This window comes from Halalkalicoccus sp. CG83 (genome assembly GCF_037081715.1).
In the GTDB taxonomy this organism is placed as follows: Archaea; Halobacteriota; Halobacteria; order Halobacteriales; family Halalkalicoccaceae; genus Halalkalicoccus; species Halalkalicoccus ordinarius.
The window spans coordinates 57,672-172,532 of sequence record NZ_JAZDDH010000003.1 but is presented as its reverse complement, the minus strand read 5'-3'; the positions used below and the strand labels follow the sequence as shown (position 1 = coordinate 172,532).

The following is a 114,861-nucleotide window of genomic DNA, read 5'->3' as shown; positions in this document are numbered from 1 at the left end:
GGAGGCGCGTAAGGGTCGCACGACGTTTGATCGGCAGTTCGTCGGCGATCTCTGCGGTCGAAAGCACTGGATCATCGGTTCGCTGAAACACGGCGAGTAGCTCCTCGTCAGTGACACGTGGTTTCCGGCCGGGTGTTGAGTGTCCGCTCATACGATCTATGATGGGAGACGGAGGTAAATGTCTACTGCCTTTTACGGCAGGAACCCCGATGAAGCACCGTATAGTGGCCTAATCGGCATGTTTATAGTTACTGCCTTCTAAGGAACGAATGAGAAAGACGGCTCTTTGGGGCTGTGATCGCTCGTCAGCGCTCGACGACGATGGCCTCGGTTGCTGGCCATGCTACCCCGGCGGACACGAAGCCGCGAATCCGGCCGTCGAGGACGACGAGATCGATGAGATGCCCGCGCGGAGTGAGCCAGCCGACTTCAGTGGTGGCGAGTCTACGGGTGTAATCGACCTATGAGCAACGACCCGCCCTCGTACACAGTCCATTGACGACGGCGGGCGCGACGGACTCAGGTGCGGGGCTCGTCGACTACGTGAACCCCATCCTCGGCGGTTACCTACTCGATGAGCGTTCGTTTCTCGATCCGGAGGGGCGAGCGCGACAACAGAACAGCTGCGGACGCTGAACGGAAGCGACAGAGAGGCCCCAGAGGGTGTGGGGTGGGTGCTGGCGAGATCGATTCGATCCTTAGTAAACACTGCCCCACCCCCAATTTCTCACGTGATGGATCTGAGAGTTCGTACTGGGATCCCGTTTCCTTCACTTCCATTGCCACGTCTATTTGGCCATCGACGTTCGTAATCTCTAAGCTCCGCGTCGGTGTCGCTTGCCATCAATTATATACTCATAGTATCATTAATCATATCATCGAAATTTGGCGATAGTATTACGTGCTATTTAACATTATAATAGAGATGATCGGTCTCAATCAACACGAGACCGAGTGAGACAACATGAATAACACACGACGCCGGACGTTCATGAAACGGATCGGACTTGCCGGACTGACAACCGTTGCGGTCGGAACTACGACGGCGGCTGGACGTGGTCCGAATACGTCGGACCAGGCAAACGCGCGGACACGCGGCCGCATCGACCTAATCGGGCATAGGCTGCCCGAGGGCGAGAAGCCCCGCTACACGTTCGGTACCACCAGTCCTGACGGCATGTGGGGCGGCGTGAGCAGCTTCCCCAGCAGCACCGGCACGAGCGGGAGCGACAGCAACGTCGTCGCGACGATCTACGACCTGTCGGATCTCGAGAACCCCGAAGTCGCCCACGAGCTCGAGTGGCCCGTGGAGAACCAGCGGTCGAACCATATGCGGTTCGACGGTATTCGGGACGGGCTGTACTACATCAGCCACGAACCGGACACAGAGGACGCCGAGACCCTGGGCATCTCGGTCGTCGACTTCGGTTGGGAGGAGGGAACCCCGGAGGATCCCGAGGTACTTGCCACGGTCGAGACGCCGAACTCGGGCGTCCACGCGCTGGGCGAACACCCCGAGAAACCGATCGTTTATATCATCGACGAAGAGGGCGACGAGCCGGGCGTCATCCCCATTGACGTCAGCGATCCCCATAACCCCGTGCGCCACGACTTGGCTGGCCCCAACGGCTACGTCCACGCTGTCGAGGTCGACGCCGAACGCCAAGTCCTCCACTGTGCGTACATCGCCGGGGAGTTCGAGGGATATGCCATCCTCGACATCTCGGACGATCCGCTGAACCCCACCGAGCTCGGCCGGTTCGACTACAACGACGCGCCCAACTACGGACTCCTCGAGGCGGGCTTCGAGGACTGCCATCACGCGATCCACGACCCCGATCGGGACTTAGCGGTCGTCGGCGACGAGCTGTTTGGCTCCCTGCCGGGTGCCAAGCACATCTTCGACATCGGATGGGACGAGGGCTCTCTCGAGGACCCACAGCCGATCAGCTCGTTCTTCTCGCCTGACGCCAGGGAGCAATTCCCGGGTGTCTGGACGACGCACTTCCACGACGTCCTCCAGGACGGAAGCGAGACGCTAATGATCGACGGCGGCTACTCGCAGGGAACCTGGGTTGCGAACATTACTGACCCAGAGAACCCTGTGCCGACCGAACGCTTCGCAACCGACCTCGAGCTGGAGCGGGGCGACACGCGACACTCACCAGGGACTGCCCCCTACAACTGGTCGACGGTGTGGAACGAGGAGCGGGAGTTCGCTTTCTCGAGCGACACCATCACCGGCGCGTACACGTTCTCAGTCGATGCGCGGCCCGCCCGCGGCAAGAACGCGGGCGGCCCAGGTTCACACTACGACTTAGAGGAGATCCTCGAACGGTACAGCTGACCCGTCCGTGCACTGTACCCAATCGGAATGGCACCAAGGTCGAACGAGGCTAACGGAATGTTCATCCTCTAACCAGAACAGTCTGCACCCAACGGACAGAGTAAAGGCAAGTATCGTGTTTTTTGTGTTAGCCTATAGCTGATTTTGGCAGTGTTAGCTAGTCATCTGGTACAGTGTCGATCAACGCCGAGGCTACTTCACTAGGCGAATTTCACCAGCGATGAATATCCAGACCGTAGGAAAAGTTAATATATTATAATGAGGTATGGCAAGCTGTGTTGATAGAACAGGAACCGCCACACTCGCGAGTCGCACCGTCTGACCGGGATGACAGCCCCCGCGCCGATACTGATGAGAGGAGTCTAGATGTCGTTCCAGCGACAGTTGAGATCAACCTCGCGATTGATCCAGTTGCGTATCGCTATGAGAGTTGGTCTGAGATGGCCAATGGGTGGATAGAGTCGTTGCGATCAACAGCTACGACTATGCCGGATTCCGATCACGATCAAATTCGGAACGTGACTCCTTTAGTGCCGCTCCCAGAAGTCGAAGCTCTGGTTGAACAGTTAGTGGTGAGTGGCGAGGTTACCTTGCCTCACGAACCCACCGACACCGCAGAAGACACGTCTTCGCTGTGAGCTGCGGAGACGTATCACGGCGTGCGCTGGCCTCTGTCACAGAAGTACGATATTGCTGCCAGAGACGGCTATAACAGTATAAATATCTCTCTCACCAGGAGCTGATGATCACCGAACTTGCGAACCGGTACCGAAGTTACTGACCCTAGACCGAAACTCTCTATAAAGAGTAATAAACACCAAGCTTCTCCATGCAATCTGCTTAATTAAAGTGCAGAGGTGTCTATAGACACGCCGTTATCTGGGCTAAGGGAATTGGCTTCCCCCCTCCCCCCCGGCCGATTGCCCCAAGGACGTGTAGTGCCCAGATGGACGGCGTAGGAGCACCTCTGAAATAGCTCCTTTTCGGGCTGAAGGGATCAACTAGCAAAATCCCCCAGCATGGTTGACGAGGTCAGAGAGCAGACGCCCACGATCGCTTAGCGCATAGCGGGTATCGGATCGTATAACACGATTCAAATATGAACCGCAAAGTATGACAATCAAATGAGTTTTACTGCTCATTGCTAGGGATCCGATTTGCTCCCCCACCTTTCCACCCTCTCTGGCACTGGGCTGGAGGATGCTCATCCACTAAACGCATGCCACCGTTACCATGGAGGACGTGCTCGAGAAGCTCGAGCGAGGTGGTTCCTCATCACTCTCCGATTTCGAGCGCGAGATCGTGCTCTCCCGGCTCGCGAGTAAGGGCGTGATCGACCTCGAGGCGCTGTACGAGCCTTGGATCGAGAATGAATCGCCACTGCCGTGATCGCGGGAACCGCTCTCCGAGTTTCGCGATCTCGTGCCCGATCGGGAGGCGATCGCGAAGCTCTGGGACCCCTAAACACGTCCCGACCGAGCGGAGTAGTCACGCATCGCCGCTTCCATCGGTCTCTCCTGAGAGTCTCAATTCTCCGCGCTCGTTGAGATTTGAGATAGGCGTGCCGTGGGCAAGCTAGTCGTATGTATCGCCGTCGTCGTCGGACCGAACGCCCTGGAAGCCGTCGTATCGTTCGCCGACGTCGGTTCCTTCCCGGAAGACAGACACCAACGTTTCGTGGGGGGCCGACTTCATCCGTGCGGGCGCGCTCACTATCAGCCTGGGAGAGTTCGATTACCTCGATGTCCTCGCTGCCGGGTTCGGACACTCTGATGGTCGGGCGAGGACCTCGGTCTGATACCCGTGGTTGGGATTGACGTAGAGACGACGCTCACTCCTCGTCATCCTTCGCGTGATATTCCGCTTCTCTCAGTCGTGATTGGGGGTAGGAGTAGCGTCTCCGGTCATCGGGGACGGCGTCGGCGATCAGCTCGCCGAACGGCGTATCCGGGTTTCTACCAGCCTTCAGGTCCGCGTCCTTTTGCCAGAGGCCGAGTTCGTGCTCGTTCTCGACGAACACGATACTGATGACCGGATCGTCCGCTGGGTACGTCGGATTATAGTCGGCGACCGTTGACCCTGTTTGGGAGACTTCAACGTCGTCAGCGTGGTCGTCGGTCACATCAACGACGAGCATCCGGGGGTCATCGTTCTCGTCCTCGGTATCGTTCTCGCGATCGGTGACGAGATCGCCGGGGTCGAAGTATGGAGATTTGGACTGCATGCCGTTCACTGTTTGGCCTCCTGGGTCTTGTTCCCGTCGTCGGTTGCCCCGCGGTCCCGTCGGTACTCAGCACTAACAATCCTATGATACTAGAGGAGGACTCTGACAGTGTTGTCCTTCTGCAGCAGAGAGTATCTGATCAGCTGACTATCGATGACGATTCAAGCTGTTGGGTCCGATTCGAGTCGCTGCTTTGGTTCGAGATGATCCGATTTGACGACACTGAGTTCGTCGTTTTCGGGTTCGTCGACTAACTGCCAGCCGAACTCAAACCGGAGACTCTGGCCTTCTCCGGTCCCGATCCATGACGTATCCATACCGCTATCCAATTTGAAGTGGATCGTCTCGGGCGGATTTAGCGTCATACTCTCATTGCCAACGAGTAATGTGACTCGATCTCCGTACTCTAATTCGTTCGCGAAGTCGTGCAGGAACGCAGCAAGCTCCGAGCGACTCTTCTCTTGTTCCATGATAATATCCCGCATGATGGTTTTCCAACTCTATACCTCGACAGCAAGTAGGGTAGAGTACGATAAAATATGGATTGTAAACTATTAAAGATTCCGTGAGCTATGTTGTGCTATCTCCCAAGAACGCAGACGACTTCTGGGCACTCTAAGTCGTCTCTCTGATACCCGGAGTGGATGAACCAGCGAACGCCCAACCCAGTACGTCTTCTTTAGCCGCTCTGGGGACACCGATGATCTCAAACAGGTAGTCGAGTCCCGAAACGATGTCCATCTCTACGATCTGCCGGCCGTACTCTCTGCCCTATAAGGGAACGGCCGACTCGTTCGTTGTCTTCATCTAAGTTCCCATGAACTGCTTCAGTCTAGCGCGTGGTTTGATTGCCTCGATTACGAACCGATTTTCTGACTGGCCGGATTCACTGTCTGTTTCACTACGTCTGGATGTACAAGACCTTACTCCGTCGATGAGACAGTTATTTGGTGAAGTTGAAGGTGTGTTCACGGCTGGTATCACAACTCGGGCAGGTGTGATGATAGACGATCTGTCGACCGTTTGTCTGACTTGTCCAGTTGCTATCCTCATCGACGTACCCACACGTCGGACATTTCTTCTCAGTGGTTTCGTAGCGTCGTTTGATCCGCTCGAAAGGTGTTACCATATACCACTCTTAGTACTATGTCCAAATAAGAGTTGAGCTGATTTCTGAGAACGACGGCAGCGGAGCGATTACAATTGATTACACGACGAAGAGCTGTAAGGAAGTAGTAGAACGCCGTTCCCATATCGTTCATAGGAGTAGAGAACGATTCAAGTAGGGCGTCCGGGCCATGGTGAGATCGGTGTAGGAGTCATCAGCCGAGTCGGCGGTTGGAACAGGTGGATTTCATCACCCGAACGGACCCATAGAGTGGGTGTCTGCTATGGAAGACCCGACCGCTTTCAGTGCGACATATTGTATCTCATTGAGGGTTTAGACGCCAACAGGGGTAGCAATCATCGGAAGAGAAGGAAGTCTCGACAGGATACCCGTGAGATATTTACATCTGGGGTTTCCGCAGCATCGGGATGATCGGTGGCATCGTGCCTACCTGTATCATGCCAAGGATCTCAAATCCATGCCGTGCATAGAGTGAGATGTTCTCCGGGTTGCTTGATTCAAGATACGCGAGGGCCCCCTCTTGATCACATCTGGCGAGTGCATGTCTCATCAATGCTGATCCAGAGCCCTTCCGCTGGTGGGTGGGATCTGCGCCAATGAACGGTAAGTACCAGTATGGTTCGGTAGGATGATAGCTCTCGATCTGTTCGACTACTGAGAACAGGTGCTCTTGGCGCTCTTCTGGGACGGTGTTCTGGATCAGCTCGATCAACTCGTCTTCGTCCGGCTGCACTCCTGGCGGAAGCCAGAGCGCCGCTGCTGCGAAATCCTCCGTATAATCGGCGGTACCATGGTCAAACGCCTTGCCCGCATAGATCCTGACGAACTCAGGAAAGTGGTGCAGATAGTCGTGTGGGGTGGAGTAGATCCATCGGATAACTGGATCCGAACTAAATGCTAAAACAATGGTATCAATACCGCGTTGCTCATCAACTCTCGTTGCCGTTTTCACCCTAGTAGGTTCTGAAGCCCTAGAGACTTGTTGAAGCGACATTATATTCACATGACTTCATTAAAGCCACGTTACTCTATACGCCATCGAGTAGCATAACTATAGAACCTAATATGTACCTCTCTTATAATCCTACTATAGTACCTCAGAATGGGATAATACTGAATACACACGTTGTCTTCGGTACGTTACTTCTTTCATCGGCCGAGGTTTCTATGTTTGATAATACATTTACCGGATATGGACGCTCATCGCTATCGTGTTCATTTCCGGCCATCTCACCAATGACTGGGCAGCGAAAGTCGGTGCCAACCAGGCTACCCACGACCTGCCCGATGAGAATTACGTCTATGCATTCCCGTACTGGGATGCGCTGAGCGGTGAGGACATAGAGGAGTACCTCTCCTTTGATGCTGGCTGGCACGCGAACATTGGAGAAACCGCTGCAGTGATGGCCATTGACGAGGGCCTTGTCGACCTCGAAAGCACGTCCTTTGACGATCCCGATATGCCAATGGATATCGAGAACTCTGCAGCGCTACTCGATCATCTCCTCATTGGAAAAGGTGCGTACTACCGGGTCAGTGAGACGGGGGTCTGGGGTGATCCGAGTGACGCAACCGCGGAGCTCGGCGAAGACTACTTCGATACGATCACGCACGCCGTTGCCGAACTCATCAACACGTTCCAAGATGTCCGGGAGGACCTCTACCAGCGCCAGCGTCCGGATCGCGCACAGGAGCAGTGGTAGCTACACCGCATCACGCGTCCGAATTTATTTCCTGTGTGTAGATATCGAATAGCGTGGGTGACCAGCCGTCCATGTTTGCGAGGCGTCGAGACACAATGGAAGACAGTCACGTTGACAAGTAACCCACTTAGAGCAATGACGGGATTCAAGCATTCGAATCGATAGGTGGACCTGAAGACGTTGAGTCACACCAAACGAGCAGAACGACGACGAACTGCTGGCAGTTCCCCCTCAATACTAATTCCAGTCTTCTCTTGAGATCGGTGTGCTGAATAGGGCGAGTATCCCTCTACTTCGTTCCGATACCGATGTGCACCGGCTGGGTAAGGACGGCTGAACCACTCCCCCCAGCGCGTTCATTGAGCATCCTGTCCAACACCTTCCGGGCAGCGATCCGTTGCTCCTCGGTGGTGTCGACTACCAGCGCCCCAGCAATGGGGTTGCTGTTCATCACCCAGTCCCAGAGTTGGTCCCCAGAGTCGAACTCCAGCTCCTCAGTGACCGTCTCTACGTGTATCTCCTCAAGTCCAGCCTCCTGGAGCCGCTGGCGGAGCTTTCGGGGATCAGACACCTGAAATGGGAGCGGCGTGGGATCCAATGGAAGTCCTTCGAAATCGGGGCTGACCGCATACATGGCTCGCATGAAGAAGCCGAGGAACTCCACTTCTTTCGGGTTACCAAACACGACAATGAAGATGCGGCCTCCAGGCTTCGTGACGCGTACCATCTCCCCCAGCGCCCGGGGAAGGTCTGGAAACAGCATAACTCCATATTGCGAGCCGGAGACATCGAAGGTGTCGTCCTCGAGATCGAGCGCATGACCGTCCATAACCCGTGCTTCGATGGTGGAGACTCCCTCCTCTTTTGCGCGTGCTTCAAGGCGCTCGACCATAGCGGGAGAGATATCAGTCGCAACCACGTCTGCGCCGAGCCGCGCCGCAGGAAGGCTAAGGGCGCCGGTGCCTGCCGCGACGTCCAAAAACCGCATTCCCTGGTGAAGACCCGCGGTGTCCAGGGCCGCTTTCGAAACGGGTCTGTGTGTCGGGGTAACGAACTCGTCATAACCCGCCGCGATCGTATCCCAGGCGTCCTGTGTTTGTTGTTGCTGAGTGGTCATCCTAGTAGCTACGCGCCCGTAGGAGATAGTAATGATCCTTGATAACCATGATCATACTTGAAGAGAGAGCATCTGAGGAGATCACGGAGAGGTACCTACTCCCGCTGATTACGGACCGCGCTCTAAACAATCCACGATATCGAAGAGGACCTGATTGAATCACTCGGGTTCCTCGATGGTGAGACAGTAGCCGCTTTCTTCGAACAGTTCGAATCTGCTGTCTGGGACGAGTTCCACTATCCGCTCGACGGATTCGACGCTCCGCTATTTTTCGTCCGCCCCGGCGCACACTAACATCGGGACATCAATGTCGGGCAAACCTCTGGCGGCTCACGCAAGATATCGGCGTAGATCGCGCTCTTGATCGGGGGCGGAGTGTGCGATGGCTCGTCGAACATCATCGTTTTGAGTTCCCGTGTCGGCGAGTCTTTGAGTAGTAATTCGTTCTCCCGTTCGATAAGACCCAGATGGTCAGTCTGGATATCGACGAAGGTACTGCTGAGTTTCTTCCGTTCGTCCGAATTCGTAGTCCTCCTGCTGGAACGGCGGTGGTTCACTGTCTACATTTCCTAGTGCATGTACCCGTTCCCTGCCGAACTGATCGACGTGTTCCCACGTGACAGCCGCATTCTCGACCACCCTGACAGGGCAACATCGTCCAGATCACGGTGGTCGAGAAATTCGTGTATACCACGGGCATATTGACGGACAGTGTGACCGTGCTCTGTTTTCTCCGACCGACCGTGGCTTCTGTAATCAAAAGCCACTGCCCGATACTCATCAGAGAGACCCGTCAGCTGCGGCTCGAGGAATCTGAGCCCCACTCACGCCCCGTGGAGAAACAGAGCGGTTGTCCCTTTCCGTAGTTCTCATAATAAAGGGAGGCTCCATTGCAGTCAGGAGTCTCGTACAGAGGCTACTCTTCGAGCGCAGCGTTGAACAACGCAGTGTCAGCGTATGACGTCCACTGAACGATCTTCCCGTCCTCGAACTCGAAGCTGTGTGCGTTCGGGTATTCCACTGACTTTCCTGTCTTGTTATACGTACCACTCCAAGTGTGGAGTACAACGACGGTATCACCGTCTGCGACGTATCGCTCTGGGATGACCGAAACATCCACCCACTCAGTTCCTAACCTGGAAAAGACGTTCTCAACGATCTCGTCGAATCCATGGTGCGTTCCTCCGCCAGCAATCCCCTTTGGTTCGTGTAACTCTACATCGGGATCCATGATGTCTCGTATGGCCTCGATATCGCCCTCGGCGAACGACTCGTAGAGTCCCTTGACGGTTTCCCTATTTTCTGTAGGTGTCGTGACCGACATAATTATAACGTACTACCATTACATTCTCAGAGATGATATAGATGGCGAGATACGTACCAACTCGGACAAGAGACTACCAGTATATCACGTTCTGCTGAATACTCTCTTCGCCTCATCGTCGCAATCACCAACTACGAACGAGGAGATAATCTAGGAAGTACGGTGATCACGGTGTGAGAACTCTTCTATGGCCCCCGCTATGTTATCCTGAAATATCTCTACAAAAAGATTCGAATGACTGCATCCTATCATTTCTTGACTACCAGCTTGGAACTCAAGGACGACTGATCGTCCGAATCGTCCGCCTCATACAGACGCGAGAACATCTCCGGTGTGAGGGCTACCGCTTCGCGCCGATACGTTTCAAAGGTCCACTCTGCCCACGTGAAGACCGTTTCGTCGCTCGTTTCGATTAGTGCAAGCGGGGCCCCTTTTTCGTCGTCGACTCCGAAGTAGACGGTGTCGTCGTTGATCCCGATCACGTGCGGAACGTCGGCATCGGTGACGAACATCTCGAGTTGATCGCACGGAAGGACGCTACCAACCCACGAGGCGTGTGGAGTCCCGGCTACCGTCCGGACAACGTCCTGAGTGACCACGGCTTCCAACCGGTGTGTGCCAGTCGTGGTTCCGTGACGATGAGCGCTGAGACACGGATCGGGTAGTGCATGCGTGAGAATCCGCGAGCGAGCGGCGTCGCGCTCTATCTCGGCCGCTCGATCCATCGGTGCGAGCGGATCGTCTCGGCTCGATGGCGTGACGGTGGCGTCCATGACCCACTCGAGATCGAACTCCAGCAGTTCGGTCGGGATCCTCCCCCAGATGCCTCGCAGCTGCCATTCGATTTCCATTCGATGCAGCAGGTCGTCGAATCCGATTGCGACGAACGTTCCGATAGGCGTCAGCTCGTATCGGTGGTCGGTTCGAACGATCCATTCCCGTCTCTCGAACGCACGCAGAATGCGACTGAGTGTCGCCGACGAGGCACCCGTGATCGTGCCCAACTCGGCTCGACTGTAGGGTCCTTCGTGTAACGCGGCGAGGATGACGCTTCGGTGGGCCGAGTCTGCGAGAAAGTTGACCTCTTCTAAGGGCTCGGCCATGGTATTGGTTCACATGCAGTCGATATATACCTTCGTACCGTCCGATCGGTCCTCCGGTTTCGATTCGCCATCTACCGGCTCCGAGTCGACGGACGATGGTGTCAAGCGGAGCCCAGCAGTTCGGGACGACTGAGCGAGTCCAACCGTCACTCGGGCGATCTCGCTTCGAATTTGCGGCGTGGAACCGTTTCATCAAATGAGATTATCTCTACATGGCGCGTAGTACCTCACATGGGAATCAAAAATCAGCCACAGGTACCCAGTACGGAAGCACCCACGATTGGAACGGTATCTCTCGACGTGGCCAAGGACGTTATCGACGCCGCTGAACGGCGAGCGGATGCGATCAACACTCCGATGGTAATCACGGTCGCAAACTCGGAGGGCAACCTCATTGCGCAACACCGGATGGATGACGCGTGGCTCGCGTCGGTAGACATCTCGCGGAACAAAGCCTACACGGCTGCTGCGCTGGACATGCCGACGCATGATCTTGCCGAGCCGTCCCAGCCCGGTGAATCGCTGTACGGTCTCCAGAACACCAACGAGGGTCGAATGGTCGTTTTCGGCGGCGGATATCCGCTGACGCAGAACGGCGAGGTCGTCGGTGCGATCGGCGTCAGCGGTGGGGCTGTCGATCAGGACATGGACGTCGCGAAGGCTGGCGTCAGCAGGTTCAACGATCTCACCGCCTGATCTCGATGACTGTGGATGGGGAGGGACTTTCCGCTACCGCACGACGGATGATCCGTTTTGACAGGGCCGCTGCCGGCGGGAGGTCACGGACCTCGAGAGCATGCTCATCGGGACGGAGTGGAGATCGTAGGGGTGTGACCAGTGGGGTCCGTTTCACGTAATGAAACCATCTCCCTAGGTGACTTCATCATCAAATGTGTACTATACGTGGTATGGGACGATCACGTATTCGCACCATCCCGTACACCTCGAAGCGACGCCAACTGAAAGTTCGAGTGGGAGACACCCCCGTGCCGAGATTTGCGACATGGGATGAACACCGGATTGAAATGCGACGTGCAGCTGATGAGACCCGAGCAGCTGCATTCGCACGCCGAGCATCGTAACAGTACCATTACCGCCTGAAACCCCGCTATCAACAATTCTTCTCTACGGAGAGAGCGACCAAACCGACCACGAGGAAGACACCAATCGAACCCGCCCCACCAATATGACCGTACAGAACCATTCTATGTCGATAACGATTGGCGACGCATCCGAGATACCGAACAACAGTAGAGCATTCTATACGATAGATGGAGAGAATATCGCGATCCTCAACATCAACGAGAAACTGTACGCGATCCGGAATTCGTGTCCGCATATGGGCGGGCCTCTGGGGGAGGGGAAAATACTCCGCAAGCCATCCAAAGCCGAACCGTTCGTCTCCTCCTTCAGGGAATTCACGCCGAACACAGGAGTCATCCAAAAACCAGCATCGGTAGCAGATGAGAACGCGCCACCCACGATCAGCTGTCCACTGCATGGGTGGGAGTTCGATCTCGCGGAGGGGACGCCAGTGTTTCCCGCGAAACAGGCCCTGAAAACGTACGCCGTCTGGGTCGAGGACGGCCTGATCAAGCTTGATCTGACAGCCGATGCAGGAGCTGCGTCTATCGGTGCAAGCGGCCGGACTCACAGTCGCGAAGATCGGTCACAGAAGGGACCCTGTTAAAATACTCAAACTGTGACAGGCTTCACGAATCGTGCTGAATAGAGAGCGCGTATTCAGCGACGCATAGAAACGAATAAATCATGCGCCATAACGTGGATTATATCCCTCAACGGAGAACTCAGCGGGGGTAGGGGAGGGGGAATCAAACCCTGTTCTTTAGATACGTATTCCCCTCAACCAGCGCCCGGATCTGCAACAGGTACGTGCAACTTCTATCGAACGGCGAACTCAGCATGCCACATCCGAAATAAACGATAGTATGGTGCTAAATACAGCGCGTGTATCTTGTAGGTCTGTATTGACCGTACGAGAAACGATGACTGAAATGGGTGCGCCAGCCTCAGTCCGCCGGCTGAATGTTCTGATTCACGTGGAAGAAGTTATCGGGATCGTACCGAGCCTTGACTTCCTGTAACCGCTCGTAGTTATCGCCATACGTCGCGCGAATTCGGTCCTCGCCCTCTTCCATCATGAAGTTGATGTACGAGCCATCGGCCGAATATGGATGCAGCGCTTCCCAGTATTCCCGGGCCCAGGTAGTGATCTCCTCGCTCTTGGCCGGATCCGGATCGACGCCTACGATGACCATCGACCAGTTGGCGTCGCGATACCGCCAAGCGGTTTCATCCGCGTCGACGCGGTGAACGGCCCCGTTAATGGGATAGAGGTGCATGGTTGACTGTGGCGTCGGTACCTCCCCAAAGTGCTGATGTTCTGCGATGGCATCGTCAGTCAGGTCGCGCACGAAGTCACCCTTCCAGTACCAGTGATCACCTGATGGGTATAACGGATCGAACATTCCCTGGACTGCCGGATAGGGCATCTCCTCGATGTGCTCGAACAGCGGCTCGGCGACGTCGCGGGCTGGTTCGAGTACATCATCAATCTAGTCTTTCGGCCCCAGATAGCACCACATCAGTCCACAGACGTTCTCACCGTGGATCGCTTCCGGGAAAGGATCGCCGGGCACCTGTGCGGTCAGATAGAAAGCATAGACGTCCTCAGGCGCTTGAGGCAGCCATTCGCGATACCACCGCATGATAGATTCCATCTCCTCGATCGGCCAAAACATCGGTCCGGCGATCACTGTCTCGACTGGATGGACCTGGAACTCGAACGACGTGACCACGCCGAAGTTGCCGCCACCGCCGCGCAGCGCCCAGAACAGGTCCGAATTCTCGTCCTCGCTCGCGTGGACCAGTCGCCCGTCAGCCAGCACGACATCCGCGCTCAGCAGATTGTCGATGGTCAGACCGTACTTACGGGTCAGATATCCGTGCCCGCCGCCGAGAGTTAGACCTCCGACACCGGTCGTGGAGATGACCCCACTGACTGTCGCCAGTCCGAAGGCGTGGGTGGCGTGATCGACATCACCCCAGACGCAACCGGGTTCGACGCGCACGGTTTTCGCATCCGGATCGACGTAAATGCCCTTCATGTTGAGCAGATCGATAACCAGTCCGTCGTCCACCAGCGATAGTCCGGGTCCATTGTGGCCACCGCTGCGGATGGCGGTCTCAAGATCGTGGTCACGGCCGAAGTTCACAGCTGTGATCACGTCCGCGACATTGGCGCACCTGGCGATCAATGCCGGGTGCTTGTCGATCATCGCATTGTATATCGCGCGCGCTTCGTGGAATTCCGGGTCTTCAGGTCGAATCAGTTCGCCGCGTAGCGTTTCTCCGAAGTCTCCGATGGCTGTTTCATCAGCGTCGACTGTTGTTGACATGACGTCCTCTGTTTCTCGCGCTCATCCCAACCCCTCCTTTTCCCCACCCAGAGCATAGAGAGAGCGTTAGCTCTCCTACGACGCAGGTCATGATAGCTGTTTGCAATACTCATAGTCTGCTGAATACATCAAGACGGGGGTTCCTCTGTGTGCCACCGCTGCATATGCTCGGCGTGGGTATCGAGGTACGCACCGGCTTTGAACTGTGCGTCGTAGTAGTCCGTGTCAATATGGTGTACCTGGACGCAGCCGGGCAGCACCATCGTCGGTACCGTCCCCGGGAACTTCCCGTGTTTGTCGTAGACGTACTGGGCGATCTCACCGAGGCACTCGACTGTCTCGTCGTCGTATGGCTCGATCGAGCGCTTCACCGCCTCGCTGTCCTCCCACGGACCAGGCGTCGCCGGGTCGTAGGTGCCGCCCGGGCCAAACTTCCGCTCGACGAGTGCGTCGACTGCTGCGTGCATGTCCGGGTAGTACGGCGGACAGAGGCCCTCGTACTGGTCGTCGAGGCCCACTGGGTTTGGTGCGGTCCAGTTCTCATCGTCGACGAACCGGAACCCGAGCCCATCGAGGTCGTCGCGCGTTGGAGCGCCAAACAGGCTCAACTCGTTGATCCCGGCGAAGTACAACCCGCCCAACCCCATCGCCTGCATCGTAAGCACCATGTTGTGTGCCATGAAGGCCAACTCGGCACAGTTCTGTTCCAAGGTGGCACGTTCGAGGAAGGACAGTGGGAACGCCTTATCGGCGTCCAATAACCCCGATTCGATGTGTGGCTTGAGGTCGCCGGCCGGTTCACCGATCTCGTCATCCATGATCACGTAGCCGTTCTCGACGAACAGACAGAGAAGCGCCAGCATCTCTTCGCTGGCGTCGCCGACGGGCATGAACAGCGTCGACCCTGGCGTGTTGGTCCACCAGTGGTTCGGTTCGAGGATGTGGCCGGATTCGGCGGGGATGTCCACCCGCTCGTCGGCGAGTTTCTCAGTGTGTGCTCTGGCCACTGCCAGAATGCGTTCGGCGTCGTCTTTGAGGTCCATTGCCTCGCGGAGCCGGCTCGGTTCGACGCTCCGGGTGTTCGTCAGGTACGTGCCGTCGTCGTCGGTATAGAACAGGACCGGCGTGCCGATCCCGGCCGCCGTCGGTGCCGTTCGACCGGTCAACCGGACCGAGAAGTCGGTGTGCTCGTCCGGCCGGTGCGGGCCGAACGGAATTCCGTAGTGCCACCCACTCACCCCGGTCCCGGCAGCGACGAGGACCGATTGCTCGAGGTCGGATAATGGTAGCGGGTCAGCGTCCGATTCGAACGCCAGCGGTCCTGACGGAATCGACAAGCCACGACCGAATCGACGAGATCGTCGCCCAAAAATGGCCTGAAACAGTGGATACTCGAACAGTTCGGGAAGGGATTGTGTGGTGTCAGGCATGGTGATTCCTCGATGTGTTACCAGACATCGATTGTGGTGAGAGCACCTGCAGGTTTGGCGATGTTTTGGCTGCCATGAGTTGGTTGATCCTGCTCTACTATGAGAACTAATCACATAACGTCACCCCGTGAAACGACTGTAGAGGTTGAACAGGATGCGTTCTTTGACCATGGAAACGTGTGCTAGACGTCGGTCCGTTAGTGAACGATATGCACCTCCTGTTCAGCACCGATCGAACGAACTACGTTGGGTGATGTTTGCGTTCATGGTGATTGTGGGCTCGATGAACATCATCAGGATGGCGCTCATTGCGGTCGTGCTCTCGCTTGAACGAACTGTTGCGTGAGGTGAACAGCTGACCCATGCAGTCGGGATTTTCGCTGGCACAGCGGGGAGTACTCTCGTCGTGATCTCAGTGATAGAGAGTCGCTCTTCGCGTTCGATGGATTCCCTGGATTCAGCACGCTCGTTGAAACCTCTCATCGCTTGAGGGGTTCAATACGGTCACAACACTGCGTACCAATGAGTACGGCGAGATTGCTACTAGGATTCAGTCTCATCGATGCAACGTCCGTCCTTTCTGGCCCACCTTGTGCAACGAGACGCTTGCAGGAGGGGAAAACGTTGCACAAGGGAGTATCCAACTGATCACACCGTGGTGTGATACGCTCACAAAACTAGAACTGACGAAATCGTTTCTACCCACGCTACTACTGAATGGGAGGAAAGCTGTGCGTGTTGGGACTAGGATGGCCCGGCTTGTGTCGGGTGAGTAGTGCGGCCTATTCCTGTTCGTGTTATTTTGTTGTTAGGAAATTACGCTTCCTGTGGGGCGTGCTCGTTTATTCCAAGGCGTACCGAGGAACCCTTTGCAGTGGTACGCTTAACCACTGTGATCCCTCCTGCTCTCGTCGAAGCATCGAGACGTCATCGGAGAGCACAGCAGCGTACAAACGGCGAAGGTCTCGTGCTTCGGCTACGGATAATGCCTCCCCCTTCGGAAATCCCTCGGTAAGAGGGGCGTACGCTGTAACGTCTATGCCGAACGCCCTGAGATATGATTGAACAGGGGTCGTCAGGCCATTGTAGATTGCCTCAGTAGTGAGCTGTTCAAGCCGGTCGAATGGGGGGATCACGATTCGATCGGAGTGGACCCCTGGCCTAGGACCAACAATGAGCGGTTTTGTTGCCAACTGCTCAAGTACACCCTCGATATCGTACGCAAGGCGGATCACTTGACGTGGCAACGCCGTATCAGGTGCACGCCATTCAACAGTACCAATATCGTTCCGGATACGCACAGGTCCATGAATGACATCATCCGGGCTGAAGTGCTCAGTGACGGTCTCACGATCAATTCCCGCTACACGGGCACGTTCGATGAATAACTCGAACGTCTGATGCAGTCGGTTGTTGCACTCTGCCTCTGTCCATACGTACGGCTGAAGACGACGAAACGGTGCAAAGCGGGCAGACATGCTTCGTCGGTAGGCCGCTGCACGTGCCGATGCAGCAGTTTGCTGACCGTCGTAGTATGGGGTTGAAGCGACGAGTGCTAATGCTGGATCAAGCGCCGTAAGAAGATTTGCTTGTGCGATAGCATCCGTCTGATCGAAGTGGATATGGGTGCCGGCTACATTCTTTGCGAAACGTAACTCCTCTCCGTACACTCGCTCCAAAATCATTCCACGGGCTGACGTTGCAGGTGGGCGTGCCTCAATGAGCGTTGTTCCGAGTGGAACGACGAAGAGATCATTGGCCGCTGCGATTGCTAGTAGCTCTGTAAGAGAGTCTATGATTTCTGACTCAAGTTCCGTTTGACTGGCTACAGGTGGGAGTACAAGCTCGAGAAGTGAGTCGACACATTCGGGAACGGCATATTTGTGAGCGTCAATAAGCTCAGCTGCCGATGTGAGAACTCCGTTTTTATCTACGACCCAGTATTCTAGCTCAAGTCCTATTTTCATATATCCGTCACCTGCCGCTACCCAATGGTTCAGTATTGCTACCCGAAACGACAGATGTATATACGCGACCTACATATATAAATAGTCCTATTATTCGTTAAGGTTGCCTTTCTCTTTGGCGGCCTCGCTCTTCGAGATCTCTCTGACGTAGTGGAGGAACGTGTCCACCGATGCAATGACGACTCATGGCTAACTCGTGAGAATTTCACTCCCGACAAGTGAGACTCGAACCCAGAGATCGATGACGACGGCCTTATCGAGAATACGATCGAGGACTTCCGCGAGGCTGGATGTGCTTGGTCTTGCTTGACTCAGTGGTACTCAGAGTTACAGAAGACATCTATATTTGTTATCAGTTGCCACGTGCTGGCAAGTTCCGGCCTGGGCAAGCGAACGGTGGTTGGTCGCGTACACCCTATGAAGAGTGAGGAACCAGATCATGACACCATTTGACCGGAAGAACACATCGATCGATGATATCATCGGCCAGATCTTCAATCGTCCGTTTAGTAGTCCGTTTAGTACGGATTATGAGTTTGCCATCGGCTGGGAACTGGACGCGATCGAACCTCCAATCGAAGACGGCCCGGTATCCCAGACGGGAGACGAGTCTCTCATTGACAAGCGCCAAGAGGACAACCGTATGCAGGTCGTTGCTGATCTTCCCAGCGCCGATGATAGCGAACTGACGGCACAGCTCACCGAGGGCCACCGGTTCCTCGAGATCACAACCGGCGAGGAGATGATCGAACGAATCCCCCTCCCGTGGTCGGCCGAGATCGAGACGACGCGGTTCAACAACGGCGTTCTTGACGTGAGGCTCATTCGGATCGACAGAGGCAGCAATGAGTAGCGCTCGGCCGACGCGCGATCAGAGTGATCTCGCCGATGTTTTGGGGTACTGGACAGGGCATTGTGATCAATGCAGACATCGCGATTTCGATCGGTAATACGGAGCTTCTCGGCATCGAGATTCGCACAGCGATCGCTTCGTTCGAGACTACTGCGCAGTATGGACTAGCCTTTCCAAATGGGACTGATATGCGACGTGTCGAGCAGGCTTCCGGACGGGAGCCACTCGAAGACGAGATCGGCCTCGGTATCAAGGCCAGTCACGGTGGAAGTCGAACATCACATAGCAATCCCCCAGTCGTTGAATCTCAGGGTTCTGGTACGCTGTCGAAAACCGATCGCTCAAATGCCGACAATGAGAATGCTGAGGGGCAGAACTCTAAAATGGCGTTGAGACCACTCCCCTGTTTGAGTTCCTCTGAGTCTTTGAAATCGCCCCCCTGAGCTGGCCAACTAAATGGTCCCGCTTGTGTTTGAGGACTCACGAGAGCCGCTCCTGACGGTATTTTACCGATTCATCTATAATACATAGCTATTAAGTATAGCTAGACTACGTAACTATAATCTATACCTATATCGTCCGTCTATATTTCATACTCATATGGGCTGAGACGCGATTGACGCTGTTGTCTCGGCTGAGACGTACGACTTGAGGGGGACCCTTCACATTCAGGTCTTCGACAGCTATGAGGCCATACTCCTGTGTAGAATACGCCGAGAATTTTAGGAGATCTCGACAGCTTTCCTTCAGGTCGGCGTGGCACTCCGCTACATGACGTCATCGACGTCCGTAGTTGTCCGACCTCTGGTTTACAAGAGCAGCTATAGTTCGCGATCCACTCGTTTACAACGGTAGGCTTTTACTAGCTCTGAAAGATTGATTTAGCTTCCAAAGACGATTCTTTTTTGGCTTCAAACACATCGCCACACCTGTAACATTCTGCATATTCTTCCCATCCTTTGATGTGAAATAGGGACCCACACCTAGAACCTGTTACTTACTTTCCATTATTTCTCTATTTGGAACCTGTTTTTTCTACCCATAATAAATATAGAATATTTAGATTCCGACCAGATGCCCGCTGAGTTCGACTCAAGCAACTCGAAACTTGTCTACTTATATCTCGAGATGGTGGAGGAAGCGAGCATCACCGATCTGCGGTCGACGCTTGATATGAAGCAGCTTACTCTGTTCCGGTTCTGAACACGCTCGAGGGAGAAGGCCTGATTGAGCGCAACAACGAGACGTTCACTGTTGCTGCGTAAGCTTCTCTAGATCGTGTTTTCTGAACGAGCTTCGTCTCCCTTTTCTGAGAGATAGCCAATAGCAAGTATGGTTATGTAGACTGCCTCTTCTAGCCGAGTCAATATTCAGCGGAAGAGCGTCGATCTCTTCGTTATGGGCGTGTGGTCCTTTCGGTAACATGAAGGTTTTATAGATCCTTTAGCTTCCATGATAATAGTTAACTTACCTCACAGACTAACTATTACCATGGAAGACAGCCAAGAACGGTGTCAATATACGTGGATGGGACTTTATTCACAGGACCATTCCGAGGTGCAGGCAAGCTGTTGTTATCGGAAAGTGTGGGGAGATCATCCTCGATGTATCTGGCACAGTGAGACCAACGATGGATCTGACAAACCTATTGAAGAAATCCTAAATAATTGTGATGGTTTATATAATCAGCCAGGGAGGGAGGATAGATGTTCTGAGTTACTTGATGGAGCACAGCTTTCAGGGTTACTTGCTAACGTACAACTCTCGCGATTGCTTGATTACGAACCCCTCTCAGAAGTCTCCGATGACAACCATCTTTTGGAATTGCTTGAAAATGCACAACTATTGGATAATGAATTTGATTATGTACTCTCATTCAAGCATTGTTCACTAAGGGATGCTGACTTTTCGAAGGCAAATCTATTTTTTATTAACTTCTCAGAGGCAGACCTAGAACGCGCTAACCTATCAGGAGCTAACCTGCAACGCTCTAACCTCTCGGGAGCTAACCTACGTGATGCCAATCTTTCAAGTACAGATCTCCGATACGCTGATCTCTCAAAAGCTAACCTGCGACACACTAATCTCTCAGGAGCTAACCTGAAACACGCCAACTTCTTGGAGGCTAATCTGCGTGATACTATGGCTAGTTTGGAAAGTATAGACCTTTCAGGAGCTGACCTACAACATGCCGACCTCCGAGAAAGTAACCTAAAGCATGCTAATCTCTCAGAAGCTGATCTGGAGCACGCTAATCTTTCAAAAACAACCCTAGTTGATGCCAACTTCTCGGAAGCCGATCTGCCTAATACCGACCTTTCAGAAGCGAACTTACGTGATGCTGACCTTTCAGAAGCGAACTTACGTGATGCCAACCTTTCAGAAGCGAACTTACGTGATGCCAACCTCTCAGGAGCTGACCTACGTGATGCTGACTTCTCAAAGGCAGACCTGCGTGATGCCGACCTTTCAGAAGCTGATTTGCGTGGTGTAACCTTCGAAAAATTAGGAGATGTCAAAATGAACATACCAACACTATTCGATCAGATAATAAGGCGACACGAACCTAATGATAATTCGTCCTTTATTTGTAATCAAATGGCTCGAACTTGCCATTATCTCGCTACAGAATGTAGTAATCGTGGATTAACTAGCGAAGCACGAAAACTAACAATATGGGAACGGCGGGCTCGTCGGAAAGAAGCTAAAGCTGATGGTAATTGGATGAAATGGGCTGCATCAGGGATTGCCTGGCAAGCTACTGGCTATGGAATTAGTATTCAGCGAGTTCTCCGCAATATGGGGATCGTCTTTGGGATACCTACCGCTATCTATCTACTATTCACTCTATTCGGTGCAGAAGGAAGTATAGGAGGTGAGTTCCAGACATGGGTTCAGGTACTCTATTACAGTATTGTCACGTTCACAACCACTCCTCCAGGCACCCCTAATAATGATATCATTATGGGAATCACGATGGCTGAAGCGTTCCTGGGCACGCTGTTAGTCGTGCTCTTTGGCTACGTACTAGGTAACCGCGAAGCGATCTGATCGTCCTGGGGCGTGATTAGTCCGCGAAGCCATCCAATCTATAATCGTATTCGACAGCTACACTATTACTAATTAGGCCAGGATTTGTCTATACTTGTTACTATTACAGTCTTGCTTGCGTAGTTCGCTCTCACGATCTATTCTCCAGTCGAGGACGGCTAAGAAATACTTTTATTATGATTTGTCGAATCGTTCGAAGGAGATGTGACCCCAGACCCACAATCAGAACTGGAAACGACGCTTCTGGCTCTCGAGCAGCAGTGGAACGCCGTCACGGACAGACCTGAAGAACCCCGCTCTCTAATGAGTGTGATCGAATATGGGTTAGGGGAACATCGGCGAGCTGAAGTCTACATTAACCGATTACTCTGCTACCTCCTTGATCCCGACGAGCCACATGGGATGGGACCTGACTTTCTCGAAGCTGTTCTCCATGGCCTCCCTCCTGCTTGTGCGTTCGAGGAGGACACATATGATCTCACAGATGTCCGTGTGAATCAACAGGTCTCGGTCACGAAAAGGGATACTGACGGAGCTAACACGAACTCGACACCGGGATACGTCGATCTCGTCATTGACGTTCCAAACGAGTGGTTTCTGATGATCGAATTGAAGTTCTCCGCACCAGAGACAGGAACGGAGTTCTACTGTGCCGGATCACAGATCGGAGATCGGTCAGTAGCAGAGTATGAATCCGGTCAATATTATCTGTATCTCCATCAGAGTACCAGACCACAAGCCCAAGGCGCTTGTTTTACAAACTGGACGTGGCAGGCGTTCGTTGAGGATGTCCTGACCGAGTTTATTATAGCAAACTCCTCTCGGTATCCCCAGCGTACAGTTGCCCAGCTGCACGACCTCAAAGACGACCTTCAGAACATCTCCAATATGAGCAACCGCGACGACGTTGATCAGCAGAAAATCACGCTGTATCTCGATAACTACGACGCAATTGAGGATGTGAGAACAACGTTCGATACAGCGTGGGAATCGTATAGCCAACGATGGGGTGAAGAGGTGGCGACCACCCTCGAAGGGACACGTAGCAACGCGGAGTTCAGGCCAGATGATACTCTGGTCACGATTCCTCGGGCGGAAGACACGGAACGCTGGATTCTCCGTGCCACCGGTGGCGACTGGCAACACGTATTCAAATATGGATGGTGGAAGCGCGAGGTCGACTTGGTAGACCTGGAAATGAGAGCTGACGATACCAATGATCTTCGTATCGGATTCTATCATCGGATGGGGGAGAATAGCAATAGGGGGACTGCTGTTGGCGATCGGGAATTGACATTCAATTTCCGCTGTATGGGGTCCAATCCGATTGCGTTCCGAGACCTCTACAACGAGGTTTTTGACGAGAGGACAGATGAGATCGAACAGTGTCTCGCTCATACCAACGGCGAGTTGACTGGTCACAAGCGGACTCTGATCGAAGGAACATACGATATTCGAGTCAACAGGCACGAGGGATTTTTTGACGCATACACTGCAGCACTCACCGAGGCTTTCGTTGACTTCGTTGTTGAAAATCCAGACTTGATACAGGAGCTCACTCAGACGTTTGATGCATCAATCGAACGGTATCAGTGACTCTATCAGGAAATCGACAGTTAGATCCAGTCAAGTGCTGCGTTGTGTTGGCGTAGATAGTTGGGATCAACACTCTGGTCAGGAACAGTAATCTGCTCGCCAGTTTGATTGAGGAGTGTCTGCTGTAATAGCGTGCTCTGTGTCTCGAAGGAAGGGTTCACTCGGAGTCGATAGTCCTGATCGATGGTAAAGAGTCCACGATCGAACGCAGCGTGATGTGTTTTGCTCAGTGGAAGCACGTTCGAGAGATCCGCTCTATGGTTGGGATACTCGCTCCAGGAGAGTACGTGTGCTATGTCTAATAGCCCCGGGTGATCAACACCAGATACTGGGCACGTCCTGTCGTACCGGGAGAGCACCGTTGCGCGAAATTCCGGATCCAGTGTTCGTGTATAAGTTCGTGTCTCATAGACGTCTGCTGTTAGTTCAGGATCGGTATCAACCGATGTCTCTTCTGTTGGCGTCCAGGCAGTAACTGCTTGATCAACGAACCGGCTCCCTTCCGATGTCAGCTGGTAATGCTTCCCGTTTTTCTCTACCAAGCCCATACTCCGGAGCCAGTTTGTTCGTTGGTGGGCCATGTCAGTCTCGGTGGGTTCCCATCCTAATTCAGGATGGGTCTCTAATTGTTGGAGACTGATCTCTTCGATCGTTAGTGGTCCAGTCGAAAGTGCATAGAGAAGACTTCGGAGACCAACGTTCCGGTCGCACATGATTCGAAGCAGCGTCTCACTGTTGTAGTCTTGTGTGTACTCCGTACCTACTGTATCGAGTTCCCAGTGGTCGTTGGGTTGGTGGATAAATCCGACCTTCCGGAGATACGTAACACGACGCATGATCGAACTGCGACTCGAGACGTTCGTGAAGGTCTCCCGATGCCACTCAATGAGCTCGTCGGTGGTTGGTCGATGGGTGTCGATGAAATTCAACAACGAGTTCAGCGTCGTCACGTAGTGTGTCCCACCACCGAACATTGGGACGATACTTTTCAGTCGATTTGTTATCATTGGTGAGTCAATAGTTGGATCTCAACGCCCCAGTACCCTACCTAGTGCAGGCGATTTGGCTAGAATGCTCGATATCGTCATCGGTATCATTCTTCTCTGCCATCTCTAAGATCACGTCGCAGTGCGAACCCCTCATAGGCGCGGTCACTGGAAACAATAGTGTCGCCTGCAGACTCCACGAGATGCAGCGCATCAAAGGGTGTGAATCCATGGTCCTCAACGTACGTTGCTGCCGCGACGACGGTGTCCACGTCACCACGTACGTCAAGGAGAGCTGCAGCGTTCGCGATGACTCGCTCAGTATCCCGATCTTCGCGATACGCGACCAAGAGTAGTTCGATGAGCGTGAACTGTGAGGTCCACAGATCGTCTCGATGCTTCTGATAAACCACCTCAGCGGCCTCACCAAGCCAATCGTCGTCTTTGATGAGTGCGAGGAGAAAATCCACTTCAGCGTACATTCAGCGTCCGGCCTCGTCGAGTGCTACGTCTCGCGCCTCATCTCGGAGCTCGTCGGCTGATTTTTCGACATTCGCGAACTCGTCTCGAAGCGTTGCAAGCGGATCGTCCGCGAGGGGAACGAGCTTGATTCCGTCGTGCAGTTCGACGATATGGTACCGCTCCCCGTATCGCTCTCGGAGCTCCTTTGGAAGTGTGAGGCGGCCACGGTCATCGAGTGTTGTGTCCGCCATATACTGCTCTATGATGGGTAGCACTAAGTATATTCCCCAAATCAGGGATATTACCCACGAGCGGTCTGTGTCGGTCTCTCACCCGAGGACCTCATCGCTACAGAGACCGTTGGAGTCACCCCCAAGTCTGCTGAATTCGAGTGGCTCTCTTTCGATGGCTTCGACGTTTACTGCTCTACTTGGCTTTCGAGTAGCATAGAATCCGCCTTGATCGACACGTAGACGCGTTCGGCCCACTCACGAGCCATGGGTGAGTCCGTATCGACGAACACCTGCATCAACCCCGTGTCATCGTCGTATCCTCCAAGTCCGACGCGTTCATCGAAGAGTGCGAGTCCGTATGGGAGCTTTTCGCGGGTTCGAATAGTTAACTGTCCGCGATCGACCGCCTCGGTCACGCGGGTCGGATACGTTTCACGCAGTGTCTCGGCGACGGGTGGCGTGTAAATGAGTTCGGCCTCGGTACCATCGAATACTCGTTGGTAGAACTCACCGATCATCAATGGCGCCAGATGCGTCGCATTGAACCCTCGGAACGTCTCTGACTCGCTGACGAGCGAGATGAATCGCTCGACCGGTCGATCCGGAACGGTCGGTTCCGCGATCGTCACGGTCGAATCGATCATCGGTTCGATGGCAAACTCAGCGTGATGCGGACAGATCTCGTCCAACAGCGGTCCCATTCGGTGGACGGTGCTCACATTTGCTTCGAACCGAAGCACTTCGTCGGTGACTGCCTCACCACGGCCTGTCAACTGGAACCGACTATCGACCTTCTCGACGAACCCCTGTTCGTCGAGCCACTTCGTTAAACGGTGGCTCGTCGCCCGCGAGACGTCGAGACGGTCCTCGATCTCGCGGCGGTCCAGTGGCTCTGCCCGGAGCGCTTCGAGAACCGGACCGTGACGAACGATGTCGCCGAGATGGTCTGGGTCGGCGCGGTCGCCTGCTGCGTCAAGGCGCTTGCTGAGATATCGCTGGTTCCGCGCATTCTGCATGACGGCCTCCACGATCGGCGACGCCGGTGGATTGAATGTGAGTTGGTCGTTTTCGGGAGAGTCCATGGTGTCTACTAGCACGATATTCGATGGCACGGATAGTAACTCTATCCCGTACACGACGGAATTCCTCTCACGGCCTGAAACGGCGTTCACGCCGTCGAACGTCGTTTCCGTGAATGAGGCCAATAGGTCTGCCGCCCACACTCCAGACATGGTACCACCGACTACCGCGGATGAACCGATCGACGAAGAACAATTAGACGAACTTGTCGGAATGGCCGTCAACGAGCTCGGAGCGGCCTATTACGCGCCACTGATTGTCATCGGTGATAGACTCGGCCTTTACGGGGCATTAGCCGATGGTGGACCACTCCTGCCCGCCGAGTTGGCCGAGCGAACCGATACCGTGGAACCGTACGTCGCCGAATGGCTCGCCGCGGGAGCGGCTGGCGGATACGTCACTTACGATCCCGAGACGGGGCACTACAGCCTCACAGCCGAACAAGCGGCGCTGCTGGCCGACGAAGACAGCCCCGCTTTCCTCGCTGGTGGGTTCCACAACAGCGTATCAGGCGGCCGCCGTAGCGCGCTTCTGCTCGGGCTCGTCGATAATCGTCCTAACGGCGAGACGCTCACGCATCTCGGCGCGGAGGTCGTCCGCTTCGCCTACGATCACTATGGCACCATTGGCGGTGCACTCGAGGAGTTTGCATCCTGGAAAGGACGGTCCACTCCGTTTACTGAGCTCACACCACGCTGGGCACAACTCGCACGCTCAGTCGCCATCCAGTACGATCCAACCCAATTCATCGTCGAATCACTTGAGCGCCTCCACCAACGCGGTATTCGGCCCGCAACTATCGACGACGTCTTCATGGAAACGTGTCGAATCAATCAGCCACTCGCCGTCGAAGTCTTCGTTACGCAAGATCGACGCGACGATGTTCTCACCGCTGATGGAGATATCAACGAATCAACGCTGGCTGACCCAACCGTGTACAAATCAGGGATCCACTTCCAATTCAAATTCCAGCTCTCCCATATCGGACTCCTCACAGACGGTGGAACTGATACGAAAGAAAAGGTCCTGAAGGATGAGTGGGAACTCGTACACTCCATTGCAACTTAGGGGATACGCGCCCAGAGACACTTGCTATCCGGCGTCCGTCCACTGAAAGAAGAGGGATCCAGCCGGCGCCAGCTTATTAGAGAAGCTCGAGTTACGGCTGGGCGAAGACGTACTCTCCATCGGCTGTGGGCCAGACTTTGAGCCAGCTGAAATTATCGAGATCCGGTACTGACGTTCGCGACCCGTGTTGTGAGGTACTCTTGGAGTTGATCGTCACAGCAGTAGATGTAACAGCCCTTCATTCCGCGACTCATCAGCGTTCGATACGTGTTCTTGATCAACTCCTCAGCTTTCGCAGCCGCCTTCTCCGGCTGCTCCCTGAACATCTTCTTGATCCCGAACAACGAACGGTCCGTATTCGCGCGTGCTTCGTGATCGACGACAATCTCGCCATCACGATATTTCAGATCCTCACCGATGATCACGCCAACATAATCGAATTCGAGTCCCTGGCAGGTATGTATACATCCGACTTCGTCGATCGATCCCTCGGCGATCGCCCACGGTTCGCTTGTATCGAGATTCCAGCTTCGCTCGTAATCACCGATCTTGATGTCGTACGTCTCACGATCAGAACGTCCCTCCTTGTCCCACTCCCAGCAGTAACCCGCGACCACCCGCGACAATCGAGTCTCCTCATTCCGACGCGCAATCGCCTCGTGAAGCGTCTGGGGATCATCGAACATCCGCAGGTCGTAGTCGAGATCGAACCCGTCAGCATTCGCCGTTTCCCGGATCTCGAGGACATCGTCAAGCCAGGCGAGGTACCCTTCAGAGCCGTTGCAGCGGAACTGCGATTTCAATGTCAACTCTTCGATGTCAGCACCCAAGTCACGGGCATGCCGTCGAATCTCGTCTTTCGATCCGATATCGTCAATGTGAACGCGCTGACTTTCATCGATGAAGAACACGCTGAATTTCGCGGCGTTAATGATCTCCATGATCTGGTTCTCACCACGACCGAAGAACGTCGATTCCGCGTTCAGTCGATGGGCTTCGTCAGCGACCAATGCGGGCAGTGTGTTTGCCTCCGTCTCCACGTAACTCCCAGCTCCTGTGAACAGATGGTCGATCTCTTTGACCAGCTTGTCGTCTCGAAGCTTTTCCTTGTACACCTCTCTCGGGGCGCGGTTCTTCGAGACGTATTGAGCGACGAGGTCGTTTTGAATCAGTTCGGCTAAGATATTGATCGCCACAACCGTCTTGCCAGTTCCAGGCCCACCCTCAACGATCAACACACGTTTGTGACCATCACGATGAGACCGCTTCGCCAGTTCGATGGCCTTCTCAAAGACGACCTTCTGGGAGTCAATCAACGTGAACTCGTCTTGGTCTTCGAGCATCGCCAAGAGCGAATCTTGGAGCGTCTTCGACGGTCTGAGTTCTCCTTCGCTTAACTCGTAGAGAGTCTCCCGGTTGTCGCCAACGTCTATCTGTGTTTCAAGGAACGACCGCAGTTTCTTCGCATCACCGCGAACGTAGAGCGGTGCTTGCTCCGTATACCGTTGGTAGACAGGATTATCGATCGTCTCGCAGTACTGTTGCCCGAAATTGTGGAGATACGCTGCAGGAGAGAGATGAATCGGCTTCTCTTGAACAGAGACATTGAAATCCTTCAGCAACTCAGCGTATGATAGCGCTTGGTAGCTCGGGTGGGTTGTCTCACGGATTCCACCCCCGAGGAAGGTCTTGACGATCCCATCCTTATCCGCAACCGTCTCCGTGCTTTTCCCATCCCATTGCTTCAACTCAACGATTGCCACGTTCGCATTTCCGTCCTCGTCGTACCCTGAAATCAGAAAATCGATGCGACGAGACGTGAGCGGAATCTTGAACTCGATTGCTACGCCCGCATTGTCGGGGAGATCGCTTCCACTCAGTACCTTGTGCATGTATTGGAAGGAGTTCTCCCATGACTGAACCTCACTCTCGCTTCCGATCCCAAGCCCTTTCGATTCGTACCCTTGCTTGATTTTCGGGACTAACTGATCAGTCAGGTTATCGTCCAAGAATCCCGATTTGGTACTTTCGTAGATGAGCATCCTCTTTATTCATCGTACTTTTCATTGCTTCCTTTATATTCGTTCTCCGGATACCGCTCTCCGTTCTTCTCAAGTTTCCGCTCTAAAGCTGCCTCCAGATCGATATCGTACAGATCAGCGTAACGCAGCAGAAAGAACAAGATATCTGCGAGTTCGTCCTCAACTTCTTCGCGCTTTCCAGACTCTGCAAGGAGTTCCGATTGCTCAGTCCGATCTTTGAACCGGAACAGTTCCAAGAGTTCACTAGATTCCGTTACCAGCCCGATAGCGAGGTCTTTGGGCGTATGATACTGTCCCCAGTCTCTGCTCTCACAGAACTCTCGCACAGCCACATTGAGCTCGTCAAACGGCATACGCTAACTTTCCCAGACGTTCTTAAAGAAGTACGGTAGCACAAATTACGAAGAGGAAAATCGAACGGAAGGGCAACAGCCTCCGCTCTTGTCCGCGTTATATTCGACGTATCGGAGCATCGTCGCTCTGCCAATGTGAGCATCGCTTCGTTCTGATCAATAGCAGATACGTGTCCATTTGGACCGATAACGTCCGCAATTTCAACCGGCTCAAAGCCTGGCCCACAGCCGATTGAGGGCACATTTTCGTTCAGTTGGAAATCGAGTTGCTCTCGAACGAGCCGGCGACGTGCTATCGCTGCTGGGGTCTTGAATATGGATTCTTCCTGTTGAGCTTCCTCTGCAGTATATTCAAGTGTATCACCCATATTTTGAGGTGATATGTATTCGAGGAGGAAGGCGCTAACGTATTATCAACTAGTTCAGTAGAACACTGTGGCCGAAGAATATCTAAGTGTCTCATGCGTCAGTCGCTGGATCATATTCCTGCGCGTCATCGACAGATGGTACGCCAATGGCGAGCACACGAACGGGCCCGTCTGCAGACTCGGGATTGAATGCCGCTGTGAATTGCCGGGATCGACAAACAGCGCTTGGTCAGCTTCCACAACGTTCTCTTCATCCGGCGTCTCAACGTGCAGCGTCCCGTTGAGCACATAGAACGCTTCGACTTGAAGTGGTACCAAACGACGAGTCTCCATCCCTGGTAGTTATCGGAGACGCGGTACTGAATACAGTCCCCTCGAGACGTCACCTATGACACGACACAATGACAAAGCCAACGAGAACCGATTCTCGACCATCGCCGTCGGCACAGCTGAGACCGAGGCACGCCCCCACCACGGTGGCACGAATGACGTCGTCGCGCCCATCCACCTCTCAAGCACCTTCGAGTGGGCCGGCGGGGACGATGCCAACGAACACGAATACTCGCGTGAGAGCAATCCGACACGGGCAGCCCTCGAAGAGCAGTTAGCCCGCCTCGAAGGCGGCGAGCACGGACTGGCGTTTTCCTCGGGGATGGCCGCTATCTCGACGACGATGTTATCGCTGGTCCCGCCGGGAGGCCACCTCGTTTCGTCGGACTCCATCTATGGCGGAACTGAGAAACTTCTCACGAAGCTGGTCGCCGGTCACCTCGGCGTCGATGTCGAGTTCGTCGACGCTCGCGAGCCCGAAAACATCGCCTCAGCAGTCGATTCGGACACCGACTTGATCTGGGCGGAGACACCGACGAACCCGCTGATGCGGCTGTCTGATATCCGCTCGATAGCCGACATCGCCAACGACCATGGCATTCCGTTCGGGGTCGACAACACCTTCGCGAGCCCGTATTTCCAAGCGCCACTGGAACTGGGCGCCGATATCGTCGTCCACAGTACCACCAAGTACCTCAACGGCCACTCCGATTCGATCGGTGGGGCCGTCATCACCGACGACGATGCGGTCTTCGAGAACCTAGCGTTTGCCCAGCGGATCGGGCTTGGAAACATGCTCTCGCCGTTCGACTGCTATCTCGTCGCGCGCGGTATCAAGACGCTGCCGGCACGGATGAAACACCACCAGGAGAACGCGATGGCGGTTGCTCGCCTTCTCGAGGGCCACGACCGGGTCACCCACGTTCATTATCCGGGCCTCGAGAGTCACCCACAGCACGACCTCGCGGGCGAACAGATGTCGGGGTACAGCGGAATGCTGTCCTTCGAGTTCGACGGCTCGCTCACCGAACTCGAGGCATTCCTCAACGGGCTCACGATATTTACCCCAGGGACCAGTCTGGGTGGCGTTGAGAGTCTCGTCGAGGTGCCGTCGCTAATGCGTCCTGACCAGGGCAGTCACGAATCGGCCACCACGGACATTCCCGAGACCTTGGTCCGGCTGTCGGTCGGCATCGAAGACGTCGACGATCTCTGTGAGGACCTCCGATCAGCGCTCCCATAGGGACAATTCCCGCCCTTCCGATGATCTCGATCCTGTAGGTATTGCTCGTGGAGTAGATCATACAGATCGATATCTTACAGAAGGCCAGCTTCAGCCAACCAAGCAGGGAGAGTTCCGATGTGCAAACGCTGGGCGATCGCCGAAACTGTTGCCACTCTATCTGCAAGATATGCACATAGGATGGGCGCGAGCGATGACCCGCGACGGGTCCACTTTCAGTCGCCCGAATACCTTATCAACCGTCTCGATGCGATTGCTGATCTGTTCGACAAGGACCGGACGGATCTGCTCGTTGAGGCCATTCGCGAATACATCGAAGAGACCGCCGACAGCGACACGTTTCAGGAACTCGTCGCAACGAAGTACTATGACGGTCAACCAAGGACGAGACGGCGTAGCAGCTCCTACCGTAACAACACGTAGAAAACGACCGAGACCGTGTTTCGATTGATCGAGGCGTTTGTTGATCGGCTCAGCTTCGATCAACAGTCGGTTGGAATCGATATCAGCGTACTCCTTCAGAGAGGCCGCATCGTCGACCTGCTGGCCGCGCTGATCGGAGAGGTCTCCTGTTCAAGCGAGAGTATCAGATAGTTCAGTGCGTCAAAAAGCCGCTCAACGAGGGACTGCCGCGTGAGGGGTTCAGTGCCACTGCATTCAACGTAATCAGCTTCCCGAAGAATGCGGGATGAGTTGCCTTTTTTTGTTAGTCTTGCCCGCTCGACGTCTAATCCCCTCTCGGGCTTTCCATGCAGAACTATTATCTTTATTCGGTATGAGATGACACACCATGCGTGCTGCAACGTATCACGGGCAAGAAGAGATTCGAATCGAAGAAACCGAAACAAGGACCGTTGGACCTACAGAGGTCCGAATTGCGATCGATTCGTGCGGTATCTGTGGCTCCGACCTGCATGAGTACGCGGCGGGTCCTATTTTCATTCCAGCCGAAGAACCACATCCAGTGTCAAACGAATCCGCCCCTATCACGATGGGACACGAGTTTAGTGGTACTATTACCGAAATCGGTGAGTCAGTAACTGATCTTGAGGAAGGCAACCAAGTCGCTGTTAATCCGATCCTCTACTGTGGAGAGTGTCGCCAGTGCGTAGAGGGGAACTACCATCTTTGTGATGTGGGTGGGTTCATCGGTCTTTCTGGCGGTGGAGGTGGCTTCGCCGAAAGCATCGTCGTTGACGCCGAGAAAGCCGTGCCGCTCGCGGACGGCGTATCACTTGAAGCGGGTGCATTGGTCGAACCACTGGCTGTTGGCCTTCACGCTGTCCGCCGGTCTGGACTCCAAGCTGGCGACACAGTTGCAGTGTTCGGAAGCGGCCCCATCGGATTGTCGGTCATCCAGTGTGCGAAGGCAGCCGGCGCTGGACGGCTCTTCGTCTCTGAACCTCGCGCCGCCCGACGGTCGCGTGCAGACGCATGTGGCGCTGATGACGTGATCGATCCGACGGACACGAACGCAGTGGATCACATCAACTCCGAGACCGGCGGTGGGGCCGACATCGCATTCGAGGTTGCAGGGATCGAAACCACGTTCAATGACGCGATTGGAAGTACCCGACCGAGTGGAACCGTTACGATCGTCAGCATTTGGGAGGAAGATGTGAGGACACATCCGAACGAGCTTGTACTCGGTGAGCGGACCCTGACTGGAACGCTTGCGTATCTCGGTGGTCCACGCTCAGGCGAAGAGTACGGAATGGTGATCGACATGCTCGCGGACGGCCGACTCGATCCCGAACCCCTGATCACCGATCGTATCCAGCTCGAGGGCATCGTTGAGAACGGGTTCGAACGCCTCTTAAACGCTGATAGTGACCAAGTGAAGATTATGGTTCAGCCCTAGTGACGTTACTGTCTGCGAAAGCCATTGATTACGTTCTATTCGTCGAATGCACCCATCTCATCCAGAACGTCCCAGTAGCTGTGGAGACCACGAATATGTTGTCCTCCATCGACGCAGATTGTCTCTCCAGTGACCCACTGTCCATAGTCCGAGAGGAGGAATGCGACGACCTTCGCGATGTCTTCTGGTTCGCCAATCCGGCCTAATGGTGTTCGATTCAGGAACTCCTCGCCGATCTTCCCCTCTAAGAGTCCATTGTTCTCGGTCAGTGGTGTTCGCGTAGATCCAGGTGCTACGGCGTTGATGCGGATATTATATCGCCCAGCTTCGGCTGCGACGGCTTTTGTGAACTGACTAACTCCCGCTTTCGCCGCGGAGTAGTGAGAAAGGCCGTCAGTTGCGGCTGTATAGTTAAGCGAGCTGATATTGACGATACTGCCCTCAATTTCTTCGTCAAGCATGTGACTGAGAACCGCCTTCGTACATAGAAAAGGGCCGTTCAGGCAGACGTCGATCGTTCGTCGCCATTCTTCTTCAGGCATTTCCCATGTTCGGGCGATCTGAGCTGCTCCTGCGTTGTTTACGAGAACCCCAACCTCGCTGAAGTGATCTACAGTACGTTCGACCATTGATTCGACGCTTTCTGCCTCAGTCACATCACAGTGGATTGCGACGGCTTCAGCTTCGAATTCACTATTGAGCTCTGTGGCCGTTTTCTGTGCCTTCTCTTCATCGATGTCAGCAATAGCGACGGAGGTATCTTGGCTCAGTAGCTCTTCAGTGATTCCTCGACCAATCCCCTGTGCGCCTCCAGTAACGATCGCGGTATCATTGATTAACTCCATATTGATAGTAGTGTGCTCTCATGCACCAAGATTTTTATCGTTAAACATGGAGTATTGTGGTGGGCGCTATCATGAGTAGAGCTAGCACACAGAAGCGCGAAAACGGAGATAAGATCCAATGATCGACCTAGAAGAGACGTTCATCTTCGATGCAGTCGTGCATGCGTATAACCTCGCACCATCGAACTACCGGAACGAACAACACGCACAGGGGATCACCGAAATGATCTACGGTGCGGTTGAGCAAGCTTCACCACCGGGCTATCGGGTCACACGTGAAGGCTTCATCCGCAATTGGTCGGTTGAGGAGACGGCCAATATGCTCTTTCTCGAGAGCGATACGGACATGGCGACGTTCCAGGCACTCCCGTTGTACGCCTACCATGACGGGTTAACCGCCAATGAAAACGCGGAGGAGGCCATCGAGAAGTACCCGGAGCGGTTTCTCACGTTTGCCAATATCGATCCTTTACGCGATGGCTGGGAAGAGGAACTCGAGGAGCAAGTTGATGCCCTTGATCCAACTGGACTGAAGCTCTATCCCTCACACTGGGGCGAGGATTATCATACGGGATGGCGCATGGATGACGAGTCGGTCGCGTATCCCGTGTTTGAGAAGGCAAAATCGCTCGGAATCGATATGATCGAGGTCCACAAATCAATCCCCTTCGGACCGGTCCCTCGGGATCCGTACCACCCTGGCGACGTTGACGAAGCCTGTGCGAACTTCCCTGAACTCGATTTTGGACTGGTCCATGGCGGACTCGCCTTTACCGAGGAGACTGCCTGGCAGATGGCCAGGTTCCCCAATCTCCACATTAACATGGAGACACTTGGCATCCAGCTAACCGCAAACGAACGAGCGTTCGCCGAGACCCTGGCGAAGATCATCTCGATTGGGGGCGAGGCTGTCCTCGATCGTATGTACTGGGGATCGGCGGCGATGGCCTACCACCCGCAGCCAGAGCTAGAGGCGCTTCGTGATTTCGAGTGGCCGGAGGACGTCGCTCAACGTGGGATTGCTTTCGGCGATATGCCTGAGATCACCGACGAACACAAACGAGATCTCCTCGGACGTAACTACGCTGATCTCGTTGGACTGGACATCGAGGCTGCCCGTAACCGATTAGCAGATGACGACTTCAGTCGACAGACTGGAGACGAAGGACTTGCGGATCCGTTTTCAACAACGAATGCCGCCGCAGAGGTGTACTAAAAGATGGGAACCGATCCATCACCGCTCACGGTTCGCGAGCAACTTGATCAGATCGTCGATCCCTGTAGCGAGGCGCGTGGTACCGATATCAGTATCGTCGAGATGGGGCTGCTCAAGTCGATTGAGATCGACGGGGAGACAGTCCACATTGAATTACGCATCACCTCCCCATCGTGTATGATGGTTGGGTATTTCATCGAGCAAATCGAGGATCGTGTCGGGAACCTCCCGGGAGTGGAGAGGGTGAGTTTAGAGACTGACGCAGGACTCTCGTGGCGCGAGGAGATGATGAGTGAGAAAGCAAAGGAGCGCCGCCGTCAACATCAACAAGCATTGTCTGAAAGATATCATCAAGAGCAGGGTATAACGCCAGCAGAACCGGTATCGCTTGCAGAGGATTAGTTCAAATATTCTACATTCATCTAATGCGAAAACGAGGAGAAATCCACTCCCGTGAATGTCGACAGATTTGGATTCTCGGAAGCAACTCGGTGAATCGACTGAAATGCCGCTTGGTATGACTGACTCACGCTAAACGTATCGAGGGCGGCGGCTATTTCACACATGAAAATGCCGGCGAGTGACGCCACACTACAAGCGCCATCATAAGCGTCTACCAACATGAACAGTACAAATAACGGTAGTCGTCGGTCGTGGGGTCCGTAGTATCACTACTAGCTACCTCCTGGGATTTCTCAACGGCTATGCAGTGGGGTAACGAACATATTAGTAACCAGGCTACGCCATCACTTGTCATGGGATATATCGTCAAGATGCCAAAGCTAGGCTTGGAGATGGAACAGGGGACGTTACTCGAGTGGTACGTTGAAGAGGGCGAGACCGTCGAAGAGGGACAGACGATTGCAGAGGTGGAATCGGAGAAGAGCATCGGCGAAATCGACGCCCGCGAGGACGGCGTTCTACGGTTCATTGACCTTAAAGAAGGGGCGACCGTTCCACCGGGAACCCCGCTTGCCATCGTTGCGGACGCCGAGGAGGATATCACCGATCTGAAAGCCGAGTTCGAGAACGAAGAGGCCACAGCGACAACCGAGACTGAAACGGCTGGTGATGAGACGAGTGGCGAACCAGCTACATCAGCGGACGGACAAGCCGACATAGAGGAAACCGAATCGAGAACGGAATCGTCGGACGTGAAAGCCTCACCGAGAGCAAAGCGTCGCGCCGACGAACTCGGTGTAGATATTACGACTATCGACGGGACCGGTCCTCAAAACGCGATTACTGTGGATGATGTCGAGGCTGCTGTCGACACCACAACCACAACAGCTGATGATACCGCAGCAGCGGAACTTCACCCACAAGTAGAAGACCTGTTGCATGAGCTCTCTGAGGCCGGTGTGCCACCATTGTATCGATTGCCGATCGAAGATGCGCGCGAGACCTACCGCGAGCTCGCGGTTCCGGAAGGGAAGCCAGAACCGGTTAGCCGGGTGATCGAGACGGAGATCGACGGACCGAACGGATCGATACCGATCCGTATCTACGTCCCCACCAACGGAACGGACGACACTACCGATTCGCAGCCAACGCTTGCCTTCTTCCATGGCGGTGGCTGGATAGCGGGTGATCTAGCGACGTACGACCTCACGTGTCGCGTACTGGCGAACGCTGCCGATTGTATCGTTGCTTCAGTCGCGTATCGTCGTGCTCCGGAAAACCCGTTCCCAGCGGGCCTCGAAGACTGCTATGCGGCGACCAAGTGGCTCGCCGAAAGTCCGGATCTCGATGAGATAGCGATCGATCCCAACCGACTCGCTATTGGTGGTGATTCATCGGGTGGAACGCTTGCAGCGGGGGTTGCGCTTATGGCGCGTGATCGAGGAGGGCCTCCTCTCACTCATCAACTCTTGATCTACCCAGCGACGAACCATCAGTTCGACACGGAGTCATACGCCGAGAACGCAAAGGGCTATTTCATCACGCGCAATGACATGAAGCGCTTCTGGAACGACTACCTCGAAACACCGAGCGATGGTCGTCATCCGTATGCCTCACCACTACGGACAACCACCCTCGCTGATCTTCCGCCAGCGACCGTACTTACAGCGGGATTCGACCCACTTCGTGATGAAGGTCAGGCGTATGCGGACCGACTCGAAGCGGCTGGCGTTCCCGTGACACGATTTGAATACGAGGATATGATTCATGGCTTCCTTATGATGCTCGACGACCCCAATTGGGACCGTGCTCGCGAGGCTATTGATGATCTGGCTGGTGAACTTCGGGCTGCGTTCAACCAATAAAATCGTAAGCCACCAGCCACTAGTTTCCAATCAGTCTGTGGCATTTGGTATCGTTCCCCAACAGTTATTATCAATCATTGCATCCCTCCGTGCGTATGCCATCGATTGATCTCGAGAGCGAGCAAGGGCGAGAAGAAGCGTTGCGTCGAATGCTCACGATTCGTAAGTTCGATACGAAAGTAGGGGAGCACTTCGCCGACGGTGAGATTCCGGGATTCGTCCATCTCTACGTCGGCGAGGAGGCCGTCGGTGTAGGTGCGTGTGCTGCCCTCGAGGAGGACGACTACATTACCAGTACCCACCGCGGACACGGCCACTGTATCGCAAAGGGCCTCGATCCAAATTTGATGATGGCCGAGGTCTTCGGAAAACGAGAGGGCTACTGCAATGGCAAGGGCGGTTCGATGCATATCGCCGACATGGATGCTAACATGCTCGGTGCGAACGGCATCGTCGGCGCAGGCCCGCCGCTCGGAGCGGGTGCAGCGCTTACAATCAACCAGAAAGGTGAAGATCGGGTCGCACTCTCGTTTCTCGGCGATGGTGCCGTCGCACAGGGCCAGGTCCATGAAGCGGTAAACCTCGCTTCAGCGTGGGATCTTCCACTTATTCTTCTCGTTGAGAACAACCAGTATGGTGAGGGAACACCAGTCAGCGATCAGCACAACCTCGAGAAGCTTAGCGATACAGCCGGGGCATACGATATACCCGGAATCCACGTCGACGGGATGGACATTACAGCGGTAAACGAGGCCGTTGCGGAAGCACGCGAACACGCGCGTAACGGCAAGGGACCGACGTTCATCGAGGCCGACACCTATCGATTCCATGGGCATTTCGAGGGCGACGAGGAACTATACCGCGATGAAGACGAGGTAGAGGAATGGCGAAAACGAGATCCCATTACTGACTTTTCGGAGCGCCTCATCGATCGCGATGAACTCACCGAAGAGAAATTCGAGGAGATGCAGGCGGAAATCGAATCGGAGATCGAAGACGCAATTGCGTATGCGAAGGACGCGGACGAACCCGTACCGGAAGAGGCCTACGACGATATGTTCAGCGCCAACGTTCCAGATATCGAACGATTCGTACAGCAAGCGAATGCACGAACCGATGGTGGTACTCATGGAGGTGAATTCTGATGGCGAGCGCAGAACTCGAGGGACAAGAGACCCAGACAATGACGGTCCGAGAAGCCATCAGAGAGACGCTCCGTGAGGAGATGCGTCGTGACGAGGACGTCATCCTGTTGGGCGAGGACATCGGTGTAATGCAGGGCGTCCTTGACGTGACTGGCGACCTCTACAACGAGTTCGGCCCCGACCGCGTCCGTGATACCCCGATCTCAGAGGCAGGATACATGGGTGCTGCGACGGGAGCAGCGGCGACCGGTTTACGTCCGGTACCCGAACTCATGTTCTCGGACTTCATCGGCGTCTCGATGGAGCAGATCATGAATCAGATGGCGAAAATGCGCTACATGTTTGGGGGCAAAATCGAAATGCCAGTAACTGTACGCGCAACCGAGGGTGGAGGAATGGGCGCGGCGAGCCAACACTCCGGGACCGTCCATACGTGGATCGCCCATTTCCCCGGTCTCATGGCTGTGACCCCTGGTACCCCAGAAGCTGCAAAGGGCCTCCTTAGATCGGCCATTCGCTCCGATGATCCCGTGTTCTTCTTCGAGAACAAGATGATCTACGAACAGTCGGGCGAAGTACCGACGGACGAGGACTTCACCATCCCACTTGGCGAGGCGAGTGTCGAGCGTGAGGGGGAGGATGTCACCGTTGTAGCAACCCAACGGCTGGTCGGCGAATCACTCTCAGTCGCTGACGAACTCGAGGGTGATACTGATGTTGAAGTGATCGATCTCCGGTCACTCTATCCGCTCGATACCGATACCATTGCAGAGAGCCTGGATAAGACGGGGCGATTGGTCGTCGCAGATGAAAGTCCACTGTCCTATGGCACACAGGCGGAGGTAGTTTCACGGGCGGTCGAAGATGCCTTTTACAGCCTCGATGCGCCGATTCAGCGGGTGGGAGTACCGGATACGCATATCCCGTTCAGCCCATCGCTCGAAGGGGAAGTCCTTCCGGACGGAGACGACGTTCGCAACGCCATCGAACGGATCGCTTGAGGCGGCGATTCGTGTCTCATATCGGTATAATCGTTAACCCGGCCGCCGGACGCGACATCCGGCGCTTGACCGGCGGAGCTAGCGTCGTTGATAACCACACGAAGCGCCGCATCGCCGAATGTGTGCTGGCTGGCCTTACCTTACTTCCAGATCCACCGACTGTAACGCTAATGCCCGATAACGCCGGAATCGCAGCAAACATCGTCAAGAACGCTCCCAAGGATGTTTCCGTCGAATTACTCGATATGTCGATTACGGGATCGGCGACGGATACTCGACGAGCAGCCGAACGCTTTCGCACGGAAGCGGATTCGCTCGTGGTTCTGGGAGGCGATGGAACGAGCCGTGATGCGGCGCTCGAATGCGGGGACGTCCCTCTTCTCTCGGTTTCGACCGGCACGAACAATGTCGTTCCTTCGGCGATCGACGGAACCGTTGCCGGAGCCGCGGCCGCACTCGTCGCAACTGATGCTGTCGACAATGAGTCGGTGACTTATCACCACGGAATGGTCGAAGCACAAACCGAATCCGGCGATTCCGTGACCGGATTGGCGGCAGTAGAGCTCTCTGATCGGTCGTTCGTCGGAACTCGAGCGTTGCTGGATCCCGATGAACTGCTGGGCGGAATCGTTTCCCGAGCGAGTCCATCAGAAATCGGTCTGAGCGGCATTGCAGGTGCACTTGGACCACTTGAACCGAGTACACCGGACGCGATCGGACTGTGTCTCGCCGACGCTGAGATGTCGGAACACACAGTGAGAGCGATCGTTGCGCCTGGCGTGACGACCAGTGTCGGCATCGAAGAGTACCGACAACTCTCCAACGGTGAGTCGATGACCATCGAGATAAGTGAGGGTGTGATCGGTGCCGATGGCGAGCGGGAGCTTGAGATCACTGACGAGACCGTCGAGTTTCGCCCCGTCCCCGATGGGCCACGACTCGTCTCATTCGAGGCAGTATTCGAGCGTGCAGCGCGTTCCGGCGTCCTCAGCAATGGTTGACTATCACTCCCGGTTAACGCTCGCATCTACTGATCTCGTCGAGATGATGCTCAAGTTGATTGAATCCCTGGAGCGTGATCTTCGAGACACGAATTATCCACTGACTAGATAGCGATAACTCATTAGAGAATCGTCATCGATACGACTGGAGTACAAGTTCAGGAGCTCCCTCAATATGCTCAAGCAGGCTTTCGAGGAACGCATCGGCATCCCTGTCCCCGATCGCACGTGAGTCATACGCGAGCGATACCCGGAGGTACCGACTGAAACTGACGCCGTTTGCGGTCGGGCTCGCACGACGATACGAATGATTCACAACCAGCCCAGCGACCGCTGGCGCTGTAACAATGCTTTGCACGTCTTTACAGTCTGCTCCGTTCGCGAGTATGAACGTTACATAGCTACCGGAGCGATCGTCGTGCATCGGTGCCTGTCGATCGTGAGACGTCTCGGCAATATCAGTAAACGTCCGCTCATCGACGCTCGAGAGCACAAACTCATTCCTTTCCCGTTCGACATCATCGATTACAATCTTGATGTTCTGGTGTTCGTGGAGATGATGCGTGTTATCCTCAAACGTTGCATTGAATTTCGGATGATCATTGAGAGCCGAAGAGAGCGCAAGAAGGAGCACGTCACTCACATCGACATCGAACTCGAACGCGTTCGCCGCCATGTTAGTCGTCTCGATGAGCGTGTCCGCTTCCTTACCGCGAGCTACATAGGTGGTAGTTTGGTAGCGTTCTCCGGAAATCGTTGCATCTCGTTCAGCCTTGACTTCGTCGGCTGTCTCCTCATTAGGTGAAGCTTCCTGAGAGGCTGCTTCAACGACGTCTTCGACGTCATCAGCTGTGATCGCCCCCTCTGGTCCCGAACCGTCTATTTCCGTGAGATCGATGTCAAGCTCCTCTGCGCGGCGTTCTGCCCGAGGAGAGGCCTTCATTTGCTCGGTCGCTGCTTCTCTCTCAGTCTCCGTATCTGCAACGGCTTCAACATCGTCTACGGTGATTGCTCCTTGAGGTCCCGATCCTTCTACTCCGGTAATATCAACACCGAGTTCGTCGGCGCGACGCTTTGCTCTTGGTGAGGCCTTCAGATCCACTGAGGCCGAAGCGGAATCAGAGATCTCGGCCTCATTAGTAGCCGACGCAGAGGACTCATCGGCCGGTTCCTCGGCGTTAGCTTCTGATTCGGTTGGTTCTACGGGTTGCTCATCGGTAATATCGAACTCGGATTTGAGGTCGGCAATATCCTCGTCAGCATCCGCAACGATGCCGATCGGCGTTCCTGGCGGAACGGTCGTGCCTTCTTCGAGCCCGATAAACCGTAGAACACCATTCTCGCGGGCGTCGATTTCGCCGATGCTCTTCTCCGATTCCACTTCTGCGATCGTCTCCCCCTCCTCAATGGAATCTCCTTCTCTTAGATGCCATTCGAGCAGCGTCCCCTGTTCCATTTCTAATCCTAATTTCGGCATCTTGATGACGTATCCCATACCACGCGCTGACGTACACTGACTATTAAAACATGCATGAAGAAATGGATCAAAGCGCCCCCAAGTGATAGGTCGGCGATGAGAGTCTACGCCGAGAACCCTGTCTCTAAGCAAACCTATATGAACGGTCACAGGTCCTTCTTGAAGAGTCCCCACAGATGGACAAAGAGAATACGAAAGCCAAACTCATCCAATCCCTTCTTGAGCTCCTTGGCTGGAACGTCTACTCCGCAGAAGTCGAACTCAAGTACCCCACCAGATCGACCGTGGAAACACCCGAGCGGACTACGCACTTCTCTTTAATGATGTCCCTGTTGTCTTCACGTGAAGTCCAGCAACACCGAACAGAATCGAGTTCCGACGATAGAGCTCCAGCACGGCCCGTATCGGTTGGCGGAGGCTTTTGAATTCTACCGTTACGTGTTTCAGACGTCATTCGCCAGATAGTGGATTGAGGGATTCATACTCCCGCAAATGATCTGATCCATGTCGGTACATGTCCAAGCGTGATCCAGCGGTCATTCTTATGAACAATCACTCGTCCTTCCGTCATCCCAGCGAGAACACGCCCATCAACTACCGTCCAAGCAGAGACGAACTCGTCTGGTGCACCGGGGTACGGCTTGCTCTCGAACGTATCTCCACCGTCCGTGGACTCGAATAATGAAGCGTTCACGTCTCGTTTCTCATACTGTGCACCCATCGGAAGGGTCGGTGGGAGCGTTTGAGCAGCGGCGTACAAGGTATTCTGAGAGGAAAATGCCTCCTGGAAGTACGATCCCGGCAAATCAGTATCGAGTCGGGTCCACGAGCGGCCCGTATCACGAGTTCGATAGAGCCCACCGCCACACGAGACAATGTACTCTTCGGCGGTTACAACCAAGACGTGATGAACATCGTATTGAAGATTATCCTCACGGTCGGTCTCGAGACCTTGACGCCGTTCGGTCCACGTCTTGCCAGTGTCGTCGCTGACGTGAATGCCACCGACTTCCACGCCGGCGATCAGGCGGTTAGGTGCATCAGGATGTACTCCAAGGCTTCGGACGTGTGACTGTCCTCGATGCCGTGGCGTGTGCCAGTGATCCCGAGACGGGAGGTCTTGGAATCCATCGAGTTCGGTCCACGTCTTTCCGCGGTCCGTTGAGACATAGAGGTGGGCAGGATGCGTGCCCGCATACAGACGGGTGCCATCGGGGCTGACCGCAACTGCGTACACCTCGGTCTGAGGTACGTCGAGTCGATCCCACGTGATCCCAGCATCCGTTGAGCGGTACAGGCCCGTTTTCGATGTAGCGAACGTTCCGTGTCCCTCGAACGTATGGACGCCGAGCGTTACTCCCGAATCAAGTGCCGGTTCGATATCGTCGAGATCACCGCTTTGCGAGCGGTACACGCCATCCTGTGTGCCAATGAGCAACGTCATGGGATTCAATTCACACCTCCTGACACTGGACCGCTCGATCGTGATTTGGTTCAATTATTGCGTACTCGACGGCACGGGTACCGAGCGTTCGAACGCGCTCTCGTAAGTTCTCGTCAGTAAACCCGTTCTCATCGAACACGGTCTGTGCCTGGGGGACCGCTGCCTGATAGGGAAGGACCCAGGCGTTCAGCGATCGGCAGACATCACGGAGGTGAGTGAGCGCTGGCATGGGAAACGGACCACCTGAAACGACGAGAAGCCCGACGGTCGTATTCTCGAACTCATCGAATCCACAGTAATCGAGTGCATTCTTCAATACACCTGAATAGGAGCCGTGATACATGGGCGTCCCGAGAATGACTGCATCTGCCCCACGGAGCGTTCGTCTCACTGCGTCGCCGTCACCTGCCGTATTGACGTCAGGATCGAGCGGGGGGAGATGTGTTTCCGCGAGGTCAAGCAACTCGGTTGTTCCACCAGCTGCTTCAGCGCCAGATAGGGCCTCTTGGAGTACTCGTCGGGAGTGACTCCCTTCGCGTCGACTCCCGCTCACTGCCACGATGTGTGGCCGTACCTCCGCTGATGATCGACCGGCTCGTTTGAGTGACCTCATCGGGACTCGCCCTCCTGGGTCGTCGCACGGGTCAAGATGGCGACGATGGTAACTGCGGCGGTCACGTGCATCACCGCGAGTATAGCGAAAAGTCTCGGTGGAGCGCCAGATATGTCGGGTGCGAGAAACATCGCAAACGAGAGCACTAGTACCACCCCTGCAATAATGGTGAACGCCCGATTCGGTCGCCCTGAGAATCGGCTCACCACTCCGTAGACGAGGGTCGCTCCGATTGCAGCAATAGCCGAATTAACGACGACCGGCCCCACCGCGAGTGGCCCGAACGGTCCTCCGACGAATTCAGCCGGGAATGCGACCAGCGCAAGCCCGATGGATAGGACGAGTAGGTTCACGATACTCACGACGACTAACGCTAAGAGACCGAATTTTACCAGTCTGAACATACCGCGGGAGCTGTTCGATTCTGATTCGTTCATGGCGGTTGTGGCTGCCATACTCAGTAGTACAGTTTGTGTAGTAATATACTATTAAGTTAGAAGCTATGGAGTAACTCACCTGATGCGTAGCTACTTACAACCCTTGAAGAAACAAGTTATATGACTTCAAAAGCGATAGTAACGCTATGGTTGAACCACCGCATGCTGAAGAGCTCATCGAGGCGATTCTCTCCAATGAAACTGCAAGGCCACCCGGGTCTGAACGAGCGGAGAAGGACAATCAAACGATGGCTACGCTCCTCAACTTGCTGGGAAAGAAACACACCATCGTAATTCTGCACCAGTTCGCAACGGGTGGTGGACCATTACGATTCAGCGACTTGGAGAGAGCAGTCGATATCGCACCGAACACGCTCTCGAATCGATTGGAAGAACTCACGGCGGTCGGGCTATTGACGCGGAAAGCGTACAACGAGATTCCACCTCGCGTCGAGTATAATGCCACAGAGAAGGCCAGAGATCTCGCACCGATGTTCTGGTATCTCGGCGTGTGGACCGAACGTCACGACCTCGAGCCGATAGCTACCGCTGACAAATGAGATACGCCGCCACTCAGTCAGACGTTCATTTGGGGCGATCAGTGATACCGCTGGTGTGGGAAGTTCGACGTGATGGTTCTCAACTTGTGACCCTCACGTCACACCAAGATCCCTTGTGCAACAATTCTCGTTCTGAGAGTCACTGATATCGATATAAGATAATTGATGATACAGCAGTCCGGCATCTACACAGCGTCGTCAATCAGTCGGTCAATATCAGTTGCACGTTTATCACTGGTCACAATCTTTGAGAACTCCCAGTTGAGTTCGCCGAGCAGGAGGTCATAGCCCTCATCAGTGAGTTCGTACTCATTCGTGCGTTTATCGCGTTCGCTTTTCGCGATCAGGTCGTGCTCGACGAGATCGTCGAGATTCGGGTAGAGCCGCCCGTGGTTGACCTCATTTCCGTAGTAGTCTTGGAGTTCGCGTTTGATCGCAAGGCCGTACCGCGGTTCCTCCGCAAGGACAGTCAGGATGTGCTGCTGGAAGGCGGTCAGATCGTTTGCAGTCCGCTCTGTTTCGTCTACTGTCGATTGTGCCTCTGACATCCTCCTGAGAGTGACTGTCGTGTTAAATAACTGCTTGGAAGTTGATCCTATTTCAAATAGGGAGATCACCGCCGAAACGGACTCGTAACTGATGAGTAGCTAGTTCTGAATACGACGAGCGAACGTCCCTGCAACGCACTCGAGAGGGGCCGTGAGATCGACGTGCAGAACTTGGACGCCGCGAACGGAGATCTCGAGACCGAGGACGAACTCCCACTGACCGTTCGCCATCAGGACCTCGTGTCCGCCAAAGACGCCCAGTAGAGACTCATCCCGATCTGCCTAGATCCCTCATCACTCGAACCCACCTTGTGCAACAACTCTCGTTATTCGAGGCGCCGATGTTGCACAAGGTGCCTACTCATGTAGAGCGTTCCTGCAGTTCGCGTTCACCAAGATCCCAGTACCACGCGATATCCGCGAGCAATGAATCGATCGTATCACACTCGTAGCAGAGACACTCCTCGTGTTTCGCTTCGCGAAGTGCAGTCGCAACCAGCGTCCAGTCCTCAAACGACCACTCATCAGGAGTTGCATGGAGCATAGGGCTGGGTGCTCCGTGATCAGCTATAAACTCTCGGCAAAGGAAAGTAGCAGCTAACTCACGAACGCAAAAGTGGATCTCGTGGTTCTGAAAGGCCCGAACGCTGGTCCTGTCAGTCCTCCTCCTGATCGGGAAGCTACCGACGCGATCGGGCGCTCTTATTCGATACGCTTCTCTTCACCGCTGTAAATCCACTCTAGATTCACGCTACGACAGTGTTTCGCAAGCGACACCGTCGTCATCCGCGTCAAGTCTATGAGGGTCGCCAGCTGTGTCTTCCAGGACGTACTGGGCTTGCTCCTGGGTGTCAAAATGGCTACAGTCATAATCGCCATCAGCAGGGACCGGAGGGAGATCAATGTCCTCGCTACTGTCACTATCGCTCTCGTCGGTATCAGACGATGACGAGTCGTCCTTACTATCACTCACATCAGTTTCGGACGATGATGAGTCGTCCTCGAAGTCCCACAAACCAACGTCGTTCGAACGTGCTTCTGCTTCAGTACGATCGAACTCCTCACGCAGACTGAAGGAGGAATCATACACGCGAGCGTACCCACCCTCAAGCAACGTGCGATTGAAATTCTCGTCGCCAACATAGAGATACGCAAGCAGATGACCGTAGCTTCCACGACGGTCACCCTCTGAATCGATGACTACTCGAACCTCTTTGCCTTCGAGTTCCTCGGTTGCGTGCTGACTCGCTTGCTGCCCCCAGTTGTAGAGGTGATCACGTGCTGCTGGGGTATCCGGAATACCCTCATACTCGTTGGGATTGACGTCCCCAAGAGTCGTTTCAGGCGTGTCCACGCCGATAAGACGGACGGTCTCTTCCTCGCCGTTAGCGAATCGAACCTCCATCGTATCACCGTCGACAACGCGCGTGACAGTGGCCTCTTGGACTTCACCACCGGAAACCTCTGACGGGACTGATGCCGTGGATTGGGTGTCAGAGTCCTCTCCCGTCTCTGATTCGTCAGCCCCAGTAGCATCAGAGGTTGGTTCCGATGTCGATTCTTCATCTGTCCCTTGCGTACCGCTGGCATCTTCTCCAGAAGACCCAGCTTCAGTTTCTGCGTCACTAGCAGTCGAGTCAGCTGTGCTCTCTTCGTTTGACTCAGCTTCCTCAGTCTTGCGTTCATCAGTCCCACCGGAGCTGCTCGATGCTGGTGGATCATCAGTCTCTGTTCCAGATTCACTCCCGTTGTCTTCAGATGAAGGGTCGTCCGACTCTGAAGTAGCAGTCTCGTTTTCTTCGCTACTATCAGAAGGAGCGGAATTAGCACTCGTATTGGAGGCATCGTCCTCGAGGGCCGAATCAGTGCTATTTGCATCACTTCCATCCGTAACGGTCCCAACTAGCAGAAGAATCCCGAATACATACCCTGCTGCCAATAGTCCTGATTTCCAGCCACCCGCTGTAGAGATCCCTGGAAGGCGCGACAGGGAATCTGCCCAGCCACCGTAATTGCGAGCAACGAGAATGCCCATGATGAGTGGGAGCAAAATAACGATAAATGGTAGTAAAACCATATAGAGGAAGAGTACAATGAGGTTCCTTACTGTAGATCCGGACTTCATTCCCGGCGTTTTATCAGCTATAGACACATATAGCAAGAGCTAGAACAAGGATCTTAAGATTTTTTGATGTTTATCGTACATGAATAGTAGAGATGAGTTCATCCTGAATTCGAATCGGCTGACGGTTGTTATGTCGCGAATACAGTACAAACTCATCGTCGTCGCAAGCAAAGCGGTGTTCAGACTGGTTCCCCAGGACGCTGATACCTACGAGCAAGCAGACCTTTGCTCAAAAATCCGTCACGCTTCGTGTAATCGTCGCTTTACTAAGTGGTATCTATCTTCTTGATGGCTACGGCACCATCGCAGCAAATTCGTCGATTCCCCTGATTCCACAACTCCGCCCAGTGCTTGCGTTTTTTACTACTCACTTGCTGATACTCCCGTCGAGGACGGAAGAACCGATGAGATAACAGGATCCTCTTGTACCCTCCGTCAGCAGCGGTATTGGTCGATTCGGTCAGGTGACCGTGGCCGTCGTAAGCCGGTACTTCATGGGGACCGCGTTCTGACTGGCGTCGAAGAAGGGCTCGATCGCCTCGATCATCTCCTCACGGAGCGCCGGGTGATCGGCCTTGTCAATGGTGTCGAGCGCCACGATGAACATCCCGGATTCCGTGATCGCCTTTTCCCAGTAGTGCGCCGGTGACAACACGGGAGTCAGCGCCGTCCCGGTCTCGAACGCGAGGTTCTCGACTCCGCCATTCACTCGCTCACGCACGACGTCCGGGTCGCCCCACAGAAACGGTGGCTCCGGCGGATCGGGATTCGGCGGGAGATAGCTGCTCAGCACTGCTCCCATGGCGGACACGGGGCCATCAGACGTCCACGAGGTGAACGCGATTCGTCCACCCGGCCGGGTCACACGAAGCAGTTCTCGCCCAGCGTCATCGGGCGGTTCTGCGAACACGTGGCCGAGACACGAGAGGGTGACGTCGAACGCGTCATCTTCGAATGGAAGATTCGTCGCGGAACCCTCCCACCAGTCGATCGTCTCGATGTCAGCGATCGTCGCGTTCTCGCGCGCCTCGTCGAGCATCGAAGGGACGATATCCAACCCTGTGACGTACGCGCCTCGACGCGCGGCAGTTATGGCGGCGTTTCCCGTCCCACAGCCGATATCGAGGACGGTGTCGGTCGCACTGATCCCGGTAGTCTCGATGAGATGAGCCGCTATGCCCAGAAAATTCGGCGCGATATCGGCATAGGATCCGAGGGACCACACACGTTTTGCCCGTTCACCCGGAGGGAGTGTCTTGGGAGTCATGCGTCTACGCAGAGAGAGGGTCCCCTGCGTGGTATAGATTCGCTTAGAGAATCTCTCACACCGTAAGTGACTCTCACTCCGTGAACAGTTCCGGATCGAGCGGTTTTCCCTCGCGACGATAGGTATCGATGATCGATTCTGCCCAGGAGCGGACCGTCTCGTCCGTGGTCTCTATCACCGCGTGTGGGGCCCCTTCGTCACCGGATAGACACACCAGTACTACGTCGTCGATAAGGAACACGGTGACCGGGATCGTTCCCTCGTGCCAGAAGAACTCGGCCTGCCCGGACTCGACCATCTCCTGTGCGTGATCGATCATTCGGGGATCGGTTTCGATCCTTTCGAGCACTCCCCGATCAACAACGCTTTCGAGTTCGAGGGCTCCCTCGACGGTTCCTCGCCAGCACACTTCCATGACGTCAGAGAGGTGCGAATACGAGAGTACTCGAACCCGGTTCGCAGTCCGGAGTCGGCGGGTGATATGTGTCGTCGGCGCGAGTGCATCGCTCTTGGCTGGGCGGACGATCTCCGCCCCGGCCAGATCTCCAAGGTCGAAATCGAACCCCTCCGTGGGGAACCACTGCGCTACCTCGTTGAGATCCGGAATAGGCTCGAAGCGCTTCAAGAGGCCTGTGAACTCTCGTGCGACGTAGTCGCCGACGGGCGTCGTCTCGTATTGCCTGCCATCTCGTGTCACCCACCCTCGTTCTCCGAAATCATCAAGGATACGGGCGAGAGTCGCTCTCGAAACGCCGGTTTCGTCTTCGATATCGTGTCGCTCCATCGGCTCCTCTCGGAGTGTATCGAGCACTCTAATGCGGTTTGTCGATCGAGCGAGGAACTCGATTTCTTCGAGAGGCGACTGTATGTCCTCGAATGGGAGGCTCATTTCTGAGAGTATTGTTCGTGCTAACGGTTAGCAAAGAGGACGTATAAACCCCTGAGTCTACCTCAGAGTCGTCGTCTTTGCCCGAGCCTCTGTTGAGTATATCCCTATATTCAGCAGGCGGTTTCTAACAACGTCCGGATAATCTGCACTCGCAACGCGTGGACCGGGGCTCATTACCGATCTTGGCAGCTACCCGGCCGTCAGCATAAAAGAAGCGCGTGCTGTCCGTGCGCTTTGACCGCCGCGGGCGTGCTGGTATATTGATAAAAACCGAGAGAATCATCGATGGGAAACTGCAGACCGGTATAGGACCGAGATTCTTCTCATTTGCCGCTCCAGTCGCTCCCTGGCAGCTACTTATAAACGTGCAAAGCTGTGTGGTTTATTCATCTCCGAATGCCAGGCTAGGGTTCGAGGGAGCAGTCCGTCGACTGCGGTTGGACGATGGATCGTCCGTGTACGCGCCATGTTCCCGTGGATAGTCGGCATGCAAATCCTCGTCGTAGCAGTGCACCATATCACCCCATGCGCCCTCAGCCATGTCTTGGCTGGTAGGCGGAGCGGTCTCACCCGGCTCGTCGCGACCCTCGGGCTCGCGTATCCCGAAGTGCTTGCGGGTTTCCCTCTCGACTTCGCCGGACAAGGCCATGCCGAGCTGCAGACTCTCCAACAACTGCTGCTCGACGTTGTCGGTGATCAAGTCAGAGGCGGCCTGCTCGTCGCCAGCATTGAAGAGGTCGTGAGCCTCCTGTTCAATCGCGTCGCACTCGGCGAGCAGCTCCTGTTCGAAGCCCTCAATCGTGCCCACCACGTCGGTATAGAACTCGTTTGGCCGCTCGCAGGTGAAGTACAGCAGCCGCTTGAACTCCCGGGTCGCATAGCGCGTGGCTTCCTGATGCTGCCAGTCCTGGTCCAGAAAGTTCGCCGCGGCATTCGCCGTCAGGTAGCGATGCTGGCGGAACTCCGGTGGCACCTCCTCGGCGGCGATCGGAATCGGCACGAAGGGTGTGGCGACTGCGGTCGTTACCGCGGTCCACAACGTCTGTAGTTCCTCGCGCGTGTCGGGACGCAGGTGAGCGACCTGACCGTAGCCTTGAAAGTCGGTCGACCAGCGAGGGTCCCGAACCATCGAGAGCATGTCCTCAAGGCTCACTGGAACGAGCTCCTTGAGTTCCTCTTCTCGCTCCCGTGGGTGACGGGCACCCTGATAGAACTCGGGGTAAAAGTAGTCCTCAACTGGCTCCTCGGCAGGAAACTCGCCGACACCGAACACCTCAAGCAAGTTGAGCGTGTCGCCCTCGCCGTCCCACCAACCCTGCTCCTCAGCGAAGCTCACCAACTCATCAGAAGCCATGAAGTCCGGATCGTCCTCATGATCGACTGGGAAGTCAAGGATATAGCCGAAGTACGACACCCGTATCTCGTCGGAGCTGAGGCGCTCAGCGGCCCACAGATCGCCGTTAGGATGGGCAAAATTGATGAATACCCAGCCCTCGTCCTCGTCTGCGAAGAGGTGTGAGTTGCCGCCATAGGTCGAGTAGCCGTGTTCGTCCATTAACCCACCGACGACTTCAACGGCCTCTCGGGCGGTTGAGGCGCGCTCCATCGCCGCCTTGGCGAGGTCGGAATACTGAGGACCCTCCTGCGGTGCGGCCTCCTCGGCCATCTCGACGAGTTCCTCACGTGAGGGCGCCCAGATGTCTCGCGCGGCCAGGCCGTGCTCGTTCAGTCCACCGTTGGTCAGCGGCGGCGGGAAGCCAGCGAACTCCGAGTACATCGAGGCGATGTACTTGTTAGTCTCCTCAGCTTGTGGAATCTCGATCAGTTCACCGGGGATATCGGCATCTTCAGTGACGCCTACCTGGGTGGTAGCGCCCTCCGGATGCTGCTGTCGTGGAACGATCTCGATCCAGTGACTGGACGGCTCGTGCCCGAACCCGGCCAATAGGGTCGACCCGTCGTCGGTCAGATCGTTGCCGACGTAGAGGCCCATGCTCTTGCCCGGCGGGCCTCTCCGTCCACCGATGGCGCTCGTGGCGACGTTAGACTCGTGGTCGGTTTCGGCCTCCTCGTTGGAGGTCTCCCTCCCTCTTGTAGATCCTGTAAGCAGTGTGGTGGCAACTGCAAGCGCACCGAAACCGCGTCGAGTAAGTTGTGTTAGGCTCATGGCACTATCGAACACCTTCATCAGTTCAGCCCACGGTGTGATAAGTGTTAGCACCCACTGATCTTTACGAAATACAGTAGCTGAAGCAGTCAGTAAGGTCATTATTTCCACTTCTGCTGGAGATTAATCGCTCAGAGACCGGAGACGTCACTCTCGTAGTTCGGCATGCCGGCGACGAACGACAGTTTCTCGATGTCGCGGTCCTCGACAGCGATTGGGGGATTTCGGTGCCGTCAGCGGGTTCGGCGTCGTGATCCTCGAACTCGGTGGCCTGGTCGGCAACCTGTCCGGCACTCCGGTCATGAGCTTGCCGAGCTGGGCGAAAGGTTTCGTGCTGATGTTGTTGCCGGCCTTGTTACTGCATGAACTGTTCTCCGCCTAACCGCTGGAGGGTGATGTGGTAACGCGGCCAGAACGCCACCACTGGCCGCGACCCTTCCTTTTTTCTTCTCGATGTCAGTCGAACTGTTCAAGCATCGCTGCTTGCTCTGGAACTGTTTCTTCGACCGGGGCTGCCGGTGCCGTCTTTGTCCGTTCGAAGAACGCGGTCTCGTCGGCGGCTGCCCGCCACATATTGAGGCCTTTGTTGATAGCTTGGACGCTATCGGCCTCCCAGACCACGATGCCCCATCCATCAGGCGTGCCATCCCAGCGGATGACTTCGACATCCTCGGGTGGAAACATCCCGTCTTCCATCAGTTGCGTTGCTATCTCGTTGGTTTGCTGAGGGGAAAGCCCCTCGTTGAGCTTCCAGTGCGTCAGGAATAGCATTGTTCTGTCCTGTTCTGTGATCGGTATCGACGCGATCGGTGGCTTGCAGGAGGTGGCTTGTAGTTGCCGACTGGGGGGACTGGCGTTCCATCCTGCTTCTCTCGTTCAGCAGCCTAGATCTACTCTACATGTCTCGGAGGATGGAATGCTCATTGAGATATGTTATCTTGGATCATAATGGTGTTGCGCTCTGACCCACGGGTTTTATAAACCAACTTATATCAGTTGTAATGATTATGTCACGTAATACGCACAACGCAGACGACCGTATCTACGACATGAACGACGGCTGGCAGGCCAACCCCGACACCGGACTCAACCTGGTCCGTGAAAAACCAGCGGCCAGCCAGTCGACCACGACCACATTTCCACACTCAAACAAACCGTCCAGAACCGGTACGACACGAACAATTGATCGGCTCGAGACCGAACCGATGCCGAACAAGGCGCCATCGGCTGGTTGAAACGTCACACCGCAGACTATCTGGACATCCCGAAGGTCGCGGCCACGCCACGACCGACGCACGTTTTAGGGTGAGAGCGTATCGGACCCGGATCGATCATCAAGAAACTGATCTACCTGTACGCCATCATCAACATACTGTTCTTTGGGATCGGATTTCTTGGGTTGATTGCGTTGTTTTTGCTATCGATCGGCACTGAGGCGAAAACGTCGGGTAGTTCAGCGCGTCAAAGAGCGGCTCAAGGAAGACCTGCTGTGTGAGCGGTTCGGGATCACTTCGTTTAACGGAATCATGCGGGGAAGTTGTCGCGTGCCCAGGAGATCAGCGTGCTGAGCGCGGGGCCGCCGCCAAACTCGTTGTCACCGGTGGTACTACCGGTAGGACTCTGCACGGCGGTGCTGCCGATCGTACTGCCGACGCCGATAATGCGCGGCCAGGGTTCGCCATCCCACCAACCCCAGACAGCACCGCCAGACTGGCCCGGCGTGAACTCGTTGAAGTGGCCGAGTACTAGTGCATCATTGCCGCCCATATTCTGCCCCTGGGCTGAAGAGATGACACAGTCGCCCTGGAAGGCGGGCCGCATTCCGCCGGCGAGTTCGCCTGGATAGCCAGTGTACTGCCAGTAGCTGCCGTCATTCCACTCGTCGTCGTAGGTGCGGTAACCAGGATAGCCGATGAGCTCACCGATATCCTCCTCCATGACGAGAACGACGTAATCGAACGCGGTCTGCTGGTCGCTTAGCGTACCAGGCGCCTGAATCCAGTAGATGACCTGGGTGGCAGCGATTTCTCCCCAGGGTGCATCGCCGTCGAAGGCGCCCGGCGTGAAGGTGATCCATCCGGCACCACCGTCATCGTTCCAGTTGACGCAATGGCTGGCTGTGAGGACGAGGCGTGGACCAATCGTGGTACCCGAGCAGCGCCCGCCAGCGGTACGAATGAGCCCCGTCGTGCGCCACGGGAAAGCGCGGTCGTTGAAGAGGTAGCGATCGTCGGTACCGAAGATGGTGCCGCCCCTGTCAAGTTGTTCGCCGGTTTCGGGGTCTTTGAGAGGCTCGCCCTCGTCGCTGTATGCATCGAGATGGTCCTGAACCCGGGTCCGCTCGGCTTCCTTCGGCCTGAAGGTGACGGGGCTACCTTCGGGAAGCATACCCTCGATTTCGCGCACCTTACGATGGTTGCGAACGCGGTTGGCGTCGAGTTGGATCCCCTCGATGTCGCGTCGTCGGCGGCGCGGCATGCCGCTGGGTCCGACCGTGGACTTGACATGGAAGACATCGTCGAGGCGGTCGTCGCGCACCAGCGAGATCTCGTCGCCGGGGGACAAGGTGACTTCCGCGAGCGACACTGGAGCGCGGTTCTCGCGTGCAGCGCCCTCCGGAGCATCGCGCTGGATTAGGTCACGATTCGAGAGAGGGGCAGAATTTGACATAGTTATTTACTTGTTAGCACTAATACAAGATAAATATATATTATGTATTCTTAGATATGTTTAAGAAGGATTGCTAACTCTGAGTTCGCTGTAGGAGACGTTTCTGGGGTCTGGAAAGAGAGAAAAGGGGTTCAATCGGAGCGATTTCGTAAGCGAAGCTCTCATTCGAATATCAATACAACCCTCGTGATTCACGCTGGGAAAGCCTACTACGAACCCTTACTCCCGTTGTTCGAGAATAACCCAGTCTCGATCGAAATCCCGACGGAAGGTCTCTATCTTAGCGAGACACTCGCCTGGTATAACGACCACTCATGAAACCAGATCTACAACCGACGGTCTCGACCTCTCGTGGAGTGACTGGCACTTTCTTAACCCAACCGATGGCGAACTCGCAACCATCCTAACAACGGCTGGTCTCTACCGTATTTGCCATCACTACCGTTCGAGCCTCGTATGCATCACCACTGAACGCAGGCATGGATCGCAAACGAAGGGGCTTAGATGACGATCTCCTGTGTTGATCCAGAGCCACCGCTCTTGACGAGAGCAGCATGCAGTGGAGAATGGCAAATTTTGTAGTTCGTAGATCATGTATGATAAACACTATGAGTAACAATATACTCACTCCTGACAATAGATTTATGTCTTTATAGGTGGTAACACATAACACTGGCCGTCAGGTATAGATGGTTGGACAAGCAACATGAGTCAGGATACACAAGCGGTTATTAACAAAATCAGCAAGAATCCCGAAGATCTCCGGTTACTTCGTAAAGATCCAGAGGCATTAGGAGAGAAACTCGGATTGAAAGAACGGGAAATTCAGGCCCTACAGCGTTCAGACCTACTACTTGTAGGGAGGCCGCACAATCCACTTGTAGCAGGAAGTACGACCAGTTATACGTTTACTACAGGAAGTACTATTACTGGAGATGTTGATTCGCCAGTCCGGTTAGAGGATCTCCCAAAAGAGCGCCTTCTTGAAGTCACACAGAGGATTCTACAGGATCCGGATTATGCAGAGAGAGTCCAACGATTTCTGAAGTCATAGTTAGATGCCCACCCCCTCAGTCAGTATTATTATTCCAGTAAGAAATGAATCTGGAAGAGTACAGAAAACCATATCCGAATTTATAGCTAACCGGCAAACTGACCACCCGATCGAATTCGTAATCGTTGACGATGCCTCTGCAGATGGGTGCTGTGAGGATATCGACATTGACGAAAACTCCGTGTCTCTGAACGTTATCCGATCGGAAAATCGATTAGGGGTACCGCGTGCTCGTAATCGAGGTGCAAGCGCCGCTACGAGCGAGTTGTTATTTATGACGGATTCCCATGTACAACCTTCTGACGGGTGGGATCAAGCCCTGTATGAGACGACGAAAGATTCACGAATTGTAGCAGCAACGATAACGGATCAGAAATCAGAATTCGCAGCACACGGTTGCAACCTCGTCGTTCCTTTTATGGGTACACATTGGAACCGCCGCAATCTAGCGACAGGTGACCCAGTACAAATCTCCTCTTGTGCAGGTACAGTAATTCCACGATCATTATTTGAACACATTGGAAAATATGATGAAGGGATGAAATATTACGGAGGCGCAGAGCCGGAATTTAGCGTCCGGGCATGGCTTACAGGCGCTGAAATCGTCGCCAATCCCTCATTACGGATCGCTCACCGATTTAAAAACCGGTATGAACGAGAGACATTTATTTCTGAGACTCGTCCGTTTATGATTCATAATAATATTCGATTTGGCTTTCTCTACCTCAATGAGTTAGCATGCCTGCAAATGGTCCGACATTACACGCAGTTATTTCCAAACGAAGTTGAAGAGGCCATGAAGATGGTAGCTGGAAGTGATGTGTGGGAGCGTCGAGATGCATTAGCTACCTCACTGAAGTACGATTTCGATTGGTTTATAGAGCGATTCGACCTCCGAGATCAAATCGGTAATCAAATCATCGGTTCGAAACCGAGCTGATCGGGTTCAGTGGGAGAAATCCACAGTCGGTTCGAATCGATATCAGCGCACTCGTTCAGAGAGGCCGCATAGTCGGCCTGTTGGCCGCGCTGATCAGAGAGATCCTTCAAGCGAGAGTGGTGGGTGGTGAGTCCACGACCTAGACACCACCTTTTCGGACACGCGAGCCGAAGATATGGATGAAATGAGCATGAAAGCCAAACTCCGTCGGCTCATTGGCCTCATAGAGGGTCACGAAGACAAGGTAGCAGAACAAGTCAGCAAGCGAACCAGCATGGACAAAAAGCAGGCCAAGGATCGTATTTATAAAATTCAAGAAAAAGTTAATAAGGACTCAAACGTCGACAACAGAGACCGAAACCAGCGCTGACGACAGCTGAACTGGGTTCAAAGCCGGTAGACACTTTCAGACGAACCCTATTGGGTTGAAGCATCCGCATCGACGTGCCGCCGTTCGCCGAACTGTAGAACGTGCAGACGAATCCTTGTGAGCTCTCTACTACAAGAACAGCCCGAGAAGGTAATACAGAGAGAACTGAAGGCCCAATACAGACAGCGAGGTCAATACACTGAGTGGCTGTACGAACCGTACTTCAGTGAGAGGGATCGTGTAATTAGTCCGCTCGAATGGATCGTCTGAGAAGTACTTCTTTTAAACCGCGATATGGACGGAACAGCCGTGTTGAACCCGAGGATGAGTATATTCCGACTGAATTGACCACCGATCGACTGCAACTCCGGGCCTTCGTTTGCGTACAGCTATGATCTCGACAAGCTTTGGATTGCGAAGCCGGAGAAGAGATTTGAACTCCTGACTAACTCCTTACAAAGGAGTTGCTCTGCCAGGCTGAGCTACTCCGGCACCAGGCGAACGTTCTGGGTAGTGCCGTAAATAATATTCTATCAACCTAGAGCGACGGGCTTGCCGACACAGAATCCTGTGTCCGCAAGTACGGTGATGATCGTCTCATTCAGAGGAGGTTACCTAAACGAGTCGCGTGCTAATATCCACCGTTATCTGAGAATACGATTGATTACGAGTGTCCAAAACTGATAGCCGAGCACTACCCAGATCATCCCATCTACGAAGGACTAGTGCACGATAGGAATTCACTTCACCACGTCTGTGTCTCCAGGGAAGTGATTACACGCAAAAACCGCTCCGAGGGCGAAAAGGACTTCGAGGATTACTGGACGATGAACTGAGTGGCAGCCTCTTCGACTTCCGCTCGTGAGAGCGGCTGATCGAACGCCGCCGGGAAGCCGATCTCCCCACTGAGAACGCGCAGGAACGACGCGTGCCGAGCCTCGACGCTGTGGATGCTGAGTGCCGGCGGGACGAGCTCTGCGTTCTGAATCGAGGGGGCCGCGCCGGCGTACGCGCCGACGCCGGTGTCCTCGAGCAGCGCTGCGGTGGCGAGGAACTCCGTCGGTTCTTCGACGGCTGCGCCGAACTCGAACTCCGGTTCGTCGATCGGTTCCCCACCGAGCTCCTCGATCGTCGCCCCGAGGACCTCGTAGTGGGTCTCCTCGTGTTCCAGAATCGTCTGGAGATCGCCGTAAACCCGATCCTGGATCGGATCGCCGAACGATCGGATGGGCTCCGAGCAGACGAGGTCTCGCTCGCTCATGTTCTCGAGCGCCTGGCGGTAGAAGTCGGCTTCGAGGAACTCGAGGAGACGTGCGTAGTTGAGGATGTCGACGTCGTCCTCGAACTCGCCTTCAGTGACGAATTCAGTTGGTGGCATCTCTCCACTCATTTCACCGTCGCCGTGCTCATCGGCACTCGCTGGCATTGCGCCGAATGCACCTGCCCCCACTACTGCGGAGGCGGCGAGGAAGCTGCGGCGGCTGGTCAGTTGGCCGTTTAGTCGTTCGGTCAGTCCATCGAGGTTCGATGTAGTGTCGTTGTCTGTCATAGTTCGGGTTTACCAGCGACGCATCTATATCAAGTACGGCTTCCACAAAGAAACTCACACTTGGTGCACCATGATATCCGATATTAAAAATTACCAAACTCAGGTACTCGTCTGAATGAGTAGCCCGCCTCGGCGGTTGACAGAACTGGTATGCTGAATAGAGGGCGCGACTATGGCACGAGCCGAGGAGTAATCAACCTAGAGACCTGGATGCTCAGTACAGGTTCCATACAGAACATCTTCAGTAGTGACGAGGCGCCTAAATCGGATCGTCTGGATCGTGTACGTTCGCCATCCGCGTCGCCTCAGTCGCGTACTGATTTTGCAACGTTTCCTCGCCAACTGGGTCAAGATCGTCTGGGTCAACCTCAACCGCAGCGGTTGTAAGATGCGTTTTGGAGATGCCCGTAATGGCGTGCTCCTTCATCGTGTACCGTTCACCGTCAGTTGTCGCATACACGAGTACGATGAGGTTCGACTTGTCTTCAGCAAACATCCGTTCAACCAACCAGACTTGCACTGGGGCTGTATCCTCCGTCATAGCCGATCAGACGAGAGATACGATGTTAGTTGTTCGCATCTAGCATCCGGACACGCTTCTGACCAGTGGATCGATCAGTACGCAGGTTCTCTGGGGGTAAATCAGGTTGGCGACGTGAAATAAAGCGCGTCGCCATGCAGTATCCGTCCGCTGTCTTCAACCCGCCGATCTCAAGGATCAGTAATTCGTGACGTTGAAGATAGACTCACGCGCTCGTCTGAAGTAACACGACAATCAGTGATCGATTAGCATCTATATTTAGCATGCATCTTAGAATATCTCACTTGCTAGGGATTTGAATTATATATTGATATGATATGGGAGTCTGCTCTACTCGGATCACTGAACGGAGCTTTCATGACTAGAAGGAACCTATGCAAACGGAGGACTACAGTCCAGTGAGTTCACGCCATCTCGATCAACTCTACGCTCGGATTGCCCACGTCAAGGCGGTGCTTGAAGAGGTGATCCGCCTTGCAACAGTCATAGAATTACCATTTCTCGCCGCAAGTATCGCATACTACGCGTTCGCTACGCTCATTCCTTTCTTCATTGTTACGTTTATCGTTATCTCTGCTATCGGTGGCGATGACCTCGCAATCCAGATCATTACCATCACCCAAGAATTTCTGACACCAACCAGTCAAGAACTCATTCGTGACGCCGTTACGAGCACAGAGGGGCGATTGGGTGTCATTGCCGGAGCGATCTTCCTTTTCATCTGGAGCGTGTTTCGACTCCTCAGAGGCCTTGACATCGCATTTTCCGTCGTCTATGAGACAGAGACATACCTCCCAGTTCTCGCTCAGATTACAACCGCTGTAATGTTATTCGTTGCACTGTTAGTCGCTGGAAGCGGATTAGTTGGAATCAGTATCTTATTTGCAGTACTTCCAGATGTACCCTTACTCGGTGTAACGAGTATAGTAGGCATACTAGTCGTTCTGATCTTGGTGTTCTTGCCGGTTTACTACTTACTCCCGGATATCGATCATTCGGTAGCCGAAGCGCTCCCTGGAGCGATCATTACAGCAGTCGGTTGGGTACTCTTGAATACTGGGTTCGGGCTCTATGCGGCGAATGCAGGCCGATACGAGCTATATGGTGTACTTGGTGGTGTATTGCTCTTACTTACCTGGTTCTATATTGGGAGTATGATACTCTTGATCGGTGCCGTAGTGAATGCCGTACTCTATAGCCGATCAACGGATACCTCTCTCTAAGCTGATCACGCTCAAAGAAGCGTCTCCGGGACGGTCCTCATTCGTACTCACAGTCTGTTCGACCATGGACATTCATGCCGAACGCAGTGATCTCAGCCACCATTCGATTCAATGTACTGACGCGCTTCTCCCTCCCCATGAGTGTCATTGCTGAAGTCGAGCTTGCAGGCGACTTTGTCCTAAGTGAACTCCTCAAAGAGCTGCCAGACGTACGGATACAACTCGAGCGCGTCATTCCCGCCGGAGACCGAACCATCCCGCTGATTTGGATACATGCTGCTGATCCTAAGCCTGCCGAACAGAAACTGCATGACCACCGATTGAGCAAGTCAATCGAACAGCTTGACACGTTCGAAGATCGAGCTCTCTACAGAGTCGAATGGGCCGAAGAACCAGATAGTGTCTTTAAAGAAATCCGGACCCAACGAGCTGCGCTCCTTGATGCGGTTGGCGTTGGCGAGTCCTGGCAGTTTGAACTCGATTTCCAACGCATAACGCCCTCTCAGAATTCCATGCTAACTGCAAGGAAGCAGGAATTCCACTCACCATCAATCGGATCTACAGGCCCAGTGATACCGAGTCATCCACTCGCTATGGACTGACCAACGTGCAATATGACACGCTTTTCCAGGCACTCAAGCAAGGCTATTTCAACATTCCTCGAGAGGTAGATACCGCCGAGTTAGCCGCCCAGTACGGCATCTCCGATCAGGCAGTTACTGAACGGCTTCGACGTGGCATGACCAACGTGTTTACGCATATCTTTGTTTTTGCTGACGACGATGACGACGACGCTCTCTGAACTAACTGTCACTCCAGTGGTCTGGCTGGCCTGGGAGTGTTCTCTTGGCCGTGATTTTCACGCGTATCGATGATGGAGATGTGTACTTTCCGTTGAACCATAGAAAAGGCCAATTGCCAGGGCTCTTGAAGTGTATCCTGCCTGAGGAAGGGCACCCTGGAACCAGTGCCAAGTGGTTTCAGAGGCACCGGGGACTGTCAGAGGCGCTGGCGACGCCAGCGGAACCCGTGCTGTGACCGGGCGGCACAGAGAGTTCATCCACCTCTCTTTTGTGGCCCACTGGCTCCGCAGGTAGGTGTCAATCCGTAGCATTATAATAGGACCACATGGTCTACCAAGTTCAATGACACCAGTCGATGCTCTCACTCTCTCTGTCGGCGATCAAGAGGTCCTAGTGAGTAGTACTCACAGGGACTCTCACCTCGCTCGTTTCCTCGATTCTCACGTGGAGACTACTGGCTTTATCGCTGGGCACAGTCGCATGCGGCTCACCACATCGACCTACGCTCCGGTATGGATCAGCGTTTGGGCCGTCCTCATGTTTGACTTTCATTGACGTCCTGTATCGGTGTCGTCTGCTCCTCGTGAAGCGTGTTTGAGACTAACGTGACAATCGCCCGGCGCAAACGTTCCGTCACTGCCTGATCAGAGATCTCTAACCGCTCTGCGAGATCGATCGTTGAACACTCTCGAGGAATATTATAGTAGCCCATCTCAGTCGCCAGCAGGAGCGTTTCGCGTTGCATAGGGGTTAACCCGAACCAGGGACCAGTCCCTGGTTTGGTCGGGTTGTAGATACGACGAACGGAGATCTCAATCTGTTCTTGCTTACAGTAGCGCTGAAAATCCGAGAGTGCCTCATGCGAGGGAAATCTGAGTTCAAACTCCCAGTCAACGATCGTTCCTGTCGCCCCGAGAACTTGCGCATGCTGCTCCTGAATTCCTCGAAACAGTTCGTCCTGGTCGATCGTCCACTCTAAGGCATACAGCGTCCGTCCATTCAGGTTATCGATCTCGGTGATCTTCTGAACGGTCTCTTGATTCGAGAGATTGGCTTCGATCTCCTCACAATCAGAGTTATGGACCCAGAAAAACGGAACGGGCGATTCGCCCATCGGAACCATATTTTCGAGTTCGATTGCGGTTCCCGAGACTGCCTCTAAGGTTCGGCCTAACGCAAACTCGCTGCCAGCGATCTGTAATTCTGCAATAACACTCATTTAGTCGATCTCTATAAAAATTGGTGTGTATATACAAAAGACTCGAACCTGGTCTACCAAGTCTAACGTAAAAAGCATGGTCTACCAGGATAACGACAATATGTCTACCATAGTGGTATATGTCCTCCGTACGAAGAGATGATACTAGCGTATCAGTTGGTAGAATAGACAGACGAGAAACGAAGCACTGTGGGACTCGCGTACTCCGCTTATTTTACTCAACGTACGGTAGCCTCAAACAAGGACAGTTGATACAACGATAACGACGGCTGAGGAATTCAACGCGGCGCTAGCCAAGCTTACCTACCGAGCATATAAGCAAGGAATCAATGTTGAAGGCGGATGGGAGTGTCAAACATCTACAAAGAGTCCGGACTGGGATATCGTCATTCTGGAACTAGCAAAGAGACCCCCTCCGGAGAGTGACTAAACTCGGACATCGCTGCAGAGCAGATCGCCTACGCAGAAGTAATCGCGTCTCCATTCCCTGTGAAGCAGGACTGTCTGTCAGGGCCGTCTGGTGTATCCGACCCTACTCTTGAGGGCGGAATTTCATCTCCCGGCACTACCAGGCCATTCTCCGTCTGAGAGGCTGGCACAAAGCGACGCATGATCGTAGTACCGAAAATCGTACCGTTGACAGCTGTCTTCAGGTGTGGATCGGGGCTCCGTCTCCCATTTCGTTGCCTGCCAAACATCCAATGCGAATCCGCTCAGAGATTGCACCTCAAGATGAACGACATCGACACCATTGTAGCCATCTTGAAGAGCGTGTTGCAGCGTTTCGAACAGCCGCTTCTGATATGAGTGCTGTAAATCAGACTGCGGTGTCTCGTCGTCAGTCCCAGTGGTACGAGTCTGGCTCTCAGTATGCTGAACGTCCGAATACTCTCTTGGAGTCCGCCCTGAATCAAGACGCTGATTCGAGAGTTGTTCCGTAATGTCTATAAATTAATTCCTGTGTTAATAGTTCTATCACCTGGTATACCATGATGGCGTTCTTGCAGTGAGGACTGAGCAGACAGCAGATGTAAGGCCGCAGTTGGAAATCCACGAACGGTAGTTCCACGAGATCTACTCATCCTTGCAATCGTATTGGTACTCCTGCTATTCGCGGTTGAGCTTGTTCCGTCGCGCTGACGGGTGGAAACGACGTTTCAGCGTTGAGCACATCGGCCTTCTACATGGTATCATATCTAATCACCACTTTATTCAACTAATATAGTATCTGGTGAGTCACAGCGGGGACATGGCTGTGTACGCTGGTCTGCTAATAGGACCTTGCAGTCACTACATCTATCTGCTCGTGTAGACGTTGATCCACAGAGTGGACAGATCTTCTGCTCTGCTTTGAAGAAGTTTCTGCAGTTTTGGCATTTATATGCGCCACCCTTCGGTCTCCGTTGAGGTCGAGGATTCCTGAGGTTCTTTACCACGTCAATAATACCCATACTAAAGATAGAGAGTTGAAATAAATAACCGTTCTGTACGGTTGGTCGCGTAGAAGAGGTGCAGGTGCTGAGCGACGACAGAAGGTGTATGATTACACCAGAAATACAGAAGGTGTACTCCGCAAGTACGCTATCCCTTTAGTCAAGTACATGGTTTGCAATGCAGACGCTTGTTTCAAACCTTGTGGATCAAATCCTGTCGCATACTGGCTGTTAAACGGTTTGCGCTAGCAGTGTTAACCTTCTTTTGAAGTGGCGGCGGATGGGGGAAAACAATCAATGCACAACCATTGTCAAGTATGTGACTGGTCCACAAGAGCAAATGAGGAAATGAACGAAGAGCAGGGGCATGCAGCTATTAACCATTTCCTCGCGACAGGCCATCCGATTGGATCAGATCGGCAGGACGAAGAACACCATTCCGGTGGCAACGACTACCGGGTCCGAGACACCGTGAGGTAGAATCGGCTTGCTCGCGACCCCGACATCTCGCGGCTCGCACGTCAAGAGAAATCCCAACCACAGATTGGGAAGCGTTGGGGAGGATACAGCATTCCACGCGAACTGCAAAGAAGCCGATATTCCAATCACAATTAATCGGATTTACAGATCCAGTGATACTGAGTCATTCGCTCGCTATGGACGAACTGATATTCAATATGAGAGGCTTCTCCAGGTACTCAAGCAAGGTTATTTCAACATCCCCCAGGAGATAGAGACCGCCGAGTTAGCCAGGCAGTACGGCATCTCCGACTAGGCAGTGACCGAACGGCTTCGACGTGGCATGACCAACGTGTTTACGCGTATCTTCGTGCTGCCCGATGATGATGACACCGACACTGACGCTCCCTGAAGCGACGAAGACATATAACGAGCAATGCGACAGGCGGGACGAGCTACTTTCCCCCGTCGAATAGAAGTCCTAAAAACCATCAACCGGCCATTCTGCACATCGACCAGATGATTACTCATCGCTCCCATCGCTGTAAGTAATGAGCGTCGACTCGACGAGATTACCCGTGGCCCGTCTGAGCTGTTCCGAGAGCGCCTGATGTGAAGTGTTCCGTTGCTCGGCCAGATTAGATAACGACACCTCCCGCGGGACGGTGAAATACCCCGCTTCGAAGGCTGCGACAAGCGTATTGCGCTGCGTCTCAGTGAGTCCGTGTTGCACGCCGCGGGGGTCCTCCGTCCCGTAGATCGTTTTGATGTCGAACTGAAAGCCGGCCTGCTGGGCGGCCTCGTTCGCCCGGGAGAGCGACTCACGATCGGGAAACACCACGCGGAGATCCCATCCGTCGGCGGAGCCGTCCGCGTGAGTGATCGTTCCGGAGTACTCCGTCAGAACTTGGACGATGAAGTCGATCGACCCCGTCCAAGTCATCTGATACGAACGCTCCTCCCCAGTGTCCGAGAACGTGACGACCTCCTCGACAGTGGGGTCGTCCTCGAGGGCGGCCTCGAACGCGTCGAAGTCGTCGGTACGTACCCACACGTAGGGGGTGATCTGGTCTGGATTGTCGGCGACGACTCGCTCAATCTCTATATGTGCTTCAGGAAGGGTATCGAGCGTCTCCTCGAGCGCGAATTCCTCGGTCGGGAGACTGAATTCGATAATTGTGGCCATGGAACTGTATCTCTGTCCTGATTCCAAAAGCGCTTCTCATACGCATGATCTAGCTCAGGCGCTCGTCTGAGGGTGGAGAGTAGTCTCAGTTAGCGGTCTACTGTATAGTAGTCAGCTCGTCGAACAAGGATTTAACTTGAGTTTCAATCTCATTCCGGATTTCACGGACGGTTTCGAGTCTTTCTCCGTGAGATGTGACGCCTACAACATCCGTCTACTGAGCATATCTCTTAACGACGGTGAGTACCAGGAGCTTATTTGAGACGCCATCGATTACAACCGGCCGTTAGCAAACCAGGATCGTGCAGAGCCTACTGGCTGGTCGACTGACTGGCGAACGATCGTATGCGTCGTTTCGACGTGATGCCGGATCGCTCGTTTCATACAGCCGCTTCTGTCGGACTCTTCAGCGCTATCCGTCCACCATCCGCAGTCAGCGCAGTAGTAGCCCCCGTTCCCATGATCTGCTGGGAGAGAACACATGTTACTGGACAAGAACTGCACGCTTGTCGCTTGACCCGTCTCCCGGCTGCTCAGTGCCTCCTGTTTTAGCCATCGATTCGAGTGCCTCAACACCGTCGTAAATCGTGTTGACCTCATCATCGACGTGGGGATAGACTGCCTGGAGATCCTCCCCGATGTACACAGCAAGCGTGATGAGTGGCGTAACGATCCGTCCCTTCCTCTCACCCTCGGGTGCAGCGGAGCGCCACTCGAAGGCAGGCCGTAACGTATACCCATGCACATCCGCCCACTGCTTGTATTCGGCTACCGTTTCACGGATATCTACGGGATCGTGCTCCTCGGTTTGGGTGATTCCCATCGTTCCTCCCCAGACATCAACGTCGAGTTCGTCGATCGGACCCTCCTCGGTGAGCGTCTGCAGGTGATCGAGCACTTCGGTCTGCGGTGGGTTGAGTCCAGTTGGGCCCAGTGTTCGCAGTCGTAAGACTGCACGGACTGTGTCTGCACTCATGCAGTCCCTCCAGCTGGTGTTGGTTCCTGGCAGACGTACATGGCGCCCTCTTGGTCAACGAGCTCAGTTGCTGTGAGCGTCTGGAGCAGTGAGTAGAGCGTGATCTTCTTCATCCCGAGTGCTGTGTGGAGTTCATTGATCGTCGCTTCGTTCTTGATCTGCAGGTAGAGGTAGACGAGTTTGGCACCGGATGTATTGAGCGTCTCTGGAAGCTGATGGTCGTACTGTTGAATGCTGCGCATAGTGACCCGTCGCTCGCCAGTTCCTTCAGCAGCCACGGTAGCACTCAAACGTCTTTAAGCCCGGGCTGAAGTAGGCAGCAAAAGTTTGCCCACGTAGACTCGAGAATGGTCACTGACGAACGGGTATTGGAAAAGAGAGGATGTGCTACTTCGTCAGACGAGTGCACGATTATCGGTCGATCTGTTCACAGAGCCCTCATACCGAGCACAGTCGATATTAGTGATCTGGCTCGGTATCTGGTGGTTCTACCATCAACGAGTTCTTGATCAGCGTGCTGTGGCCGCCGCGCAATCGCTTCGAGAGTGCTGGCTGCGAGATCCCAAAGTACGCAGCTAACTCAGTCATTGTGGTATCTCGCGGCGTGTTGTAGTACCCCTTCTTCAGGGCTGTCACTAACGTCTCGTGCTGGATGTCGGTAAGACCAGGCTGGCCGTCTACCCGTGGCTGGCCGGGCTCATACAGACGCTGTAAGTCGGCGTTCACATCGTTCTCTTGCAACCAGGTGTGGAAGGTGCTGAGTCCCTCGCGAGTATCGAAGCGAAGCTCCATCGTCCACTGTCCTTCGTAGCCTGTTGCATTGAGGAGCGTCGCGCCCGTTTTCGTCATCATGTAAGCGACGGACTCGACGTCGTGCATCCACTCCGCTCGATAGAGGTTTGCCCCCTCGACCTCGTCGAGCTTGGTGATCTCCTTGAGCGACGGGTCGTCTTCAGCTCGCTGTTCGAATTCAGCGTAGTTCTTCCCCGACGTCCAGAAATACGGGACTAAGTACCCTTCGTCGTGAGCGACGACACGCTCGACTTCGACGACCATCTCAGGGACCTCACGGAGGGTCTGATAGAGCGCAAACTCATCGGCTGGAACGGTGAATTCAGTGATAATGCTCATGTACGGATCTCTGCTACTAAGTAGCACCTCGTGATAAACGATTAGGTATTCTAACCTATAGCTTCTCCCTCGATGCAGGCGAACTCAGTGAATAGCGGGAGTTGCGTTCAGCAGAAGGGGAGACAGGGATGAGCTCCTATTACCTGGTTCGGTCACCAGACGCTGGGCGTACCATCCCCAGGTGGGTGCCTCTAATATCACACCCCACCTCATTACTTATGCCTTTCACTGATAGTCTCTTTGAACAACGAGTTCTTCGACAGGTTATGAGGGGTGAGGGAGACGATGAGGAAGTGAAAGCGCTGACAGTCTGTGAGATCTGGGGCGATTCCTTTGCCGTCTGGATTCACTCAGGCGGAAATATTGAACCTGTCAGCGGTGATTGTCGGTGTGACAATCCGGTGGTCCGGATCATGGATACGAATGATCTGCCCTGATCAGTATGTCGAGCACGAATATCAGTACTACCCCCCTTGGGGTTGTACGATTACAGAATACGATCCGCCATATTGCACAATGATCGCGAACGCCGGTGTGTATTTTCGACCTCTGCCGATCACGATCGAGCTCAATCCCTGTTGCAACCCAGTTGGGTGACTTCCAGTAGCAACGTGCTATTAGTCGATCGCGTCCTCGTCGGTGAGGCGCTCAGAAATCATACTTTTCAGATCGTCATCATTCACATTGATCTCAAAGATGAATTCCTCCTCATCGCCGGTCGTGACTCGTTCGAGGTTGGCACTCATCAATTCATTGTCGAAATAATACGGTGAGATTTGGGTCATCACCTGGTCATAGACGGTCTCTTCGACTTTCCTGAGGGCCTTTCGCCCTGCCGTGTCGGCTGCCCGGGCGACGTGTTCCATGGATTCACCCGCTTTATCGGCTGAACTCTCGTCATCGTCTTCTTCCAGTTCCTCCGAGGATTCGGTAAGCTTCTCCCCGGCAGTCTGAATGTCTTCGGTCGGCGATTCACCGACCTTCTCGCCTTTTCCCTCATCCACGCTGGCCTGCTCAGCGGTTTTCTCGCTGATGTCGTCTTCAATGTGTTCATGGGGCTTGGGACGCCACTCGTCCCACTCCGCAAACGCGTCGGGGTAGCTCGAATTCGGTTTGCTCAATGCTGTGTGAGTCCCTGCATCCCGGAGCGCGCGCGTGATAGACTCGCCGTGTTCGACGATATCGGCCCATGTGCCGCGGACCTTGAATCCTGAGATACTCTCGTCCATCTCTCTGTCTCTGTATGTCCCCCACGGATTAATTTGTTACCACTTACCACAATAGCTTTATATATTCAGAGAGAACGTTAGTGAATAAATCTCGGAATGCGGGAGATACGCGCTGCCGCTATCGACGGCAATGAACCGCCAGCAAACGCCGTTCTCTCGTATGAAGGGAGCAACGAGTCCCAGTTCACCGACCGCGCCATCATCGGACGTACCTCGGCGAAGACCGTATGGTCGAGCCCCAGGTCCGGTAGACGCAGATTCTCCGGTGACAGTCCCCGGTGCGATCGCCGGAACGTTCCTCAGGAACGGAAACGCACACTCCTGCTAGTCGCTATACGCGTCAAGGAGATCCCACTCCTCGCGTATCAGTTCTCTGACGCCGTGTTCGAGTATCCCTTCCCCGAGTGAGGTGGCCCGATAGTACGAGTAGAGACCGTCGCTGTCGGGTGTCTTCTGTTTTCGATTCTCGACGAGTCCCACACTAACGAGTGCATCAAGATGGTAGTGGAGCGTGTTCGACGGGAGGTCGAGTCCTTGCTCGAGTTCTTTCGCACTCTGGGCTCCCTTTTCGGTGAGGAAATGGAGAATCCGAAAGCGGGTCTCGTTACCGATCGCTCGCTGCATGTCCAGATACTGCTCAAGAGAGAGGAGACTGTGCTCTGGCAGGAGTCCTGCCAGATCGTCCGCGTCGGGGGACGAACGATCGGTTTCGGACATACTCAGTACTTAGACAAGTAGACGCATAAGTGCTTGCTGACTCAGTACTCATAGAAAACCAGCTTATTTATATATAAACGCGAAATGCTGGTGTAATGCGCGACCGCCTGATCGGCGAACTCGGCGAGCTCGCCCACTCACGCTTTCTCGTCTATCTGATGGGACCCTACAAGACGTTCGACGTCGATGCACTGCTGGACGCGGCGGAGAACGACGACCACGAGACCCTGAGTTCGATCCCCGAGTCGGTGGATTTCGGTACACTTGTCGGATCGGATATCGATCTCGACCAGCAAGAGGCAGTACTCGATCTCCTGTTGTACGCCCGCGATCGACTCCGAACTGATCCGGGCGTCAACGCGTTTCTGGCCATCGATATCGACGTCCCGCTGGAGGAGATGGACGCTGCAACACAGAGCATCGAATTCGCGCTCGCAAGCAACGCTGTCGTCTATATCGTCCCGAGGATTGGTGATAACCTCGGTGTCGGCATCGAAACGGGATCCGTTCTCGAGGCGATCTTTCGTCAACGCGATGAGCCAACGCCGACGACCGCACATCAAGAACGAGTCCTGTTCATCCACGAATCCGGTGTCCGGAGTGCGATGATTGCTGCAGTGCAAGACCGGTGGGACGCTCGCATCTACTCGTATGACGACCGCGAGGATCTCGTCCAGCAACTCCGGTTGTTCATCCGTGATCTCGCACGACGAGAACAACGTGGCGACCTCCCACAGCTCGATTAACATTTGCCCAAGGAACTTGCTTACACAGAAATACTCTAATTTAGTATAGATCGGAGTGGATATCATCGTTAAAACGGTCGAACAGCCGCCTGAACAATAGTCTGCGTCGCTAACGACACTTTACTTCGGATGGCTACGCTCCAATAGTACCTTACAGAAATCGTAGTCAGATTAGAGAAGTGTTCGATCATGCCGCTTCGGAGACCTCATATGCAACTCTCATGTCATCGGATGAATGGATATCGTCCCAAGAGGGCTCGACAGAACCAAGCCGGGGCTCGTAGTACACCACCACTATGCGCTCGCTCACCTCCTACCCCCAACTCGCCGGCGAGCTCTTCGAGACGGTCCAGCTATCAGGGACGTTCAGGGACTCGAAGACGTTCGTCGACGCCGTTCCCGACCGTGAACCGGAGGAGATCGGAGAGCGCTTCGAGCGCGAGCGCGAGAGGCCCGACTTCGATATCGAGGAATTCGTCTCCGAATCGTTTACGCTGCCAGAAGATCCCGTCACTGCCGCCGACCCTTCGCGGATCTCGATGGAATGGTACATCGACGAGCTCTGGGAGCATCTCATCCGCAACCCGAGCGAGGAACGCGAGTGGAGCACGCTGCTTTCCGTCCCACATCGGTATATAATCGCCGGTGGGCGGTTCCGAGAGTCCTACTACTGGGATACGTACTTTGCCGCCATCGGATTAGCCGTCACGGGACGGATCAACCTCATCGCCGAGCTCGCTGAGAACTTCGCGGCGCTCATCGACCAGTATGGCTGTGTCCCGAACGGAAACCGCCTCTATTATGTGAGCCGATCACACCCGCCGATGTTCTGCCACCTCCTCGATGTCCTCGAGAGTGAACGCGGGACCGAAGCGATCCAGTCGTACCTCCCGAAACTGCGACGCGAGTACGAGTTCTGGATGGATGGCTCAGCGGGGGTGACCGACGCCGACCCAGCCTCCCGTCGCGTCGTCCGGACTAATCACGGCGTACTCAACCGACACTGGGACGACCGCGCCGCCCCGCGCGAGGAGTCCTACCGGGAGGACGTCAGCCTCGCGGAGGCAACGGAAAGGGAGAACCGACAGATCTACCGGGACGTCCGGGCGGCCTGCGAGTCCGGCTGGGACTTCAGCAGCCGGTGGCTCGATGACCAGAACGACCTGGCGACGATTCGAACGACGGAACTACTTCCGGTCGACCTGAACGCGTTGTGTTACGCGATGGAGTGCAAGCTCTCGAGGTGGGAGCTGGCATTCGGAAACCGGGAACGCGCAGAGCGGTACGCTCAGGCCGCCGAGAGACGGCAACGCGCGGTCGAGGAACTCTGCTGGGACGAGGAAGCAGGCTTTTACTTCGATCATTGCTGGTCCGAGGGACGGCGGACCGAAACGTGGTCACTCGCGGCAGTCGTGCCACTGTTCTGTGGGATCGCCACGGAGCACCAGGCGGCCGCAGTCGCGGGCCATCTCGAAGACCGATTTTTGCACCCTGGCGGACTGGTGACAACGCTCACGAGGTCAGGCGAGCAGTGGGACTCTCCGAATGGGTGGGCGCCGCTTCATTGGATGGCGGCCGTGGGTCTCTATCAGTACGGCCACGAGCGACTCGCGGAGCTGATCGCCGGCCGATGGCTCGACCTCAACCGGACGGTGTTCGATCGGACTGGGCGGATGCTCGAGAAGTACGATGTGACGGGCGGCTCCGGGGTGGGCGGCGGTGGTGAGTACCCCCTGCAGTTTGGCTTTGGGTGGACTAACGGCGTCGCGCTCGCACTGCCGGCACTGTTCTACTAGAGGTTGTAAAGATCCCGCTACGGTTTTGCTTCGAGCACCATGTTGAACGGTGGTGTCTCGGTCGCGCGGCGAAACTGCGTGAATCCGCCCTCAGTGACCACCTCACGCAGTCGGGCTTCTCCGGCCTGTGCGCCCAACGCGTGGGAGCCCTCCTGATCAAGCGCGTTTGGCGTACACAGCATCGTGGACATCGAATAAAACATCCGCCCACGCGGATTCAGATTCTCATCAACCTGATCACCGCTCAGTGGCTCTACGATCATCCACGTGCCATCGGCAGCGAGCGTTTCTCTGACGTGTTTTGCAACACCGACTGGATCGCCCATGTCATGCAGGCAGTCGAATGTGGTGACGAGATCGTACTCAGCACCGGTGTACTTCTTGGCAGTCGCGACCTCGAAGCTGACTTGGTCAGCCACCCCGGCGGCAGCTGCACGCTCGCGTGCCGCTTCGATCGACCCCTCGTGGTAATCGACGCCGACGAACGTCGAATGTGGGTAGGCCTGTGCCATGGTGATCGTCGATTCGCCGTAGCCACACCCGAGGTCAGCGACTCGTGCCCCCTCCCGAAGTTTCTCGTCTACTCCCTCGAGGGCGGGGATCCAGTCGGAGACGAGGTTTTCCTTGAAGTCCAATTCGGAGATGCGAGACATGCCTTCAAAGACCCCCTCATCGTGTTCGTGCCACCCGACGCCTTCACCGGTACGGAAGGCTGTCTCGATGTCAGGCAGCGACCCCCCGGCGGCGACGGCGATCTGGAACAGGCCCGCAAGGGGGGATGCCGGACCGACCGTATCGGCCAGCAGGAGCGCCTGCTCTGGAGAGAGGCTGTAGCGCTTCGTCTCAGGGTCGTAGCTCACGTAATCGCTGGCTGCACTCGCGGCGAGCCACTCGCGCACATACCGCTCAGCGGTGTCAGTCCGGTCGGCGAGTTCGCGTGGCGTGAGCGGTCCGTGTTCGGCGAGCGCATCGTAGAGTCCGAGCCGATCACCGATGATGGCTAACGGTGCGTACGCGATCGCACCGATATCTGTAGTAGCAGTTTCGATCAACTCTTTGAGCCGGTCTTCGTTGATGGACATGGTGTTACCTCGTGGCCTATCTCCTCTATACGAGATAGTCATTGTTAAACACTACCAAAGTCAGAATTCTGACGGGAGATCCACATGCTCATTCTAACAATCAATTCATCCGGTCTGCGTTGGAGAAACTACAGCTGTTGTGCTGAATGCAGCCTCTATATCGGTATCCGAACGGTAAGTGCCTGGATACGCAGACTACCCCGTCAGCCGACTGAAGGCTCTGGATCTTTAAGCGATGTCATTAACGTGGTTTCACCGGCTGAAATCATGCGTATGGCGGTTGTAAAACTAGTTCACGCAGTTGCTGCGGTCGGCGGTATAACTTCCGGCGTCTGCGTTCTGAGGTAGTGGCCGACGAGCACGATCGCGGCACAGAGGGGAAGGACGCCGATCAGGCTGACGACCGGTCCGAGCACCAGTGCGGAGCCGATCGGTCCCGCGACCAATGTGGCTGGGAGGACCGCGATCAGTAGTGCCGCGAAAGGCTTCGACACGATTGACGCTCGCAGGAGCCCGATGCCCATGAGGAATGTGCCGAGGTTGATGCCGACCATAAGGCCGAGTCCAATAGCGATGTTCGCGGGCGTGACGATTTCGATCGCACCAACGACTGGTGCGGCGGTCGCGAAGGCGAATCCGACCGCGGCCATCCCCGACCCGATTACCGCGAGAAGGGTGCCCGCGCGCAGGAGACGTCCCCCCGTTCCGGAGAGGCGAACGTGCATCGCCGCGAAGCCGATGAAGACGAGGGACCACACGATCACCAGCGAACCTTCGATGGCGTAGTACCACAGTGGACCGACGTTATCTACCGGATCGGTCCCGTAGAGTGCGAGGAGACCTAGCAGTTCCAGTGCCGTTACGATCGTAAAGAACGCGAACAGGAGGATTCCGCCGGCAAGTGCGGCGAGACCCCCAGTGCGTACTCGCCGTGGCGTCCACCAACCGGCAGCCGCACCATCGTACTGTGTAGTATACGTTGACATTGTTACTCTGACTGTCGATAGATTAATCGAGAATCACTAGTCTACACGCTTTATAACGGCATTAATACAACACTTGATATGCCAGGTAAATCCAAGCAATATTAGGTACGCCGAGTGCCTGTTTCAGATGGAATCGTACACCGCATAGTACTAAATAGCCCGGCAGTAATCGCTTTTCCGACACTAACCGATCATCACCTTCACACGTGATACCGAGTCTCGTGGGAGATTCGCGCCCTGTATTCAGCACACGATTTCTATCAGCCATCGAGGATTTCGATACGGTGCCTCGTTTCAGGATCACTAGCCTTGCATCCCGATCGTACAGAGGGATGTAGAACCCTTCTGCGAGGAGGGGACCAGAAATGCGATCTCAGGAAAAGGAATCTTTAATACCACGAAAGAACAATATATACTGATCCTAACAGGGTCGATTTTCATTGACCTCGACGAGGGTTGAGTGATTACAGATGGTTCAGTACAGACAAACACAGACGGTAGGAATTAATGACGACCGGTGGATGCGAATCGGCACGATCGGCGCGCTGATCGGCGGCGGACTGGTGGCACTCATCGGGATCGCGCTACATAGCGTACTAAACGAGGCGCAGTTCGCGGTCGTTGACCCACTCGGCGTGATTGCGATAGCCCTCCTCGCACTCGGTCTCCCGGCCCTCTATCTGAGCGAACATCGCTGGTTTGGCACCCTGGCGAAGGCCGGTTTCGGGATAATGGCTGCCGGCTGGATCGTCGCGGCCGTCGGACTGCCCGTGGCCATCTATGGACCCGAGATTGCGTTCTTCGCGTTCCTGCTCGGACTGCTCGTCGCGATGATTGGAGCGTTCGTCTTCGGCGTCGCGACCCTGCGTAGCGACGAGGCGACGGTTCCTCGGCTCGGCGCGTGGCTCTTGGTCGCTGCGCTGCCCGTCGGCCTTCCGTTCACGATCGCCTTCACCGGCTACGTGATGGGCGAGTTTGCCGACCCGTGGGGTGGCCCGATGCTGCTTTACGGTCTCGCCTGGCTCGTCTTCGGTAACTACCTGCGAACACACCGGGGTGAGGTCTCGACCGGCAAAGCGACCCCTCAGTAATTCGTCCGTGTCACAACGTGGAAAATTCCCTTCGATTTCGTCATAGGATTATCAGTAGTCCTACGAATTGGTGGACTTAAGACGTTCAGTGCTCTCAAAGTTGCGAGAAGGAGCACAGATATCCAGTTATAGACCTCTGGTGAGAGACTGCCAACGTCTATACTGAATTTCCGCTTTGAGAATAGGCATCTCGGTGAATGAGTTCGGAGATTCAGCTACTGTATTCTCTTCGGCTTGGCACATTGAGCAGGGGCTGCCCTCGTCATCGCCGTCGAAGGCGAAGCCGACGTCACCTTCGATGAGCAAGACGAGTAGTCACTCGCACCGATGCGGCAGGCGGGGCGTTCGTCGCTACCGGGAGGCACGCCGATCCCGTGGGGAACGCAAGTGAGCCCGAGCCAGCGATGACCTACCTCATCATCCTCGACGTGTCCGACGGTGAGCCCCCGTTGACCCCCGTCGAACCGCCGGACTGCTGAGAAACCGCTCGCAACGCGCTGTGACGGAGCAGAGATCCACCCCGCTTTAGGGGCGGATCGCTGTAAGAACACGCGGACGGTGCGAGAATTACGCAAAGCAACTATCCAACTGAGTCAATGAGCCGGGCTGACGCCGGGTTTGGTGTTTACAACTGTCGGATGCCATGTGATGTTCGTGGGGAATACGCGCCCTCTATTCGGCAGTACCGACATTTAGTCAGAGAGGACTGGTAGTCGGTCGATACAAAAAAAGAACGACATCTACGTAGTATGATACACCATACCATACCTATATCTATGAGTGCGTTGATAATACTCAGGTGGTGGGGGAGAAGCAGCGACTAAGACTCACTGAGTGTGTTTTCTTCCACATCGCAGTGAAGACCGATCGAAGTGACCGAATTACAGCTCCTCCCAATATGGGACAAGGCACATGCGAAAGTTCAGAAGACAATGACAGAAGACGACCCATTAGGAACGCAACCTGAGAATCGGAGAGAGAGTCTCTATGGTGTAAACCGGCGTAGCCTCATGAAGGCGGCCGGCATACTTACCATGAGTGGTGGCGCGCTAACCGGTACTGCGGCTGCCACTGAACACGTAGATAACGGCGATATCGACGGCGAGTACGGAGACGTGACTGGTGGCACGTATATCGAAACACCGGATGGCGTACCGTTATATTATACCGAACGCGGCGAGGGCGAGACGATCGTGCTCATCCACGGCTGGACGTGTGACTCGGAGTACTGGTGGCAGAAGAACGTTGATGCGCTCGCCGAGAATCACCACGTCGTCACCTACGACCTCCGGGGCCATGGACTCTCCGGGAAAACAGACGACGGCCATACACTCTCGGGGTACGCGGATGATCTCGATTTCCTCATGGGGTCGCTCGATATCGAGGACGTGACGCTCGTCGGCTGGTCGATGGGTGTTCCGATCATATTGACCTATCTAGAGAGGTGTGGTAACAGGCGCGTCCGGGCAATCGGCCTCGTCGATCAGACACCGAAGTTCTACTCGGAGGACGGTTGGGAGTTCGCTCTCTTGGGCGAGTTCTCCGAGGAAGGTCTCGCTGAACTAGTGGGAGGTCTCGAATCGAACCGGTCCGAGACGGCCAAGCCAATCATTCAGGCCTTCTTCGCTGAGCCCCGCTCGGAGGAGCGGCTTGCTGAGATGTACGCCCGGACGACACTGACACCAACCTCGGTTGCAACGGCCATGCTGAACGACCTGGTTCCGAAGGACTTCCGGGACCACCTTCCGAGGATTGATGTTCCAACACTGCTCCTCTACGGGGAGCACAGCGCGGTCTTCCCCGGGCCGCTGGGCGAATGGATGCACGAACAGATTCCGGATTCGGACCTCGTGACGTTCGCTGAGAGTGGCCACAGCCCGTTCTGGGAGGAGCCAGAGAAGTTCAACACCGAACTCGCGGAGTTCGTCGCGCGGGTTACGGATACGGAACCCCCGGTGACAAACTGAGACACGCGACTGGTTCAGCACAACCCGTCTAGAAGAACCAAAGCGTTGTGGTGAATATACCCTCTGTATCTTGTACAGCTCTACGGACCTACCTATCCGTTATTAGAAGTAGCGTGCTGAAGACAGACGCGTATCTTGCAGACATTTTCACTCAGCCCATGGTATCAAGCTCCGCCTTTTGAACAGAGGTGGCGGTTTGGTAACGTTCTTCCCTCCTGCCGAGAAAGTGTGGTAACAGTTAACACAGTACGCGATATAGAAGAAACCACACTTAATTGTTGGCTCGACAGTCTTCAGATAAGCTGAGTCTATGCGAACGGTTGCAGCCAGTTTTCGACGGTATCAGCCCTAGCGTGACTGAAACGGTTTGAAAACTGGTTAGTTCGTCATTTTGCTTCGCAAAAGACACGTTCGATCCAGCCACCTGAAGGAACAGAGACCGGCCTATCCGGAACTCCTCGACGTAGCCATCCGGCGTGGACGCAGTCCCTCTTGTTGCGGGATCATAGCCGATGTCCGCCACCCACGCTTCGATCGCCTTCTCAACTGTTGTGACAGCTGCCGTTGAGATGTTCTCCTCAGCGTGGGAAGTTATAACAATACACAAATAGACGATTCGGATAGCACGATGGCTACCCAATTTCACCTATTAGAAGCAACCGTTGACGAGATACACAACGCAATGAGAGATGGTGACATTACGAGCAAAGAACTCGTTGAGCGCTATCTCGCACGAATTGATGCATATGATCGTCAGGGTCCCGAATTGAATAGCGTCGTCACAATTAACGAAGATACAGTCGAGCGTGCGGCAGAACTAGACGAAAGACTAGAGACGGATGGATTCGTTGGCTCGCTTCATGGCATTCCAGTTCTCGTTAAAGACCAAGTGGAGACCGCCGGAATAACGACGACGTTTGGCTCCGAGGCTTGTGTTGACTATGTTCCGAGTGCTGATGCGACCATCGTCGCGAAACTCAAAGACGCTGGAGCAATCGTCCTAGCGAAGACCAATCTTCCGGATTGGGCTGCCGCGTATTTCGGTTACTCTTCGGCCAACGGACAAACGAAGAACCCATACGATCTTGATCGGGATCCAGGTGGATCCAGTGCTGGGACCGGGGCTGGTGTCGCTGCCAACCTCGGGACGATCGGTGTCGGTGAAGACACTGGTGGCTCGATTCGTGTTCCATCAGCGAACTGCAACCTGTTCGGTATTCGTGTGACGACCGGGCTCATCAGCCGAACGGGGCTCTCACCGATCGTGCCACGGCAGGATACTGCCGGACCGATGGCACGAACAGTCACTGATATGACGTATCTTTTAGATGTTCTCGTCGGATACGATCCAGAGGATTCCTGGACTGGTGCCGTAGCACAAACGGATATCGATTCGTATACGGACTGTCTCAACGAGGAGGGACTCAATGGCGTCCGTATCGGCGTATTGCGTGAGGCGTTTGAATCGGACGATAACCCTCGAGCAGCACCGGTAAACGATGTCGTCGACACGGCACTCAACAGGATGGCTGAGGCAGGCGCCGAACTAGTCGATCCGGTAGCGATTCCTAATATTACAGAGCAGATCGAGGAGACAACAGTATATACCTACTATGCGACACTGTATCTCAATGAATTTCTCGCAGAACGCGAGGCGATTCCATATGATTCTGTGGGAGAACTCTACGAAGCGGGAGCATATCATGAGGATCTAGGTCTCCTCAAGGCGATCGCTGAGATGACAGCTGATCCGGAAGAAGAACTCGATTTTTGGCGTAGTTCACTCGGCCAAGAGTCGTTTCGGCGTGACGTCTTGGAGACGTTCGCCGCTAACGATCTTGATGCGATCGTATTTCCGGATGTACAGGTAGTGCCACCAACGATGTCGGATCTCCGTGAGCGATATACAACAGCGAACTTCCCAACAAATACCCCAATTGGGGCACAAACGCAGTGCCCCGCGATCTCAATTCCCGGAGGGATGACCGACACGGGCCTCCCGGTAGGAGTTGAGCTTCTCGGGAAACCGTATCATGAACATCAACTCATCGAAATGGCGTATGCCTACGAACAGGTGACAGATACCAGGCAACCACCTGAGATAGCACCTTCACTGGATGCAAATTAACGCTTAGCCCGACGGAATTCTCGAAGGCCGCAAGCACGACCGGCCGGAAGTCGATCTCTACGATCCTGTCATGCGTGTAGGTGACTTGATATACTCGATGAACGTGGTGGATCACGAAATCAAACGGGACGTGTTCCTCGACCGGATGGTCGACGTCCTGCAGAGGAGGAGGGGAGGTCGGACTACTCCGCCGGACGGACTGTTTGGCCATCCTGGTGTACTCGGTCGAATTCTTTAAGATACGCGATCCGTTCGCGAACGTCAGCGACATCCAGATCCAAATCGGTCGCGAGTTCGTCAGCAGTCGTCGGTTCATTGAGTATCTGAAGCACTTCGAGTCCCCGATAGTACCTGTTCGTCAGCGCTTGGACACGGTCCTCGACCAGCGTGGTCACCCCGTACCGCTCCTCTAGGTCCACCAAGGCCTCGTTCGCGAAGGTAACAAACTGATCGTCGCCGAGCCAGTCGATCTGTGCTTCGAGTGCATCTCGGACGACATCGTAGTCAAGGCCAGCCTGTACGAGCACATTCATGTCCTCGATATCGTCGTTCCGACCCGCGATCAGCTTGAACAGAAAGATATCCTCGTTGCTGACCAGCCGCACCGTCAATCGGTCCGTGTCGAGGAACGGCTTGCTGCGCTCGCGCATTCCGTTGGTCAGAATGAGCTTGTTCGCGACCTGCTGGTGGAAGATATCGAGGCGACACCCATCGTCGTTCTCGACGCAGCTGGTCGCGCCTAGCGCCCGATAATCAGCGTCCAGGGATTGTACCTCCGTATACCCAAGGTCCATCAGGACGGCCCATAGCTGGCCGTACGCGTCGCCGTCCGCGACGACGAGGTCGATGTCCTTCGTCGCGCCTTTGAGGTCGCGCAGCGACATCACGCCACCGCCAATTAGGCAGACCGTGAGCGGGTCAGACAGCCCATCCGCGATTCGCTGGAACTCGTTCGCGATGTACTCATGTCCGAATGTTGGTCTCACTGTGATAGTTGCACCTCGTAGTCAGCCGCCAGCTCCTGGAACTCGTCCCACTCAGGGAGACGGTCATCGTCGACCTCTCCGTCCGTCTTGAGGTACCGAAGCAGGACGTCGATCTCGTCTTCAAGCCCGTATTGTGCTGCTCGCTCTTGGAGGGCGCTCTCGTCGATATCCGCGTGACTGAGCAACAGTAGACAGTACGAACGGTGGCGGGTGTCGTCGTTAATCAGCAACGTGTGACAACAGAGTTCCGCCGGCGAGACTCTCTCCAGATCCTCGGAATAGAGGTAGTAGTGGTGGCGGGTTAGCAGAAACTGGAGATCGAACGCCGCGAGTCGAGCGAGTCCGGTTTCGTGGAAGTTCTCGGCGTCGATCTCCGTCTCGGTCTGGGCGAGAAATTCGTCGTGATCCTCCCAGAGAATCGTTCCGGTCGGCGCGACCGCTTCGAGGCGTTGTCGGTGGAGATGGTGGGCTAGTTCGCGTGCGAACTCGTATAGTCGGTTGAATTCCCCGTTGAAGTCGTAACGGCCGTCGTCCGTGCCGACGAGACCACGGTCACGGAACCGCTTGAGAACTCGGTTGACGGTGTTGCGGTAGTTGTCGCTTCGGTTGGCGATTTCAGTGACGGTTCGTGGCTGGTCGAGATAGTACAGCACCTCCAGAGCCTTGCGGGTCAACAGATCGGGGAAATCGATATGGGAGTACTGACGAACGAGATCTTGGTAGACTTCGACGGCCCGGCTATCAGAGGGAATGACCCGTTTTCGGCGGCCGTCGCGTTCCGTGTAGACAAGCCCCTTCTCGACTAGATCTCCGACGGCCCGAGAAAGGTAGCTCTCGCTGTAGTCGAGCTTCGTCGCGAGTTCGGAGATTGTGTCACCGCGTTCGACGGTGGCAAGAACCTCAAGCTCGATACACCGGAGCATGGTGTAACATAGTAGGAAACTAATATATAAAGAAGTTGCGTGTAATGTTACAGCGAGAGCGGGTTGACGCTGCTAACTTCACTAACAAAATATCGATTGGCGGCTCTTATTCGTTAACACGGGGTAACAACCGATGTCCTACAAACCATCAAACCCATCAGTGGAACTTCCAAGGGACGTAGTCAACACCGAACTGTTCTAATCCTCACCCTCGGCTTCGAGCACCGCCAGCTGAACCTCTCTGTTCGCAAACTCGCTGCCAAGCGTCACCCGTCCACGACTATCCGTCCGCTTTTCGATGATCTGGTCCTTCGATTCGACGTAAACCTTCATTGTCTCTTCTCGAGTTCTCCGCCAGCTGTATCGGTTGTCTCAGGATCATAGCCGATGTCAGCCACCCATGCTTCATACGCAGCCCCACCGGTCTCGATAGCCGCTGCATCGTCCGGATCAGCTACGACGTCTTCTTCGCGAGCGACCTCGGTCGGGCTCATCGACTGACTGTCACCGAGCGCATTCCGTGCCCACGTCGCTGCGTCCAGATTCGTGGTTTCGAGATGAGCGATCACGGCTTGGTCGAACGCCGACGCCAACTCAACAGTCATATGACATTGTTCAGTACATGGTGTCCATCCATTGAGTGCAATCGGGTCACCGGCTGCACGAATGTCACTAGTTACCTAGATCAGTGTTGATCGTGAAGTTATCCAGTAGAGGAGATAGCACATGACAACCAGGGATGCAGTTATCATCGAAATGGGACAAGCGGAGACACAACCATGAGCGAGCGCCACCGCGACCAAAATCGAGATGTAAATACATCGCGATCCCACGAGCGTGTACGGGCAACTCGTGGGCGATCACGTAAGGAACGGTGGAACGACGATCACGCCGAATCAAAGCGATCAACCGTCAATGTCCGCATCCAGAGCAGGATCCCGGACATCAACAACTACGATCGAAGTGCCCAGGCCTACCGCGAATCGTATGTCAACCCACCCAACGGCTATTCGATCGGGGTGAGTGCTTGTGGTGGGCTAGAGTCGATCGTAGATTCGGAAACGGCTGAAGATCTCATCGACGAGATCGAACGAGAGCGGCACCGACGTCGACGGCCCGGCGACGATCCAGTACGACCGAGACAGCGCGCCCCCACCGTGAACATCGGTGGCCGAACGAAGGTTCCTGATGATATCGTCGCCTGGCACTGGACCCTTGAGAACGAAGCCGGCGAGATCGTCAGTCGAACGCGGCGTCGCGCGAACCTCGGCCCTGATGCCTGCGGGGCAACAGTGTTCGCACCCAAACTCGGACGATATCGCGCAAATCTGCGGCTTGAGCTGAAGGAAGGTGAGGAGCGGGCAACCAAGTCGTTTCAGCTCCGCAAAGACCGTCTGATCATCTCGATCGGCGATTCGTACGCCTCGGGTCAGGGCGTTCCTGATAAGAACAGCCACCCGCTTCCAGACGGAGGACAATCTGACCCGATCTGGGTAGAGCCAAAGGCCCACCGATCGTTCAAAGCAGGGCCGGCGCTCGCAGCGAAAGAGTTCGAAAACGCCTCTGAAGGCAACCTCGTTACCTTCCTGTCGTATGCCAGCTCAGGCGCCGAAATCAAAGCCGGACTGCTCGGAGCACAACACGAGTGGCAGGATGGTGGACAGCTCGACGAGATGAAGCGAGCGATCGGTGATCGGCCAATCGATGCATTACTACTGTCTATCGGCGGTAACGACGTTGGCTTCGCCGATGGTCTCAAAGAGCTCCTCTACCGAATCGACAAAAGCCAGTCCAAAACGGTCAGGGAAACCGAAGCGAAGATCAAGGGCCTTAACCACGACAGAGGGAAGGAGCGTGCGAAGTTCGACCAGCTCGCCGAGCGTATCAAGGAGCTCAATCCCGAGCAGGTGTTCATCACGGAGTACCCGACTGCACACTTCGATCGTGACGACGGCACCGTTGGTGATGGGTGTGGTGCGTTCAATTTAGACCTGTCCGAACGAATTACGGGGATCCCGAGCGTCGTGCTCCCGCGGATCTCGGAAAGCGACGCCCAACAGATCAAGCGACTGGGCAGGAAGCTCAACGAGGCAGTCAAGGAGGCTGCGGAGAAACACGGCTGGACATACGTCGATGGTATCGCGGAGGAGTTCGAAGGTCACGGCTACTGCAGCAACGAGCGGTACTTCGTTACAGTGTCGGAATCGTACGGGAACCAGCGCGATATCCAAGGCACCATGCATCCTAATCAGAAAGGACAGCGGGTGTACGCTGATCGGATTGCAGCCACTCTTCAACGTGAGATCGGCAATAGACGGGACCGGGACCGGAGCGTTCGTGATCATCGGGGACGAGACCGTAAGCGAACCGGCAAGACGTCTCGGCAACGCGACAGCGACGCGGACGCGAGTAACCGGAATCAGCCAACACGGGGCGACCGTAGACAGGGACGGGGTAGTCGGGGTAGCTCGAACTCCGGGCGTCGGTCCGGCTCCGTTCCCGACCAACGGAGACAGCGTCGATGACCGCTCAAGTACAACCATCATCGACACACTCCGTGCTTCGGAGATGCCATGTCGAACCCGGTAGCTGGGTGACCCTCGAGCAGTTCTGGAACGCACAGGGAACGGCGTTCTTTCGCAATCCCGCGGGCGCACGGATCAGGGTTCGGTACGGCGTTGGATGGTTGGGCAATTCACGCCAAGAGCAGCCACTGGATGGAGAAGGATACAAAAAACTGACAGTCGGTAAAGCAGGGGTAACACGTGCACGAATGCAGGTCAAGGTCACAAAGCCCAGCGACATCACCTATGAGGTACATGGAGGAGGAGTCGCCGTCGATTTCCCAAAGCGCCGCTTTTGAATGAAAGCGCTGGAGTGTATCCGTGCGGTGATTGCAGGGTCATCCGTGTAGGGATCGTCTACAACGGCGTCCGCGCCTAGGACCGCTAGCTGAACGGTCTTATTCGCGAACTCGTCTCCTACTCTAACACACTACGATTATCAATGTGGTTCTTGACACGATTTTATCATTTTCGTTCGAGTACAATGACACCAATTAGGATGAGAACACCACCGATAACCGTTGCCGCCGTGACTGGTTCGGCGAATAGTACTGCACCGAGCGCAACTGTGACAGGGGGTTCAGCAGTGCTTATGATCCCAGCTCGGCTGGCGCCGATCTGCTTGAGTCCGGTAAAGAACGCGACGACTGGAATCGCAGTCGCAAAGACTCCGATACAGAGGAGGATCGTCCATGCAGACAGAGTCTGGGGAAGCATTAGATCCCCGCTTGCGGTGCCGATGACGATGAACGACGTGCCAGCAGCCGGTAGCACGTACGCAGTCAGGACCATCGGATCAATCGTCATGAGCATCGCTCGCGAGAACGTGATGTAAACGGCGTACGCAAGCGCAGCGCCGAGAACAACGAGTACGCCCACAAGCGATGCACCCGCAGGATTTGCCCCGGTAACGAGTGCGATACCGCCGAGAGCGAAGCAGAGTGCTACCAGCATCGGTCGGCTCACCCGTTCCCCAATCAGGGTAACTGCTAGAATGACGACAAAGACAGGATACGTATAGAGAACGATGGCGACCATTCCTGCGGTCATAAATTCCAATCCGACGAAGTAGAGTCCGCTCTGTGTCGCGTAGCCGAACGCTCCGAGTCCGAGTGCAATCAGCAGTGCTCGCCCTTGAAGGAGTGTTAATCGGCCTCTCCACGCGAGGAACGCCCATACGACGATCGTCGCGAACACGAACCGGAAGACGAGCACAGTTGGAATCGAGAGATTTGCACGTTGGGCGTAGATACCGAAAATGCCGAGCGTACCGAACCCTATAGCCGAAATAAATACCAACACGAGTCCCGCCCGTTCGGAATCAAGATGACGCCAGTTGCCGTGGCCGCTCATGCACACTAGTTTCTCAGCATCACACTACCAATTGGTATCGTTATACAACGGACACTCGTTCGGACGTGCTGTTCGCCGGGAACGGCGGAGAATAACGACTCCGCATACCCCCTGCTTGAATTTTTAGAGTCAGTTCAATGGAGTACTAAGGAGAAGAGTGCTGGAGATGATCACGGCGAGTCAGAAGATTTGAACTAGTCACGGTTGCCCGGATGTCTATTGTACACCTCAGATTATCAACATCCTGGTGCGTACTTTCGATGGAAGCGGAGAGTGAATGAGTTCCCGGTTTCGCCGCTGATCGACTCATGATAGTAGCCGCCTCGGGTTCGCCTCTCGCACCGCTCCTAGAGTAACTAGTAATGGGTCAAATCACCACAGGTGGTATTCGAAGATGAAAGTTTACGAAGAGATCCTTATTGAGTCGTATTCATACTAATCTCCGATCTCACGACCGTCGACAAATACAGCTAACAGTAGCGAGCTACGGATGAAAGGCAGCTAATGTGCTATCTCGATGCTCCGAAAGGTACGTCTCGATATCCGCCCGTCGCCATCCAAGCGGTGAGCAGACGCTTTCGGCAGCGCGGATCAACAGGTCAGCATAAAATTCGGCGTCGTACCGTTCGGGCGATTCATGAGCGAGTTGGACACGATCCCGGGAGCGCTTCGAGTCGTCGATCACTACGTATGAAACGTTCTGCCCGGGTTGCAGATCGAGTCCACCATCTCGGGCCCGCTTGAGCGCGGCGACCGTTCGTGTAGCGTACGTATACTCCTCGACGTGCTTCGAAGCACGGTTGTCAATTGCAAGCGCCTGTGGATCGACCTGCCCGGAGCGAAGTTCCGCGAGCTGTCGTTGGAGACGTGTACAGACGGCAGTTGGTGAACGGTACTGATCCAACGTCTCGATTAATTCCTGTTGGGCACTCATGATCCAGTCTGGGGTCGAACGCTGACGACACTCGAGGCCGCGGTACTTGTACGCCGGCTCGTGCTCGGTGTCCTCACGAGCTACTTTGCCGAAGTACTTCGTGAGTGCACCCTCATCGCCATCACGCAACGGAACGAGTGCAAGCCATTCGAAGGCCGATTCGTATTCGAGACGGATTCCCACCTGCTTCGTAATCGTCCCCGCAAGCTCTTCGAGCGGTGTTTGTTCCTGGTCGTCAATCGCAGTCACCCAGAGGCTATCGACGATTCCATGCAAGAGATGCCACCCGTTCGCCTCGAACGTCTCTTTGGTGTCGAGCAGAATCTCGCGAGCATAAGCGTTGATCGCTTCGTGACACTCGATGCGACCGAACTTCGCGTTACTGAATCCCTGATAACCGAAACAGCTCACCAGAATCCACTTGATTGCGTTTGATCGGGATTTCAACGCCGCTATTCGCTCCGGATCGTCGATCTCTCGAATCTCTTGTTTCATCGCATCACGGGCGTCGATCAACGGCTGTAACACATCCGGGAGATACCCACGGTCATCACAAACGGAATACCCCACGCCGGGCACGTCTGCTCGATCGGCGTGACAGTCACACCGGATCGTCTCAGGGCTCACGTTGAACTGGCAGATGATGTTCGGGTACAACGAAGAGAAATCGAGCTCATGGACGTCCTCGTGAAAGCCGACCTCCGGGGCAAACGTGTACCCGCCTCGGTCGGCATCGTGTAACGTCGAGAGTTGCTTGAAAAACTCGTGGCGCCACGAGTTCCACGGCACTAACACTTCCCGATCTCGAGCTTCCCGAATCTGAATCGCGGTCAGAACGTTTCCGATCGACGCCCACCCGAGTTCCTGGAGTGGTTTCCCCGACCGACGGACCATATCCAGACAGCCATCCAACCCTGACTGGGAGTGAAAGAACGTGTTCGAGCGATCGATAATCACCCGGCCCGGAACGTTATATCGAGCCGGGGAGTGCCCAACACTGCCATAACTCTCGTAGGTCGAACGCCCAGCAAGTCGCTGCCAGCCCGACCGTCGTCCGAGCCGGAGGTTGACATTGTGCTGGTCGGCCATTTCAGAGAGTCTCGGAATGAGCTCACCCGAGGAGAGTACCAGAACATCCGGGTCACGCTGCCGAAGTCGTCGCTGAATCGCGTACAGTACTGCCGCCGGTGAGCCCGTCACGGTCTCCTCATCGATCGTGATCTCAGTGATCGGTGGGTCCGCGAGTGCGGGTGGTTCAACATCGATCGAGAGCGCCGAGGGGACACGGGTCGGTGTGGGATCACAGCCACGTTCTAAGCAGTAGCGAAACTCCCGTGAGAGGTCCACGTTGTAGAGTTTGTACTCACCCGGCTGGCCGAGCCGACGAATCCTGGAGGCAAGCGAGCGGACAGCATCAAGCCCTCTGACATCGATCCGAAGGACGGGTTCATGCTCGTGGCGAAAGCCCCGACGCCAGCGTTCGGTTCCCATCGAAACCACTGTCGGATAGTCCTCAAGGCGTTCTCGAAGATCGGGAGGTCCATCGTCCGCTCGACCATCATACGTCACGTAAATCGTCGGCGTGTAGTCGGTCACTCGCTCGTAGCTAGCACCGTCGGGAGTGATCGACCACTCATAGACATCCTCGAGGAAGTCGATCTTATAGACCATCGCCCTTGTCACTCCCCATCGTTGGATGGGTCAGTCTCGTTTTCTAACTGCTCAAGTCGACTTTCAAGCTCGTCAAGACGCGTCTCCTGTTCGAGGTCGATCGATACTAACGCCGGGTAGAACGGTTCCGTATGATTGAGATAGCCACTAGCATCGGCATGGGCGCGAATATACGCAAAGAGCTGATCGAAGCGCTGTTGATCCTCCCGGCGAAGCCCTCGTCGATAGTCCGACCACTGATCGTCGAGTGCTCGTAGAACGTCGCGATAGGTCGGATTAGTACGTCCCATCGGCAGGCACCTCCGGAGACTGCGGGCCGATCTGAGCGGTGTCATAGACCGGTTGTCGTGCCTTCAGTATCCGCTCCCAGAAGGAAAGTGTCGTCTGAACTTGCCCGTTCCCGAGTGGGTAAACGAGCGTTTCAAACGTGCTGCTACAGAATCGTGGTCCCATGCGTGTCTGTTCGCACTCGATGACGTCTCCGGCAGCGTTGGCCACGGGCTCAGAGAACGCATCCCCCTGAGTTCGCGTGAGCACCACTGGAAGATCGTACTCCCGAGCCAACGCCGACACCATTGCGAGAACCCGGACGAGCATCGCCTGGCGTTCGTCCTCTCGAAATCCATCGTCGCGATACAAGCCGTCGACCGCCGGACAGACGATCAGCGAGGCAGTGCCATCAACGACAGTGGCGAGCGTTTCAGTGAGAGCGTAGTGCTGAACGGTAGTGAACCCACGAGCAACGCGAATTCGATCGAGTACCTGTGGATCCGGTGCGAGTCGGGCAAGTGGTTGGGTTGTCGCATGGCCGTGGGTGTCGATCCAATAGGCTGGTCCACGATTGGTGAGGACGTGATCCAGTACGAGCGTCTGTAATGGACCGCGAACGGACTCGCTTTCGAGCAGATGTACCCCGCCTGACAGCGAGGGTAATTCCGGAATGCGGTTCGGTCGATGGGATTCCATGGCAAGATCATGTATCACAACTGGAATAAGTGAAGGCGTGTCAGTACCGATACTGCCGAAAAGAGACTGTTTCTCGTCTGACGTCGCTGTCGTCAGTCGATTTTCGGATTAGGAATTCTGGGCTCCGAAAGCGCTTTCCGAAAGTCGGTAGACCCGGGCTCGCTTTTCGCCCTCGGCATCGATCAGATGGTAGTGTTCCATCTTCCCCAGGTAGTTCCGAACGCTCCGTCTAGACTTTGGATCGTCACAGCGCTGTTCGTACGCTTCGTAGAGTGTCCCCGGTGTCGTCTCCCCATGTTCTTCGATGATCTCGTAGAGCATCTGTTGATCATGCGAGAGCTGTTCGATCGTTTTCTGTCGAAGCTCCGAGCGAGTATCGGGAACCGCCGCTTCGATGATTTCAGTGGTGAGACACCCAGTGCCGTCGCGATGAGCTTTGCGAGCGGCCGTTCGGAGAATTCCGATTGCAACGCGAGCGTCCCCAGCAGCTCGGTCAGCTATCAGTTCCATCTGCGCGGGCGAAACAACCCCGTTTGCAAGCCCCGAATTGGCTCTCGCATCGAGAATGGCAACGATTTCATCGAGAGAGTATGGATCGAATTGGACCCTCTCGCTGCCGGTGAGCCGACTGTAGAGGCGATCGCCGAGGTTCGAGTAAAACTCCTGCTCGTCGTTTGCAATGAGAATCAGAGATATGTGAGATAGTGTGTAGAGATCATAGAGGACGTCTTTTTCTTCGAGTTGGTCGACCTCATCAAGGACGACGACGTAGGGATCGTCGTTCGCCTCGCGAATGCGATCATAGAGAACATCGCGGGGCGTTGATTGCCGATGGATGTCGAGCGTTCGATCGAGTCCTTCGAGAAGCCGATAGAGCACCCGATATCGGTTGTAGTCCTGCCAGCAGTTGACGTACTGAGTCCGAACGTTGAATGAGTTCTCGCGAAGCTGTTCGACAGCGTAGCGAGCACAGCAGGTTTTCCCGACACCCGTCGGTCCGAAAATAGCGGCCGTTTCAGCAGGCTCTCCATGCAGAACAGGCGCAAGGACCCCGGAGAGGTGTGTGAGTTCCGTATTGCGGTGAACGACCTCTTCAGGGACGAACGTATCTTGAAACACTCGAGCGTCCGTGATCACATTGCAGAATGGATTGCGAATGAAGGGTAATAAACGATACTGGGGTCTTTCCGAAAGTTCCGAACAGGTACTAGTAGGAAGTCGGTCGACAATCGACGAGATACTCGTAATCGGCGCGAAATGGTCGAATCGGTATTTCAGACACTACGTCTCATAAAGGATTCACAGAGAGTCCATAGAGGAGTTCGATCGCACCGCTTAGAGAATCGCAAGTAGATGTCTTGCGCGTCAACTCACCGAGGCCACAGTAACCGCTTCTACTGGTGAAGAAGAGGAACAACCCCAAATTACGAGAGAAGCGACCTCAATTTCTGCGGTGGCTACGGGGGCGGTGGCTACGGAGTCGGTACCCAGGAGTCGCAACTGTGATCCTTCAGCAGCTCCATCGTATTGTCTCTCATACTGTAATGCCAATGTAAGATAGTTCCTGGGCCCGATCCTCTGCTATGACTGGATCTTCTCAACGATCTCCTTCGCCTGCTCTTTCGCTTTGTCCTCACCAACACTTTTCTTGATCAGAACGCTTTGGACTTCCCAGTCATCACTGCCGTCCTTCTCACCGGTCCGCACCTCTGCGCCCTCTGAAACGGATTCGGCGGGCTCTTTCGCCCAATCAGGTGTCCGAATCGTCTCATACTGATCGGGATCGCGAAAGCGCACGTGAATATAGTCGTCCTCGGTATCAACCGATTGAATCTCGGGCATCGTCTGTACTACAGCAGCTATCATCTAAACAGTAGGGAGATTGGCACTGCGATAGAAACCACTCACAGGAGTAGACTCCGTCTCTCGGTTCATGGATCGTCTGTCTCATCCCCAACGACCAGGTCGATTCAACGAGGGTGCTCGTCTTTACTGCGCTTTAGAACGTAATAGTCTGAATATATCAAGGTGAGACATTTAGCCACTGGTCTGAGACTCCCCTACTCATGAATGGGGTTCTCAACGAGGAGACAGGCATAATCCATAAACAGCAACCCGGAAGCTCTGATGGCCGGACGGTCTGTGGCGCCACGAATCACGTCGGTCATAATCACCTCCAGCTGGTTTCTGTAGAACAGGTACTCGATAAGGATACTGGCACCAAATGCGGCCGCTGCTTTGCCGATGCTGGTGGCTACTAACACTGTACCTCGGATGGGGGATTGAGTTATGGATAACTCCGCTGAAGCCGGAGCGATCGTTGTGCGAGGGTCAGTCTACAAATTCCTCGCTAGATGGGCAAGAGAAGTGTCTGTGTGAATTGCTCTTCAAACAATCTGGGGATCAGATTTTTCGATCCGACATATCGGTGTGAAGTGATAGTAGTCCTCTCAAATGAACAGATCGTACGAGGGTTTAGATGCAGAACTCTTGTAAGATCCATACGAGGCGAGGATGCGGTTCCGTACCAAGCAGGACTCAGGAGCTGTCGAGGGCGACTGGGACCCACTCATCCCGAGTTCTGGCTTCCCAAACCGCTACTGCAGGATTAGAGGCCAGTCGCTTTTCCATCCTTGATTGCTGTTGCACTCAGACAGGCTGGACAACCGTAGAGAACGCCGTCATTGTCGGCGAAGACGCGGTGGAAATCTGCGGTCACGTGTTGGCCACAGTCGTCACAGTGAGCCATAGTACCATACTCTTAGAGCTGTGTCATCAACTTTTGGATCCCCAATAACCTATCGTAAAGTAGATTATTCATTCAAGTGATCTCGAAGAGACGACTGAGAAGTGAGACGGGTGGTTAGGCCGTCTTGGAGTTCCGGTGAACTGCGCGATCGTCCCTATGATATTCACGGAGGTACGAGGAATCAAGCCGCGAGGTTCGCGCTCAGGGCGGTCGCTGCTCGCTCTCGATCGAATCTGACCATAGGCAGCAATATTACAACGTACTGAAAATAATGAGGAAGGCGCAGTCGGTGGCGTTACCTTGTGCAACGTTTCGCGTTCTATCGAGTTGTTGCACAAGGTTCCGAGAACGGGATCGAAGTAGTAAACCGGAAGTCGGTCTACCACCCCGGATTGCCGCTGTAAATTTCGGCGTAGATGGAGGAATCCGCGCTTACGATATGAGACACTTGATTCGAAGCATCGGTTGACCCCGTGTTGCCGCTGTAAACGTGATCTGCTTCAGAAGAGATGAAGAGACTCCGAGATGGATGCTCCCACCCCGGATTGCCGCTGTAAAACTCCCGGACGTTTCCCGAAAGTTGCGATTAAGGAAATCTCCTATAGAAGTCATCTAGCTGATATCCACCCATAGGCTTATGACGGTCGGAGTCGTTTGTTACCGTACTGCACTTTTGGCGTACTGAGGCGGCAGTTGCTTTTGCCGCCGAAGAGTCGAAGGAAGGGTTTACTCTCTAGCTGGATCATCGGTTCTATGGGAAGATCGGCTCACTTGTTCCCTCTCATCTCCTCTTCGAGCTTGATTTCGAGTGGGGTTCTACCTCGACTCTTTACAGCGGCAATCCGGGGTGGGTGTGTCCCCTCTTTACAGCGGCAATGAGGGGTCCGAAATCGATGAACCGCTAATAACCACGCCTCACATCCTCTGAAAGTGGTGTTTTCGTTCTTCATCCTAATTCATGACATCCCTTACAGCGGCATTGTAGTAGGCGAAGATTCATTACCCATCCTTGAGAGATACCCGCTATGAGTGGATCGAAATCATTCTTTGGCGATCCTGATCCGATCTTCGCCGACAAGGAGCTCCTCCGCGTTAGTCACCTTCCTGAAGGTGACCGAATCATTGGTCGGGACGACGAACTCCGAAGTCTCGCTAAGGCGATCAAGGATGCACAACGGGGCGGAACACCGAACAACGTTCTAATTTATGGGAAGACGGGAACCGGGAAGAGCCTCTGTTCAAAGTATATCACACGTGATCTCGCTGATGCCGCCGCCGAAAACGGTGTGAAAGTCGCCATCGCGTACGTTGATTGTTTTCAAGAGTCGACTGAGACACAGACAGTTCGGACCATCGCCGAATCGCTTAACGATCCCGAGGAGACGGAGACGACCGTTCCACACTCCGGAGTGAGTACCTCTGATTACTACCGGCGGCTCTGGAAAATTCTCGATGCTCGCCTCGATGTGGGAATTATCATTCTTGACGAAATCGATAAACTCGAAGATGATAACGTTCTGATGCAGCTTTCGCGTGCAGCAGAGGCGGGCAAAGTCGATGATTCCACGCTCGGGATTATCGGCATCAGCAACAAGATTCGCTACAAGGAGACATTGAACGAACGCGTAAAATCGAGCCTTTCCGAGCGTGACTTCGTGTTCCCTCCCTACGATGCTTCCCAACTCCAGGCGATCCTCCAGTCGCGTGCGGACGCATTCCGTGAAGACGTCCTTAATGAAGACGTGATCCCAAAGGTCGCAGCACTTGCTGCTCGCGAACATGGTGATGCTCGCAAAGCAATCGATATTCTTCGCTACGCTGGTGAGATCGCTGACGAACACGGTGACGATACCGTCAGTATCGAGTACGTTGATGAGGCGCATGACCGTGAAGAACAGGCTCGACTTTCGGAGCTCATCTCAAAACAGCCGACACACTCGAAGTACCTAATGCTGGCACTTGCCCTTCGAATGCAGGAATCCTCCGAGGATGAACCGATGATCCCCTCGAAACAAATTCATTCTGCCTACCAAATCGTCTGTGAACGTGAAGGTGCTGAACCGCTGAAGATGCGCCGAGTTCGCGATCTCCTCTCCGAACTTGCATTTCTCTCGCTTATTGAACAAGAGCGAAAGGGACGAGGCAAAGGAAAGGGTGCTCACACTGTAAACGAGCTCGTCGATGATCCGGAGATCGTTGTTGAGGCTTGCCAATCTGCTTGATTCTACTACTCACCCAGTGACTGAGGATCTTCCCTTTCGTTTCACGCTCTCTCCATGTGATCACGGTAGTAGAGTGCTACGCGATCGTCACTCTGTAGCGTCGAGAACCTGATTTTGATTTGAGTCCTACCGAGCCCTAGCTAGTTCCTGCGACACTGTTTGCTCTATCTGTTCCTACGTGAATAGAATAATAACGGATTGATTTGGCGTATAGAGCGTATTTCATCGCATCTGAATTCACGTGGGAAGGGTTATAGTCTTCACGTGAATCTAGATCGATATGGCAAAGCCAGGTCCCTCACCACGGGTGACGCTTGAGGACGTCCTCGAGGAGTTCCGTTTACGAGAGGATCCCCATGAGCCACTAACCGCTCCTGAGATCGCCGAGGCACTCAGCTGTTCGCGGACGACCGCCCTCAACAAACTCCACGAACTTGCCGACCAGGGAATGGTCGTCTCGAAGAAAGTTGGTAGCCGATCACGAGTCTGGTGGATCCCCTCGTCCGATTCCAAAGAGCGAGACCTACTGAAAGGCTACGGCTCCTGGACAGGAACCGACCTTTCGGCGGCTGTTGAGGAGACGCGAGAACAGCTAGATGAGGACCTGCGTGAGGACGAGCGTGTACTGTCCTGATACGAACTTTCTTATCGATTACCTCGACGAGGACAGGCCGGCTTCTGAGGGCGCGAAAGCTCTCCTCGAAGCGAATCCTAATCGAGAGTACCGTATCCCGTCGGTCGCCTTGTTCGAGGTCTCACGTGGCGGTGCTCGTCTTCGTGGCGCGGCTGGTGTCGCCGACCTGATCGAGCAACTCAGTTGGGCTGACCCTCTCCCTCTTACTCTCCTGTCGGCTCGCGAGGCCGCACTTATCGACGGCGAACTCGAAAAATTCGGTCAGAAGATCAACCTCGGAGACGTCCTGATCGCTGGGACAGTTCGCGAGGCGAGCGGGACGATCGTTACCCGTGACAGCCACTTCGAGCACGTCGAAGGACTCGACGTTCGACGCTATTAGTGCCAGTACTCAACCAAACCTAACGAGACGACTCCGTTGAAACCGAACAACGATCTCAAGGAGAGCACCTTGTGCAACAACGGCGTCTTACGAGGTACGGTTGCACAAGGTTTCCTCCTCCGATATTCTTGAGGGGACGTTTCCAGGCGATCCTGAATCGGCACGCTCGAGCGCATGGCATATGCCTGTTCGAGATCGCTTGCTGTCATGACGAGGGCGGTCTCGATCGCGTACTCGTGAGATCTCCGCCTCAGTAGGTCCCGTGTTCATCGTTGTGCGAATAGAATAGTTCTCGCTCTGGCGAGGCAGACAATTAGGTGATTACAGCAGCACTCCGTAAGCGGGATTTTGCGTATACTCTCGATCCTTTAGTAACGTCCTTTTAGCCGCGTCAAAGGGGGGAAGTCCCTACTCTTGGTACTCGCAGCGTTCGACGACTTCAGCGAAGGCTACGGTTTCCGCTACGCTCGTGATTTCGATCTCGACGCGTTCGTGCGGGTCGGTATCGGGAACGATGACCACATATCCTCGTTCGACTCGGGCGATCCCATCACCCTGGTCGCCGATCGTCTCGATCTCGACGGTCCGGTGATCACCCTCCGTAACTGGCGGGGTAGACTCCGTAGTCACTCGAGTCACTTCTTCATCGGCGTTAGTATCCCAGTCGGTCTGCATCCGGGTTTGCGGAACAAGAGCGATGCGATACGAAACGCCCGGCTCGAGTTCGCCGAGTTCTACCTCGCGTTCGGGAATCTCGATTGCGTAGGAGCCGTCACGGGAATCGATTTCACCACTAAACAAACACAGGAGGTCATCTGAGAGATCCATATGGAATGCTCAGTTAGTGAAGCAGTATTCAATGAGCATGAGAGTACTGGTAGCAGCTGATATTCCAGTAATGCTCTTTCCGCTGTTCGATAAATAGGAGCTCGGTACTAATCATATCAATAAATAGATTCATCGGATGGCTGAAGGTGATTGCATCAGTTAGTGTCGCTACCGGTTGCTTTCCCCAAATACTCCCGTCGAACCGTGTCTCCATCGCGGTACGCTCGGTACTTGTACGGGCCGTGTTTTGCGCCACCGCTCATACACGAACAGCTCTCATCACCACAAGTTCGGTATTCGAGATAGACGGCGCCACTTGATTCGGCCTTAAGGAGTTTGGCTTCGTCCGGTAGTTCGTCTTCGGTAACTGGCTCGCTGCGACGCTGTTCGCGAGCTGCAAGCAACTCGTCGATATACGTACGTGCATCCTCAAGAATCTCGTCGTCTTGTTTGGGGAGCCCGTCAGCGAGGTAGTTCGGAAGCGAGGGAGGTGCAGTCGGTGGCATCTTCCTTGTGCAACACTCGTGACTAGCTCAATTAAGGCTGTTGCACAAGGTGGGATTCACACTACGAGAGGGGCTTAAATATCGCGCTGCGTGCCTCGGTCCTTGAGGTCGGAGGCTTAGCGCCTGAATTAAGCTCATCCGATCTATGGCCTTGTGCAACTCCAATCTTCTATACGGATTTGCGTTGCACAAGGTCATGGCGATTATCGGCGTATTTGCCAGTGTAACCTCTCGAGTGCACTCATAGTAAGAGACACTCTGCTTGATAGCTATCTGAACTAGAACAGCTAGCATCCGGTAGCTGCGACGAACCTCCGAAGCGTCTATCATTCGGCAGGTAGAGCCGATCGGTGCTGTTCAATGGAGTCCGTAATACTCATTATCATGCGATTTGTTGACGTATATATGCCTATGGAGGATGGGGTCACCGTTGAACAGGTAATGTCGACGCCCCTTGAGACGATATCGAAGGGGGCCACAGTCATGGAAGCCGCGAAAATCATGCGTGAAAACGATATCAAGGCGCTGGTCGTCACGAGCAGTCCACCGTCAATCATTACCAGTACTGATATCCTTGACGCCATTGCTTCTGGCCAGAATCCTTCAGAACTCAACGTTTCTGAGGTGATGACGACATCTGTTGAAACCGTTTCGCCGGATCTTTTTCTTGAAGAGATCGCCGCAATGATGACGAGTCTCGGTATTAACCACCTCCCTGTCGTCGACATTTACGACGACTATATTGGGATGGTTTCGTCGACTGACGTCACTGCGCAGCTCTCGTGAACTACCCTGCCCTACTCGCTCACGGCTGACGCCGTTCGCTCCTTGAGGGCGGGGTCGTCCGAGAGACCGAAGGTCTCTCGTGATCACGAAAGGCGCTCTGCGCCTTTCGAACGACTTCCTGCTTCTACGACGCGCTTTGCAGGAACCGAATTGATTCCCATAGGGAACGCAGTCTCCACAGGCGTTAACGAGACGCGATGCGTCTCGTTCGCCAACCAGAACGCTTCGCGTTCTGGTGAGGTTGAATCGGAGTGAACCACACCTACGTGATCGAGTTCGCGAGAAAGGATATTCAGCGCCGTATTCATGTCCCGATCCGATTCGAACCCGCACGACGGACACGAGGGCTCGCGACCCATAGCGGTTTGTCCGCCGAAACCCCACACGAGGAACATTCCTTCGCAGTACCAGCGGGATCGACGGTAACGAAGTGCGCTCCCTCGCGTTCGCACTTCTATTCGAGCATCCGAAGGAACGTTCCCCATGTCGCTCCGGCACGGTTCCGGCTGTTCGACGGGAGTTCCATTAGCCTCTTCGCGTTGAGGTCTTCGATATAGCCACAGTTGCCTCCAGTCTCCGTCCTGGTAGCACCAAACTTCTTAGAAGATTCAGTATCTTCCACAGCCAGTAGAATGCGTCTTGGTTCGTTAGATTTCGAGGTCGTACCCCCATTCTCGAAGTACCTCGGCGACGAACTCCGGGTTACGCTGCGCAACGACCATTGCAGCTTCCCTGTAATCCGATTTATAGACTGTTTCGCCCAGCATCTCCTCGAGGGTATCCTGAAGTTCACCTTCGGCGTTGATGATCTCCTCTCGAAGGAAGTAGGGTACCTGTTCGCGTCCTTCGTTTACCTTGTTTCGACGCAGCTTGTACGGGATCGAATCTATTGAATGGCGCTGTCCCGCTCGTTCCGGTTGTGAGTCCGAATTCACGGTAGGGGAGTCTTCTGATTCAGTAGTAGTAGTCCCCTGATCGGCCTCTTCGCCGGTTGAATCCGGTTTGCCCGTCTTAGCCGTTTTCTGCTCCACTGGTTCGTCTTCTCTGTCTTCCGTTTCGTCGAGTCCCGCATCACGTGATCCGGACTTGAGTCCCATTATGCGGTCACCTCCGGCGCTTTGAGTTCTGCTTCCTGTTCTAAGTGGCGAGCAAGTTCGTCGAACTGCTCGAGCGTATCGAGCTCGTAGTCTCGTTTCCGATCTCGGTGTTTCTCAACGTAGGTGTAGGGACTACACTGCTGCTTCCAGCAACCCTCCATTAACGATCCGCGTTCGCCAATGACGACTGGTACTGCAAACCCACTCTTACGTAGCTCATCGAGAATTTCCCGCTGATCGCGCGTGTCTTTGTATCCGATTGGAACGACGGCGAGAACGCCGACATCGACGTCGATGCTTTCCTCGAGTCCGTCAACCAGGTCGTCGAGGCCTTCAATGGACTCTTGGCCTTTTGCTGTCGCCTCAAACGGGATCACGACGTTACGAACGGCAACTAGCGCGTTGTAGAGGATCGGGCCGGCTTTGCCGGCCGAATCGACGATAATGACGTCGTAGTTCTCACGAACGTTCGCTTCCTGAAGGACACGATGGAGCTGATGATACATGCTGTACGATTCACCTAGCTTCTCGGCCTGGTTCTTTTCGTTCAGGAGGAACTCGTGAATGTCTTCCAACATATTATGAGACGGGATGAGATCAACGCCATGCTCAACTTCATAGGTGAGATCCTGAAAGTCTCCCTTCGGTCGACCAACCAGGTGTCGAACTAAGTTATCGCTCTGAGGATCTCCTCGGTTGTAATCAGGGCCGAAAAGGTACGTGAGACTTCCATTTTGGGTATCCATGTCGATCGCCAGTACGTCGTGCCCTGCTCGCGCGTGACTTACGGCCAGAGTCGCCGCAGTTGTCGTTTTGCCGACTCCGCCTGCCTCTGAGACCGGGGTGTAGGTCAGCATTGATGGAGCAGTCAGAAGCCATGACTATAAAGTTAAGTCAGACGCTATAGCTATATTCTATACCTGTTAGTTGTCGCCATAAAGCATAACTACACTCTATAACTATACTCTATAACTATGATTTACAAATACATTATCTATCTATAGTATATGGCTATGCTCTCTACCTACCTTTTTTGCTTGTTGAATTTCACTCTACTACTCGACTATAGTAGATAACTATATTCTCTACCTATAGTGATCAGCTATAGCGCGCCAAAATGAGCCAGGTTAGCTGTCGTTCGATCGGTCAAGCATCTCACTCGCGCGTTTAGCTCCCTCTGTCGCATCGATATGTGAATAATGGTCTTTGGTAGTTTCGAGACTCTGGTGCCGGAGCAAGTCCTGAGCCGTTCCCCGATCCATTCGGTAGAACGTATCACCAATCCCCCGACGAGCGCCGTGAAGCTGTAGGTAGCCCGGACCCTCTGGCGGCGTGAGAACGTCGATGTCTGCGGCCTCACAAAGTCGTTTCATCACACTTCGAGCACCCGTTGTCGTGATCGCTGGCGGAGTGATCTGGTAGTCCCGCAGCACCTCTCCTATTGAGTGCTCATCAAGAATCTCTTCGATCGTCTCCTCGTCTTCGTCTTCTACTTCGCGGAGATACGTTCGTGCACACTGATACAGCGACGGTGCGTGTTTGGTAGGGAAGACTGGCCACTCGTCGGATGGTGGATCGCTGATCGTCCGATAGCGTTCGAGGGCGGGAATCGCTTGCTCAAGTAACCAGGCCGATTGGCGTTGCTGATTCTTCCCGAGCACGGAGATCGTCTGCTCTTCAAGATCAACGTCGCGCCATTGGAGGCCTTGACGGCCGGTTCGATTGTCGTGTTCGGAGCGGAAGATCTCCGAGCCACGAACACCGGTAAACGCCAGCACAGCAACGAGTGCTCGGTCTCGCGCTTCTATCTCTGCGTCGAGTCCCTTCTCTTCGATGGCGTCGTGAGCGCGCTCGTTGACGTATCTGAGGATCTGATCTCGCTGATCCGGTGTCCAGAACTGCTGTTCGGTTTGCTGTGATGCAGACCGTTCAGGCATCGATTCCTGAGCGAGGCCCGCTCGGGCGTAGTTTTCCTGAATATAGCCCCATTTGGACGCCCAGCCGAGAAATGCGGAGATCGTATTGTAGTACGTCCAAGCAGTTGAACGAGCGATACCGCCATCGGTGGTCTCTGCTTCGTTTGCAGCGACGCGCCGGCGGAGATACTCGGCATAATGGGCAAGGACGGTTTCGTCGAGCTGTTCGAACCGGTCGATGTCTCGTTGCTCGAGCCAGTCGATCCAGCGGGTGATGACGCGCTTTGCATTGCGTCGGTAGTTGCCTGACTCATCGCCTTTCGATTTTGCCGTGAGAAACTGCGTGAGTCCCTCTTGGAGCGAAGGAGGGCTAGATGAGGTGGCTGGACCCTGGGGCTGGGGATCTGGCATGGAGTCGGCTTAGGAGAGGGCGTGGGGGGTGGTAAATCTACTTGTGACTTCTGGACTAATCAAAAGTGGATGACTGAACTATCAAATTGCCTGTATACTGGTGTTACACTGCTGCTATGGTTCGGATCTAAATCTATAAACTGTATACTGCTACATACAATACCGTTACCGTGGGGGGATGAGGCTCTGGTCGCTATAGAGAGGCTGTAATGTGCGGTTACAAGAGAATTAAAAAAAGAACGGCTCTGACCTTGACCTCCATCACAGTTTCTCTTCGAAATACTCACTCATGATGCTGAATAGGGATTACTACGAGGTCGAGCTCACGGTGCCAGTACTTCGTAAGGTAGACCGCGATTCTACCGATGAACTGCCATGAAGAGAGGAGAGTGGAATCTCACGCGTGCTACAATGGTGACGATGTAGTCCCATACTCCGGGAGTTCGTCCTCTCGTAGGCAGGTGGCCCGTTTGTGAAGGAGAGAATGCCCAAAATAGCGTATGAGATCATGCCGAGAATCATAGTCGATGACGCCAACATCGGCGAGTACCGGGAGATGCCACTGGTAGAGATCCGCCGCAACGTCCCGGTATCGCTCGCGAGTAAGCACGTGGTCAGCTACTGCTGCTTCAAGCGTCGCGACATCCTCAATCAGTGTCTCAAGCTCGATAAGATCATTGTCCGAATCGAGGAGTGAGTACAGGGTGAATCGCCTACGTTGGTTGGCTAGCAGTTCCAAGACTGTATCGAGCGAAAGAGACGGTAGTAACGTAGAATTCTGGTGTGGTGAAGATGAACCCAGGAGTATTATCGGAGCTAGTATGAATAGTAGATCTAGCTCTGTTGTTTCCAGATCACTGCTCTCGTGGCCCCCTCATGATTCTGCACTGATCATCTCACGCCGCTTTTCAGTGAAAACTGGCTATGAGTCACGTTGTATTGATCTATCCAGCCATAAACAACTCTTCTGGCAGTAATAGTGAACGTCTCGCCGTCGCGCTCGATGAAGCCCTCGCCTTCGAGGGTGTCTAGTGTAGAGAACAGCGCGAGCTGCTGCATCTCTAGCGTCGACTGAAGATCGTTGATGGTTGCTTCCTCGACGGTCGCAAGGTAGAGGTAGATGAGCTTCGAATTGTTCGAATCGAGCATAGCTAGACCCCCGCCACGTGCTCGACGTCCGGGGCGGTGCCGATAACCCGCAGTGGCGGGCGCGCTGAGGGCATCCAACCGGGTGACTACCACGTCTACCACGGACTGGGTCCTATCGGTTTGGCGGGGATGAACGTCTCGCGGGTCGGGTGCGGCCGACGCCATCGGATTCGAGCCGGTTGAGAAACGCCGCGAAATCGCGAAGAACCTCGGGTTCGAGCACGTCTACGACCCTCGAGAGGTTGACCCCGTCGACGCCATCTACGAGGCCACTGACGGCCGTGGGGCGGACGTCCACCTCGAGACCGCGGGCGCCGTTCAGGAGACCTACCCTATCATCGAGAAGGCTCTCGCCGAGGAAGCAAACGTCGTCCATATCAGCAATACCGGGAGCAAGCCGGAGATAGACACCCGGAAGTACCAGGGGTCGGCTGCCCAGCTGTACGGCTCCGAGGGACACACCATGAATGAGGTCTACCCTCGCGTCATCCGGCTGATGAGTGCCGGCCGGCTAGACAACCTACCAATCGTCACCTCAACTTATCCGCTTTCGCAGGCCGACGAGGCCCTTGAACGGGCGGTCGAGCGTGTCGACGGCAAGGTCATGATCGACGTCTGAACGCGCTGGTATTCCGTAGCGTTCCTTCCCCTTCACCTCATCGTCCCTGCGTACTCTCGTCACGAGCAGAACGGGTCAGAGCGGCGGAAAAGAGTGACCACAGACGGCGAATCACCGCCGTCTATCGGTCCTGAGCAGTCTTACTTCTCCAGGTTCGCGAGGTCCCACTCGCCGGTACTGACCCTGCCGGGGTCGGGGTTGTCCTGTTCGACGATGACCTCGACTATTGCCGGGCCGTCGTGGGCGAGGGCCCTTCGAGCGCCTCGGCGAGGTTCATCGTTCGGAAGGCCGTCTCGATCATCGAGCGTTTCTGGTAGAGGGCTTTGACTTCCTTTGGCGTACGATCGATCAGATCGCATGCCGTGTACGCCCGGACGAGCAGTCCGTGCTTGCCACGGTTTTCCTGCTGGTAGGAGATGCAGACCGCGAGTGGGAAGCGTTTATAAATGGACCACAAACCCTGAGGGAATCTTTTTGAGAGAGTGCCGTGTATCGGACCATAATGCGTCGATTAAACGAGATAGTGGTCAGTTGCGCGATTACAGGAGCAATCCACACCCCCTCGATGTCGGATTATTTGCCTGTTACTCCAGAGGAATTGATTTCGGAGGGTGTCGCGGCAGCCGGGGCGGGTGCCAGTATTATCCATATCCATGTCCGGGATCCGGAGACAGGTAAGCCGACCAGCGACCTTGACCTATTTCGGAAAGTCGCAGCCGGCATCAAGGCGGAGACAGACGCGATCGTCCAACCAACGACCGGCGGCGGCATGACTATGTCTATTGAGGAACGGATGGCTGTTGTACCAGAATTGGAACCCGAGATGGCTTCCTGCAATATGGGGAGCATGAATTTTGGACTATATCCTATGAGTGAGGAAATTGAGGAGTTCAAATATGAGTGGGAGGAACCGTATCTCAACGAAACATGGGATCATATCTTCACTAATACCTTCAAATCGCTCCGGACCGCTTTCTCGATGTTCGATGAACACGATACAGTTCCAGAGCTAGAATGTTATGATATCAGCCATCTCTACAATGCAAAACATTTTGTTGAGACTGGTCGGCTTAATACTCCAATTCACCTCCAATTCGTACTGGGAATCCACGGTGGGATTGCCGCCGACCAGTACCATCTCCAACACATGGTTGACACAGCCGAGCGCCTGTTTGGTGAGGACGCCTCTTGGAGCGTGGTTGGCGCCGGTCGAATGCAGTTCCCGTTCGGCACACAGGCTGCTGCAATGGGTGGGAATGCCCGTGTTGGACTGGAAGATAACCTCTATTTAGAGCGTGGAGTCCTTGCGGAGAGCAATGCTGAGCAGGTCGAAAGGATCACCCGCCTCGCCTGGGAGATTGCCGGTCGCGAACCGGCTTCCCCCGAGCAAGTACGGGAATTCCTCGGATTGAAAGGTCAGAAAGCCGTCGACTTCTAATCGACCGATCGGCAGATCGGTTAATCACAACACGCGAAAAAACGTGTGAATTTCTTGATCTCAGAAGGAACGGGGGAACTGGGATCTGAAGAACCTTCTTGACATCCTCCGGTAGAAGAGTGAAATGCCTCAGTCAGCGTCTATCTGATGTTCGTCGTATACCATTCCTCTGGCGCCGTTTGGTCCAGATCCTCCTCATAGACATCCAACAGTCGCAGTAGGTTTTCATCACGCTGTGCTTTGAGGGCGTCGGGGTCGATATTGGTCCAATCATACACTCCGCGTCCTGTTTTCACCCCATAATGCCCCATCTCAACCAGTTGGGAAGCTGCCGGGTCTGGGTCTGTTCCACGATCAAGCTCCTTCATGAGGTACGATTCGACTGCATGATGAACATCAATACCTGATTGATCAGCCTTCTCGAAAATTCCTAATACAGGTAGTCGAAAGCCAAAGCCTGCTTTGACTACCTTATCGATATCCTCTGCGCTAGCAACGCCTTCAGCCAATAGAGAGAACGCCTCGTAAGTCATTGCCATCTGGATTCGGTTGCCAATGTAACCAGGAATATCTTTTTCGATGACCACGGCTGTTTTTCCAAGGCTATCTAAAAAGTCCCCTAGCTCTGATGCTAAGCGGTCGTCGGTTGCGGTGCCTTTCACGACTTCAACAAGTGGTACGATATGCGGTGGATTGAACCAGTGAGTTCCTATGACCCTACTCGGGTTTTGGACGACCGAAGCGATTTCTGTAATCGAGAACCCAGACGTATTTGATGCAAGAATAGCGTCATCTGTGAGTTGGTCTAACTCGGAGAAGATCTCTTTTTTGAGGTCCATATCTTCACTCACAGCCTCAATGACGAGGTCGACTGATTTGGTAGCTGCTGCGAGATCATTGTGATACGATATCCGGTCATTGAACGTTTGATAAGCCTCTTGGTCCAGTCGTCCCTCGGCGTAAAACCGGTCTGCAATTGCCGTCATCTGCTGGTCTGCTTCTTGTAATTGTGACTCATCGATATCATATAATGAGACACGGTATCCCTTCATTGCGAACGTAGCAGCGATTCCATGACCCATGGTTCCAGCACCGACAACGGCAGTCTTGTCTGGGGTGATCGCTTTCTTATTCATGTTCTAGTCTCTGACCTGCTCCCATATAATTCATAATCTTCTTTGTTACCAGCCGTATCTGTTGTCTATAACGATAGACGACCTTACTGTAGATACTACTGTACAAAGCTGAGACAAGGAATTTGTTACTGTTAGAGCTATTCTGGGTCAGAAAGCGAACTATCATTTCTGGTCTTTTTTAAGCCTTAGCGGCTGTCTCAGTCCTTTTTACGAGGATGGACAGTAGGATCCCAGGAGCGAATAATGGACTGGCGGCGTAAGCCCAGGTCGCTCACTAGTGGCGGCAAACGAAATCCATTGATGAGAAGTTTCCTCGCTTGACGGTCTAATAAGGTAGAGCCGAAAAAATGCCGTAGCTGTTTCCTACTACTAACAGAAACGATAATGCGGATGGGAACGAAAGCATTGGCATGGCAGATGTGCCACAACCCTCACCGGAACCCCATGAGCCGGGTGACGAAGTTCGCGTGTATGTCAGTGAAGGTGAATCTACGGACCGGTTTCAAGGTATGGTTTGTACGGTCACTGAGCGGCTTGAGGACGATCCCAATGCTGAAACCGGAGCTGAATTAGATCGGTACTCCTATCGTCTCGAACGCGCGGACACCGGCGAGGAACTCCCCGTCCTGTTCGACCATGCTGATCTGGTCTCCGTTGAGTAGACGCGGTTGAATGAGTCCGTTTCTCGGACTGGGCAGTGGATCTGATCCGAGATCGGTCCTTCCCACACCGATTTAGCACGAACTCGCTTCCTGCGGGCCTTTTCAGTGCGAAGTCTTTGATCCGATCGCGGCACTCGTCACCGATCAGTCGGCAGGACCTCTCCACATGGGATGACGCTTTCCACCGCCTCCTGACACCGCTGTTCCGCGGAGCGACTTGGTCCTCTTTGACCGAGTGACCTCTTCTTTGTTGACTTCCTCTTTGTAGTCCATTCTCTAAATTTCCGAGCGTGGTCTAGATTTATGATCCTCGGGCCAGTAGAGTGTCGTGTTTCACTAGTATGTTAGACGACCTTCCACCGGTGTACGGCGGTGAGGTTCTGCACGTCCACTTAGACGACGAGTCCGTCGACTGCGAACCCGTGGACCTTGAGGATGCAAAGCGGTTTCTCGGAGGTAACGGATTCGCCGCCAAACACGTTCACGAACACGTGCCGGCTGATGCGAAGGCATTCGACCCGGAGAACGTAGTTGTCTTCTCGGTCGGGCCGATGACCGCCACCCCGTTTCAGAGCACGAGCCGCGGTGTCGTCAGCTTTATCAGTCCGCTGACCGGCGGGTTCTTCGACTCGACGTTCGGTGGGACCTTCCCGCAGGCCCAGAAGACGACCGGCTTCGACGATATCGTACTCCACGGGACCGCGGACGAGCCGGTGTACGTTCGCATAGACCAGGACGGGGCGAGTCTTGAGCCCGCCGAGGACCTCCTCGGACTCGACGCGTACGAGACGTGCGAGGCGGTCCGCGAACGGGAAGGTGTCGGCTACGACACGCACGTCATCGCCGCCGGTCCTGCGGGCGAGAATCGTGTCCGGTTCGCGTGTCTATTGCACGACTCGCGAATACGCGAAGGCGTCGCCGGCCGCGGCGGCAGCGGAGCCGTCTTGGGCTCGAAGAACGTCAAGGCGGTCGCGATCCGCGGGGGGAACTTCCAGCCCGAGCCCGTCGAGAAGGGTGCCCTCCAGCAGCTCGTCACCGGACAGATGGGGGATCTGATGGACGAGACGCAGATGCTTCAGGAGTACGGTACCAGCGGACTCGTCAATCCGGTCAACGAAATGGGGAAGCTGGGCCGCCGGAACGCACAGCGAGAGCAATCGAATTCGGCGGACGCGGAAGCGATCAGCGGTGAGAGGCTGAAGGCTGAGCATATTACCGAGGACACAACCTGTGCGGGCTGTCCAGTCGCCTGTGGAAAGCACGTCGAGGCGCCCGATGAGGGAATCGAGGAGGCGAAGATTCCCGAGTTCGAGACCATCTACGCCGTCGCACCGATGCAGGAGGTCTACGACGTCAAGGAGACCATCAAGACGAACAACGTCTGCGACGAGATGGGACTCGACACGATCAGCTTTGGAGTAACGCTCGCTTTCGCTCGTGAGTGTTACGACCGTGATCTCCTCCCCGAGGAGATGCTTCCTGACGATCCCTCCCTGTTGGAGTTCGGAAACGATGCGGGCGTCGCCGAACTCGCCCGACGTACGGGCTTACGCGAGGGCTTCGGCGACGCGCTCGCAGAGGGATCGTTTCGGCTAGCCGACGAAACTATTGATCCCGAGGAGGCAGAGAAGTACCTCTACGGACACAACGGCGTGGAGTTTGCCGCCCACTCCGCCCGCGGACTCAAAGGAATGAGCATCGGATACGCCACCTCAACCCGCGGCGGCTCTCATCACGATACCCGTCCTACCCTCCAGTATACAGGCGAACACGACGAGACGACCGAGGGAACGCCCGAGTTCGCCGCCCGATCACAACACTACACCGCGCTGGGCGATTCGCTTACACAGTGTCGGTTCGTCAGCGAAGGGGGCTGGGGCAAGCGGATCAACGACCGGTACCGGGACGCGATTAACCTCACGACCGGATGGGAGCTCACTACAGAGGAGGTCGAGGAAATCGGCGAGCGGATCTACAACCTGGAACGGATCATCAACGTCGAACGCGGAGTCGCGAGCCGGGAGACAGACACTCTTCCACACCGTGTCCTCCACGAACCCATTCCCGATGGGCCCGCCGAGGGGATGTACTGTCCTCCCGAGGAGCTTCGAGCGATGCTCGACGAGTACTACACGTTTCGAGGCTGGGACCAAGAGGACGGCACGCCGACCACCGAGACTATCGAACGCCTCGATCTGGCGGACGTCGTCTGAGAGTACGCTCGGATGTCCTGCTTATCGTCACTGAAATCGTATCCCGAGGTCGTGCAGTCCGTCGTTGTTCATTGCGAGATTGATCAACAATGGCGTGATACTCTCGACGAGAGCGGAGTTCGCCAGCGAACCGCCGTCGAGTGCCCGGAGTCCGTCGATCTCCTCAGCTACTGATTCGACCTCGCACTTCGCTTCCGAATCGTCCCCGGTCAGAACGACGTCCGCCTTGAGATCGTTGTCGAGATTACTGAGTGCGCCCGCGGCGAGGTTTTGGAACGCGCCCACAACGGGGATTTCGTCGGGAGTGACCGTCGCGATTTCCTCCGCGATGGAGTTCCCGTTCGGGGCGACGTAATGGAAGCCGGCTGCGTCCCGTTCCATCTTCACTGCCGGACTCACGAGGATTTGATCGTCAGAAAGCGAGGGAGCAATCGATTCGACGGTGGAGGTCGCGTACTCAGGAGGAATACTCACGACAACGATCCGTGCGTCTCTGGCGGCGGTCTCGTTCTCACATGCACGGATGTCCGGATCGACGCCACGCTCTCGGAGTTCACGCTGGTATTCCTCCACTTTCGTCTCCGCCTTCTCGATATGTCGTGATCCGACGGTGATCGTGTGGTCAGTGTCGTGTGCCCATCGTAGCGCGAGTCCTTTACCAATGTCACCAGTGCCACCTAAGAGGGCGATATCCATAGTTCACGATACGAGACTACCTATAAAATGCTAACTCTATCGGTGAAAATGGCCCGTTCGATCATACTTCTTTTGAGAAATTTATCCGGTTCTCTCCTGTCGATTCTCTCTTCTCAGTTCGCGACTCTGCCGTTCGGCTGTCACGAACAGCCTGTCGATTCTCATTTCTTCTTCGCTTTGGTTGAGGAGGATGATCGAACTGGCGAATAACAACACTAACGCTGTTATGAAACGGCGCGTATTCCGACTAAATGGAGCTGACGAACCGTTTACTTCCTGAAATTCCGGCCCTGAACGCCTTGATCGTGCTGATCCTCGGATCCACACTGCAGCCACTCGTATAGAATTCCCGTTCGTTTCTCGCGAACGGTGTTGATCTTATAGAGCGAGTATTCTCGATGCTTCTCTAGATCGTTCGCCAAAAACGAACAGAAACCGTCGCTCCTCTCGAGACGGGGAGTCCCTAGTTCGGGTGATTAACTACGAGCAGTCAGTGTCCGTGTCATTCGCCGTTTTTCCGTTTCTATTGGCATCCCTTCGGACAGATGTCGTCTCACACTCGAGCGATCGATTGTAGTCACTGCCCTCTCTAGCAATCTTTCGTTCCTACCGAACACTGAGTAGATCTAGGAGAAAATCGTTGAAACATTCGTCTCGATTCTCGACGTAAACGACCACGGGTCAGGTAACCCGTGGAACTCGCGCTGAATCCTTTAGACGCCTCCGATCAGGTGTTCACTCGGTTCTCCGACTTCCCGAGATTCCAGTTAGATCTCGATGAGGACCTTCCCGTCGACCCGCTCGGCCGCTCGGTGAAGGGCTTCGTCGGCGTTCGAGATGTCGAACGTCGATGTGACGATCGGAAGGTTGTCAAGCCGTCCGGACGCCATTAGTCTGATCACGCGTGGATACACTTGATTGCCCGTGTGGCCCTCCGAACCGTAGAGCTGTGCGCTATTGCCCTGGTACTTTCGGAGAGTGATCTCAGGTGTAGTCTTCGCGTTACTGATGTGCACGACGTTGGCACCCTCGGCCAGGGTCTCCTCGATAACGGGGTACGTCTGGGCCACCGCACCCGCCGTCTCGACGTGAACGTCCGCTCCTTCGCCGTTGGTGACCGCGTCGATGGTCTCGACCGGATCGCGGGATATCGGATCGTAGACGTGCTCGAAGCCGAGTTCACGGGCGACCGCGCGCCGTTCCTCCGAGGGCTCGAACGCGATCACTTTTCCAGCGCCAGATGCGCGTGAGACGTTCATCCCTGTCAGACCGATTGGCCCGGCGCCGTGGTAGACGTGATAATCCCCCGGGACGACGCCTTCCGCTCGCTTGAACAGCCCGTAGTAGCTGATCGTCGTTGGCTCGATGGTCGCCGCGGCGCGGAGCACCTCGTCGTCGTCGCCGTACGCATTGCGCAGGGACGAGACGTTCCAGAGCAGCTTCTCGGAGACGGTGACGTACTTCGCGAATGCGCCTGACGTGGTGAACCCAACCTGCTCGAAGTTCTCACAGTGGCCCTGGAACCCCTGTCTGCACATGTTACAACGGCCACAGTAGTCCGTGACCTCCGCGGTGACGAGGTCGCCTGTCTCGAACAGCCGCGCGTCCTCGCCCGTCTCGACGACTTCACCGGAGAACTCGTGACCAGTAATGTTGGGCAGGCGGAGATACGCCGAGTAGTGGACGTATCCGTCCTCGTCGGTTTCGATCATGGAGACGTCGCTCCCACAGATCCCGGCGTATCGGACTCGGACGAGAACTTCGTCGTCCTCCGGCGAGGGACGGTCATTGTCCGTGACTCGTAGTTCCGGATCCCGCCAAACCTCGGAGGCGTTCATTGCCTTCCTCGATTCGGCCTCGATCTCCGAGACCTCGTAGTCCGCACTGGGCTCCCAGTTCGCATCCACCACTAAGGAACGCATGGACAATCCTTTGAGATCATATAGTATAATGATATCGGATAACAGTACTACGATCGATGCTTAGTGAGGCGGCATTTCATTCTGATTCGATTGTTAGCGGATAGGGGAGACTCTTACGATAACCGCCAGAAGAGAGGGGGACATCGTCTGTTACTCTGACGAACCCTCCGTCTTGATAGCAGTGTTTCGAAGAGCGATTCGATTGATCCCCGTCTTGGCGTACTCATTGAGGTGTATACCTGATGCCTCTGGTTCGTCGGCAATCAGGCATTTCGCCTTGTCCGATCTGTGGATGCGAATGCACTTCGTTCCGGTTCCGACCGTTATGATCTCTTCTCGAGGTCCAGTAATGGGCCGGTATGATCGTTCGCTTATCGGAGCTGAGACCGATCATAGCGCGGCCGAGTCGGCCAGTGGAACGGTGTCCGTCCTCCTCCATTGCGTTTCTTGCGAATCCGATTTCGCCCGGCATGAGATCGTCGTTCTGACACAAGCATTATATTGGCATAGTCGGTACAGCGTGATAGGTACGAAGTTCTCGTTGCAATCGATGAGGACGAGGCCGAAGTGCGCTCGCAGGAACGGGCCATTGCGAACCTCCCAAAGGCGAAGGGCAACGTCCACGCGCTGTTGATGCACGTCTTCGAGCGGAATCCGGAAGGGACAACGGTCCATCGGGTCGCTGGCGTTCGAGCGGCATCGAAGCATCTCGAAGAGGCCGACATCGAGTATACGCAGATCGGTGAAAGCGGTGATCCAGCCCGATCGATTCTCGAAGAAGCCAACAAACGTGGCGTGGATCTCGTCTGTGTTGCCGGCCGTCGTCGATCGCCGGCGAGTAAGGCGCTGTTCGGCAGTGTCGCTCAAGAAGTAATCCTCAACGCGGAGCAGCCGGTGCTGACGACCGGTATGGCCGCCACTTCCTCCGAGTAGTTCTCGAACGACATCGGACTGAGTCGAACGTTCAGTCGGCCGAGAGTGGCTCTCGGCGATCACAGCCGGTCCTTCGAGTTGGGTTCCTTCGATGAATTCGGTTCTGAGGAGCGACTCCGTCGATCACGACGAGGTGTTCGCGATGCTCGTTGACGACTGGCTGGTTCTCAGTTGATTGAGCAACCGACCGGTCCCTCGACGTTGCTCCATGACCCGTCCGGTTGAGCGACTAAGCACCTGATCAAACTATGGACCGCGGATCGAAGTTATTGCCCCGTTCGCAGGGGGTATTACAGATGTAACAACTCCAAAAAAAAAAATTGCAACCGCGTGGCAATGCCCGAACCGAATCACCCTGCAGATCACGAATGTTCGGATGTTCGTCATACTGCCTACGCTACCACTGCATCCAGTCCGGGTCCTCGAGACGCTTCTCGCGATCGATCGACTCAATTCGCTTGACGTCCTCGGTATCGAGCTCTACATCGCGGGCGGCGAGGTTCGCCTCGATGTGTTCGCGACTGCTCGAACGAGGGATGGGGACGACCCCCTCCTTTCCGAGCAGCCAAGCGATGCTGACCGCCGCCGGCGTAGTGTCATGTTTCTCGGCTATCTCGACCAGTTCCGGTACGTCGAACACCTCGCCCTGTGCGATCGGCGAGTATGCGACGAGGTACATTCCGTGCTCGCGGACGTACTCATGGAGTTCCTCTTGCTGGAGCAGTGGATGCATCTCCACCTGGTTTGCGATGACGGAGAGGCCGATCAGGTCGTCGATCCGCTCGAGATAGCGGATCGGGTAGTTGCTCACGGCCACGTTTGCGACACTGCCCTCCTCGACCAGCTCCTCGAGGACCGGCAGCACCGTCTCGACGTCGGACCCATCGCGGGGCCAGTGGTGGTAGAGCAGGTCGAGCGTCTCGGTTCCCAAACGTTCATGGCTCTCCTCGACCGCAGTACGGACGTACTCGGGCGTCTTCTCGGGTTCCTCGAAGTGGGCTACCTTCGTTGCCACGAGCACATTCTCGCGGTCGACGGCGGCGGCCTCGAGTGCGTCGCCGACCTCCGCCTCGTTGCCGTAGAGGCGAGCGGTGTCGACGTGGCAGTAGCCTGCCTCTAACGCGTCCCGAATGATCGCCGTGCCCTCGTCGTCGGTGAGGGTGTACGTCCCCAGTCCCGGACTGAACTGCTCGGCCTCGAACAGATGCTCATCGAGCTCCGTGATCGCCATGGTCACTCCACCTCCTTCTCGAGGTCGGCGAGGTCCCACTCGCCGGTGACGATCGCGCCGGAGTCGGGGTTGTCGGGTTCGACGAACGCCTCGACGATCGCCGGCCCGTCGTGCTCGATGGCGCCACCGAGCGCATCCCCGAGGTTCTCGGGTTTGACTACTCGCTCAGTGTAACCGACGTTGAACGCCTCAGCCATCTTCATGTAATCGACGTCGGTCTCCTCGTTGAACGGCGTGTTGAGCACCCGATCCCAGCCGTACTTATCGACCTGCAGGTTACGAATCGACTTCCACCCGTGGTTGTTGAGGATGAGCCACGTCACGTCGATGTCGTGTTCGACGGCGCAGGCGACCTCCTGGTTGCTCATGAGGAACGAACCGTCGCCCTCGATATCGACCACCGGCCGGTCCGGTCGGGCGAGTTTCGCGCCGATGGCGGCCGAAACCCCGAACCCCATCGTCGAGAAACCTCCACACGAGATGTTCGTCCGGGGGCCGTAGACCGGAAACTGCGGATTCGTCGTTTCCTGGGGCTGGCCCGCCGAGGAAACGACGATCCCTTCGCGGGGAAGCACCTCACGGAGCCCCCCCAAGACGCGCGAGATGGACATCGGTACGTCGTCGGTCCGTCGCTCCTCGATGAGCTGTTCCCACTCCTCCCAGAGCTCCTGGATCTCGTCGTAGTACTCGTTGTTCTCGGTCGACACCTCGTCGATGCGATCGGAGACCCCCTCGTAGAGCTGTTGGGTGACGACCTTCGCGTCGCCCTGAATGCCTACCTCGACGGGATAGTTCTTGCCGATCTCGCGCGTATCGATGTCGACGTGGATCAGCTTACTCGGTGGGATCTCGAAGCTGACGCCCGGCTCGAACGAGGAGGTGTGGAGATCCGAGAACCGACAGCCGACCGCGAGGACGACGTCAGCGTTGCTCGCGAGCTCGTTGCCCGCCGTCGAGCCGATCCACCCCGCATAGCCGACGAACAGCTCGTGATCCTCGGGGATAATGCCCTTCGCCTGGAACGTGGGGATGACTGGCGCCTTCAGGTGCTCGGCCAGCGCCTGGACTTCGTCCCAGGCCTCCGCGAGCATCGTCCCGCCGCCGGGGACGAGTACGGGCCGTTCGGCGTCGGCCAGCAGGTCGGCCGCCTCGCTCACCGAGTCGGGATCGCCGCCCGTGCGACTGTGAGCGCGTGAATGCGCCGGATCGGGAAGTTCGACGTCCGCGGCCGAACCCTGAACGTCCATGGGGACGTCGACGTGCACCGGGCCGGGACGGCCTGTCAACGCGAGCTGGAACGCGCGCCGGAGCACGCGGGGGAGGTGTTCGACGTCGTCGACGACGAAGCTCTGCTTGGTGATTGGTTCCATGACGCTGGGGAAGTCGCCGGGTTTCTGGCGATCGATCTCCTGGAGGATCCCCTCGCCGTACTCGTGGGTCTGGGGCGCGCCGGTGAACACTACCATCGGGATCGAGTCGACGTAGGCTGTCGCGACGCCCGTGACCGTGTTGGTCGCGCCCGGACCGATCGAGGTGAACACCGCTAACGGCTCCCCCGAAGCGCGGGCGTACCCGTCCGCGAGGTGGGCCGCGCCCTGCTCGTGGCGGGGCTGGATCACTTCGACTGACGAGTCGTTGAAGGCGTCCAGTAGGTTCGTACTCCCGTGTCCCGGAATTCCGACCAGGTACTCCACGCCCTCCTTCTCGAGATAGTTGGCGATGATCTCGCCGCCTGTGAGTCTCGGCATGCGTAATCTATCGATCGAATTCCTGTATGATAAAGATTCGGCCTCGATACGCGTCCGACGCGTCAATTCGTCACCGGCCGAGACGTTCCATCCGGTGTCGGCTGGCGACCGGGTCGCGGAGGATACTGACGTTACAGCGAGGGAATCACGTCGGTTCCCATGACTTCGAACAGCCGCTCGGGCTCCGGGCTGGTGTTCGCGAGCGCGATCCGATCGAAGCCCATCTCTTCGAGATGCTCGATCTCCGCAGCGATCTTGGACGGATCGTCCGCAATCAGGAACTTCTCCTCGACCTCCTCGCGCGTGGCCTGCTCGCCGAGGGCCTCGATCTTCCTGGGATCGGCGATCGCCCGATCGAACACGTCTTGGGTCGTTGCCCACCACGGACGGGTGGCCTCGTAGGCTTGCTCGTAGTCCTCGTCGTAGGAGACGATCACCAGCACCGTCGTCTCTATCTCGTCGGGATCGCGCCCCTCCTCGCGAGCGTACCGCCGGACCGCGGGGTAGAGTCGCTCGGTGAACTCCTCACCGGTAATGACCGTCATGAACCCGTCGGCGTAGCGTGCTGCGAGTCGCGCGGTGCTCGGGCCGTTGGCGGC

General features: G+C 55.1%; 110 protein-coding genes, 1 tRNA gene, 6 pseudogenes and 1 riboswitch (2 of these 118 running past the window's edge). Of the genes and pseudogenes, 45 read left to right on the top strand and 72 right to left on the bottom strand.

Annotation, left to right across the window (positions count from 1 at the left end):
• Positions 1-151 carry the 5' portion of a winged helix-turn-helix domain-containing protein gene (locus V0Z78_RS17950; protein WP_336346052.1) on the bottom strand. It extends 227 nt beyond the left edge of the window, so the window shows 151 of its 378 coding nt (coding positions 1-151); the start codon lies at positions 149-151; its stop codon lies beyond the left edge, outside the window.
• A 1,038-nt stretch (positions 152-1,189) separates the two neighbouring features.
• On the opposite strand from V0Z78_RS17950, the gene V0Z78_RS17945 reads away from it, so the two are divergent.
• Complete coding sequence (locus tag V0Z78_RS17945) at positions 1,190-2,347, top strand: LVIVD repeat-containing protein (protein WP_336346051.1); 1,158 nt, start codon at positions 1,190-1,192, stop codon at positions 2,345-2,347.
• 1,233 nt (positions 2,348-3,580) lie between these two features.
• Positions 3,581-3,736: a hypothetical protein gene (locus tag V0Z78_RS17940; protein ID WP_336346050.1), complete on the top strand. Its 156-nt coding sequence runs from the start codon at positions 3,581-3,583 to the stop codon at positions 3,734-3,736.
• Between the two features lie 442 nt (positions 3,737-4,178).
• Here the strand turns inward: V0Z78_RS17940 and V0Z78_RS17935 are convergent, their stop codons facing one another.
• The 4 genes from V0Z78_RS17935 to V0Z78_RS17920 all read right to left on the bottom strand — a co-directional run bounded on the left by V0Z78_RS17935 (position 4,179) and on the right by V0Z78_RS17920 (position 6,694).
• Entirely contained in the window at positions 4,179-4,580 is a 402-nt protein-coding gene (locus tag V0Z78_RS17935) for a hypothetical protein (protein WP_336346049.1), read from the bottom strand.
• A 152-nt stretch (positions 4,581-4,732) separates the two neighbouring features.
• Positions 4,733-5,041 carry an amphi-Trp domain-containing protein gene (locus V0Z78_RS17930; protein WP_336346048.1) on the bottom strand — a complete coding sequence of 103 codons (309 nt, stop codon included), beginning with the start codon at positions 5,039-5,041 and terminating at the stop codon, positions 4,733-4,735.
• Between the two features lie 473 nt (positions 5,042-5,514).
• Positions 5,515-5,700 carry an HVO_0649 family zinc finger protein gene (locus V0Z78_RS17925; protein WP_336346047.1) on the bottom strand — a complete coding sequence of 62 codons (186 nt, stop codon included), beginning with the start codon at positions 5,698-5,700 and terminating at the stop codon, positions 5,515-5,517.
• A 177-nt stretch (positions 5,701-5,877) separates the two neighbouring features.
• A riboswitch (Fluoride riboswitch) is annotated at positions 5,878-5,942 on the bottom strand.
• A gap of 137 nt (positions 5,943-6,079) precedes the next feature.
• Positions 6,080-6,694 (bottom strand): GNAT family N-acetyltransferase, encoded by a 615-nt coding sequence (locus V0Z78_RS17920; protein ID WP_336346046.1) that lies wholly within the window; start codon positions 6,692-6,694, stop codon positions 6,080-6,082.
• A gap of 217 nt (positions 6,695-6,911) precedes the next feature.
• Here V0Z78_RS17920 and V0Z78_RS17915 point away from each other — a divergent pair, with 217 nt between their 5' ends.
• Positions 6,912-7,403: a creatininase family protein gene (locus V0Z78_RS17915; protein WP_336346045.1), complete on the top strand. Its 492-nt coding sequence runs from the start codon at positions 6,912-6,914 to the stop codon at positions 7,401-7,403.
• A gap of 289 nt (positions 7,404-7,692) precedes the next feature.
• On the opposite strand, the gene V0Z78_RS17910 is transcribed toward V0Z78_RS17915, so the two are convergent.
• From V0Z78_RS17910 to V0Z78_RS17900, 3 genes are all read right to left on the bottom strand, one after another.
• Positions 7,693-8,520, bottom strand: a complete 828-nt coding sequence (locus tag V0Z78_RS17910; protein ID WP_336346044.1) for a class I SAM-dependent methyltransferase — start codon at positions 8,518-8,520, stop codon at positions 7,693-7,695.
• A gap of 916 nt (positions 8,521-9,436) precedes the next feature.
• Positions 9,437-9,844 (bottom strand): nuclear transport factor 2 family protein, encoded by a 408-nt coding sequence (locus tag V0Z78_RS17905; RefSeq protein WP_336346043.1) that lies wholly within the window; start codon positions 9,842-9,844, stop codon positions 9,437-9,439.
• A gap of 248 nt (positions 9,845-10,092) precedes the next feature.
• Entirely contained in the window at positions 10,093-10,947 is an 855-nt protein-coding gene (locus V0Z78_RS17900) for a helix-turn-helix transcriptional regulator (RefSeq protein ID WP_336346042.1), read from the bottom strand.
• A gap of 231 nt (positions 10,948-11,178) precedes the next feature.
• On the opposite strand from V0Z78_RS17900, the gene V0Z78_RS17895 reads away from it, so the two are divergent.
• Both V0Z78_RS17895 and V0Z78_RS17890 read left to right on the top strand, forming a co-directional pair.
• On the top strand, positions 11,179-11,643 hold the full coding sequence (locus V0Z78_RS17895) for a GlcG/HbpS family heme-binding protein (protein ID WP_336346041.1): 465 nt from the start codon (positions 11,179-11,181) through the stop codon (positions 11,641-11,643).
• A gap of 490 nt (positions 11,644-12,133) precedes the next feature.
• On the top strand, positions 12,134-12,637 hold the full coding sequence (locus V0Z78_RS17890) for a Rieske (2Fe-2S) protein (protein ID WP_336346040.1): 504 nt from the start codon (positions 12,134-12,136) through the stop codon (positions 12,635-12,637).
• Positions 12,638-12,977: 340 nt separating this feature from the next.
• Here the strand turns inward: V0Z78_RS17890 and V0Z78_RS19115 are convergent.
• From V0Z78_RS19115 to gvpA, 4 genes and pseudogenes are all read right to left on the bottom strand, one after another.
• Positions 12,978-14,366, bottom strand: a pseudogene (locus V0Z78_RS19115) (FAD-binding oxidoreductase).
• Positions 14,367-14,494: 128 nt separating this feature from the next.
• Positions 14,495-15,796 carry a hypothetical protein gene (locus V0Z78_RS17875; RefSeq protein WP_336346037.1) on the bottom strand — a complete coding sequence of 434 codons (1,302 nt, stop codon included), beginning with the start codon at positions 15,794-15,796 and terminating at the stop codon, positions 14,495-14,497.
• An 842-nt stretch (positions 15,797-16,638) separates the two neighbouring features.
• Entirely contained in the window at positions 16,639-17,763 is a 1,125-nt protein-coding gene (locus V0Z78_RS17870; RefSeq protein WP_336346036.1) for a glutamate-cysteine ligase family protein, read from the bottom strand.
• Positions 17,764-17,853: 90 nt separating this feature from the next.
• Positions 17,854-18,078 (bottom strand): annotated as a pseudogene (gene gvpA, locus V0Z78_RS19110) (gas vesicle structural protein GvpA).
• A gap of 124 nt (positions 18,079-18,202) precedes the next feature.
• On the opposite strand from gvpA, the gene V0Z78_RS17860 reads away from it, so the two are divergent.
• The 4 genes and pseudogenes from V0Z78_RS17860 (at position 18,203) to V0Z78_RS17845 (ending at position 23,263) form a co-directional block, all read left to right on the top strand.
• The gene (locus tag V0Z78_RS17860; protein ID WP_336346035.1) at positions 18,203-18,616 is read left to right on the top strand and encodes an alpha-crystallin domain-containing protein; all 414 of its coding nucleotides are present in this window, start codon (positions 18,203-18,205) and stop codon (positions 18,614-18,616) included.
• A pseudogene (locus V0Z78_RS17855) lies at positions 18,609-19,059 on the top strand (gas vesicle protein). Before V0Z78_RS17860 ends, V0Z78_RS17855 begins: the two are co-directional and overlap by 8 nt.
• Before the next feature lie 1,048 nt (positions 19,060-20,107).
• The gene (locus V0Z78_RS17850; protein ID WP_336346034.1) at positions 20,108-21,667 is read left to right on the top strand and encodes a pentapeptide repeat-containing protein; all 1,560 of its coding nucleotides are present in this window, start codon (positions 20,108-20,110) and stop codon (positions 21,665-21,667) included.
• Positions 21,668-21,871: 204 nt separating this feature from the next.
• The gene (locus V0Z78_RS17845) at positions 21,872-23,263 is read left to right on the top strand and encodes a PD-(D/E)XK nuclease family protein (protein WP_336346033.1); all 1,392 of its coding nucleotides are present in this window, start codon (positions 21,872-21,874) and stop codon (positions 23,261-23,263) included.
• Between the two features lie 20 nt (positions 23,264-23,283).
• Here V0Z78_RS17845 and V0Z78_RS17840 read toward each other — a convergent pair whose 3' ends face one another.
• The 4 genes from V0Z78_RS17840 to V0Z78_RS17825 form a co-directional block, all read right to left on the bottom strand.
• On the bottom strand, positions 23,284-24,213 hold the full coding sequence (locus V0Z78_RS17840; RefSeq protein WP_336346032.1) for an HNH endonuclease: 930 nt from the start codon (positions 24,211-24,213) through the stop codon (positions 23,284-23,286).
• Positions 24,214-24,356: 143 nt separating this feature from the next.
• Entirely contained in the window at positions 24,357-24,731 is a 375-nt protein-coding gene (locus tag V0Z78_RS17835; protein ID WP_336346031.1) for a PIN domain-containing protein, read from the bottom strand.
• Positions 24,732-24,962 carry an AbrB/MazE/SpoVT family DNA-binding domain-containing protein gene (locus V0Z78_RS17830; protein ID WP_336346030.1) on the bottom strand — a complete coding sequence of 77 codons (231 nt, stop codon included), beginning with the start codon at positions 24,960-24,962 and terminating at the stop codon, positions 24,732-24,734.
• Between the two features lie 167 nt (positions 24,963-25,129).
• The gene (locus V0Z78_RS17825) at positions 25,130-26,026 is read right to left on the bottom strand and encodes a helix-turn-helix transcriptional regulator (protein ID WP_409338761.1); all 897 of its coding nucleotides are present in this window, start codon (positions 26,024-26,026) and stop codon (positions 25,130-25,132) included.
• Between the two features lie 148 nt (positions 26,027-26,174).
• On the opposite strand from V0Z78_RS17825, the gene V0Z78_RS17820 reads away from it, so the two are divergent.
• Positions 26,175-27,092: a hypothetical protein gene (locus V0Z78_RS17820; protein ID WP_336346028.1), complete on the top strand. Its 918-nt coding sequence runs from the start codon at positions 26,175-26,177 to the stop codon at positions 27,090-27,092.
• 152 nt (positions 27,093-27,244) lie between these two features.
• Here the strand turns inward: V0Z78_RS17820 and V0Z78_RS17815 are convergent, their stop codons facing one another.
• From V0Z78_RS17815 to V0Z78_RS19105, 3 genes are read right to left on the bottom strand one after another with little or no spacing between them, the layout of a single operon-like run.
• Positions 27,245-29,101 carry a DUF2075 domain-containing protein gene (locus V0Z78_RS17815; RefSeq protein WP_336346027.1) on the bottom strand — a complete coding sequence of 619 codons (1,857 nt, stop codon included), beginning with the start codon at positions 29,099-29,101 and terminating at the stop codon, positions 27,245-27,247.
• A gap of 38 nt (positions 29,102-29,139) precedes the next feature.
• Positions 29,140-29,487 carry a nucleotide pyrophosphohydrolase gene (locus tag V0Z78_RS17810; protein ID WP_336346026.1) on the bottom strand — a complete coding sequence of 116 codons (348 nt, stop codon included), beginning with the start codon at positions 29,485-29,487 and terminating at the stop codon, positions 29,140-29,142.
• Entirely contained in the window at positions 29,388-29,855 is a 468-nt protein-coding gene (locus tag V0Z78_RS19105) for a methyltransferase domain-containing protein (protein WP_409338756.1), read from the bottom strand. Before V0Z78_RS19105 ends, V0Z78_RS17810 begins: the two co-directional genes overlap by 100 nt.
• Before the next feature lie 388 nt (positions 29,856-30,243).
• Between V0Z78_RS19105 and V0Z78_RS17805 the strand changes: the two genes are divergently transcribed.
• The 3 genes and pseudogenes from V0Z78_RS17805 (at position 30,244) to V0Z78_RS17795 (ending at position 33,289) form a co-directional block, all read left to right on the top strand.
• Complete coding sequence (locus V0Z78_RS17805) at positions 30,244-31,428, top strand: trans-sulfuration enzyme family protein (RefSeq protein WP_336346025.1); 1,185 nt, start codon at positions 30,244-30,246, stop codon at positions 31,426-31,428.
• Between the two features lie 180 nt (positions 31,429-31,608).
• Positions 31,609-31,806 (top strand): annotated as a pseudogene (locus V0Z78_RS19100) (hypothetical protein); the annotation flags it as partial.
• A gap of 412 nt (positions 31,807-32,218) precedes the next feature.
• Positions 32,219-33,289, top strand: a complete 1,071-nt coding sequence (locus V0Z78_RS17795) for a 2,3-butanediol dehydrogenase (protein WP_336346023.1) — start codon at positions 32,219-32,221, stop codon at positions 33,287-33,289.
• 35 nt (positions 33,290-33,324) lie between these two features.
• Here the strand turns inward: V0Z78_RS17795 and V0Z78_RS17790 are convergent, their stop codons facing one another.
• On the bottom strand, positions 33,325-34,134 hold the full coding sequence (locus V0Z78_RS17790; protein WP_336346022.1) for an SDR family NAD(P)-dependent oxidoreductase: 810 nt from the start codon (positions 34,132-34,134) through the stop codon (positions 33,325-33,327).
• A gap of 118 nt (positions 34,135-34,252) precedes the next feature.
• Between V0Z78_RS17790 and V0Z78_RS17785 the strand changes: the two genes are divergently transcribed.
• From V0Z78_RS17785 to V0Z78_RS17760, 6 genes are all read left to right on the top strand, one after another.
• A complete protein-coding gene (locus V0Z78_RS17785; protein WP_336346021.1) occupies positions 34,253-35,350 on the top strand; it encodes an amidohydrolase family protein in 1,098 nt (365 codons plus the stop codon).
• Positions 35,351-35,353: 3 nt separating this feature from the next.
• Positions 35,354-35,752: a metal-sulfur cluster assembly factor gene (locus V0Z78_RS17780; RefSeq protein ID WP_336346020.1), complete on the top strand. Its 399-nt coding sequence runs from the start codon at positions 35,354-35,356 to the stop codon at positions 35,750-35,752.
• A gap of 353 nt (positions 35,753-36,105) precedes the next feature.
• Complete coding sequence (locus V0Z78_RS17775) at positions 36,106-37,617, top strand: alpha/beta hydrolase fold domain-containing protein (RefSeq protein WP_336346019.1); 1,512 nt, start codon at positions 36,106-36,108, stop codon at positions 37,615-37,617.
• 95 nt (positions 37,618-37,712) lie between these two features.
• Positions 37,713-38,762: a thiamine pyrophosphate-dependent dehydrogenase E1 component subunit alpha gene (locus tag V0Z78_RS17770; protein ID WP_336346018.1), complete on the top strand. Its 1,050-nt coding sequence runs from the start codon at positions 37,713-37,715 to the stop codon at positions 38,760-38,762.
• On the top strand, positions 38,762-39,763 hold the full coding sequence (locus tag V0Z78_RS17765; RefSeq protein ID WP_336346017.1) for an alpha-ketoacid dehydrogenase subunit beta: 1,002 nt from the start codon (positions 38,762-38,764) through the stop codon (positions 39,761-39,763). Before V0Z78_RS17770 ends, V0Z78_RS17765 begins: the two co-directional genes overlap by 1 nt.
• An 11-nt stretch (positions 39,764-39,774) precedes the next feature.
• On the top strand, positions 39,775-40,764 hold the full coding sequence (locus V0Z78_RS17760) for an NAD(+)/NADH kinase (RefSeq protein WP_336346016.1): 990 nt from the start codon (positions 39,775-39,777) through the stop codon (positions 40,762-40,764).
• Positions 40,765-40,897: 133 nt separating this feature from the next.
• Here V0Z78_RS17760 and V0Z78_RS17755 read toward each other — a convergent pair whose 3' ends face one another.
• The 4 genes from V0Z78_RS17755 to V0Z78_RS17740 form a co-directional block, all read right to left on the bottom strand.
• Positions 40,898-42,259: an E3 binding domain-containing protein gene (locus tag V0Z78_RS17755; RefSeq protein ID WP_336346015.1), complete on the bottom strand. Its 1,362-nt coding sequence runs from the start codon at positions 42,257-42,259 to the stop codon at positions 40,898-40,900.
• Between the two features lie 460 nt (positions 42,260-42,719).
• Positions 42,720-43,685 (bottom strand): WD40/YVTN/BNR-like repeat-containing protein, encoded by a 966-nt coding sequence (locus V0Z78_RS17750; RefSeq protein ID WP_336346014.1) that lies wholly within the window; start codon positions 43,683-43,685, stop codon positions 42,720-42,722.
• A gap of 10 nt (positions 43,686-43,695) precedes the next feature.
• A complete protein-coding gene (locus V0Z78_RS17745; RefSeq protein WP_336346013.1) occupies positions 43,696-44,298 on the bottom strand; it encodes an NADPH-dependent FMN reductase in 603 nt (200 codons plus the stop codon).
• Positions 44,295-44,753 (bottom strand): DUF6069 family protein, encoded by a 459-nt coding sequence (locus V0Z78_RS17740; protein WP_336346012.1) that lies wholly within the window; start codon positions 44,751-44,753, stop codon positions 44,295-44,297. The genes V0Z78_RS17745 and V0Z78_RS17740 overlap by 4 nt, the downstream gene beginning before the upstream one ends.
• A 128-nt stretch (positions 44,754-44,881) precedes the next feature.
• On the opposite strand from V0Z78_RS17740, the gene V0Z78_RS17735 reads away from it, so the two are divergent.
• Entirely contained in the window at positions 44,882-45,295 is a 414-nt protein-coding gene (locus V0Z78_RS17735; RefSeq protein WP_336346011.1) for a winged helix-turn-helix transcriptional regulator, read from the top strand.
• 185 nt (positions 45,296-45,480) lie between these two features.
• Here V0Z78_RS17735 and V0Z78_RS17730 read toward each other — a convergent pair whose 3' ends face one another.
• From V0Z78_RS17730 to V0Z78_RS17700, 7 genes are all read right to left on the bottom strand, one after another.
• Positions 45,481-45,843 carry a PadR family transcriptional regulator gene (locus tag V0Z78_RS17730; RefSeq protein WP_336346010.1) on the bottom strand — a complete coding sequence of 121 codons (363 nt, stop codon included), beginning with the start codon at positions 45,841-45,843 and terminating at the stop codon, positions 45,481-45,483.
• Positions 45,844-45,942: 99 nt separating this feature from the next.
• Positions 45,943-46,074: a hypothetical protein gene (locus V0Z78_RS17725; RefSeq protein WP_336346009.1), complete on the bottom strand. Its 132-nt coding sequence runs from the start codon at positions 46,072-46,074 to the stop codon at positions 45,943-45,945.
• Between the two features lie 130 nt (positions 46,075-46,204).
• The gene (locus tag V0Z78_RS17720) at positions 46,205-46,387 is read right to left on the bottom strand and encodes a hypothetical protein (protein ID WP_336346008.1); all 183 of its coding nucleotides are present in this window, start codon (positions 46,385-46,387) and stop codon (positions 46,205-46,207) included.
• Between the two features lie 207 nt (positions 46,388-46,594).
• Positions 46,595-47,995, bottom strand: a complete 1,401-nt coding sequence (locus tag V0Z78_RS17715; protein WP_336346007.1) for a thermonuclease family protein — start codon at positions 47,993-47,995, stop codon at positions 46,595-46,597.
• A 433-nt stretch (positions 47,996-48,428) separates the two neighbouring features.
• The gene (locus V0Z78_RS17710; protein ID WP_336346006.1) at positions 48,429-49,235 is read right to left on the bottom strand and encodes a class I SAM-dependent methyltransferase; all 807 of its coding nucleotides are present in this window, start codon (positions 49,233-49,235) and stop codon (positions 48,429-48,431) included.
• A 73-nt stretch (positions 49,236-49,308) separates the two neighbouring features.
• A complete protein-coding gene (locus V0Z78_RS17705; protein WP_336346005.1) occupies positions 49,309-50,124 on the bottom strand; it encodes a helix-turn-helix transcriptional regulator in 816 nt (271 codons plus the stop codon).
• A 382-nt stretch (positions 50,125-50,506) separates the two neighbouring features.
• Positions 50,507-52,312: a C69 family dipeptidase gene (locus tag V0Z78_RS17700; protein ID WP_336346004.1), complete on the bottom strand. Its 1,806-nt coding sequence runs from the start codon at positions 52,310-52,312 to the stop codon at positions 50,507-50,509.
• A 193-nt stretch (positions 52,313-52,505) separates the two neighbouring features.
• Between V0Z78_RS17700 and V0Z78_RS17695 the strand changes: the two genes are divergently transcribed.
• Positions 52,506-52,673: a hypothetical protein gene (locus V0Z78_RS17695; protein ID WP_336346003.1), complete on the top strand. Its 168-nt coding sequence runs from the start codon at positions 52,506-52,508 to the stop codon at positions 52,671-52,673.
• Positions 52,674-52,747: 74 nt separating this feature from the next.
• On the opposite strand, the gene V0Z78_RS17690 is transcribed toward V0Z78_RS17695, so the two are convergent.
• A complete protein-coding gene (locus V0Z78_RS17690) occupies positions 52,748-53,062 on the bottom strand; it encodes a DUF3303 family protein (protein WP_336346002.1) in 315 nt (104 codons plus the stop codon).
• A 236-nt stretch (positions 53,063-53,298) separates the two neighbouring features.
• Here V0Z78_RS17690 and V0Z78_RS17685 point away from each other — a divergent pair, with 236 nt between their 5' ends.
• Positions 53,299-53,526, top strand: a complete 228-nt coding sequence (locus V0Z78_RS17685; protein WP_336346001.1) for a hypothetical protein — start codon at positions 53,299-53,301, stop codon at positions 53,524-53,526.
• Between the two features lie 289 nt (positions 53,527-53,815).
• On the opposite strand, the gene V0Z78_RS17680 is transcribed toward V0Z78_RS17685, so the two are convergent.
• Entirely contained in the window at positions 53,816-54,877 is a 1,062-nt protein-coding gene (locus V0Z78_RS17680) for a trypsin-like serine peptidase (RefSeq protein WP_336346000.1), read from the bottom strand.
• 138 nt (positions 54,878-55,015) lie between these two features.
• Between V0Z78_RS17680 and V0Z78_RS17675 the strand changes: the two genes are divergently transcribed.
• The 4 genes from V0Z78_RS17675 (at position 55,016) to V0Z78_RS17660 (ending at position 57,325) form a co-directional block, all read left to right on the top strand.
• The gene (locus V0Z78_RS17675; RefSeq protein WP_336346139.1) at positions 55,016-55,279 is read left to right on the top strand and encodes a DUF6884 domain-containing protein; all 264 of its coding nucleotides are present in this window, start codon (positions 55,016-55,018) and stop codon (positions 55,277-55,279) included.
• A 388-nt stretch (positions 55,280-55,667) separates the two neighbouring features.
• Positions 55,668-56,015: a hypothetical protein gene (locus V0Z78_RS17670; RefSeq protein WP_336345999.1), complete on the top strand. Its 348-nt coding sequence runs from the start codon at positions 55,668-55,670 to the stop codon at positions 56,013-56,015.
• A 4-nt stretch (positions 56,016-56,019) separates the two neighbouring features.
• Positions 56,020-56,955 (top strand): glycosyltransferase, encoded by a 936-nt coding sequence (locus V0Z78_RS17665; RefSeq protein ID WP_336345998.1) that lies wholly within the window; start codon positions 56,020-56,022, stop codon positions 56,953-56,955.
• Positions 56,956-57,130: 175 nt separating this feature from the next.
• A complete protein-coding gene (locus tag V0Z78_RS17660; RefSeq protein ID WP_336345997.1) occupies positions 57,131-57,325 on the top strand; it encodes a hypothetical protein in 195 nt (64 codons plus the stop codon).
• Between the two features lie 418 nt (positions 57,326-57,743).
• Here the strand turns inward: V0Z78_RS17660 and V0Z78_RS17655 are convergent.
• From V0Z78_RS17655 to V0Z78_RS17645, 3 genes are all read right to left on the bottom strand, one after another.
• Positions 57,744-57,817, bottom strand: a tRNA-Thr gene (locus V0Z78_RS17655).
• A gap of 325 nt (positions 57,818-58,142) precedes the next feature.
• The gene (locus V0Z78_RS17650) at positions 58,143-58,703 is read right to left on the bottom strand and encodes a ferritin-like domain-containing protein (protein ID WP_336345996.1); all 561 of its coding nucleotides are present in this window, start codon (positions 58,701-58,703) and stop codon (positions 58,143-58,145) included.
• Positions 58,704-59,133: 430 nt separating this feature from the next.
• The gene (locus V0Z78_RS17645) at positions 59,134-59,415 is read right to left on the bottom strand and encodes a hypothetical protein (protein ID WP_336345995.1); all 282 of its coding nucleotides are present in this window, start codon (positions 59,413-59,415) and stop codon (positions 59,134-59,136) included.
• Positions 59,416-59,789: 374 nt separating this feature from the next.
• Here V0Z78_RS17645 and V0Z78_RS17640 point away from each other — a divergent pair, with 374 nt between their 5' ends.
• The 3 genes from V0Z78_RS17640 to V0Z78_RS17630 all read left to right on the top strand — a co-directional run bounded on the left by V0Z78_RS17640 (position 59,790) and on the right by V0Z78_RS17630 (position 61,440).
• The gene (locus V0Z78_RS17640; RefSeq protein WP_336345994.1) at positions 59,790-60,638 is read left to right on the top strand and encodes a YihY/virulence factor BrkB family protein; all 849 of its coding nucleotides are present in this window, start codon (positions 59,790-59,792) and stop codon (positions 60,636-60,638) included.
• A gap of 74 nt (positions 60,639-60,712) precedes the next feature.
• Positions 60,713-61,240, top strand: a complete 528-nt coding sequence (locus V0Z78_RS17635; RefSeq protein ID WP_336345993.1) for a hypothetical protein — start codon at positions 60,713-60,715, stop codon at positions 61,238-61,240.
• 5 nt (positions 61,241-61,245) lie between these two features.
• On the top strand, positions 61,246-61,440 hold the full coding sequence (locus V0Z78_RS17630) for a helix-turn-helix domain-containing protein (protein WP_336345992.1): 195 nt from the start codon (positions 61,246-61,248) through the stop codon (positions 61,438-61,440).
• Positions 61,441-61,976: 536 nt separating this feature from the next.
• Here V0Z78_RS17630 and V0Z78_RS17625 read toward each other — a convergent pair.
• On the bottom strand, positions 61,977-62,660 hold the full coding sequence (locus V0Z78_RS17625) for a helix-turn-helix domain-containing protein (protein WP_336345991.1): 684 nt from the start codon (positions 62,658-62,660) through the stop codon (positions 61,977-61,979).
• 1,920 nt (positions 62,661-64,580) lie between these two features.
• Between V0Z78_RS17625 and V0Z78_RS17620 the strand changes: the two genes are divergently transcribed.
• On the top strand, positions 64,581-64,868 hold the full coding sequence (locus V0Z78_RS17620) for a helix-turn-helix domain-containing protein (RefSeq protein WP_336345990.1): 288 nt from the start codon (positions 64,581-64,583) through the stop codon (positions 64,866-64,868).
• Between the two features lie 207 nt (positions 64,869-65,075).
• Here V0Z78_RS17620 and V0Z78_RS17615 read toward each other — a convergent pair whose 3' ends face one another.
• From V0Z78_RS17615 to V0Z78_RS17590, 6 genes are all read right to left on the bottom strand, one after another.
• Entirely contained in the window at positions 65,076-65,738 is a 663-nt protein-coding gene (locus tag V0Z78_RS17615; RefSeq protein ID WP_336345989.1) for a helix-turn-helix domain-containing protein, read from the bottom strand.
• 484 nt (positions 65,739-66,222) lie between these two features.
• A complete protein-coding gene (locus V0Z78_RS17610; protein ID WP_336345988.1) occupies positions 66,223-66,714 on the bottom strand; it encodes an HTH domain-containing protein in 492 nt (163 codons plus the stop codon).
• On the bottom strand, positions 66,711-66,956 hold the full coding sequence (locus tag V0Z78_RS17605) for a hypothetical protein (protein ID WP_336345987.1): 246 nt from the start codon (positions 66,954-66,956) through the stop codon (positions 66,711-66,713). The genes V0Z78_RS17610 and V0Z78_RS17605 overlap by 4 nt, the downstream gene beginning before the upstream one ends.
• Before the next feature lie 217 nt (positions 66,957-67,173).
• Positions 67,174-67,845 (bottom strand): helix-turn-helix domain-containing protein, encoded by a 672-nt coding sequence (locus V0Z78_RS17600; RefSeq protein ID WP_336345986.1) that lies wholly within the window; start codon positions 67,843-67,845, stop codon positions 67,174-67,176.
• Positions 67,846-68,462: 617 nt separating this feature from the next.
• Entirely contained in the window at positions 68,463-69,074 is a 612-nt protein-coding gene (locus V0Z78_RS17595) for a DUF5828 family protein (protein ID WP_336345985.1), read from the bottom strand.
• Between the two features lie 324 nt (positions 69,075-69,398).
• Positions 69,399-69,791: an ArsR/SmtB family transcription factor gene (locus tag V0Z78_RS17590; RefSeq protein WP_336345984.1), complete on the bottom strand. Its 393-nt coding sequence runs from the start codon at positions 69,789-69,791 to the stop codon at positions 69,399-69,401.
• 95 nt (positions 69,792-69,886) lie between these two features.
• Here V0Z78_RS17590 and V0Z78_RS17585 point away from each other — a divergent pair, with 95 nt between their 5' ends.
• Complete coding sequence (locus tag V0Z78_RS17585; RefSeq protein WP_336345983.1) at positions 69,887-70,537, top strand: DUF7509 family protein; 651 nt, start codon at positions 69,887-69,889, stop codon at positions 70,535-70,537.
• A gap of 296 nt (positions 70,538-70,833) precedes the next feature.
• Positions 70,834-72,333 (top strand): alpha,alpha-trehalase TreF, encoded by a 1,500-nt coding sequence (gene treF / locus V0Z78_RS17580; protein WP_336345982.1) that lies wholly within the window; start codon positions 70,834-70,836, stop codon positions 72,331-72,333.
• A 17-nt stretch (positions 72,334-72,350) separates the two neighbouring features.
• Here treF and V0Z78_RS17575 read toward each other — a convergent pair whose 3' ends face one another.
• Together V0Z78_RS17575 and V0Z78_RS17570 are read right to left on the bottom strand one after the other, a co-directional pair.
• Positions 72,351-73,415: a methyltransferase domain-containing protein gene (locus V0Z78_RS17575; RefSeq protein ID WP_336345981.1), complete on the bottom strand. Its 1,065-nt coding sequence runs from the start codon at positions 73,413-73,415 to the stop codon at positions 72,351-72,353.
• 293 nt (positions 73,416-73,708) lie between these two features.
• Positions 73,709-74,179, bottom strand: coding sequence for a hypothetical protein (locus tag V0Z78_RS17570; RefSeq protein WP_336345980.1), 471 nt, complete (start codon positions 74,177-74,179; stop codon positions 73,709-73,711).
• Between the two features lie 743 nt (positions 74,180-74,922).
• Between V0Z78_RS17570 and V0Z78_RS17565 the strand changes: the two genes are divergently transcribed.
• Complete coding sequence (locus V0Z78_RS17565) at positions 74,923-75,492, top strand: hypothetical protein (RefSeq protein ID WP_336345979.1); 570 nt, start codon at positions 74,923-74,925, stop codon at positions 75,490-75,492.
• A gap of 1,010 nt (positions 75,493-76,502) precedes the next feature.
• Positions 76,503-77,459, top strand: a complete 957-nt coding sequence (locus tag V0Z78_RS17560) for an alpha/beta fold hydrolase (protein ID WP_336345978.1) — start codon at positions 76,503-76,505, stop codon at positions 77,457-77,459.
• Positions 77,460-77,767: 308 nt separating this feature from the next.
• On the opposite strand, the pseudogene V0Z78_RS19240 reads toward V0Z78_RS17560, so the two are convergent.
• Positions 77,768-77,875: pseudogene (locus tag V0Z78_RS19240) on the bottom strand (IS6 family transposase); the annotation flags it as partial.
• Positions 77,876-78,087: 212 nt separating this feature from the next.
• On the opposite strand from V0Z78_RS19240, the gene V0Z78_RS17550 reads away from it, so the two are divergent.
• Positions 78,088-79,587, top strand: coding sequence for an amidase (locus tag V0Z78_RS17550; protein ID WP_336345977.1), 1,500 nt, complete (start codon positions 78,088-78,090; stop codon positions 79,585-79,587).
• A gap of 182 nt (positions 79,588-79,769) precedes the next feature.
• Here V0Z78_RS17550 and V0Z78_RS17545 read toward each other — a convergent pair whose 3' ends face one another.
• The 4 genes from V0Z78_RS17545 to V0Z78_RS17530 form a co-directional block, all read right to left on the bottom strand.
• Entirely contained in the window at positions 79,770-80,573 is an 804-nt protein-coding gene (locus tag V0Z78_RS17545) for a DUF6036 family nucleotidyltransferase (protein ID WP_336345976.1), read from the bottom strand.
• The gene (locus V0Z78_RS17540; protein WP_336345975.1) at positions 80,570-81,496 is read right to left on the bottom strand and encodes an ArsR family transcriptional regulator; all 927 of its coding nucleotides are present in this window, start codon (positions 81,494-81,496) and stop codon (positions 80,570-80,572) included. Before V0Z78_RS17540 ends, V0Z78_RS17545 begins: the two co-directional genes overlap by 4 nt.
• A gap of 198 nt (positions 81,497-81,694) precedes the next feature.
• Positions 81,695-81,829, bottom strand: coding sequence for a hypothetical protein (locus V0Z78_RS17535; protein WP_336345974.1), 135 nt, complete (start codon positions 81,827-81,829; stop codon positions 81,695-81,697).
• Positions 81,826-82,101 carry a hypothetical protein gene (locus V0Z78_RS17530; protein ID WP_336345973.1) on the bottom strand — a complete coding sequence of 92 codons (276 nt, stop codon included), beginning with the start codon at positions 82,099-82,101 and terminating at the stop codon, positions 81,826-81,828. Before V0Z78_RS17530 ends, V0Z78_RS17535 begins: the two co-directional genes overlap by 4 nt.
• Before the next feature lie 174 nt (positions 82,102-82,275).
• On the opposite strand from V0Z78_RS17530, the gene V0Z78_RS17525 reads away from it, so the two are divergent.
• Positions 82,276-84,021, top strand: a complete 1,746-nt coding sequence (locus tag V0Z78_RS17525) for an SGNH/GDSL hydrolase family protein (RefSeq protein WP_336345972.1) — start codon at positions 82,276-82,278, stop codon at positions 84,019-84,021.
• 504 nt (positions 84,022-84,525) lie between these two features.
• Here the strand turns inward: V0Z78_RS17525 and V0Z78_RS17520 are convergent.
• The 8 genes from V0Z78_RS17520 to V0Z78_RS19235 all read right to left on the bottom strand — a co-directional run bounded on the left by V0Z78_RS17520 (position 84,526) and on the right by V0Z78_RS19235 (position 91,733).
• Complete coding sequence (locus V0Z78_RS17520) at positions 84,526-85,413, bottom strand: DMT family transporter (protein WP_336345971.1); 888 nt, start codon at positions 85,411-85,413, stop codon at positions 84,526-84,528.
• A 484-nt stretch (positions 85,414-85,897) separates the two neighbouring features.
• A complete protein-coding gene (locus tag V0Z78_RS17515) occupies positions 85,898-88,018 on the bottom strand; it encodes a type B DNA-directed DNA polymerase (RefSeq protein ID WP_336345970.1) in 2,121 nt (706 codons plus the stop codon).
• An 8-nt stretch (positions 88,019-88,026) separates the two neighbouring features.
• Entirely contained in the window at positions 88,027-88,308 is a 282-nt protein-coding gene (locus V0Z78_RS17510; protein WP_336345969.1) for a hypothetical protein, read from the bottom strand.
• A complete protein-coding gene (locus tag V0Z78_RS17505) occupies positions 88,295-88,984 on the bottom strand; it encodes a hypothetical protein (RefSeq protein WP_336345968.1) in 690 nt (229 codons plus the stop codon). Before V0Z78_RS17505 ends, V0Z78_RS17510 begins: the two co-directional genes overlap by 14 nt.
• 108 nt (positions 88,985-89,092) lie before the next feature.
• The gene (locus V0Z78_RS17500; RefSeq protein WP_336345967.1) at positions 89,093-90,121 is read right to left on the bottom strand and encodes a Cdc6/Cdc18 family protein; all 1,029 of its coding nucleotides are present in this window, start codon (positions 90,119-90,121) and stop codon (positions 89,093-89,095) included.
• A gap of 444 nt (positions 90,122-90,565) precedes the next feature.
• Positions 90,566-90,826 carry a hypothetical protein gene (locus V0Z78_RS17495; protein ID WP_336345966.1) on the bottom strand — a complete coding sequence of 87 codons (261 nt, stop codon included), beginning with the start codon at positions 90,824-90,826 and terminating at the stop codon, positions 90,566-90,568.
• A gap of 218 nt (positions 90,827-91,044) precedes the next feature.
• Positions 91,045-91,248 carry a hypothetical protein gene (locus V0Z78_RS17490; RefSeq protein ID WP_336345965.1) on the bottom strand — a complete coding sequence of 68 codons (204 nt, stop codon included), beginning with the start codon at positions 91,246-91,248 and terminating at the stop codon, positions 91,045-91,047.
• 344 nt (positions 91,249-91,592) lie between these two features.
• Positions 91,593-91,733, bottom strand: a complete 141-nt coding sequence (locus tag V0Z78_RS19235; RefSeq protein WP_457852014.1) for a DUF7563 family protein — start codon at positions 91,731-91,733, stop codon at positions 91,593-91,595.
• 1,025 nt (positions 91,734-92,758) lie between these two features.
• Here V0Z78_RS19235 and V0Z78_RS17485 point away from each other — a divergent pair.
• The 3 genes from V0Z78_RS17485 (at position 92,759) to V0Z78_RS17475 (ending at position 94,971) form a co-directional block, all read left to right on the top strand.
• Positions 92,759-93,955: a Cdc6/Cdc18 family protein gene (locus tag V0Z78_RS17485; protein WP_336345964.1), complete on the top strand. Its 1,197-nt coding sequence runs from the start codon at positions 92,759-92,761 to the stop codon at positions 93,953-93,955.
• Between the two features lie 280 nt (positions 93,956-94,235).
• Complete coding sequence (locus V0Z78_RS17480; RefSeq protein ID WP_336345963.1) at positions 94,236-94,589, top strand: helix-turn-helix domain-containing protein; 354 nt, start codon at positions 94,236-94,238, stop codon at positions 94,587-94,589.
• Positions 94,552-94,971 carry a PIN domain-containing protein gene (locus V0Z78_RS17475; RefSeq protein WP_336345962.1) on the top strand — a complete coding sequence of 140 codons (420 nt, stop codon included), beginning with the start codon at positions 94,552-94,554 and terminating at the stop codon, positions 94,969-94,971. The genes V0Z78_RS17480 and V0Z78_RS17475 overlap by 38 nt, the downstream gene beginning before the upstream one ends.
• Positions 94,972-95,379: 408 nt before the next feature.
• Here V0Z78_RS17475 and V0Z78_RS17470 read toward each other — a convergent pair whose 3' ends face one another.
• Together V0Z78_RS17470 and V0Z78_RS17465 are read right to left on the bottom strand one after the other, a co-directional pair.
• Positions 95,380-95,799 (bottom strand): TRAM domain-containing protein, encoded by a 420-nt coding sequence (locus V0Z78_RS17470; protein WP_336345961.1) that lies wholly within the window; start codon positions 95,797-95,799, stop codon positions 95,380-95,382.
• 155 nt (positions 95,800-95,954) lie between these two features.
• Positions 95,955-96,305 carry a DUF6788 family protein gene (locus V0Z78_RS17465; RefSeq protein WP_336345960.1) on the bottom strand — a complete coding sequence of 117 codons (351 nt, stop codon included), beginning with the start codon at positions 96,303-96,305 and terminating at the stop codon, positions 95,955-95,957.
• 441 nt (positions 96,306-96,746) lie between these two features.
• Here V0Z78_RS17465 and V0Z78_RS17460 point away from each other — a divergent pair, with 441 nt between their 5' ends.
• Positions 96,747-97,091, top strand: a complete 345-nt coding sequence (locus V0Z78_RS17460; RefSeq protein WP_409338760.1) for a CBS domain-containing protein — start codon at positions 96,747-96,749, stop codon at positions 97,089-97,091.
• 11 nt (positions 97,092-97,102) lie between these two features.
• Here V0Z78_RS17460 and V0Z78_RS17455 read toward each other — a convergent pair.
• From V0Z78_RS17455 to V0Z78_RS17430, 6 genes and pseudogenes are all read right to left on the bottom strand, one after another.
• Positions 97,103-97,644, bottom strand: a pseudogene (locus V0Z78_RS17455) (zinc ribbon domain-containing protein); the annotation flags it as partial.
• Positions 97,645-97,738: 94 nt separating this feature from the next.
• Positions 97,739-98,188, bottom strand: a complete 450-nt coding sequence (locus V0Z78_RS17450; RefSeq protein ID WP_336345958.1) for a hypothetical protein — start codon at positions 98,186-98,188, stop codon at positions 97,739-97,741.
• On the bottom strand, positions 98,188-99,045 hold the full coding sequence (locus tag V0Z78_RS17445) for a ParA family protein (protein ID WP_336345957.1): 858 nt from the start codon (positions 99,043-99,045) through the stop codon (positions 98,188-98,190). The genes V0Z78_RS17450 and V0Z78_RS17445 overlap by 1 nt, the downstream gene beginning before the upstream one ends.
• Before the next feature lie 270 nt (positions 99,046-99,315).
• Entirely contained in the window at positions 99,316-100,515 is a 1,200-nt protein-coding gene (locus V0Z78_RS17440; RefSeq protein ID WP_336345956.1) for a tyrosine-type recombinase/integrase, read from the bottom strand.
• A gap of 406 nt (positions 100,516-100,921) precedes the next feature.
• Complete coding sequence (locus tag V0Z78_RS19230) at positions 100,922-101,254, bottom strand: DUF7344 domain-containing protein (protein ID WP_457852013.1); 333 nt, start codon at positions 101,252-101,254, stop codon at positions 100,922-100,924.
• 152 nt (positions 101,255-101,406) lie between these two features.
• A complete protein-coding gene (locus tag V0Z78_RS17430; RefSeq protein WP_336345954.1) occupies positions 101,407-101,766 on the bottom strand; it encodes a hypothetical protein in 360 nt (119 codons plus the stop codon).
• Positions 101,767-101,827: 61 nt separating this feature from the next.
• Between V0Z78_RS17430 and V0Z78_RS17425 the strand changes: the two genes are divergently transcribed.
• Both V0Z78_RS17425 and V0Z78_RS17415 read left to right on the top strand, forming a co-directional pair.
• Positions 101,828-102,283, top strand: a complete 456-nt coding sequence (locus V0Z78_RS17425; protein WP_336346138.1) for a zinc-binding dehydrogenase — start codon at positions 101,828-101,830, stop codon at positions 102,281-102,283.
• A gap of 502 nt (positions 102,284-102,785) precedes the next feature.
• Positions 102,786-103,721: a BKACE family enzyme gene (locus V0Z78_RS17415; RefSeq protein WP_336345953.1), complete on the top strand. Its 936-nt coding sequence runs from the start codon at positions 102,786-102,788 to the stop codon at positions 103,719-103,721.
• A gap of 140 nt (positions 103,722-103,861) precedes the next feature.
• On the opposite strand, the gene V0Z78_RS17410 is transcribed toward V0Z78_RS17415, so the two are convergent.
• Positions 103,862-104,857 (bottom strand): 3-hydroxyacyl-CoA dehydrogenase family protein, encoded by a 996-nt coding sequence (locus V0Z78_RS17410; protein ID WP_336345952.1) that lies wholly within the window; start codon positions 104,855-104,857, stop codon positions 103,862-103,864.
• Positions 104,858-105,267: 410 nt separating this feature from the next.
• On the opposite strand from V0Z78_RS17410, the gene V0Z78_RS17405 reads away from it, so the two are divergent.
• Positions 105,268-105,519, top strand: coding sequence for a hypothetical protein (locus V0Z78_RS17405; RefSeq protein WP_336345951.1), 252 nt, complete (start codon positions 105,268-105,270; stop codon positions 105,517-105,519).
• A 341-nt stretch (positions 105,520-105,860) separates the two neighbouring features.
• The gene (locus V0Z78_RS17400) at positions 105,861-107,732 is read left to right on the top strand and encodes an aldehyde ferredoxin oxidoreductase family protein (protein ID WP_336345950.1); all 1,872 of its coding nucleotides are present in this window, start codon (positions 105,861-105,863) and stop codon (positions 107,730-107,732) included.
• Positions 107,733-107,759: 27 nt separating this feature from the next.
• Here the strand turns inward: V0Z78_RS17400 and npdG are convergent, their stop codons facing one another.
• Positions 107,760-108,428, bottom strand: a complete 669-nt coding sequence (gene npdG / locus V0Z78_RS17395) for an NADPH-dependent F420 reductase (RefSeq protein ID WP_336345949.1) — start codon at positions 108,426-108,428, stop codon at positions 107,760-107,762.
• A 767-nt stretch (positions 108,429-109,195) separates the two neighbouring features.
• Positions 109,196-110,350 carry a scyllo-inosose 3-dehydrogenase gene (gene iolM, locus V0Z78_RS17390; RefSeq protein ID WP_336345948.1) on the bottom strand — a complete coding sequence of 385 codons (1,155 nt, stop codon included), beginning with the start codon at positions 110,348-110,350 and terminating at the stop codon, positions 109,196-109,198.
• 546 nt (positions 110,351-110,896) lie between these two features.
• On the opposite strand from iolM, the gene V0Z78_RS17385 reads away from it, so the two are divergent.
• Complete coding sequence (locus tag V0Z78_RS17385; RefSeq protein WP_336346137.1) at positions 110,897-111,283, top strand: universal stress protein; 387 nt, start codon at positions 110,897-110,899, stop codon at positions 111,281-111,283.
• A 397-nt stretch (positions 111,284-111,680) separates the two neighbouring features.
• Here the strand turns inward: V0Z78_RS17385 and V0Z78_RS17380 are convergent, their stop codons facing one another.
• The 3 genes from V0Z78_RS17380 to V0Z78_RS17370 form a co-directional block, all read right to left on the bottom strand.
• Complete coding sequence (locus V0Z78_RS17380; RefSeq protein ID WP_336345947.1) at positions 111,681-112,514, bottom strand: aldo/keto reductase; 834 nt, start codon at positions 112,512-112,514, stop codon at positions 111,681-111,683.
• A gap of 2 nt (positions 112,515-112,516) precedes the next feature.
• Positions 112,517-114,262 (bottom strand): thiamine pyrophosphate-binding protein, encoded by a 1,746-nt coding sequence (locus tag V0Z78_RS17375; RefSeq protein WP_336345946.1) that lies wholly within the window; start codon positions 114,260-114,262, stop codon positions 112,517-112,519.
• 131 nt (positions 114,263-114,393) lie between these two features.
• Positions 114,394-114,861 carry the 3' end of a TIGR03557 family F420-dependent LLM class oxidoreductase gene (locus V0Z78_RS17370; protein ID WP_336345945.1) on the bottom strand. It continues 510 nt past the right edge of the window, so the window shows 468 of its 978 coding nt (coding positions 511-978); the start codon falls outside the window, past its right edge; the stop codon is at positions 114,394-114,396.

Excerpts from the sequence above, each read along its gene's own strand:
- V0Z78_RS17665 (WP_336345998.1), top strand. The coding sequence starts at position 56,020 with ATGCCCACCCCCTCAGTCAGTATTATTATTCCAGTAAGAAATGAATCT.
- V0Z78_RS17645 (WP_336345995.1), bottom strand. The coding sequence starts at position 59,415 with ATGACGGAGGATACAGCCCCAGTGCAAGTCTGGTTGGTTGAACGGATG.
- V0Z78_RS17895 (WP_336346041.1), top strand. The coding sequence starts at position 11,179 with ATGGGAATCAAAAATCAGCCACAGGTACCCAGTACGGAAGCACCCACG.
- V0Z78_RS17400 (WP_336345950.1), top strand. The coding sequence starts at position 105,861 with ATGTTAGACGACCTTCCACCGGTGTACGGCGGTGAGGTTCTGCACGTC.
- V0Z78_RS17530 (WP_336345973.1), bottom strand. The coding sequence starts at position 82,101 with ATGACTGTTGAGTTGGCGTCGGCGTTCGACCAAGCCGTGATCGCTCAT.
- V0Z78_RS17535 (WP_336345974.1), bottom strand. The coding sequence starts at position 81,829 with ATGAAGGTTTACGTCGAATCGAAGGACCAGATCATCGAAAAGCGGACG.
- V0Z78_RS17940 (WP_336346050.1), top strand. The coding sequence starts at position 3,581 with ATGGAGGACGTGCTCGAGAAGCTCGAGCGAGGTGGTTCCTCATCACTC.
- V0Z78_RS17785 (WP_336346021.1), top strand. The coding sequence starts at position 34,253 with ATGATCGACCTAGAAGAGACGTTCATCTTCGATGCAGTCGTGCATGCG.
- V0Z78_RS17600 (WP_336345986.1), bottom strand. The coding sequence starts at position 67,845 with ATGAGCATTATCACTGAATTCACCGTTCCAGCCGATGAGTTTGCGCTC.
- V0Z78_RS17870 (WP_336346036.1), bottom strand. The coding sequence starts at position 17,763 with ATGAAAATAGGACTTGAGCTAGAATACTGGGTCGTAGATAAAAACGGA.
- V0Z78_RS17920 (WP_336346046.1), bottom strand. The coding sequence starts at position 6,694 with ATGTCGCTTCAACAAGTCTCTAGGGCTTCAGAACCTACTAGGGTGAAA.
- V0Z78_RS17480 (WP_336345963.1), top strand. The coding sequence starts at position 94,236 with ATGGCAAAGCCAGGTCCCTCACCACGGGTGACGCTTGAGGACGTCCTC.
- V0Z78_RS17380 (WP_336345947.1), bottom strand. The coding sequence starts at position 112,514 with ATGGCGATCACGGAGCTCGATGAGCATCTGTTCGAGGCCGAGCAGTTC.
- V0Z78_RS17830 (WP_336346030.1), bottom strand. The coding sequence starts at position 24,962 with ATGGCGGACACAACACTCGATGACCGTGGCCGCCTCACACTTCCAAAG.
- V0Z78_RS17415 (WP_336345953.1), top strand. The coding sequence starts at position 102,786 with ATGCGTCGATTAAACGAGATAGTGGTCAGTTGCGCGATTACAGGAGCA.
- V0Z78_RS17710 (WP_336346006.1), bottom strand. The coding sequence starts at position 49,235 with ATGACTCCCAAGACACTCCCTCCGGGTGAACGGGCAAAACGTGTGTGG.
- V0Z78_RS17585 (WP_336345983.1), top strand. The coding sequence starts at position 69,887 with ATGCGCGACCGCCTGATCGGCGAACTCGGCGAGCTCGCCCACTCACGC.
- V0Z78_RS17525 (WP_336345972.1), top strand. The coding sequence starts at position 82,276 with ATGAGCGAGCGCCACCGCGACCAAAATCGAGATGTAAATACATCGCGA.
- V0Z78_RS17445 (WP_336345957.1), bottom strand. The coding sequence starts at position 99,045 with ATGCTGACCTACACCCCGGTCTCAGAGGCAGGCGGAGTCGGCAAAACG.
- V0Z78_RS19105 (WP_409338756.1), bottom strand. The coding sequence starts at position 29,855 with ATGGGTGATACACTTGAATATACTGCAGAGGAAGCTCAACAGGAAGAA.
- V0Z78_RS17765 (WP_336346017.1), top strand. The coding sequence starts at position 38,762 with ATGGCGAGCGCAGAACTCGAGGGACAAGAGACCCAGACAATGACGGTC.
- V0Z78_RS17670 (WP_336345999.1), top strand. The coding sequence starts at position 55,668 with ATGAGTCAGGATACACAAGCGGTTATTAACAAAATCAGCAAGAATCCC.
- V0Z78_RS17720 (WP_336346008.1), bottom strand. The coding sequence starts at position 46,387 with ATGCTCCATGCAACTCCTGATGAGTGGTCGTTTGAGGACTGGACGCTG.
- V0Z78_RS17640 (WP_336345994.1), top strand. The coding sequence starts at position 59,790 with ATGCAAACGGAGGACTACAGTCCAGTGAGTTCACGCCATCTCGATCAA.
- V0Z78_RS17795 (WP_336346023.1), top strand. The coding sequence starts at position 32,219 with ATGCGTGCTGCAACGTATCACGGGCAAGAAGAGATTCGAATCGAAGAA.
- V0Z78_RS17925 (WP_336346047.1), bottom strand. The coding sequence starts at position 5,700 with ATGGTAACACCTTTCGAGCGGATCAAACGACGCTACGAAACCACTGAG.
- V0Z78_RS17605 (WP_336345987.1), bottom strand. The coding sequence starts at position 66,956 with ATGCGCAGCATTCAACAGTACGACCATCAGCTTCCAGAGACGCTCAAT.
- V0Z78_RS17375 (WP_336345946.1), bottom strand. The coding sequence starts at position 114,262 with ATGCCGAGACTCACAGGCGGCGAGATCATCGCCAACTATCTCGAGAAG.
- V0Z78_RS17610 (WP_336345988.1), bottom strand. The coding sequence starts at position 66,714 with ATGAGTGCAGACACAGTCCGTGCAGTCTTACGACTGCGAACACTGGGC.
- V0Z78_RS17520 (WP_336345971.1), bottom strand. The coding sequence starts at position 85,413 with ATGAGCGGCCACGGCAACTGGCGTCATCTTGATTCCGAACGGGCGGGA.
- V0Z78_RS17650 (WP_336345996.1), bottom strand. The coding sequence starts at position 58,703 with ATGCCACCAACTGAATTCGTCACTGAAGGCGAGTTCGAGGACGACGTC.
- V0Z78_RS17690 (WP_336346002.1), bottom strand. The coding sequence starts at position 53,062 with ATGCTATTCCTGACGCACTGGAAGCTCAACGAGGGGCTTTCCCCTCAG.
- V0Z78_RS17740 (WP_336346012.1), bottom strand. The coding sequence starts at position 44,753 with ATGGCAGCCACAACCGCCATGAACGAATCAGAATCGAACAGCTCCCGC.
- V0Z78_RS17835 (WP_336346031.1), bottom strand. The coding sequence starts at position 24,731 with ATGTACGCTGAAGTGGATTTTCTCCTCGCACTCATCAAAGACGACGAT.
- V0Z78_RS17460 (WP_409338760.1), top strand. The coding sequence starts at position 96,747 with ATGTCGACGCCCCTTGAGACGATATCGAAGGGGGCCACAGTCATGGAA.
- V0Z78_RS17890 (WP_336346040.1), top strand. The coding sequence starts at position 12,134 with ATGACCGTACAGAACCATTCTATGTCGATAACGATTGGCGACGCATCC.
- V0Z78_RS17440 (WP_336345956.1), bottom strand. The coding sequence starts at position 100,515 with ATGCCAGATCCCCAGCCCCAGGGTCCAGCCACCTCATCTAGCCCTCCT.
- V0Z78_RS17755 (WP_336346015.1), bottom strand. The coding sequence starts at position 42,259 with ATGGGATACGTCATCAAGATGCCGAAATTAGGATTAGAAATGGAACAG.
- V0Z78_RS17615 (WP_336345989.1), bottom strand. The coding sequence starts at position 65,738 with ATGGCCACAATTATCGAATTCAGTCTCCCGACCGAGGAATTCGCGCTC.
- V0Z78_RS17475 (WP_336345962.1), top strand. The coding sequence starts at position 94,552 with ATGAGGACCTGCGTGAGGACGAGCGTGTACTGTCCTGATACGAACTTT.
- iolM (WP_336345948.1), bottom strand. The coding sequence starts at position 110,350 with ATGCGTTCCTTAGTGGTGGATGCGAACTGGGAGCCCAGTGCGGACTAC.
- V0Z78_RS17465 (WP_336345960.1), bottom strand. The coding sequence starts at position 96,305 with ATGCCACCGACTGCACCTCCCTCGCTTCCGAACTACCTCGCTGACGGG.
- V0Z78_RS17820 (WP_336346028.1), top strand. The coding sequence starts at position 26,175 with ATGGTACCACCGACTACCGCGGATGAACCGATCGACGAAGAACAATTA.
- V0Z78_RS17705 (WP_336346005.1), bottom strand. The coding sequence starts at position 50,124 with ATGAGCCTCCCATTCGAGGACATACAGTCGCCTCTCGAAGAAATCGAG.
- V0Z78_RS17875 (WP_336346037.1), bottom strand. The coding sequence starts at position 15,796 with ATGCCTGACACCACACAATCCCTTCCCGAACTGTTCGAGTATCCACTG.
- V0Z78_RS17850 (WP_336346034.1), top strand. The coding sequence starts at position 20,108 with ATGGAAGACAGCCAAGAACGGTGTCAATATACGTGGATGGGACTTTAT.
- V0Z78_RS17515 (WP_336345970.1), bottom strand. The coding sequence starts at position 88,018 with ATGGTCTATAAGATCGACTTCCTCGAGGATGTCTATGAGTGGTCGATC.
- V0Z78_RS17745 (WP_336346013.1), bottom strand. The coding sequence starts at position 44,298 with ATGAGGTCACTCAAACGAGCCGGTCGATCATCAGCGGAGGTACGGCCA.
- V0Z78_RS17635 (WP_336345993.1), top strand. The coding sequence starts at position 60,713 with ATGCCGAACGCAGTGATCTCAGCCACCATTCGATTCAATGTACTGACG.
- V0Z78_RS17910 (WP_336346044.1), bottom strand. The coding sequence starts at position 8,520 with ATGACCACTCAGCAACAACAAACACAGGACGCCTGGGATACGATCGCG.
- V0Z78_RS17900 (WP_336346042.1), bottom strand. The coding sequence starts at position 10,947 with ATGGCCGAGCCCTTAGAAGAGGTCAACTTTCTCGCAGACTCGGCCCAC.
- V0Z78_RS17905 (WP_336346043.1), bottom strand. The coding sequence starts at position 9,844 with ATGTCGGTCACGACACCTACAGAAAATAGGGAAACCGTCAAGGGACTC.
- treF (WP_336345982.1), top strand. The coding sequence starts at position 70,834 with ATGCGCTCGCTCACCTCCTACCCCCAACTCGCCGGCGAGCTCTTCGAG.
- V0Z78_RS17775 (WP_336346019.1), top strand. The coding sequence starts at position 36,106 with ATGGGATATATCGTCAAGATGCCAAAGCTAGGCTTGGAGATGGAACAG.
- V0Z78_RS17560 (WP_336345978.1), top strand. The coding sequence starts at position 76,503 with ATGAAGGCGGCCGGCATACTTACCATGAGTGGTGGCGCGCTAACCGGT.
- V0Z78_RS17770 (WP_336346018.1), top strand. The coding sequence starts at position 37,713 with ATGCCATCGATTGATCTCGAGAGCGAGCAAGGGCGAGAAGAAGCGTTG.
- V0Z78_RS17565 (WP_336345979.1), top strand. The coding sequence starts at position 74,923 with ATGCGAATCGGCACGATCGGCGCGCTGATCGGCGGCGGACTGGTGGCA.
- V0Z78_RS19235 (WP_457852014.1), bottom strand. The coding sequence starts at position 91,733 with ATGGCTCACTGTGACGACTGTGGCCAACACGTGACCGCAGATTTCCAC.
- V0Z78_RS17810 (WP_336346026.1), bottom strand. The coding sequence starts at position 29,487 with ATGCCGTTTGACGAGCTCAATGTGGCTGTGCGAGAGTTCTGTGAGAGC.
- V0Z78_RS17485 (WP_336345964.1), top strand. The coding sequence starts at position 92,759 with ATGAGTGGATCGAAATCATTCTTTGGCGATCCTGATCCGATCTTCGCC.
- V0Z78_RS17750 (WP_336346014.1), bottom strand. The coding sequence starts at position 43,685 with ATGACGTTGCTCATTGGCACACAGGATGGCGTGTACCGCTCGCAAAGC.
- V0Z78_RS17930 (WP_336346048.1), bottom strand. The coding sequence starts at position 5,041 with ATGGAACAAGAGAAGAGTCGCTCGGAGCTTGCTGCGTTCCTGCACGAC.
- V0Z78_RS17860 (WP_336346035.1), top strand. The coding sequence starts at position 18,203 with ATGACACCATTTGACCGGAAGAACACATCGATCGATGATATCATCGGC.
- V0Z78_RS17595 (WP_336345985.1), bottom strand. The coding sequence starts at position 69,074 with ATGGACGAGAGTATCTCAGGATTCAAGGTCCGCGGCACATGGGCCGAT.
- npdG (WP_336345949.1), bottom strand. The coding sequence starts at position 108,428 with ATGGATATCGCCCTCTTAGGTGGCACTGGTGACATTGGTAAAGGACTC.
- V0Z78_RS17735 (WP_336346011.1), top strand. The coding sequence starts at position 44,882 with ATGGTTGAACCACCGCATGCTGAAGAGCTCATCGAGGCGATTCTCTCC.
- V0Z78_RS17590 (WP_336345984.1), bottom strand. The coding sequence starts at position 69,791 with ATGTCCGAAACCGATCGTTCGTCCCCCGACGCGGACGATCTGGCAGGA.
- V0Z78_RS17495 (WP_336345966.1), bottom strand. The coding sequence starts at position 90,826 with ATGCCCGAGATTCAATCGGTTGATACCGAGGACGACTATATTCACGTG.
- V0Z78_RS17505 (WP_336345968.1), bottom strand. The coding sequence starts at position 88,984 with ATGGAATCCCATCGACCGAACCGCATTCCGGAATTACCCTCGCTGTCA.
- V0Z78_RS17780 (WP_336346020.1), top strand. The coding sequence starts at position 35,354 with ATGGGAACCGATCCATCACCGCTCACGGTTCGCGAGCAACTTGATCAG.
- V0Z78_RS17510 (WP_336345969.1), bottom strand. The coding sequence starts at position 88,308 with ATGGGACGTACTAATCCGACCTATCGCGACGTTCTACGAGCACTCGAC.
- V0Z78_RS17730 (WP_336346010.1), bottom strand. The coding sequence starts at position 45,843 with ATGTCAGAGGCACAATCGACAGTAGACGAAACAGAGCGGACTGCAAAC.
- V0Z78_RS17450 (WP_336345958.1), bottom strand. The coding sequence starts at position 98,188 with ATGGGACTCAAGTCCGGATCACGTGATGCGGGACTCGACGAAACGGAA.
- V0Z78_RS17540 (WP_336345975.1), bottom strand. The coding sequence starts at position 81,496 with ATGCTCCGGTGTATCGAGCTTGAGGTTCTTGCCACCGTCGAACGCGGT.
- V0Z78_RS17660 (WP_336345997.1), top strand. The coding sequence starts at position 57,131 with ATGGATGAAATGAGCATGAAAGCCAAACTCCGTCGGCTCATTGGCCTC.
- V0Z78_RS17470 (WP_336345961.1), bottom strand. The coding sequence starts at position 95,799 with ATGGATCTCTCAGATGACCTCCTGTGTTTGTTTAGTGGTGAAATCGAT.
- V0Z78_RS17550 (WP_336345977.1), top strand. The coding sequence starts at position 78,088 with ATGGCTACCCAATTTCACCTATTAGAAGCAACCGTTGACGAGATACAC.
- V0Z78_RS17825 (WP_409338761.1), bottom strand. The coding sequence starts at position 26,026 with ATGGACTCTCCCGAAAACGACCAACTCACATTCAATCCACCGGCGTCG.
- V0Z78_RS17405 (WP_336345951.1), top strand. The coding sequence starts at position 105,268 with ATGGCAGATGTGCCACAACCCTCACCGGAACCCCATGAGCCGGGTGAC.
- V0Z78_RS17685 (WP_336346001.1), top strand. The coding sequence starts at position 53,299 with ATGTCACGTAATACGCACAACGCAGACGACCGTATCTACGACATGAAC.
- V0Z78_RS17575 (WP_336345981.1), bottom strand. The coding sequence starts at position 73,415 with ATGTCCATCAACGAAGACCGGCTCAAAGAGTTGATCGAAACTGCTACT.
- V0Z78_RS17625 (WP_336345991.1), bottom strand. The coding sequence starts at position 62,660 with ATGAGTGTTATTGCAGAATTACAGATCGCTGGCAGCGAGTTTGCGTTA.
- V0Z78_RS17700 (WP_336346004.1), bottom strand. The coding sequence starts at position 52,312 with ATGAAGGTGTTCGATAGTGCCATGAGCCTAACACAACTTACTCGACGC.
- V0Z78_RS17805 (WP_336346025.1), top strand. The coding sequence starts at position 30,244 with ATGACACGACACAATGACAAAGCCAACGAGAACCGATTCTCGACCATC.
- V0Z78_RS17410 (WP_336345952.1), bottom strand. The coding sequence starts at position 104,857 with ATGAATAAGAAAGCGATCACCCCAGACAAGACTGCCGTTGTCGGTGCT.
- V0Z78_RS17790 (WP_336346022.1), bottom strand. The coding sequence starts at position 34,134 with ATGGAGTTAATCAATGATACCGCGATCGTTACTGGAGGCGCACAGGGG.
- V0Z78_RS17725 (WP_336346009.1), bottom strand. The coding sequence starts at position 46,074 with ATGGCGAACGGTCAGTGGGAGTTCGTCCTCGGTCTCGAGATCTCCGTT.